At 45.7% G+C, this 112,558-nt stretch carries 126 protein-coding genes and 10 pseudogenes (2 of these 136 cut by a window edge); 60 read left to right on the top strand and 76 right to left on the bottom strand.

The features are described from left to right. The 7 genes from QVC96_RS08140 to QVC96_RS08170 form a co-directional block, all read right to left on the bottom strand. A protein-coding gene (locus tag QVC96_RS08140) for an urease accessory protein UreF (RefSeq protein WP_287688858.1) crosses the window boundary here: on the bottom strand, positions 1-90 show its 5' end (the start). Its footprint begins 519 nt before the window's first position; 90 of the gene's 609 nt are visible here — the first part of the coding sequence; the start codon lies at positions 88-90; its stop codon lies beyond the left edge, outside the window. Next, positions 62-499, bottom strand: a complete 438-nt coding sequence (locus QVC96_RS08145; RefSeq protein ID WP_238026898.1) for an urease accessory protein UreE — start codon at positions 497-499, stop codon at positions 62-64. The genes QVC96_RS08140 and QVC96_RS08145 overlap by 29 nt, the downstream gene beginning before the upstream one ends. Before the next feature lie 9 nt (positions 500-508). Beyond that, positions 509-2,176, bottom strand: a complete 1,668-nt coding sequence (gene ureC / locus QVC96_RS08150; RefSeq protein ID WP_287688859.1) for an urease subunit alpha — start codon at positions 2,174-2,176, stop codon at positions 509-511. Further along, positions 2,173-2,820, bottom strand: coding sequence for an urease subunit gamma (locus QVC96_RS08155; RefSeq protein ID WP_287688860.1), 648 nt, complete (start codon positions 2,818-2,820; stop codon positions 2,173-2,175). The genes ureC and QVC96_RS08155 overlap by 4 nt, the downstream gene beginning before the upstream one ends. Before the next feature lie 151 nt (positions 2,821-2,971). Continuing rightward, a complete protein-coding gene (locus QVC96_RS08160) occupies positions 2,972-3,493 on the bottom strand; it encodes a hypothetical protein (protein WP_287688861.1) in 522 nt (173 codons plus the stop codon). Positions 3,494-3,601: 108 nt separating this feature from the next. After that, a complete protein-coding gene (locus QVC96_RS08165) occupies positions 3,602-4,450 on the bottom strand; it encodes an APC family permease (RefSeq protein ID WP_287688862.1) in 849 nt (282 codons plus the stop codon). 735 nt (positions 4,451-5,185) lie between these two features. Next, a complete protein-coding gene (locus QVC96_RS08170; RefSeq protein ID WP_287688863.1) occupies positions 5,186-5,308 on the bottom strand; it encodes a hypothetical protein in 123 nt (40 codons plus the stop codon). Positions 5,309-5,785: 477 nt separating this feature from the next. On the opposite strand from QVC96_RS08170, the gene QVC96_RS08175 reads away from it, so the two are divergent. Further along, on the top strand, positions 5,786-6,505 hold the full coding sequence (locus QVC96_RS08175; RefSeq protein WP_287688864.1) for a TIGR00266 family protein: 720 nt from the start codon (positions 5,786-5,788) through the stop codon (positions 6,503-6,505). Positions 6,506-6,688: 183 nt separating this feature from the next. Continuing rightward, positions 6,689-7,315: an MBL fold metallo-hydrolase gene (locus QVC96_RS08180; protein ID WP_238026905.1), complete on the top strand. Its 627-nt coding sequence runs from the start codon at positions 6,689-6,691 to the stop codon at positions 7,313-7,315. On the opposite strand, the gene QVC96_RS08185 is transcribed toward QVC96_RS08180, so the two are convergent. Beyond that, the gene (locus QVC96_RS08185; RefSeq protein ID WP_238026906.1) at positions 7,312-8,727 is read right to left on the bottom strand and encodes an MFS transporter; all 1,416 of its coding nucleotides are present in this window, start codon (positions 8,725-8,727) and stop codon (positions 7,312-7,314) included. The two genes, QVC96_RS08180 and QVC96_RS08185, sit on opposite strands and share 4 nt — an antisense overlap. A gap of 500 nt (positions 8,728-9,227) precedes the next feature. Between QVC96_RS08185 and QVC96_RS08190 the strand changes: the two genes are divergently transcribed. Further along, positions 9,228-10,331, top strand: a complete 1,104-nt coding sequence (locus QVC96_RS08190) for a PLP-dependent aminotransferase family protein (protein ID WP_238026907.1) — start codon at positions 9,228-9,230, stop codon at positions 10,329-10,331. A 137-nt stretch (positions 10,332-10,468) separates the two neighbouring features. Here QVC96_RS08190 and QVC96_RS08195 read toward each other — a convergent pair. From QVC96_RS08195 to QVC96_RS08215, 5 genes and pseudogenes are all read right to left on the bottom strand, one after another. Then, positions 10,469-11,083: pseudogene (locus QVC96_RS08195) on the bottom strand (TIGR00266 family protein); the annotation flags it as partial. Between the two features lie 12 nt (positions 11,084-11,095). Then, the gene (locus QVC96_RS08200) at positions 11,096-12,367 is read right to left on the bottom strand and encodes a transposase (protein ID WP_287688866.1); all 1,272 of its coding nucleotides are present in this window, start codon (positions 12,365-12,367) and stop codon (positions 11,096-11,098) included. Further along, positions 12,345-12,909 (bottom strand): annotated as a pseudogene (locus tag QVC96_RS08205) (IS607 family transposase). The gene QVC96_RS08200 and the pseudogene QVC96_RS08205 overlap by 23 nt, the downstream one beginning before the upstream one ends. Before the next feature lie 221 nt (positions 12,910-13,130). Then, positions 13,131-13,376 (bottom strand): sulfurtransferase TusA family protein, encoded by a 246-nt coding sequence (locus QVC96_RS08210; protein ID WP_238026909.1) that lies wholly within the window; start codon positions 13,374-13,376, stop codon positions 13,131-13,133. Positions 13,377-13,450: 74 nt separating this feature from the next. Continuing rightward, positions 13,451-13,837, bottom strand: a complete 387-nt coding sequence (locus QVC96_RS08215; protein WP_238026935.1) for a cupin domain-containing protein — start codon at positions 13,835-13,837, stop codon at positions 13,451-13,453. Between the two features lie 174 nt (positions 13,838-14,011). Here QVC96_RS08215 and QVC96_RS08220 point away from each other — a divergent pair, with 174 nt between their 5' ends. Beyond that, entirely contained in the window at positions 14,012-15,106 is a 1,095-nt protein-coding gene (locus QVC96_RS08220) for a hypothetical protein (protein WP_287688867.1), read from the top strand. A gap of 301 nt (positions 15,107-15,407) precedes the next feature. On the opposite strand, the gene QVC96_RS08225 is transcribed toward QVC96_RS08220, so the two are convergent. Together QVC96_RS08225 and QVC96_RS08230 are read right to left on the bottom strand one after the other, a co-directional pair. Next, positions 15,408-15,791, bottom strand: a complete 384-nt coding sequence (locus QVC96_RS08225) for a hypothetical protein (RefSeq protein ID WP_287688868.1) — start codon at positions 15,789-15,791, stop codon at positions 15,408-15,410. Positions 15,792-16,204: 413 nt separating this feature from the next. After that, positions 16,205-16,489: a DUF504 domain-containing protein gene (locus tag QVC96_RS08230; protein ID WP_287688869.1), complete on the bottom strand. Its 285-nt coding sequence runs from the start codon at positions 16,487-16,489 to the stop codon at positions 16,205-16,207. A gap of 87 nt (positions 16,490-16,576) precedes the next feature. Here QVC96_RS08230 and QVC96_RS08235 point away from each other — a divergent pair, with 87 nt between their 5' ends. Then, positions 16,577-16,816, top strand: coding sequence for a nucleoporin Nup84/Nup107 family protein (locus QVC96_RS08235; protein WP_238026913.1), 240 nt, complete (start codon positions 16,577-16,579; stop codon positions 16,814-16,816). Continuing rightward, positions 16,797-17,165, top strand: a complete 369-nt coding sequence (locus QVC96_RS08240; protein WP_238026914.1) for a type II toxin-antitoxin system VapC family toxin — start codon at positions 16,797-16,799, stop codon at positions 17,163-17,165. Before QVC96_RS08235 ends, QVC96_RS08240 begins: the two co-directional genes overlap by 20 nt. Positions 17,166-17,168: 3 nt before the next feature. Here QVC96_RS08240 and QVC96_RS08245 read toward each other — a convergent pair whose 3' ends face one another. Further along, on the bottom strand, positions 17,169-17,741 hold the full coding sequence (locus QVC96_RS08245; protein WP_287688870.1) for a hypothetical protein: 573 nt from the start codon (positions 17,739-17,741) through the stop codon (positions 17,169-17,171). Further along, positions 17,708-17,899 carry a hypothetical protein gene (locus QVC96_RS08250; protein ID WP_238026916.1) on the bottom strand — a complete coding sequence of 64 codons (192 nt, stop codon included), beginning with the start codon at positions 17,897-17,899 and terminating at the stop codon, positions 17,708-17,710. The genes QVC96_RS08245 and QVC96_RS08250 overlap by 34 nt, the downstream gene beginning before the upstream one ends. Before the next feature lie 151 nt (positions 17,900-18,050). Here QVC96_RS08250 and QVC96_RS08255 point away from each other — a divergent pair, with 151 nt between their 5' ends. Next, positions 18,051-19,016: a DUF973 family protein gene (locus tag QVC96_RS08255; protein WP_287688871.1), complete on the top strand. Its 966-nt coding sequence runs from the start codon at positions 18,051-18,053 to the stop codon at positions 19,014-19,016. Between the two features lie 97 nt (positions 19,017-19,113). Here QVC96_RS08255 and QVC96_RS08260 read toward each other — a convergent pair whose 3' ends face one another. Further along, on the bottom strand, positions 19,114-19,944 hold the full coding sequence (locus tag QVC96_RS08260) for a cation diffusion facilitator family transporter (protein WP_287688872.1): 831 nt from the start codon (positions 19,942-19,944) through the stop codon (positions 19,114-19,116). A gap of 68 nt (positions 19,945-20,012) precedes the next feature. Then, a complete protein-coding gene (locus QVC96_RS08265) occupies positions 20,013-20,426 on the bottom strand; it encodes a hypothetical protein (RefSeq protein WP_238026919.1) in 414 nt (137 codons plus the stop codon). Positions 20,427-20,644: 218 nt separating this feature from the next. On the opposite strand from QVC96_RS08265, the gene QVC96_RS08270 reads away from it, so the two are divergent. Further along, positions 20,645-21,631: an alcohol dehydrogenase catalytic domain-containing protein gene (locus QVC96_RS08270; RefSeq protein ID WP_287688873.1), complete on the top strand. Its 987-nt coding sequence runs from the start codon at positions 20,645-20,647 to the stop codon at positions 21,629-21,631. A 29-nt stretch (positions 21,632-21,660) separates the two neighbouring features. Here the strand turns inward: QVC96_RS08270 and thiC are convergent, their stop codons facing one another. Next, positions 21,661-22,962 carry a phosphomethylpyrimidine synthase ThiC gene (gene thiC, locus QVC96_RS08275; RefSeq protein WP_287688874.1) on the bottom strand — a complete coding sequence of 434 codons (1,302 nt, stop codon included), beginning with the start codon at positions 22,960-22,962 and terminating at the stop codon, positions 21,661-21,663. Positions 22,963-23,370: 408 nt separating this feature from the next. Here thiC and QVC96_RS08280 point away from each other — a divergent pair, with 408 nt between their 5' ends. Beyond that, the gene (locus tag QVC96_RS08280) at positions 23,371-24,804 is read left to right on the top strand and encodes an MFS transporter (RefSeq protein ID WP_287688875.1); all 1,434 of its coding nucleotides are present in this window, start codon (positions 23,371-23,373) and stop codon (positions 24,802-24,804) included. Positions 24,805-24,807: 3 nt separating this feature from the next. Here QVC96_RS08280 and QVC96_RS08285 read toward each other — a convergent pair whose 3' ends face one another. Together QVC96_RS08285 and QVC96_RS08290 are read right to left on the bottom strand one after the other, a co-directional pair. Next, on the bottom strand, positions 24,808-25,182 hold the full coding sequence (locus QVC96_RS08285; RefSeq protein WP_287688876.1) for a type II toxin-antitoxin system VapC family toxin: 375 nt from the start codon (positions 25,180-25,182) through the stop codon (positions 24,808-24,810). After that, positions 25,164-25,412 (bottom strand): VapB-type antitoxin, encoded by a 249-nt coding sequence (locus QVC96_RS08290; protein WP_287688877.1) that lies wholly within the window; start codon positions 25,410-25,412, stop codon positions 25,164-25,166. Before QVC96_RS08290 ends, QVC96_RS08285 begins: the two co-directional genes overlap by 19 nt. A gap of 193 nt (positions 25,413-25,605) precedes the next feature. Here QVC96_RS08290 and QVC96_RS08295 point away from each other — a divergent pair, with 193 nt between their 5' ends. Beyond that, positions 25,606-26,289, top strand: coding sequence for a class I SAM-dependent DNA methyltransferase (locus tag QVC96_RS08295; RefSeq protein WP_287688878.1), 684 nt, complete (start codon positions 25,606-25,608; stop codon positions 26,287-26,289). Between the two features lie 435 nt (positions 26,290-26,724). Here QVC96_RS08295 and malA read toward each other — a convergent pair whose 3' ends face one another. Next, positions 26,725-28,722 (bottom strand): alpha-glucosidase MalA, encoded by a 1,998-nt coding sequence (gene malA, locus QVC96_RS08300; protein ID WP_287688879.1) that lies wholly within the window; start codon positions 28,720-28,722, stop codon positions 26,725-26,727. A gap of 457 nt (positions 28,723-29,179) precedes the next feature. Between malA and QVC96_RS08305 the strand changes: the two genes are divergently transcribed. After that, positions 29,180-29,428 (top strand): VapB-type antitoxin, encoded by a 249-nt coding sequence (locus QVC96_RS08305; RefSeq protein ID WP_238027429.1) that lies wholly within the window; start codon positions 29,180-29,182, stop codon positions 29,426-29,428. Next, positions 29,425-29,820 (top strand): type II toxin-antitoxin system VapC family toxin, encoded by a 396-nt coding sequence (locus QVC96_RS08310; protein ID WP_238027428.1) that lies wholly within the window; start codon positions 29,425-29,427, stop codon positions 29,818-29,820. The genes QVC96_RS08305 and QVC96_RS08310 overlap by 4 nt, the downstream gene beginning before the upstream one ends. A 148-nt stretch (positions 29,821-29,968) precedes the next feature. On the opposite strand, the gene QVC96_RS08315 is transcribed toward QVC96_RS08310, so the two are convergent. Together QVC96_RS08315 and glgX are read right to left on the bottom strand one after the other, a co-directional pair. After that, positions 29,969-32,131: a malto-oligosyltrehalose synthase gene (locus QVC96_RS08315; protein ID WP_287688880.1), complete on the bottom strand. Its 2,163-nt coding sequence runs from the start codon at positions 32,129-32,131 to the stop codon at positions 29,969-29,971. After that, the gene (gene glgX, locus QVC96_RS08320) at positions 32,128-34,269 is read right to left on the bottom strand and encodes a glycogen debranching protein GlgX (protein WP_287688881.1); all 2,142 of its coding nucleotides are present in this window, start codon (positions 34,267-34,269) and stop codon (positions 32,128-32,130) included. The genes QVC96_RS08315 and glgX overlap by 4 nt, the downstream gene beginning before the upstream one ends. Positions 34,270-34,526: 257 nt before the next feature. On the opposite strand from glgX, the gene QVC96_RS08325 reads away from it, so the two are divergent. From QVC96_RS08325 to QVC96_RS08340, 4 genes are all read left to right on the top strand, one after another. Beyond that, positions 34,527-34,955: a hydrogenase maturation nickel metallochaperone HypA gene (locus QVC96_RS08325; RefSeq protein ID WP_287688882.1), complete on the top strand. Its 429-nt coding sequence runs from the start codon at positions 34,527-34,529 to the stop codon at positions 34,953-34,955. After that, positions 34,930-35,673 (top strand): P-loop NTPase, encoded by a 744-nt coding sequence (locus QVC96_RS08330; protein WP_287688883.1) that lies wholly within the window; start codon positions 34,930-34,932, stop codon positions 35,671-35,673. The genes QVC96_RS08325 and QVC96_RS08330 overlap by 26 nt, the downstream gene beginning before the upstream one ends. A gap of 303 nt (positions 35,674-35,976) precedes the next feature. Further along, a complete protein-coding gene (gene hypF, locus QVC96_RS08335; protein ID WP_287688884.1) occupies positions 35,977-38,244 on the top strand; it encodes a carbamoyltransferase HypF in 2,268 nt (755 codons plus the stop codon). Between the two features lie 25 nt (positions 38,245-38,269). Next, positions 38,270-38,791 (top strand): hydrogenase maturation protease, encoded by a 522-nt coding sequence (locus tag QVC96_RS08340; protein ID WP_287688885.1) that lies wholly within the window; start codon positions 38,270-38,272, stop codon positions 38,789-38,791. Here QVC96_RS08340 and QVC96_RS08345 read toward each other — a convergent pair. Continuing rightward, entirely contained in the window at positions 38,783-39,022 is a 240-nt protein-coding gene (locus tag QVC96_RS08345) for a HypC/HybG/HupF family hydrogenase formation chaperone (RefSeq protein WP_287688886.1), read from the bottom strand. The two genes, QVC96_RS08340 and QVC96_RS08345, sit on opposite strands and share 9 nt — an antisense overlap. Continuing rightward, positions 39,015-39,245, bottom strand: coding sequence for a HypC/HybG/HupF family hydrogenase formation chaperone (locus tag QVC96_RS08350; RefSeq protein ID WP_287688887.1), 231 nt, complete (start codon positions 39,243-39,245; stop codon positions 39,015-39,017). The genes QVC96_RS08345 and QVC96_RS08350 overlap by 8 nt, the downstream gene beginning before the upstream one ends. Before the next feature lie 224 nt (positions 39,246-39,469). Between QVC96_RS08350 and QVC96_RS13890 the strand changes: the two are divergent. The 3 genes and pseudogenes from QVC96_RS13890 to QVC96_RS08360 form a co-directional block, all read left to right on the top strand. Then, a pseudogene (locus QVC96_RS13890) lies at positions 39,470-39,594 on the top strand (PTO1314 family radical SAM protein); the annotation flags it as partial. Positions 39,595-39,703: 109 nt separating this feature from the next. Further along, positions 39,704-40,574 (top strand): annotated as a pseudogene (locus QVC96_RS08355) (PTO1314 family radical SAM protein); the annotation flags it as partial. 123 nt (positions 40,575-40,697) lie between these two features. After that, on the top strand, positions 40,698-41,837 hold the full coding sequence (locus QVC96_RS08360; protein WP_287688888.1) for a nickel-dependent hydrogenase large subunit: 1,140 nt from the start codon (positions 40,698-40,700) through the stop codon (positions 41,835-41,837). Between the two features lie 109 nt (positions 41,838-41,946). Here the strand turns inward: QVC96_RS08360 and QVC96_RS08365 are convergent, their stop codons facing one another. The 4 genes from QVC96_RS08365 to QVC96_RS08380 are packed head-to-tail and all read right to left on the bottom strand — an operon-like array spanning position 41,947 to position 45,125. Further along, positions 41,947-42,324, bottom strand: coding sequence for a hypothetical protein (locus QVC96_RS08365; protein ID WP_287688889.1), 378 nt, complete (start codon positions 42,322-42,324; stop codon positions 41,947-41,949). Beyond that, positions 42,291-42,626, bottom strand: a complete 336-nt coding sequence (locus QVC96_RS08370; protein ID WP_287688890.1) for a hypothetical protein — start codon at positions 42,624-42,626, stop codon at positions 42,291-42,293. Before QVC96_RS08370 ends, QVC96_RS08365 begins: the two co-directional genes overlap by 34 nt. Then, complete coding sequence (locus QVC96_RS08375) at positions 42,623-44,164, bottom strand: nickel-dependent hydrogenase large subunit (protein ID WP_287688891.1); 1,542 nt, start codon at positions 44,162-44,164, stop codon at positions 42,623-42,625. Before QVC96_RS08375 ends, QVC96_RS08370 begins: the two co-directional genes overlap by 4 nt. After that, complete coding sequence (locus QVC96_RS08380; protein ID WP_287688892.1) at positions 44,157-45,125, bottom strand: hydrogenase; 969 nt, start codon at positions 45,123-45,125, stop codon at positions 44,157-44,159. Before QVC96_RS08380 ends, QVC96_RS08375 begins: the two co-directional genes overlap by 8 nt. A 419-nt stretch (positions 45,126-45,544) precedes the next feature. On the opposite strand from QVC96_RS08380, the gene QVC96_RS08385 reads away from it, so the two are divergent. Next, entirely contained in the window at positions 45,545-46,039 is a 495-nt protein-coding gene (locus QVC96_RS08385; protein WP_287688893.1) for a DUF1641 domain-containing protein, read from the top strand. Here QVC96_RS08385 and QVC96_RS08390 read toward each other — a convergent pair. The 9 genes from QVC96_RS08390 to QVC96_RS08430 all read right to left on the bottom strand — a co-directional run bounded on the left by QVC96_RS08390 (position 46,027) and on the right by QVC96_RS08430 (position 50,841). After that, positions 46,027-46,383 carry a winged helix-turn-helix transcriptional regulator gene (locus QVC96_RS08390; RefSeq protein ID WP_287688894.1) on the bottom strand — a complete coding sequence of 119 codons (357 nt, stop codon included), beginning with the start codon at positions 46,381-46,383 and terminating at the stop codon, positions 46,027-46,029. The two genes, QVC96_RS08385 and QVC96_RS08390, sit on opposite strands and share 13 nt — an antisense overlap. 22 nt (positions 46,384-46,405) lie before the next feature. After that, entirely contained in the window at positions 46,406-46,750 is a 345-nt protein-coding gene (locus tag QVC96_RS08395) for a hypothetical protein (RefSeq protein ID WP_287688895.1), read from the bottom strand. Next, positions 46,737-47,015: a hypothetical protein gene (locus QVC96_RS08400; RefSeq protein ID WP_287688896.1), complete on the bottom strand. Its 279-nt coding sequence runs from the start codon at positions 47,013-47,015 to the stop codon at positions 46,737-46,739. The genes QVC96_RS08395 and QVC96_RS08400 overlap by 14 nt, the downstream gene beginning before the upstream one ends. Beyond that, entirely contained in the window at positions 46,993-47,712 is a 720-nt protein-coding gene (locus QVC96_RS08405; RefSeq protein ID WP_287688897.1) for a class II aldolase/adducin family protein, read from the bottom strand. The genes QVC96_RS08400 and QVC96_RS08405 overlap by 23 nt, the downstream gene beginning before the upstream one ends. A gap of 4 nt (positions 47,713-47,716) precedes the next feature. Beyond that, positions 47,717-48,844 carry a hydrogenase formation protein HypD gene (gene hypD, locus QVC96_RS08410; protein WP_287688898.1) on the bottom strand — a complete coding sequence of 376 codons (1,128 nt, stop codon included), beginning with the start codon at positions 48,842-48,844 and terminating at the stop codon, positions 47,717-47,719. Next, entirely contained in the window at positions 48,841-49,113 is a 273-nt protein-coding gene (locus QVC96_RS08415; protein ID WP_287688899.1) for a HypC/HybG/HupF family hydrogenase formation chaperone, read from the bottom strand. Before QVC96_RS08415 ends, hypD begins: the two co-directional genes overlap by 4 nt. Position 49,114: 1 nt before the next feature. Then, the gene (locus QVC96_RS08420) at positions 49,115-49,366 is read right to left on the bottom strand and encodes a hypothetical protein (RefSeq protein WP_287688900.1); all 252 of its coding nucleotides are present in this window, start codon (positions 49,364-49,366) and stop codon (positions 49,115-49,117) included. A gap of 9 nt (positions 49,367-49,375) precedes the next feature. Next, entirely contained in the window at positions 49,376-50,434 is a 1,059-nt protein-coding gene (gene hypE, locus QVC96_RS08425; RefSeq protein WP_287688901.1) for a hydrogenase expression/formation protein HypE, read from the bottom strand. Between the two features lie 248 nt (positions 50,435-50,682). Then, a complete protein-coding gene (locus QVC96_RS08430) occupies positions 50,683-50,841 on the bottom strand; it encodes a hypothetical protein (RefSeq protein WP_287688902.1) in 159 nt (52 codons plus the stop codon). A 61-nt stretch (positions 50,842-50,902) separates the two neighbouring features. Between QVC96_RS08430 and QVC96_RS08435 the strand changes: the two genes are divergently transcribed. Both QVC96_RS08435 and QVC96_RS08440 read left to right on the top strand, forming a co-directional pair. Continuing rightward, a complete protein-coding gene (locus tag QVC96_RS08435; RefSeq protein ID WP_287688903.1) occupies positions 50,903-51,628 on the top strand; it encodes a hypothetical protein in 726 nt (241 codons plus the stop codon). Between the two features lie 242 nt (positions 51,629-51,870). Then, on the top strand, positions 51,871-53,307 hold the full coding sequence (locus QVC96_RS08440) for an APC family permease (RefSeq protein ID WP_287688904.1): 1,437 nt from the start codon (positions 51,871-51,873) through the stop codon (positions 53,305-53,307). A gap of 37 nt (positions 53,308-53,344) precedes the next feature. On the opposite strand, the gene QVC96_RS08445 is transcribed toward QVC96_RS08440, so the two are convergent. Together QVC96_RS08445 and QVC96_RS08450 are read right to left on the bottom strand one after the other, a co-directional pair. Next, on the bottom strand, positions 53,345-54,316 hold the full coding sequence (locus QVC96_RS08445) for a hypothetical protein (protein WP_287688905.1): 972 nt from the start codon (positions 54,314-54,316) through the stop codon (positions 53,345-53,347). A gap of 181 nt (positions 54,317-54,497) precedes the next feature. Then, positions 54,498-55,262, bottom strand: coding sequence for a hypothetical protein (locus tag QVC96_RS08450; RefSeq protein WP_287688906.1), 765 nt, complete (start codon positions 55,260-55,262; stop codon positions 54,498-54,500). 149 nt (positions 55,263-55,411) lie between these two features. On the opposite strand from QVC96_RS08450, the gene QVC96_RS08455 reads away from it, so the two are divergent. The 4 genes from QVC96_RS08455 to QVC96_RS08470 all read left to right on the top strand — a co-directional run bounded on the left by QVC96_RS08455 (position 55,412) and on the right by QVC96_RS08470 (position 58,258). Further along, the gene (locus QVC96_RS08455; RefSeq protein WP_287688907.1) at positions 55,412-55,822 is read left to right on the top strand and encodes a DUF3211 domain-containing protein; all 411 of its coding nucleotides are present in this window, start codon (positions 55,412-55,414) and stop codon (positions 55,820-55,822) included. 167 nt (positions 55,823-55,989) lie between these two features. Further along, a complete protein-coding gene (locus QVC96_RS08460) occupies positions 55,990-57,252 on the top strand; it encodes a thioredoxin domain-containing protein (protein WP_287690458.1) in 1,263 nt (420 codons plus the stop codon). A 160-nt stretch (positions 57,253-57,412) separates the two neighbouring features. Continuing rightward, positions 57,413-57,730 (top strand): hypothetical protein, encoded by a 318-nt coding sequence (locus QVC96_RS08465; RefSeq protein ID WP_287688908.1) that lies wholly within the window; start codon positions 57,413-57,415, stop codon positions 57,728-57,730. Positions 57,731-57,844: 114 nt separating this feature from the next. Then, a complete protein-coding gene (locus tag QVC96_RS08470) occupies positions 57,845-58,258 on the top strand; it encodes a CPBP family intramembrane glutamic endopeptidase (RefSeq protein ID WP_287688909.1) in 414 nt (137 codons plus the stop codon). Positions 58,259-58,335: 77 nt separating this feature from the next. Here QVC96_RS08470 and QVC96_RS08475 read toward each other — a convergent pair whose 3' ends face one another. Both QVC96_RS08475 and QVC96_RS08480 read right to left on the bottom strand, forming a co-directional pair. Continuing rightward, complete coding sequence (locus QVC96_RS08475; RefSeq protein ID WP_287690460.1) at positions 58,336-58,755, bottom strand: hypothetical protein; 420 nt, start codon at positions 58,753-58,755, stop codon at positions 58,336-58,338. A gap of 73 nt (positions 58,756-58,828) precedes the next feature. Next, positions 58,829-59,494 (bottom strand): hypothetical protein, encoded by a 666-nt coding sequence (locus QVC96_RS08480; RefSeq protein ID WP_287688910.1) that lies wholly within the window; start codon positions 59,492-59,494, stop codon positions 58,829-58,831. Positions 59,495-59,700: 206 nt separating this feature from the next. Between QVC96_RS08480 and QVC96_RS08485 the strand changes: the two genes are divergently transcribed. The 7 genes from QVC96_RS08485 to QVC96_RS08515 are packed head-to-tail and all read left to right on the top strand — an operon-like array spanning position 59,701 to position 67,015. Beyond that, complete coding sequence (locus tag QVC96_RS08485) at positions 59,701-60,999, top strand: hydrogenase small subunit (RefSeq protein WP_287688911.1); 1,299 nt, start codon at positions 59,701-59,703, stop codon at positions 60,997-60,999. A gap of 5 nt (positions 61,000-61,004) precedes the next feature. Then, on the top strand, positions 61,005-63,242 hold the full coding sequence (locus QVC96_RS08490) for a nickel-dependent hydrogenase large subunit (RefSeq protein ID WP_287688912.1): 2,238 nt from the start codon (positions 61,005-61,007) through the stop codon (positions 63,240-63,242). After that, on the top strand, positions 63,243-64,121 hold the full coding sequence (locus QVC96_RS08495) for a hypothetical protein (protein WP_287688913.1): 879 nt from the start codon (positions 63,243-63,245) through the stop codon (positions 64,119-64,121). Further along, entirely contained in the window at positions 64,096-65,376 is a 1,281-nt protein-coding gene (locus QVC96_RS08500) for a (Fe-S)-binding protein (RefSeq protein ID WP_287688914.1), read from the top strand. Before QVC96_RS08495 ends, QVC96_RS08500 begins: the two co-directional genes overlap by 26 nt. Further along, positions 65,373-65,699, top strand: a complete 327-nt coding sequence (locus tag QVC96_RS08505; RefSeq protein WP_287688915.1) for a hypothetical protein — start codon at positions 65,373-65,375, stop codon at positions 65,697-65,699. The genes QVC96_RS08500 and QVC96_RS08505 overlap by 4 nt, the downstream gene beginning before the upstream one ends. Beyond that, on the top strand, positions 65,686-66,231 hold the full coding sequence (locus QVC96_RS08510) for a hypothetical protein (protein ID WP_287688916.1): 546 nt from the start codon (positions 65,686-65,688) through the stop codon (positions 66,229-66,231). Before QVC96_RS08505 ends, QVC96_RS08510 begins: the two co-directional genes overlap by 14 nt. Positions 66,232-66,244: 13 nt before the next feature. Continuing rightward, positions 66,245-67,015, top strand: a complete 771-nt coding sequence (locus QVC96_RS08515; protein WP_287688917.1) for a P-loop NTPase — start codon at positions 66,245-66,247, stop codon at positions 67,013-67,015. A gap of 259 nt (positions 67,016-67,274) precedes the next feature. Here QVC96_RS08515 and treZ read toward each other — a convergent pair whose 3' ends face one another. After that, entirely contained in the window at positions 67,275-68,942 is a 1,668-nt protein-coding gene (gene treZ, locus QVC96_RS08520; protein WP_287690461.1) for a malto-oligosyltrehalose trehalohydrolase, read from the bottom strand. 142 nt (positions 68,943-69,084) lie between these two features. Next, positions 69,085-69,834 carry a hypothetical protein gene (locus tag QVC96_RS08525; protein WP_287688918.1) on the bottom strand — a complete coding sequence of 250 codons (750 nt, stop codon included), beginning with the start codon at positions 69,832-69,834 and terminating at the stop codon, positions 69,085-69,087. A gap of 501 nt (positions 69,835-70,335) precedes the next feature. On the opposite strand from QVC96_RS08525, the gene QVC96_RS08530 reads away from it, so the two are divergent. The 3 genes from QVC96_RS08530 (at position 70,336) to QVC96_RS08535 (ending at position 72,457) form a co-directional block, all read left to right on the top strand. Next, positions 70,336-70,866, top strand: coding sequence for a hypothetical protein (locus tag QVC96_RS08530; RefSeq protein ID WP_287688919.1), 531 nt, complete (start codon positions 70,336-70,338; stop codon positions 70,864-70,866). Positions 70,867-71,247: 381 nt separating this feature from the next. Then, positions 71,248-71,355 (top strand): DUF929 family protein, encoded by a 108-nt coding sequence (locus QVC96_RS13895; RefSeq protein ID WP_425597989.1) that lies wholly within the window; start codon positions 71,248-71,250, stop codon positions 71,353-71,355. 103 nt (positions 71,356-71,458) lie between these two features. After that, on the top strand, positions 71,459-72,457 hold the full coding sequence (locus tag QVC96_RS08535; protein WP_287688920.1) for an AIR synthase family protein: 999 nt from the start codon (positions 71,459-71,461) through the stop codon (positions 72,455-72,457). A gap of 473 nt (positions 72,458-72,930) precedes the next feature. On the opposite strand, the gene QVC96_RS08540 is transcribed toward QVC96_RS08535, so the two are convergent. Further along, positions 72,931-73,701, bottom strand: coding sequence for a tyrosine-protein kinase family protein (locus QVC96_RS08540; protein WP_287688921.1), 771 nt, complete (start codon positions 73,699-73,701; stop codon positions 72,931-72,933). A gap of 296 nt (positions 73,702-73,997) precedes the next feature. On the opposite strand from QVC96_RS08540, the gene QVC96_RS08545 reads away from it, so the two are divergent. Next, complete coding sequence (locus tag QVC96_RS08545) at positions 73,998-74,144, top strand: hypothetical protein (RefSeq protein ID WP_238027394.1); 147 nt, start codon at positions 73,998-74,000, stop codon at positions 74,142-74,144. A 155-nt stretch (positions 74,145-74,299) separates the two neighbouring features. Here the strand turns inward: QVC96_RS08545 and QVC96_RS08550 are convergent, their stop codons facing one another. The 3 genes from QVC96_RS08550 to QVC96_RS08560 are packed head-to-tail and all read right to left on the bottom strand — an operon-like array spanning position 74,300 to position 75,040. After that, positions 74,300-74,665, bottom strand: coding sequence for a nucleotidyltransferase domain-containing protein (locus QVC96_RS08550; RefSeq protein WP_287688922.1), 366 nt, complete (start codon positions 74,663-74,665; stop codon positions 74,300-74,302). A 2-nt stretch (positions 74,666-74,667) separates the two neighbouring features. Next, positions 74,668-74,823: a HEPN domain-containing protein gene (locus QVC96_RS08555; RefSeq protein WP_425597990.1), complete on the bottom strand. Its 156-nt coding sequence runs from the start codon at positions 74,821-74,823 to the stop codon at positions 74,668-74,670. Positions 74,824-74,857: 34 nt separating this feature from the next. Then, on the bottom strand, positions 74,858-75,040 hold the full coding sequence (locus tag QVC96_RS08560) for a HEPN domain-containing protein (protein ID WP_287688924.1): 183 nt from the start codon (positions 75,038-75,040) through the stop codon (positions 74,858-74,860). 364 nt (positions 75,041-75,404) lie between these two features. On the opposite strand from QVC96_RS08560, the gene QVC96_RS08565 reads away from it, so the two are divergent. The 3 genes from QVC96_RS08565 (at position 75,405) to QVC96_RS08575 (ending at position 78,341) form a co-directional block, all read left to right on the top strand. After that, entirely contained in the window at positions 75,405-76,604 is a 1,200-nt protein-coding gene (locus tag QVC96_RS08565) for an Nre family DNA repair protein (protein WP_287688925.1), read from the top strand. Beyond that, positions 76,601-77,377 (top strand): radical SAM protein, encoded by a 777-nt coding sequence (locus tag QVC96_RS08570; protein WP_287688926.1) that lies wholly within the window; start codon positions 76,601-76,603, stop codon positions 77,375-77,377. Before QVC96_RS08565 ends, QVC96_RS08570 begins: the two co-directional genes overlap by 4 nt. 328 nt (positions 77,378-77,705) lie before the next feature. Continuing rightward, positions 77,706-78,341, top strand: coding sequence for a helix-turn-helix transcriptional regulator (locus tag QVC96_RS08575; RefSeq protein ID WP_287688927.1), 636 nt, complete (start codon positions 77,706-77,708; stop codon positions 78,339-78,341). 32 nt (positions 78,342-78,373) lie between these two features. Here QVC96_RS08575 and QVC96_RS08580 read toward each other — a convergent pair whose 3' ends face one another. Both QVC96_RS08580 and QVC96_RS08585 read right to left on the bottom strand, forming a co-directional pair. Then, positions 78,374-79,057 (bottom strand): uroporphyrinogen-III C-methyltransferase, encoded by a 684-nt coding sequence (locus QVC96_RS08580; RefSeq protein ID WP_287688928.1) that lies wholly within the window; start codon positions 79,055-79,057, stop codon positions 78,374-78,376. After that, positions 79,054-80,835: a nitrite/sulfite reductase gene (locus QVC96_RS08585; protein ID WP_287688929.1), complete on the bottom strand. Its 1,782-nt coding sequence runs from the start codon at positions 80,833-80,835 to the stop codon at positions 79,054-79,056. Before QVC96_RS08585 ends, QVC96_RS08580 begins: the two co-directional genes overlap by 4 nt. A 110-nt stretch (positions 80,836-80,945) precedes the next feature. Between QVC96_RS08585 and QVC96_RS08590 the strand changes: the two genes are divergently transcribed. Together QVC96_RS08590 and QVC96_RS08595 are read left to right on the top strand one after the other, a co-directional pair. Then, on the top strand, positions 80,946-81,662 hold the full coding sequence (locus tag QVC96_RS08590) for a phosphoadenylyl-sulfate reductase (protein WP_287688930.1): 717 nt from the start codon (positions 80,946-80,948) through the stop codon (positions 81,660-81,662). Continuing rightward, positions 81,663-82,742 (top strand): sulfate adenylyltransferase, encoded by a 1,080-nt coding sequence (locus tag QVC96_RS08595; RefSeq protein ID WP_238027380.1) that lies wholly within the window; start codon positions 81,663-81,665, stop codon positions 82,740-82,742. Positions 82,743-82,819: 77 nt separating this feature from the next. On the opposite strand, the gene QVC96_RS13900 is transcribed toward QVC96_RS08595, so the two are convergent. Beyond that, positions 82,820-82,957 (bottom strand): hypothetical protein, encoded by a 138-nt coding sequence (locus QVC96_RS13900; protein WP_320057053.1) that lies wholly within the window; start codon positions 82,955-82,957, stop codon positions 82,820-82,822. A gap of 396 nt (positions 82,958-83,353) precedes the next feature. Here QVC96_RS13900 and QVC96_RS13905 point away from each other — a divergent pair, with 396 nt between their 5' ends. From QVC96_RS13905 to QVC96_RS13915, 3 genes and pseudogenes are all read left to right on the top strand, one after another. Continuing rightward, complete coding sequence (locus QVC96_RS13905) at positions 83,354-83,650, top strand: transposase (RefSeq protein ID WP_425597991.1); 297 nt, start codon at positions 83,354-83,356, stop codon at positions 83,648-83,650. Continuing rightward, positions 83,650-83,901, top strand: coding sequence for a hypothetical protein (locus QVC96_RS13910; protein ID WP_425597992.1), 252 nt, complete (start codon positions 83,650-83,652; stop codon positions 83,899-83,901). Before QVC96_RS13905 ends, QVC96_RS13910 begins: the two co-directional genes overlap by 1 nt. Then, positions 83,846-84,031 (top strand): annotated as a pseudogene (locus QVC96_RS13915) (RNA-guided endonuclease InsQ/TnpB family protein); the annotation flags it as partial. The gene QVC96_RS13910 and the pseudogene QVC96_RS13915, both read left to right, overlap by 56 nt. A 51-nt stretch (positions 84,032-84,082) precedes the next feature. On the opposite strand, the gene QVC96_RS08605 reads toward QVC96_RS13915, so the two are convergent. From QVC96_RS08605 to QVC96_RS08630, 6 genes are all read right to left on the bottom strand, one after another. Continuing rightward, positions 84,083-84,406, bottom strand: coding sequence for a hypothetical protein (locus QVC96_RS08605; RefSeq protein ID WP_238027379.1), 324 nt, complete (start codon positions 84,404-84,406; stop codon positions 84,083-84,085). Position 84,407: 1 nt separating this feature from the next. Continuing rightward, on the bottom strand, positions 84,408-85,163 hold the full coding sequence (locus tag QVC96_RS08610) for a plastocyanin/azurin family copper-binding protein (RefSeq protein WP_238027378.1): 756 nt from the start codon (positions 85,161-85,163) through the stop codon (positions 84,408-84,410). 175 nt (positions 85,164-85,338) lie between these two features. After that, a complete protein-coding gene (locus QVC96_RS08615) occupies positions 85,339-85,863 on the bottom strand; it encodes a hypothetical protein (RefSeq protein WP_287688931.1) in 525 nt (174 codons plus the stop codon). A gap of 38 nt (positions 85,864-85,901) precedes the next feature. After that, positions 85,902-86,240 carry a transposase gene (locus tag QVC96_RS08620; protein ID WP_287688789.1) on the bottom strand — a complete coding sequence of 113 codons (339 nt, stop codon included), beginning with the start codon at positions 86,238-86,240 and terminating at the stop codon, positions 85,902-85,904. After that, positions 86,237-86,434 carry a hypothetical protein gene (locus QVC96_RS08625; RefSeq protein WP_287688932.1) on the bottom strand — a complete coding sequence of 66 codons (198 nt, stop codon included), beginning with the start codon at positions 86,432-86,434 and terminating at the stop codon, positions 86,237-86,239. The genes QVC96_RS08620 and QVC96_RS08625 overlap by 4 nt, the downstream gene beginning before the upstream one ends. After that, positions 86,406-86,894 carry a helix-turn-helix domain-containing protein gene (locus tag QVC96_RS08630; RefSeq protein WP_238027283.1) on the bottom strand — a complete coding sequence of 163 codons (489 nt, stop codon included), beginning with the start codon at positions 86,892-86,894 and terminating at the stop codon, positions 86,406-86,408. Before QVC96_RS08630 ends, QVC96_RS08625 begins: the two co-directional genes overlap by 29 nt. A gap of 174 nt (positions 86,895-87,068) precedes the next feature. Between QVC96_RS08630 and QVC96_RS13920 the strand changes: the two are divergent. Beyond that, positions 87,069-87,317, top strand: a pseudogene (locus QVC96_RS13920) (hypothetical protein); the annotation flags it as partial. Positions 87,318-87,409: 92 nt separating this feature from the next. Here the strand turns inward: QVC96_RS13920 and QVC96_RS08640 are convergent. Continuing rightward, positions 87,410-88,445 (bottom strand): annotated as a pseudogene (locus tag QVC96_RS08640) (ISH3 family transposase). A 255-nt stretch (positions 88,446-88,700) separates the two neighbouring features. Between QVC96_RS08640 and QVC96_RS08645 the strand changes: the two are divergent. From QVC96_RS08645 to hjc, 3 genes are all read left to right on the top strand, one after another. Continuing rightward, the gene (locus tag QVC96_RS08645) at positions 88,701-90,089 is read left to right on the top strand and encodes a selenium-binding family protein (protein WP_238026566.1); all 1,389 of its coding nucleotides are present in this window, start codon (positions 88,701-88,703) and stop codon (positions 90,087-90,089) included. Next, positions 90,052-90,606 carry a hypothetical protein gene (locus QVC96_RS08650; RefSeq protein WP_287688933.1) on the top strand — a complete coding sequence of 185 codons (555 nt, stop codon included), beginning with the start codon at positions 90,052-90,054 and terminating at the stop codon, positions 90,604-90,606. Before QVC96_RS08645 ends, QVC96_RS08650 begins: the two co-directional genes overlap by 38 nt. Positions 90,607-90,949: 343 nt before the next feature. Then, positions 90,950-91,369: a Holliday junction resolvase Hjc gene (gene hjc, locus QVC96_RS08655; RefSeq protein WP_287688934.1), complete on the top strand. Its 420-nt coding sequence runs from the start codon at positions 90,950-90,952 to the stop codon at positions 91,367-91,369. Between the two features lie 48 nt (positions 91,370-91,417). Here hjc and QVC96_RS08660 read toward each other — a convergent pair whose 3' ends face one another. Then, positions 91,418-91,798 carry a CBS domain-containing protein gene (locus QVC96_RS08660; RefSeq protein WP_287688935.1) on the bottom strand — a complete coding sequence of 127 codons (381 nt, stop codon included), beginning with the start codon at positions 91,796-91,798 and terminating at the stop codon, positions 91,418-91,420. A gap of 289 nt (positions 91,799-92,087) precedes the next feature. On the opposite strand from QVC96_RS08660, the gene QVC96_RS08665 reads away from it, so the two are divergent. Next, a complete protein-coding gene (locus QVC96_RS08665) occupies positions 92,088-92,612 on the top strand; it encodes a PaREP1 family protein (RefSeq protein ID WP_287688936.1) in 525 nt (174 codons plus the stop codon). 145 nt (positions 92,613-92,757) lie between these two features. Here the strand turns inward: QVC96_RS08665 and QVC96_RS08670 are convergent, their stop codons facing one another. Both QVC96_RS08670 and QVC96_RS08675 read right to left on the bottom strand, forming a co-directional pair. Next, entirely contained in the window at positions 92,758-93,915 is a 1,158-nt protein-coding gene (locus tag QVC96_RS08670) for an MFS transporter (protein ID WP_287688937.1), read from the bottom strand. Positions 93,916-94,146: 231 nt separating this feature from the next. Continuing rightward, entirely contained in the window at positions 94,147-94,407 is a 261-nt protein-coding gene (locus QVC96_RS08675; protein WP_287688938.1) for a hypothetical protein, read from the bottom strand. A 140-nt stretch (positions 94,408-94,547) separates the two neighbouring features. Between QVC96_RS08675 and QVC96_RS08680 the strand changes: the two genes are divergently transcribed. Further along, positions 94,548-95,282, top strand: coding sequence for a hypothetical protein (locus tag QVC96_RS08680; RefSeq protein WP_287688939.1), 735 nt, complete (start codon positions 94,548-94,550; stop codon positions 95,280-95,282). A gap of 233 nt (positions 95,283-95,515) precedes the next feature. On the opposite strand, the gene QVC96_RS08685 is transcribed toward QVC96_RS08680, so the two are convergent. Both QVC96_RS08685 and QVC96_RS08690 read right to left on the bottom strand, forming a co-directional pair. Next, positions 95,516-95,815 carry a PIN domain-containing protein gene (locus tag QVC96_RS08685; RefSeq protein ID WP_287688940.1) on the bottom strand — a complete coding sequence of 100 codons (300 nt, stop codon included), beginning with the start codon at positions 95,813-95,815 and terminating at the stop codon, positions 95,516-95,518. Between the two features lie 84 nt (positions 95,816-95,899). Further along, positions 95,900-96,082 (bottom strand): annotated as a pseudogene (locus tag QVC96_RS08690) (AbrB/MazE/SpoVT family DNA-binding domain-containing protein); the annotation flags it as partial. 762 nt (positions 96,083-96,844) lie between these two features. On the opposite strand from QVC96_RS08690, the gene QVC96_RS08695 reads away from it, so the two are divergent. Continuing rightward, entirely contained in the window at positions 96,845-97,744 is a 900-nt protein-coding gene (locus QVC96_RS08695) for an MFS transporter (RefSeq protein ID WP_287688941.1), read from the top strand. Between the two features lie 39 nt (positions 97,745-97,783). Here the strand turns inward: QVC96_RS08695 and QVC96_RS08700 are convergent. After that, positions 97,784-98,819 (bottom strand): annotated as a pseudogene (locus QVC96_RS08700) (ISH3 family transposase). Positions 98,820-99,043: 224 nt separating this feature from the next. On the opposite strand from QVC96_RS08700, the gene QVC96_RS08705 reads away from it, so the two are divergent. Next, on the top strand, positions 99,044-100,231 hold the full coding sequence (locus tag QVC96_RS08705) for an RNA-guided endonuclease InsQ/TnpB family protein (protein ID WP_287688942.1): 1,188 nt from the start codon (positions 99,044-99,046) through the stop codon (positions 100,229-100,231). Here QVC96_RS08705 and QVC96_RS08710 read toward each other — a convergent pair. Further along, the gene (locus QVC96_RS08710; protein WP_287688943.1) at positions 100,178-100,969 is read right to left on the bottom strand and encodes a DUF1028 domain-containing protein; all 792 of its coding nucleotides are present in this window, start codon (positions 100,967-100,969) and stop codon (positions 100,178-100,180) included. The two genes, QVC96_RS08705 and QVC96_RS08710, sit on opposite strands and share 54 nt — an antisense overlap. Before the next feature lie 64 nt (positions 100,970-101,033). On the opposite strand from QVC96_RS08710, the gene proC reads away from it, so the two are divergent. Continuing rightward, positions 101,034-101,849: a pyrroline-5-carboxylate reductase gene (proC, locus tag QVC96_RS08715; protein ID WP_287688944.1), complete on the top strand. Its 816-nt coding sequence runs from the start codon at positions 101,034-101,036 to the stop codon at positions 101,847-101,849. On the opposite strand, the gene QVC96_RS08720 is transcribed toward proC, so the two are convergent. The 5 genes from QVC96_RS08720 to sixA are packed head-to-tail and all read right to left on the bottom strand — an operon-like array spanning position 101,846 to position 105,447. Further along, positions 101,846-102,472: a hypothetical protein gene (locus tag QVC96_RS08720; RefSeq protein WP_287688945.1), complete on the bottom strand. Its 627-nt coding sequence runs from the start codon at positions 102,470-102,472 to the stop codon at positions 101,846-101,848. The two genes, proC and QVC96_RS08720, sit on opposite strands and share 4 nt — an antisense overlap. After that, positions 102,459-103,091 carry a dTMP kinase gene (locus QVC96_RS08725; RefSeq protein WP_287688946.1) on the bottom strand — a complete coding sequence of 211 codons (633 nt, stop codon included), beginning with the start codon at positions 103,089-103,091 and terminating at the stop codon, positions 102,459-102,461. The genes QVC96_RS08720 and QVC96_RS08725 overlap by 14 nt, the downstream gene beginning before the upstream one ends. Continuing rightward, positions 103,073-103,714, bottom strand: coding sequence for a dTMP kinase (gene tmk, locus QVC96_RS08730; protein ID WP_238026586.1), 642 nt, complete (start codon positions 103,712-103,714; stop codon positions 103,073-103,075). The genes QVC96_RS08725 and tmk overlap by 19 nt, the downstream gene beginning before the upstream one ends. Then, positions 103,714-104,976 (bottom strand): Ppx/GppA phosphatase family protein, encoded by a 1,263-nt coding sequence (locus QVC96_RS08735; protein WP_238026587.1) that lies wholly within the window; start codon positions 104,974-104,976, stop codon positions 103,714-103,716. Before QVC96_RS08735 ends, tmk begins: the two co-directional genes overlap by 1 nt. Next, positions 104,977-105,447 carry a phosphohistidine phosphatase SixA gene (gene sixA / locus QVC96_RS08740; protein WP_287688947.1) on the bottom strand — a complete coding sequence of 157 codons (471 nt, stop codon included), beginning with the start codon at positions 105,445-105,447 and terminating at the stop codon, positions 104,977-104,979. A 99-nt stretch (positions 105,448-105,546) separates the two neighbouring features. Here sixA and QVC96_RS08745 point away from each other — a divergent pair, with 99 nt between their 5' ends. The 3 genes from QVC96_RS08745 to QVC96_RS08755 are packed head-to-tail and all read left to right on the top strand — an operon-like array spanning position 105,547 to position 106,604. Then, positions 105,547-105,942: a hypothetical protein gene (locus tag QVC96_RS08745; RefSeq protein ID WP_287688948.1), complete on the top strand. Its 396-nt coding sequence runs from the start codon at positions 105,547-105,549 to the stop codon at positions 105,940-105,942. A gap of 49 nt (positions 105,943-105,991) precedes the next feature. Beyond that, complete coding sequence (locus tag QVC96_RS08750; protein WP_238026590.1) at positions 105,992-106,219, top strand: VapB-type antitoxin; 228 nt, start codon at positions 105,992-105,994, stop codon at positions 106,217-106,219. Between the two features lie 13 nt (positions 106,220-106,232). After that, positions 106,233-106,604 (top strand): type II toxin-antitoxin system VapC family toxin, encoded by a 372-nt coding sequence (locus QVC96_RS08755; protein ID WP_238026591.1) that lies wholly within the window; start codon positions 106,233-106,235, stop codon positions 106,602-106,604. 66 nt (positions 106,605-106,670) lie between these two features. Here QVC96_RS08755 and QVC96_RS08760 read toward each other — a convergent pair whose 3' ends face one another. The 3 genes and pseudogenes from QVC96_RS08760 to QVC96_RS08770 all read right to left on the bottom strand — a co-directional run bounded on the left by QVC96_RS08760 (position 106,671) and on the right by QVC96_RS08770 (position 109,669). Then, complete coding sequence (locus QVC96_RS08760) at positions 106,671-107,471, bottom strand: amidohydrolase family protein (protein WP_238026592.1); 801 nt, start codon at positions 107,469-107,471, stop codon at positions 106,671-106,673. A 102-nt stretch (positions 107,472-107,573) separates the two neighbouring features. Then, on the bottom strand, positions 107,574-108,365 hold the full coding sequence (locus QVC96_RS08765; protein ID WP_287688949.1) for a tyrosine-protein kinase family protein: 792 nt from the start codon (positions 108,363-108,365) through the stop codon (positions 107,574-107,576). Between the two features lie 573 nt (positions 108,366-108,938). Beyond that, positions 108,939-109,669, bottom strand: a pseudogene (locus tag QVC96_RS08770) (IS1 family transposase). 105 nt (positions 109,670-109,774) lie between these two features. Here QVC96_RS08770 and QVC96_RS08775 point away from each other — a divergent pair. Beyond that, complete coding sequence (locus QVC96_RS08775) at positions 109,775-110,035, top strand: AAA family ATPase (protein WP_287688950.1); 261 nt, start codon at positions 109,775-109,777, stop codon at positions 110,033-110,035. 2 nt (positions 110,036-110,037) lie between these two features. Here QVC96_RS08775 and QVC96_RS08780 read toward each other — a convergent pair whose 3' ends face one another. Next, a complete protein-coding gene (locus tag QVC96_RS08780; protein ID WP_425597945.1) occupies positions 110,038-111,099 on the bottom strand; it encodes a transposase in 1,062 nt (353 codons plus the stop codon). A gap of 184 nt (positions 111,100-111,283) precedes the next feature. On the opposite strand from QVC96_RS08780, the gene QVC96_RS08785 reads away from it, so the two are divergent. After that, positions 111,284-112,399, top strand: coding sequence for a hypothetical protein (locus QVC96_RS08785; protein ID WP_287688951.1), 1,116 nt, complete (start codon positions 111,284-111,286; stop codon positions 112,397-112,399). 43 nt (positions 112,400-112,442) lie between these two features. Then, positions 112,443-112,558, top strand: partial view of a glycosyltransferase family 2 protein gene (locus QVC96_RS08790; RefSeq protein ID WP_287690463.1) — the 5' portion only. 1,360 nt of this gene lie beyond the right edge of the window; only the first 116 of its 1,476 coding nucleotides appear in the window; it begins with the start codon at positions 112,443-112,445; its stop codon lies off the right edge, out of view.

A 112,558-nucleotide genomic window follows, 5' to 3' on the forward strand; every position in this document is an offset into this window, starting at 1 on the left:
AACCCCAAATGAGTAATTGAAGCTCCCAAGGGGAAGGGAGCTATCGAAGAGATGGAAAGCCCTAATGATCCGCCACAAACTGGACCACATCCCCCTCTATGGGTATCTCCACATTTGGGATAAACTTGGTCACCTCTATCCTTGGGTTAAAGGAAGCTAGTAGGTTTGGAAGGTTCGGGTTCTCAAACGGGATATAGAGCTCTTTTCCTGAGATCATAGCCTTCATGTGCAAGTTCCCCACAGCAAATCCTATCCTGAAACCTTCCACCGAATCAGTCAGGCTTATGTGGAGCACTTTCTCCTCCATCTGAACCAGCCTCCAATACCTATCCTTGAAGAGGAAAACGTCCCCATCCCTTAACCCCTTCACGCTTATTACGTGCATCCCGTCCTCCAAGTTTACCTTCACTCTACCCATCTCAATTGACCTCCTATCAGTTACTAGGTCATGAACCTTCACTCCATCAGGGATTGAATTCACCTTAACCACGTTCTCCATCCTTCTCACCTAGAACAGGAAGTATAGCCTGGTAAGGGGCAACTCCTTTGATGGTGGCACCTTGGGCACGACCCCATTCACCTTCACCTCGTATTTATCAGGGTCCACCTCTATCTTGGGGAGAGCGTCGTTGAGCTTCATGTGAGACTTTGAGATGGTTCTGGTGTTTTTCACGGGAACGACCCTCCTGCGCACCACCTTCTCAGCCTTGGATACTCCATCCTGAGAGGAGAAGAGGAGGGAGAGGGGGTTACGAAAGCCAAACATGGGCTTATACATGACAGGCTGGGCGTAAGCGATAGATGCATTGGTCTCACCCATTAAGGCCCACGAGATGGCCCCTCCCTTAATCACCATGTACGGCTTTGCCGGAAAGAACCTGGGATCCCATAACACTATGTCGGCCACCTTTCCAGGGGTCATGGACCCAACGTAATCCGATATTCCATGGGTTATGGCAGGATTAACAGTCACTTTAGCCAAGTATCTCAATACTCTCTGGTTATCGGTCATGTTTACCAGCCCAAGTTCTTTCATCTTATGCGCAAGCTGGAATGTCCTTATTGCGGTCTCTCCCACCCTTCCCATTGCCTGGGAGTCTGAGGACATCATACTGATGGCTCCTATGTCGTGAAGGTAGTCCTCAGCTGCCATGGTCTCAGCCCTTATCCTCGACTCGGCATATGCAACGTCCTCAGGTACCTTCGGATTCAGGTGATGAACTGCCATGAGCATCTCCAGGTGCTCCTCGTAGGTGTGAATAGTAAAGGGTTTGGTGGGATTGGTGGAGGATGGGAGGATGTTCGGTTCGCCTGCAATCTTAATGATATCCGGAGCATGACCACCACCAGCACCCTCAACGTGATATGCATGAATGGTTCTGCCCCCTATGGCCTCAAGAGTATCCTCCAGGAAACCACTTTCATTGGAGGTATCCGTGTGTATGGTGACTTGGACGTCCCTCTGGTCAGCTAGGGACAAGGTCTCGTCTATTACCCTGGGCATTGCCCCCCAATCTTCATGAATCTTAAATCCACAAGCTCCCTGTTCAAGGACCTGTTCCATGCTTACTGGGGAGGATGAGGCCTTGGCCGTCAATCCAAAGTTAATGGGATACTCATCAAGGGAGGATAACATTAACCTCAAGTTCCACGACCCTGGAGTAACCGTGGTGGCCTTTGTGCCCTCAGCTGGACCAGTCCCTCCGCCAATCAGGGTGGTGAAACCGGCGGAAATGGCGTCATACACCTGCTGGGGTGCAACCCAGTGAATGTGAGTGTCAATGAATCCAGGAGTTGCGATCAAACCCTCTCCCGAAATTATCTCCGTTGAGGGTCCAAGCACGAAGTCCACTCCATCCATGGTAAAGGGATTACCACCGTGACCTATACCCACTATGATCCCATCCTTCACTCCTACGTCTGCCTTTACTATTCCCAGGAGAGGGTCCATCACCACCACATTCGTTATAATGAGATCCATGGCTTCCTCCTCCTTCACCGTGGGAAGTAATCCCAGACCATCGCGTGCTGATTTACCTGCCCCGAATACTAGCTCCTCACCTCTCCTGATTAAATCCCTCTCCACGGTGACATAGAGGTCAGTATCCCCCAACCTGATCATGTCTCCCTCTGTTGGGCCATAGAGCTCTATGTATCTCTCTCTGGAAATTTTCACATGAATCCCCTCTCCTTGGCTCTCCTCACTGCCTGATCCTTTTTCTCCAGGCTACCCTCTGTGAGACCGTTAAGCCCCTCAATCCTTCTTGCTCCTCCAATGGGCCTCAGCTTGACCACTCTCGTTTGCCCAGGCTCAAACCTTACTGACGTTCCAGAGGGAATTGCCAGCCTCATTCCGAACGCCTTCTCCCTGTCAAACTTTAGCGCTTTGTTAACCTCAAAGAAGTGATAATGTGAACCCACCTGGATTGGCCTGTCCCCCGAGTTTGTGACCTCTAACTCTATTTCCTCCTCAGCAATCTCCACCTCTCCCTTTCCTGGGATTATATGATTTCCTCCACCACGGATTGGATTCCTGATGGTAACCAGTTTAGTACCATCGGGAAAGGTGGCCTCAACCTGAACAACGTCCAGTATTGATGGTACCATTTCCATGACGTCGTTTTCAGAGAGCAACTCCTGTGCTTCCTTAATTATTTGAGACATGGGTTTCCCTTCTCTGGCGCTCTCGAGCACGAAATCCGTAATTATGGACAGGGCCTCTACGTAGTTAAGCTTCAGTCCCTTGGCCTTTCTTCTCCTGGCAACCTCGGCTGCCACACTTATGAGCAATTTTTCCTGTTCCCTGGGTGTGAGAAACATTTAGGAATCATTAGAGAATCATATGATCGAAAAATAAATGTTAAAGGAGAAAAGATAAAATCTCTTCGGTCAATACAACAACTTAATAAAAAGAAACTAAATCTCACGTTTCACGGCAAGGAGTCTAACTTGTCATTTTTTTGTTTCTTGGCTAAACTTCCACTTCTCCAGAGCTTTCAGCGGACTTAATAGCCAAAATGAAGAACGCTGGGGCCAGAACAAGTGTAGCGAGAATTTCGTAAAGGCTGTTGGTCAAAGAAAAGCTCACTACCGTGAGAGCCGTTGCGTATCCGGCATACCACAACGCTGGCTTTACGGGTTTATTAATGACGGACATGATCAGAAGGGATATGGCTATGATTAGAGTTCCAAACAGAGTCTTGGGGAAACCAAGCCAAGTATAGATTAGTCCAGATGTGATGAATCCTATGAATGACAGTGCCTTGAAGTTCTTGCTAGAGGACAGAACGAACAGGCTTATGGGTCCAGTCGCATAGCCGAGAACGTGAGCAGCTATGAGGTAACCAATGGACTGTTCGAAGGTTGGAGATACAAAGAGAAGTACGACTGACGCAATCAATGACAGGAGTGTTGGAACTACTGGGATTCCGCGCCTTTCGCTAACCTTTCCAAGTATTTTGGGTGCACTCCCCACCTTTACCAGGGCGTACATATACCTGCTGATATCCCCAGCACCTATAAGGGAGGCACCTGAGGGAGATATTATGCCATCAATGATGAACAGTGCACCTAATACTGGAATACCTGCTATTAGTGCGCTCTAAGTGAGAGGCGCAGTCAGTTTGGAGACGTAACCCCATCCGTGCCCCAATATGCTGGGAGTTAGAGACCCAATAAAGACCATGGATACAAGGGTATAAACGGCCATGGATAGCAGAAATGCGATGAGGATAGCCTTTCCAGTGTGATCCTTGTTTCTACTCTCACCTGCATATACCATTGCGCTTCTGAATCCTCCATAGGCGAACATGGTCAACGCGATCGCCTCAAGCAGAGTTGATGTTTTTGATTGAATCGGAATACTAAAATTAGAAGAGTGAAATGCTAATATTCCTACTAAACCTACATAAAGAGTAAGTATCCCAAGCTTGGCGTACGTGATCACGTTGACACTAACAGATTGTGTCCTTATTCCCATGTAAACTAGGAAATAGATCACGGATACGAGTGCCACCTCGACACCGTATCCAAGCGGAGTTGGAGATCCATTGCTCCAAAGGGATGGAAAGATATAGGAGAGATATTGCAGTGAGGCCTCAGCCTCTATGGGAACCACAAATAGGGTACCAATGAGGTAAAGCCAGCCGACGGTTGAAGCTAGCACTTTGCCGTGAGTTACGTTAACGAATCTTACCTTGCTACCCACTACTGGATACATTTTAGCCAGTTGGGAGTATACTAGCACTAGGGGAAGTAACAACAGCCCACCTGCTAGCCATATCATGGGGGTTAATCCGCCTGCCATGGAGGCAGTTACTGCAGGCAAAAGAAGTATACCTGATCCTATAATGTTTCCAAGAGAAAAGGCTATCATGGAGAGAAGTCCTGCCGATTTACGAAAATTGGGATTATCTAGGACAGTTGCCTTTAAATAATTTTTTGTTTCCATATGAATCCCTCAGTTAGAAGATAAATAATAAGCTATATCCTGGAGTTTTCTGAAAAGTATCTATCTAAGACCTGCATGAAATAAAAATAATGAATACGTCGTTCCCTCTCTTAAAACAAAAGTGTCTATTTTAAATATAATTATCATTATGATATACTTCGGACTGCGCATAGCGTAGTCATGCCGGTATAGTTTAAGTTTCAAGGAATTCACTGCGAAGACACGAAGCCATAAAACGAATTTATGTAAGTTTGACGACATTATGAATAGTACAGGCTTTTCATCGAACCAGTTTTGAATTATTGCTTGCCTTTTAAATAGAAAAATCTATATATATTCAGTGGTTAATCAAGATACAGTAAGGGATGGAGATACGAATACCCTATCCATCGGCAGGACAGAGTAAAATCTTTACATGAAGAATATAAGTCTTTTTCTAAAATTAGCTTTTAAAATATAATTAATTGCTTTAAGAATAGAAAAGTTTAATATTTAAAACTATTAGACTAGTGTATGATCAAATGTCCTATGTGTGGCGGGGATAATCCAGATGATGCAACGTATTGTACAATTTGTGGATGCGACTTCACGGGAGCACAGGGCAGTATTGTCTCCCAGGCACAACAATATCAATACCCTACTAATGCTGTACAAGGTACACAGCAATGGATGGGTGACCAATCTCAGCAACAGCAACCCTATCACCAAGACTTTCAGAATCCACAGCAATTTCCCTCAACTCCTCAGGACGGGATCACTTGTCCTCAATGCGGTACTGTAAATCCTAGAGGTACTAGGAACTGCATCAATTGCGGTGCGGAGCTGGAACATCACCATCACCACCATCACCATCACCATCTATTTTAACTCAAAAATCAGGCCCTTCGTTTTTATGAGATGTTAATTTGCATCATTTTTCTGCATCTTTTTCCTAATTTCATAAATAAAAGCACTTTGAAATACAATCTCTAATACGTTGAGTACTGTAATTAAGTTCATATATGGCTCTTATTATTTCTTAAAATTGAAAATGAACTCGGTGCGTTTTATAACGGACACTTCACACACTGCGCGATTTCAGTTTTGGTGATTGAACTGTTCCTTGCAGACATATATCGGAGCGTTTTCAGCTTTTGTAAAGCACGATCTAAATTATTCTTATTTCACCTCCCTAATCCAACCGCTTTAGATCTCTACTAACATCTACTTTTAAAAGATAAAATTTTCTTTATTTTTAAAAGAATTTATTATAATTTAAAAAATTCATGAAATTACTTTCAAACTAACTATATTACTTGAGGAAAGATTTTTAACTGGAAAAAGATTATCGTATTTATGCAATATCGTATCCTAGGAAAGGATATGCAACACGTGAGAGTTTTCCTAAACCCGGGAGAAATGGTGTACGGTGAAGGAGGACATTTAGTAACTAAGGATCCCTCAGTAAACATCAATGCGGGTGCAAGAGGTGGAATTTTAAAATCATTTGAAAGAGAAATGACTGGAGGCGACTTCTTCGTTCTCGAGTTAACTGGTCCTGGAATGGTGGAATTTTCAAGCTTTTTCCCTGGAAGGATAATACCAATTCAGGTGATGGGACAAGGCCTCAGTGTGGAGCATAATTCTTTCCTTTTTGCGGAGTCCACAGTCCAGTACGGGGCAAAGCTTGGTAAGCTTTTAGCTGGTATCTTTGGAGGAGAGGGAATCTTTCTAGCGAGTTTCACCGGGCAAGGTAACGTGTTTGTTCATGCCAGAGGAGGAGTCTCAGCGTTCAATCTACAACCTAATCAGCAGATACAGGTGGAGGCGGGACATTTACTAGCCTTCGATAGCGGAATGCAGTACGATATACAGAGGGTGGGAGGACTTAAGACCATGCTTCTGGGAGGAGAAGGACTCTTCTTCGTCACGATCACAGGACCTGGTAGAGTCTGGGTTCACAACGTATCGATACTTCAATTTGCCCATGTGCTTTATAGCAGAGCCCCGCCGCCTTCGCAACCTTCCCCTGGAGGTTTTGGACCACAAGGGCCATCATTCAACATTAATCTGTAGGTTTCCCAGCCTTTGCATGTACATTTTCGGATTTTTTATGATAAACTGCAATATCCTCAATCTAACGAATTTATTTTCTCTAGTCCAATGCTAAAGAAATCCTGCGTCCCGGCCTCGCACGATGGCCAAGATCTCCATGCATTAAAGGACACCAAATAAAACTGAGGATGTATAAGTTTACATGTGATATACGAGATCAATCTTAGGTTCGTAAAGGCATTTCTCCTCGAGGTCAGGGGTAAGCTAATATTAGTGGACTCAGGAACTAAGGGAAACGGCAACAGGATCCTGAACGCGGTGACAAGTCTGGGAAAGGATTCCAGAAGGATCGAAGCGGTCATCTACACCCATTCCCACGGGGATCACATTGGTAGTGCAGGTGAACTAAAGATACCCAGGAACCTGATACATGAAAATGGGTTGAGGTACCTGACCAACGGAATAGGTAGGAAACCCGTTCTTCACTCCACAGCCCTGAAGATCGGCTTCGCGTTAATGTCCCCATTCTTTAACGCTAGGCTTTCTCCAGTTTTTGGCGCTGAAACCCTCAAGGAAGGTGAAGTCTTCCCCGGAATTCAGGTAATATACACTCCGGGCCACACTGACGACTCCATAACCCTTTACATGGAGGATGAGGAGGCACTTCTGGTTGGTGATATGTTGCAGGGTACAAAGAAGGGGTTAAGGCTACCCTCAATCTACGAGGATTTTGAACTCCTGAGGAAAAGCGTGGAGAAGGTGAAGCAGTTCAGGGTGAAGAAGGTTTACGTCTCCCACGGAATAAGTGGTCCACCCAGGTGGCCCTTCTAGTTCACCCTTTCCTCGGTTCGTACTTCCTTTCCTCTAAGGAATGAGAAGAAGGTGGCTAGGGCTAGCACCACTGCGGAGATCAGAAAGGCGTAGTGAAGTCCCACCACAAACACGGAGGAGAGACCACCGTTAAGCTTAGAGGTTCCCAGGAATATTTCAAAGGCAACCTCCTTGGGTATTGCTGCCGCAGCAACTGACAGGGTTATCACATAGCTTAGAATGATCCCCACGTTCCCTAGCGTCCTGGATAGACCTGAGACGGAACCAAAATATCCTTTAGGAGCGCTGGCCATAATGGCACTGGTGTTGGAGGGCCAGAACATACCTGATCCAACACCGTTTACTGCTGAGATCAGCAGAATCAGGGTGTAGGGGGTGTTGGGAGTCAGCACTAGGTAGAACAGGATCACAGATAACATGATAATTGCTATTCCTCCTGTGGCAAACCATCTGGAGCCGTACCTATCGGTTAACTTGCCCATGTAGGGTGCAAGGAAACTTGCTACCACGTATCCCGGAAGAAGCAACAGTGACGCGTTAAGTGGGGATAACCCTCTCACTCCTTGAAGGTACATGATGAGAAGGAAGGTAATCGCTAGACCTCCAACTGCCTGAAGGAATGTGGCGGTGAGTGAGTAACCAAGTAGCCTATACCTGAACATCTTGAGGTCGATGATTGGACTTTTAGCCCTGCTCTCATTCAGAATGAAGGCCCCAACCAGGACTATTCCCATCACCAGCATTACCAGGTTCAGCGTGTCCATCCCAACACTGGCTATAACTATAGAGGAATAGGAGATGAGCACCAGAGACGCCCCCAACAGAAGGGCACCAGTGATGTCCAGTTCCCTCTTCACCTTGTTAACATCTTGAATGTACTTCACTCCTAGCACTGTGGCCATGATTCCAATGGGAACGTTAATGTAGAATATGAAGGGCCAACCCAGGAAAGTTGTCAGTGCACCTCCCAGAATAATCCCCAGAAGAGCACCTATGTTCCAACCTAGGGAGGTATAACCGTATGCTCTCCCCATCATGTTGGGAGGAAAGTGATCAGCCACTATTGCCCCACTATTCGCAGTCATCATGGCTCCGCCAATCCCCTGAATGAGCCTGAACGTTATGAGAAGGTAAATTGAACCAGATAGTCCGCATAAGGCCGACGCAACAGTGAAAATCACGAAGCCCAGATTAAACATCTTAGCTCTGCCGTAAATGTCACCTATCCTACCCGTTTGTGTGGTGAGGATTGCTGTAACCAGAAGGTACGCCAGAAGGACCCATATGGCCGTGAAAAGGTCAGCGTGTAGATCCTGCGCAATCTGAGGAAGTGCCAGGAGAACTATGGTTCCGTCCACAGCAGCCATCAGTGTCCCAAGGACGAGTACTAGCAAGATGATTGTCTTGTTCATAAGTAAGTAGAGACGCAGGATGAGGTTAAAAACTTAACTATCTAATCATTAACTATTTGATCAACTAGATTATGTTTAACGGTGTGTAACCAGTGTTTAGCTGTTATTATGCAGAGAATTTATGTGTTTCTGCGAGTTGTGACGAGGTTTCGCGGATTGGGTGCGTCCTATCCCACAGTGACGAAATATTAGGGAACTGGAACCAGTTGACCAAATTGACTACATGTACTGTCCCTTCCGTTAACCTAAGAAAGAAAATTTATACCTATAGAGAAAAATACGTTAGACTTAATGTTTTAAGCATGGATTGAACAGTATAAAAGGAAATTGATCCTTCTGCTTAAACACTGAGGGTAAGTCCTTCCATCCGGCAGGACCACCACATGATGCAGTAAAAATCTTCTTATATAGTTGGAGTGAATATTAAAAACAATGTTAAATCTCTCAGTATTAGACTTACATATGAAAAAGAACTTATATTCACACTATCGAAAAATGATATGCCAATAAACATAGGTGGAGGACTACCCGATCCGAGAACGTTTCCCTGGGAGCGTATGGGCGAGATAGTGGATTACCTGTTGAGGGATAGGAGCGAAACAACCCTGCAATACGCCCCAAGCGAAGGAATTGAGGAGGTGAGGAAGGAGATATGTAACTTTGTGAGGAAGAGAGGTTTCTCGCTGGAGGAAGACCAGATACTCGTGACGGGAGGGGCAAAGGAGGCCATATATCTCCTCTCGGAACTCTTCTCGCAGAATATGGTAGCTTCGGAGGAGCCAACATTTCAGGGGTTCATAAGCACCATGAGTTACAGGGGATTGAGGGCATATCCTATTCCATGGGATGATCACGGTCCCATGACGGATGTCCTCGAAAAGAGGTTGAAGGCTCTCAGAATGTGGGCCGATCCGGTAAAGTACTTTTACGTAGTTCCAGTTCACAATCCGACGGGGAGGGTTATGACTAGAGACAGACGCAAACATCTTCTCGAGCTGGCAACGGATTTCAATTTTCAGATTATAGAGGACGACATTTACGGATTCTTTACCTATGATGATCCCCCATATCCTGCACTGAAATCGCTGGACAGGGAAGGAAGGGTGATCTACATCTCAAGCTTCAGCAAGATCGTATCCCCTGGGCTCAGGGTGGGCTTCATAGGATATGAGGGAAAGGAACTTGAAAAATTATCCATTATAAAGAGCGAAATAAATCATCAAGTGTCCACGCTGGATCAGCTCATTATAGGGGAGATGCTCAGGAGGGATCTAGTGGACTCAATTATAGAGAACTCCCTGCTCCTTTACAGGAAGAAGAGGAACGTTATGCTCGATGCCATAGAGGAGTACTTCCCTTCAAATACTGGATGCAGTTACACGGAGGGAGGTTTCTTCACGCTCTGCAGAAAAGAAGGGCTAGACTCTTCCTCATTGCTTAAGGAGGCGCTAAAGAGGGATGTGAAGTTTATTCCTGGAGAGAAGTTCTTCTACTCCAGCGACCAGGGAAGAAACTCCTTCAGGCTGAGCTTCAGCTTCGCCAAGGAAGACGAGATAGTGGAAGGCGTGAGGATACTTGGAGAGTTGCTGAAGTCCATGAGATGAGGCTGAACATGAGAGGTCCATGCAGACGTCTTGCACCAAAAGGAGCTGGTCTCCTTGTTGAACTCGGCAATCTGTGATAAATTACAACACGACCTTGAATAAGGCGGGGAAATATCGCAGGAGCGAGAAAAAGCAAACTAGAAGTTTATACCAATTCCTCCCTGCTGTCCTGTGGGAAGGTAGGGGATCAGTGCACTGGCCAACTGCTCTGCAGTCAAAGTGTGTAACCATACCCTGCCTGGACCGGTGATGGTCACGAAGAACAGCCCCTCGTGAGCGAAGAACACAGATCTCAGACCTCCAACCAGCTGGACGGAATAGTTCATTCCTTCCTGGAAGCCCATCAGGTGCGAGGCTTCCACCTGTATGGTCTCACCTGGGGCTAGGTCCTTCACGATTAATCCACCGTAGGAATGAAGGAAAACGTTTCCCACTCCCCTGAACCTGGCGAGGAAAAGCCCTTCTCCACCCAGCCATCCAGCGGTAAGTTTGGCCATTGTCGAGTCATACTCGACGCTGGTTTCCGCTCCCAGGAAGGAGTGAGCCTCTGCCAAGATAGATCCACCCTGTAACTGTATGGGTACGATCTTTCCCGGAAATATTCCGGAGAGTATTATCTCTCCCGGTCCATAAAATTCCGTGACGAAGAACGAGCCTCCAGTCAATATTCTCTTAAGCCCCGAGAGAAACCCTCCCCTCAATCTGGTCTGCAGGTTCACTGATGCATTCTTCATTATCATGTGTCCAGCGTCGGGGTTTGGGTCTCATTGAATTTCATGTACTTTGTATTCAATTCTCGACCCTTGGAGTTCACCGAAGTCGCGGATTGAACCGTTCATCCTTCTCACTCCCATTAGGGGGATAACCCCACTCACCTCACGGTGAGGAAACCCCCACATCTTGAGGTTAAACTTATGCAGAAACCTCCTCATGATGTTAAGTGACGCGTTGAACTGCCTATCAAGGGTGAACCCACACCTCCCGCACCTGAAGGTCCTGCCAGCCGTTCGGGAAACCCATCCACATCTGGGGCAAGACCTGGATGTGAGGTGCGGGTTCACCTCCACCACTCTACAACCGTATAGGGGAGCCTTATACTTCAACACGACAACCAGTTTCCTCCAGACAGTCCTCGAAAGCTTACGTGATAAGGATTCGCTGGCGTCATCGAACATGCTCTCCTTATTCAACCTCTCGAAGACCAGAACATGATTATTGTATAGCTCAAGAATGAAGTTAGCTAACTTATGAAGCAAATCGTTAACCCTATTCCTCTCACGATGAGAGTACCTCCTCATCAGTTTCTTGCCACCCTTCAACTTCTTAGAAGCTACAGACTGCACTTTAGCCCTCTTCATTTGCATGACGTACTTCAAGGAGTAGAGTTGCTTTAGAGAGATCGTGATAAACTTCTCGCCATCGTAACCGTCTAGTGAGAAGAGATTGGAATCAAATGAAACAGCATCGAGGGGAGTTGTACTCGGTAATTCTTTTCTAAATACCAGGTATACTTTATCCTCCTTGATGACTGGTTCTGTTAACTCCATTCCTTCCACTCTGCTAGAGAACCATCTTCTATCCCATGAGTATCTGATGTACTCGTGTGGTTTCACGGTTATCCTCACGCTCTTGCCGAGGACTTTCCTCAACGTGGTTTTCACCCTCACGTAACCCTTCCTCACAAGCGGTGGTTTGAACTTGCTTCTCCCCTTCTCGAACCTCCTCCTCCACGACTCTAGGATAGAGTATACGTCGTGAATTGCCTGGTCAACGTAGTGTTTTGCCAGTCCTTGCGCGTTCTCCCTCATTAAGTACTCTCTCAACTCCTTGTATATTTCCTTCTTTTTTGGTAACTCTACTCTTCCATTCTTCACGTTAACTTTGTTGAACACGTACTTTATTCCTCTGTTCAGTAAGTTCACGTATGCACGAATTAGTTCTTTGCTCCTCTCCTCCTCATTTCTTATCGCATACGTTAAATGTATGTATTCTTTTTCTTGTGGTATGAATGTTTCAATCCTTAAGTTCCTCAACACATTTCTTCACCTTTTCGTACTTATGACCTCTCGTTCCGCCAGAGAACGAGACTAGGATACTGATCAAGTCTTCAATTAGTTCCTGTTCTGGATCCTCTTTTTCGAGGACTGTTATCTCGCAACCGTGTGCCCTGCACACCTCCTCGAGTATCTCGAACCCGAATCTCACCAGCCTGTCCTGGTGGGCCACGACTATCTTGCTCACCTCGTTATTCAGCACCATCTTCAGTAGTTTCTGGAACCCTTTTCTCCTCATGTTCAATCCAGATCCCATGTCAGTGATAACGAGGTCGTGTTCCGGAACCCTTTCCTTCAAGTAGTTCACTTGATTCACCAGGTCATTGTGTGCGTCTGATGATCCTGGCGTAAAGTACCACTTTCTTTTTCCTTATTATTCCTGCCAATCTCTCAACGTCCTCCTCCCGAAATCTCATTTTCCCAGATGGCAATCTCTCTGGTTTTATGTACCCCTTTTTTACGTATTCCTGCAATGTTCTGTAGGAGATTCCCAGTCTCTGGCACACTTCCTTGGGCCTCAGCATTGTATTTGATTTGTATACAAAGTATTTAAACTTCACGCTTTAATAGAAACAGTTTTCAACGGCATAAAACCCTTCCTGAGGTGCAAGTTGTACCTTTAGGTATTGCAGGTCATCCCCCAGAATTTGATACTGTGGCATATCCGACTAAGACCTCTTACCTTTTTATTTCTACTCGGGTTTCTTTACGTTCCTCTTTCCCCAGCCCCTATCCTGCAACTTCCCTACTTGGTCTTAAGGATCTTTATTCTGTAAGTCGTGCCCTCCTTCACGGAAACGCAGGGATATCCCCTGCTCTCGCATATCTTGGGGATCGTGACGTCCATTGGTTCCTCGTCACTTATCACCTCCAGAACTTGGCCCGGCTTCATATGATTCAACTTTTTCACGATCTCTATCTGGGGTTCTGGACACGCCTCTCCCCTGAGGTCCAGAACATCATCCGGTTTCCTATCCTCTAACCTGTCCATAATATCATGTGAAGATCTGAAATATTAAGCTTCTCTAGTTTTTAAGGGGAATTTTACATTATACTAAAAATTGTTTATTCCTGTGGACAGTTATCGTCCACGGGTGTTATGGTCATGTCATCCGGGTAGTCTATGATGCAGAAGAACTCTAGGGTGTCATCCTTGTTCTGGAACGCGTGTTTCACTCCGCTATCTATGAAGATGAAATCGCCCTGACCGAGCTCGTGGACCTTGTCTCCCACACATACGGTACATCTTCCCTTCGTGATTATGACCGTCTCCTGGTACTTGTGGACGTGCATGCCTATCCTTCCGTGAGGTAAGATGGTGAACTTTCTAACCGCGTAATGGGCGCCATGATCTGAAGTGACTAACCACTGGATGAACGTATCCCTTGATCCCTTGATTTTTACCTCCGAGCTGGGCACCTGAGAGATCTTGGAGATGTGATATTCCATGATTCAAGGTACGACAAGGAGTAAAAAATCATGAGGTTCCAACACAAGGTGATTTCCTGCTCTGGATTTGTGGGTTGAAGCTAGACTTGGCGAGCCCATCCGTATTACGTCAAATGAAAGAGCAGAACTACGTGAAGAGGATATTGTTATTTACCACCTATCCAAGTTTGTACCCGCATGATTCTTTCAGCGGATCCCTCTACCTTCAGATCCTGGTGGAGAAGGAGCAAGTATCCTCCCTACGGGTTGAGGAAAGTGGAGGCAATCTCGGGAGGCAAGATTGTCCAGCCCGAGCACCTTGATAGGTATCGAGAGGAAATCCTGGGAATTTATGTGAACGATCCCCTGGGTCGGTCAGAAATAGGTCAGGCCATATCTAGGATCGTGCAGGGAGATCCTCCCTACGTTAAGTCCTTCAAGAAGTTCGAGTCCAGGATAAGGGAGTTGAGGGATAGAAACTCCCTGAAGGTAGTGGTGGGTGGACCGGGGGCGTGGCAATTGCAGGACAGGGACTGGATTGATTCCCTCCTCATAGGGGAGGCCGAAGAAAGTCTTGAGGAGGCAGTAAAGGGTAAGGGGGTGATACACGGTAGGAGAGCGGAGCGTTTTGTAGTCATCAGGGCTCCCTCAGGTCTCGCAGAGGTGGAAGTTAACAGAGGGAGTAGAAGGATCCCTGAGAACGTGATTCTGGAGGAGATGAGGATTCAGTCTTCCGCTCATGGACGCGTGAACCTGATAACCAGCGACATACTCAGTTACGGGGATGAGAGCGAGGTTACGGACCTACTGATCAAGGCAAGGAAATTTGGGGAAGTCACCTTCTCCAACATAGGCTCCGTTACAGCCATGAACTTCGACCTGGAAAAGATAAGGACTGCGCTAAATCTGAACGAGAACCACTGGATATCTCCCGTTCTGAACAGCGTGCAGGGATCCTGCCTCTACTCCCTTAATTCTGAAGTCCTTAAGCTCTTGAACAGGAATTACATCTACCCGATGGTGTACGTGGAGGAGGAGAGGACACGGGAGTTCCTTCAATATAAGGCTGTGGTTATTCCGTTACCCCAGACGGAAAATTACTACAAAGTTCTTTATGAGGCCTGGAAACACGATCGGGTCATAGTGAAATTGCCCTTTTCCTTCGTTGTGGATTACGTCCTTAAGAAGGCCGTAGAGACTAGGGGCAAAAACCTTAGGGAATTGAGGAGTTCAAGTCTGATCAAGTACATTTTTATGGCCGGGTTCTATAACCTTTTCCAATTTGTAAAATAGTCTCTTCGCGTCCAAATAGAGAACTGCATACTCTATCGCTGGTGTCATGTGCATCTAACAAATGTTCAGTTCTCTGAACTATGGAAGTCATCGCGAATAGAGGTACGACTAGTTTTTAGGAACTAATTTCTGTGGATCTATCTTTGTAATTTCGTTGGCCCTACCATACACGCGATTAGTGGAGACTATACACATTGCTAAAAGATCCTCAACGAGAATCGCCAAGGAAGATTTTTCCGATGATTCCAAACACATCATGTCCTTAAAATAAGGCCCATGAAAGTAGATATGCCCCACACTATCATTGCCTAGTTACTAATTTACCATCTAGAATGTTGGTAAGCAATTTCACGGTTATGTTTCTAGCTTCCTCTATTTTCCCCTTATCGAGACATTCAAGGACTTCCCTTAGCGCTCCGTGATACCCCTTAATTGATGGGCTGAGCTGGCCATCAGCTATCATGGGTAAATCATCGTCGTACCGCAATATCTGATAGGTTTCAAGGTCCCCATCAATGTACTTTATTACGAGAACGTCTTTTTCCACCTTAGATATCATTATTCCCTCACTCTCCCTGCCAATGATAGTTTTAGACCCTATCTTGACGCAGAAAAATCTAGATGGGACTTTCTTGCAACTCAGATCGTCGTTCACGAGATCTCTCAGTGTAAAAATGTTGGCCATGAATTAGGGTTACCCTAATACTATAAATATTTTATGCCTAAAAACTCTGTGGGGTTTATCTTTGTGGAACGAAGTATATATTTATTAAAGCTTTAGACAAATATTTTAAGTCAGAGACTATCTGAAATAAAGAGCGCAGAGGGAGTTCACATTAATCTGTGGGGATGGGGAAAAAGATGTAGTTGAGGCTGGACCATCTGTAGTGAAGTACTTATTGATGAAGACTATGCCTGAGGTCGTGGTGAAGAACTTCTTTTCTATTTTAACAAGGGTAACGGAACAAAGTCCACTTCTGTGAAGTTTTCTAAAGATCATGTGGATTTGGTTAAGGACACGACGAAATAGAGAACTTGGGCGAGAGCTGTATTTCTTCGGTCCTTTCTTCTTTCAAGAAACTAGTCTAAGACCAGATTTTAAGATCGTTTCCTAGTCGCTCTACTCCAGATGGTATTGCCCTTCATTCTTATTTCCATAACCCTGTGGAGCGGAATCACTGTTTCGTCGTCAAGGTACATGTAGGTGTTATCAATCCCTTTAATTCTTGAGAAGGAGATTTCATCAACTCCCTTGAATCTATCCGCGATTATGACAGAGAAGTTCTCCAGATCATGTCTGGTCCATAATATCCTGTTGAGCTCTTCTTTAATGGTCACTAGGTGATGTGTAAACTGGGAGACTAAATCTTCTACCCTTTCCATGCGTTCAACGTGGACCAAACAACGCGCTATGTACAGGTAGGAATTAGGGGTAAGAATATTTTTTACTACATACTTCAATGTTATGTTATGAGCTGGGTGACAGTTTCAACCAAGGTGAGGAAAGAACTGCTGGAGAGGGCGAAAGAATATGGAATTAACGTGTCTGAGGTACTGAGGAAGGCGCTGGAAAATGAGGTTAAGGAAAGGGAGAGAGAGGAGGCCAGGAGAAGTGCCAGTCTCATAGCCCGGAGGCTGAAGGTAAGGGAAGAGGACGTGACCCGAATAATCAGGGAGAGCAGGAATAGGGATGGCAAGGTACGTGATTGATGCCAGCTCCATAATAGAGGCAATACTGTCCTTGGGGGAGGAGGCCATATCATTTCTTGAGGAGTGTAGTAGTGCAGACCTCGTTCTTTACGAGATAGGCAATTTTCTCTGGAAGAGCGATAACGGGGAACTGGTGGAACCATTCAGGCAGGTGCTCAAGTTCCTGTCGCTGGAGAGCGTGGGATTAAATCAAGAAGTGCTTAAAATAGCCAGAGAGGAGGGGCTGACTTACTACGACGCGGTTTACCTTTACCTGAGCCGAAAGTCCGGATCAACCTTAATCAGTGAAGATAGGGATCTGATTAACAAGGGAGCTATCCCTGTGAAGAAGGTCCTGGAGAATCGATGAATCTCAGCAGTACTCCTTGATCTTTTCCAGGTAGTCCTCAACGTTCCTTCTCCGGGATTCGTCCCAAAGATATCCCTGATCCAGGGAACTTCTCTGCGCGCAGTATACCAGCACAGCCTTCATCTTGTCTTCCTCGCTTTTCCAGAACTTCCATCCCTCAAGATACGTGAGTATTACCTCCTCAGGAGGAGCTATATATACCCAGTAGGAGTTATCCACAACAAGTTTGAGCGGTTCCTTCATCCTGTCATAAACCGTGGAGACTATATCTATTCCCTTCTCCGAGATCTCCCTGATTCTAGGAAGCATTACTCTGAGTCCCATATCGGATATCCTCGATAAAACTCTCCTAACCATCTCCACGTTTCCCTCCACTATAATGTCCACGTCTCCCGTCCTGTAACTCCTCCCTGAGTAGATCTCGGCGGCAAATCCACCCACAATGATGAGCCTTCCCTCCCCTCTTCCCTCGAGGAACGAGTTGATTATTGCAAGGAATTTCAGGAACCTATCTGTCTCGCTTCCCCTAAGCTCCTCCACGCTCAGTAATATCCTCCTATACAGTTGGTCTTCCAATGTAACTCCCCATCAAGGCTGAAGCATCCCAGCTCTTTCATTAGTCTTATATTTTCCTCTGCGAAGCTGGCCAGTCTCCTCAGATCCTGTTCCGTGATCCTGTTTCCTCTATACCTCGGTCTCTCCTCAAGTAACCTTATTATTAACTTGGAATCCACAGGATTAACTAGAATGCCCGTATAAAAGGATCAGTCCAACCAAACTAACCGCATGCACACATGTTTACACTACCCCTCTCAGTTTTCGTCTGTTCTCTAATTAATGACAGTCTATGAAAAATTTTAAATTATCTCAACTAAAGAGTTAACTGTGAGTTTCAGTCAGGTTGAGATAGACTCGCTTTCAAAGCTAAAGACATCGTCGTTTCTCGGGATACTTGGTTCAGTCATGGTTGTGGTATATTCCGTGACCTATTACTTAGTGTTCCTTCCCATAACTCTGGCATACAGGGGTGAGGTTCACCCATCACCTGGAATGCTTAGGTTCCAGTTAATACCCGACATAGTAATCGAGCTGGTGGCGGGGGCCATTCAACTTTTGATTTTCTATTATGCCAGGCAGGGATTCAAGGGGCTATCCACCATCAATATACCCACCAAGAATGGGGTGACAGGGGCCACCATCTTGATCGTGTTTGCCATAATTGGTCTTCTAATAGGGGTTCCGTTAATTCTATTTTTCGAGTTTGTGGAATTGCCCTTTCTATTGTCCGCTCCACCCGCATCCTCTATACCATCTCCTACCCTGGTGTTATTCGCAGTGCTAGCCCTGGTTCTCTTGGTCTTTGCCCTAGTAGGCTTCGCAGGGCTCATCCTGGTAATTATAAGTGAGTATAGCCTTGGAAATAGATATGGGGAGGGTCTCATTAAGCTAGGTTCAATCCTCCAAATTATCCCCTTCTTGGATTTCGTGGGATACATTCTTCTCTACTTCGGATTTTCCAACGCGATTAACAAGGTGAGATCCGGTTTTCAAATTCCTCAACAGGTTCAACAACCTCCTCAACAAGTTTATCAAGTGGGCTTTGGATCTCTTTCGGCAAGCGGGCTGGCAAGGTTCACCCTCTATTCCCCTAAGAGCGTGGCAATAACTTCAGCCGTGCTGGGATTATTCAATCAGCAGGTTAGGGCGCAATCCATTTATCCCTCAATTTTGAGTCCCGGTCAGAACGTGATTGAGGTGAACTTTGGTCCTCTTCAGTTAACCAAGGGTAGCTACTTCGTGGATTTGACCCTTGGGGACGGTTCCGCATTGAGGGTCTACGTGATACTCTAACAGATTTTCTACAAGATACTTCCTCATGGACTAGATCGTACAAAAGGCGAGCTCAGTAAAGCTACATTAATTTCGCATTAATTTCGCACTAGCTCACCTAGCTCTCGGGGGTAAACCTAGTATCCTGCTCAACCTCATCCTTGGACTCAAACTGGATAGTCACGTGAGTTATCTCAAACTTCTCCTTCAGGATTTTCTCAACCTCTCTCCTTTTCTCGTCAATCTGATTGAGAGTTAACACGGGGCTTTCCTTCACGTGTAACGTGGCAACCCTCATGTGCGGGCATATGTTCCATACGTGGACGTGGTGAACTGTTCCGTAAACGGTTCTCAGGGTATTCTCCACTTCGCTCACGTCCACCGGCGACCTCTCCATGAGTGTGTAGATTCCCTCCTTCACGTTTCCGAGACTGGTTAATGCCACAACTCCCAGAATGGCCATGGACCCCAGCGGATCCAATATGGGAACACCGGTCATCAGAACAATCAAACCCACCAGTGCACCCATAGCGAACGTAATCGAGTCAAGTAAGGCGTGCAATTTAATCCCTTTCCTCATCTCGTCCCCTCCCTCAGTAGAGGAAAGGAGGGAGAATCCCAGAGCAATGAGGGATGCAAAGATAACGATCCAGGGATCATCACGAATACCCAGAACCAGAAGGGTCACTGAGAACGCGAGACCGATCACCACTCCAACTACAACCGTGATCACGTTCAGGAGAGAGTATAGGACCTCCAATCTATGCATTCCGTAGGTGTAGTTGCCGTCCCTTCTATTCAGAATCTTGGATGCCCTCCACGTGAGGGTGACCACAAGGGCATCCAGTATGGAATGAAGGGCCTCTGAACCGAGCGTGGCACTCCTCCCTATCACGGACACAATCAGCAGAAACCCTGTGGTTAACCAGAATCCCAGAAGACTTCTCATGAATCATAGTTCGTTTCAAATTATATAAACTTTCTTTTGGGTTATCCTAATTGTAAAATCCAGATAAATCATGATTTATTTGTGTTCAGTGTTAATATGCCGTGAGGTTGCACCCCCACAGGCTCGAGGAAGACAGGGAGTGTGACGTTCTGCGGTACGTTGTCTATAACCACCTCTATGGTGATGTTTCCCCTGAGAACCAGGGGAGTCTCATTCTGAAGTTTGAACACCCCGTTGGGAGGTCCCTGATTCTCCGGGGTATAACTCTGACCCTCTATTATCACGGTCTGAAAGGGTCTAAAATACACAAGGCAGACATCTCCACTGTGAGCGTAAATTCCCGGAACGAGAGTGGTCACGTTGAGGTTGAGGGTGGAGTTCGAGGGAACTGGAACCCGGTTGGGTAGATGCGTCAAGAGCAATGCCGTGATTACGGAGATGGAGACTATCAGAACTATCCCCACGAGTATTGTCATTTTCATGAGTTAGTGTATGTATCACGGTTTTTAGGGTCGTGTTAAATTGAACCTGTTACCTTTCCCGGACTACTAAATTGTTATGTATTCAAGGAGCCTTTGACGTGAAATACACAATAAACCGAGCTATGCCACTTTCCCTTCATAACTGGATTGGGAAAATAGTGTTATTAACAAATATAGCAAGGAAAGTTTTAACTATTCAGCGAGCTAATACTTTACTTATGAAAGCTATTCTATTTGAGAAATCTGGATTGGAGAACCTGAAGGTAGGTGAGGTTAAGGATCCCGAACCGGGATCACACGATGTTGTAATAAGGGTAATGGAATCCGGGGTAAACCCCATAGACTACTTCGTGGTGGTGGGAATACCTGTGAGGCCCATGCCACACATCCCAGGGGCGGAGATTTACGGAGAAGTGGAGAGGGTGGGGGATCACGTGAAAAGCGTGAAGCCCGGGGATAGGGTGGTGGTCTATAACAGGGTATTCGACGGTAATTGCGACATGTGTCTCCATGGCAATGAGATGCTGTGCAGGAACGGCGGTATAATGAGCGTGGTGACTCAGGGAGGCTGGGCTGAGAAGATGCTGGTACCAGAGAAAAACGTGGTGAAAGTGGGACTGAATTCATCCCTGGCAGCGAGCTTGCCAGTTGCGGCACTCACCCCCTACCATGCGTTAATGGAGGCGGGCGTTGGAGTTGGTAAGGTTGTTGTGGTGTTCGGTGCCTCTGGGAACACAGGCATGTTCGCGGTTCAGCTGGCCAAGAAAATGGGTGCAAAGGTGGTCGCGGTATCCAGAAAATCTTGGCTTAAGGATTTCGGAGCTGACGAGATTGCAGATTACTCCAACGTGAGGGGAGTGGTGGAGAGGGCGACGAAGGGAAGGATGGCCGACGTGGTAATTAACTCCCTAGGGGCCTCAGCCTGGGACTCGTCAATAAGTGTGCTGGGGGCAAAGGGTAAACTGGTCCTCTTTGGCACCTTGACTGGAGCAGAGGTCAAGGTGAACCTGTCAGGAATCTATTCAGCACACGCTGAGATCATGGGAACTACAGGTGGAACCAGGGCAGAGCTCCACGAACTGGTAGAGTTGTGTTCAGATTGCAAGGTAAAGGTGTACAGGGAATACCCTCTAGAGGAGGCAGCTGAGGCCCTCAGAGCACTTAATTCGGAGGGCAGGGATGGAAGGATAATGCTGAAGATTTAGTTGGAAAGGTCTTGAAACAAACGGCGCTATTACGATTTCCCTTTTTCCAACTTCTCCGTTACTCTTGGTAAAACCAGGTAAACGCAGAGGTCTCCACACATGGTGCAGGAACCCAGGGGCCTCTCCTTGTACTGCGTATATATCTGCTTTGCCCTCTCCTGGTCAAAGGTAAGGGAGAACATTTTTAACCAGTTGAGAGATGACCTGGCTAGACTCATCTCCCTGTCTCTCTCCTTAGCCCTCTCCCCAAGCTTCACTATGTCCCCTACATGGGCAGCTATCTTAAACGCTATGAGTCCCTCCTTTACCTGTTCGGGGGTGGGTAAGGAAAGGTGTTCAGCCGGGGTCAGGTAACACAGCATGTCTGCACCGTGGGCCGAAGCTATAGCCCCTCCTATGGCTCCAGCTATATGATCGTAACCAGCTGCCACATCAGTGGGTAGTATCCCCAGCACATAATAGGGAACTCCTCCAGAAAGTTCCTTCTCAAGTCTAATATCCATCTCTATCTGATCCAGGGGCATATGTCCTGGCCCCTCGATCATTACTTGAACTCCCTTCTCTTTTGCCCTTCTGGCCAACCTGGCATTGTTCACAAGTTCCGCAACCTGAAATTCGTCATGAGCATCTGCGATCCCACCGGGTCTGAGGGCATCTCCGAGGCTCAAGGTGACGTCATATTCCCTTGCAATTTCCAGGAGGTAGTCAAATTCCGAGTAAAGCGGGTTCTCTTGCTGATTGTGAAGGGACCATGCAGCCATTATGGTTCCACCTCTACTTACAACTCCCGCCACTCTTTTCCTCTCCATCAGCTTCTTGGATAGGTCTAAAGTAACTCCCGTGTGAACCGTGATGAAGTCAACGCCGTCACTTAGTTGCCTCCTGATAACTCTGAACAGATCGTCGGGCGTGAAATCAATCACATACTTTCTCTTTGTTACCATTTCGTAATAAACCTGGTAAATCGGTACCGTTCCCACGGGCATCTCAGCACGCTCTATCACCATCCTTCTCAGGGAGTCTATGTCACCGCCGTCCGTGAGATCCATGATGGAGTCAGCTCCATACCTATTTGCTATTTCCACCTTCCTAAGCTCCTCCTCCACGTTATAGTGATCTGTGGACGCCCCAATGTTCACGTTTACCTTGGTAGAAAGTCCCTCTCCTAGGGCGGTGTACCTTTTCAGATTCCTTATCACATTTTTGAGAATTACTATCCTCCCTGAGGCAACCCTATCCCTTATCTTTTCAGGGGATATTCCCTCAATCTCCGAAACCTTTCTCATTTCCTCCGTGATATTACCGCTTCTGGCTTGGAGAATTTGTGTCATATATAAAGTGGTTATAAACTAGGTTATAAGAATTGTTGGCGAGTGATTGATTTATTCCTGTTAACAAGCCGAATGAAGATCGAGGGTAATCTACTAGTCCATTTTCCATTTTGGACAGCGAACGATATGGAGGTTGGTAAAGCGATTTTACATGAGTTGAAAATGTAAATATCTCAATGATAAATTGTAGTACGAGAATCGAGCCAATAAATGGAATTTTACCTTGTTCCTATAATTTCCAGTAGAGGAAGAGAGGATGAAACAGATCATTTAAGATCCTGTTTCAGGTAGTTAGTTTACGTACTTTCTATTCAGCATAATTTACAATTATTTTCTCCATTGTCACGCCCTCATCCTGTCAAAAAGATATATCGAAAACTATTAATACGTGAGCATCTGGCAAATCCTATGGATAAGAAAGCACAGGAGACTCTCATTATCCTGATTTCAGTTTCCCTCCTAATTAACTACGTTGAGACCATGGTAGTTCCGGCTGTCCCCAAGATTCAGCAGGACTTTGGCACAACAGAGACCCTGGTGGCATGGGTTACCTCAGCATTCACAATCGTGGGGGCAGTGGTGTCCCCTGTATTTGGTAAACTTGGAGACCTTTACGGAAAAAGAAGAGTGTATCTCCTATCCATGGTATTCTACACCTTCGCCGTGGTCATGGCAGGATTCTCCCCCAACATCTATTTCCTTATTGCGGCCAGGGCGATTCAGGGACTTGGCTTCGCCATGTTCCCCCTGAGTTTGGCAATCATTACAGACATCCTTCCACCTGAAATGATAGCGACCGCACAGGGGATAATAAGCGGTACCATGGGGATTGGGACCGCGCTGGGCCTCGTGGTAGGAGCTTTCATTGACCAGGACCTTGGCTGGCAGTACGCGTTCCACATAGCCTTCGTAATCTCCTTGATCCTGCTCTTCGCCGCGATCAAACTGGTGCCAGAGACAGGGGTTAGGAAGAAGGCGGTGATAGACTACGTGGGGTTCGGAACCCTGACTGCCGGGGTCACGCTCATTCTCATCTACTTGACGCAGGAGTCCAGCTGGGGCTGGTTCTCAATTCAATCGCTCTCCCTCCTGGTTCCAGGTATTGCCTTCCTGGGTTTCTTTGGATGGTATGAGCAGAGAGTCAAGAACCCTGTCATCGAGCTGAGACTCCTTAAGATAAGGAACGTGATGGTTGCAAACGTTGCGGGATTGATCTCAGGTATCATGATCCTGGCCCTGTTTTACGGGATCATCTACTACACTCAGTTGCCCCATCCCTTCGGGCTGGATCTGGATATAATCTCCGCCGGTCTCACACTGGCCCCCTCAACACTGGTCATGTTCGTGGTCGGGCCCCTCCTTGGAAGAATGATAAACAGGGTTGGTCCCAAGCCCATCATAGCCTCGGGTTCCCTGGTGATGATGCTGGGATTCTATCTCCTCATAGTGAACAGGGCAACTCCCCTGGACGTTACACTGGACACCGTGGTGGGCATGGTGGGCCTCCTTTGCCTCATGATACCCATTGTTAACATGATCTCCGTCTCCCTTCCCCCGGAGGACAGGGGTGTGGGGATAGGTATGAACACTCTCATCAGGAATATAGGGAGCGCGGTGGGTCCCGTGATCACCACCTCAATAATGTCCAGCTACCAGGGGGCATTCGTTCTGCCCTTCGACGGTACCTACATGGTGGAGATTCTGCCGAGTTCCACGGCCTTCAACCTGATCTTCACCGTGGGAATAGGTATGGCTATCCTCAACCTGCTGATAGCCATGACGGTGAAGAACTACAGGTTCCAGGCCAAACCCATGAAGGAGGTGGTTGCTGAGGCGAAGTGAGCGTCAGGATAGTATCTCGCTCACTTTAACAATTTTCAGTCCATATTTCCTCAATCTGGAAAAGTGACGGACGTTGTTTGTAACGAGGGTGATACTCCGGGATATGCAGATGCTACCTATGATCAGGTCAGGATCGTCAATCAGGTTTCCCTCCTTGCGGAGCTCAGCGTAAATCCTTGAGGCAATAAGGATGGATTCGTTGTCCAGACACAGGATCTGAAAGTTCTCCTCTACGTCCCTCTTAAACCCTTCAACGTCTTTTCCCAGAAACGAAATACCTCTCAAAAATTCAAAAAGTGATATACAAGTGGTGTTACTACCTGCGAACCTGTCCTTGAGGCCCTTATTGTAAACAAGGATTAATGCGTCCGTGTCCAAACATTTCTCGCTCTCCACGACTTCCTTCCCTCTTTGGTGAGTTCTAGAAGGATCCTGGCCTCGTCGTCGTTCAGTACAATGGATTCCTTCTCTGAGTCCATATCCTTGAGCAATTCCCTGAAGAAATCGTCCCAGTTCAGGGTCCTTCCCTCACTAATCTCCAGCTTCCTTTTTATGAGCTCCAGCTTCCTCTTTGTGTCCTCCCTAACCGATATGGTAGTGTGACCCACATGTAATCATGTAATTATTTAATTATATAAGGATTAGCCTGTCCTCACAAGTTAACCATCTCACCTTCACCTCGTAAATGCAGGACATCCACACCGTATCAGCCTCTTGGTTGGGTACGTACTACTCCATCTGAGTTTCCGTCCCAATAATATGACACAATGGTTATAACCTGGTTATTACCCAATTTATATCATGTCAAGTTTCGACAAGTTCGCTGAGGAATATGATTCCTGGTTTACCAAGAACAGGAACGTGTTAATGTCAGAGCTTTTGCTCGTGGAGGAAATGCTCAGGGGAGAGGGGAGAGTGCTCAGCGTGGGTTGCGGTAGTGGTCTCTTCGAGACCCTACTGAGAGAGAGGGGAATAGTGATCAATGACTGCGTGGAGCCCTCGGAGATGGGGAGAATTGCCGAGGCCAGGGGACTCAACGTGAGGAAGGGTTACGCCGAGGAACTACCCGTTCAGGAAAAGTATGATACTGTGCTCATGAATGGAGTAATTCATTATCTTAAGGATCCATTGAGGGCTTTGCTCGAGGCCAAAAGAGTCCTGCGAGAGAATGGCCACCTCATACTGTGCTGGGTGACGGGTGAAGGTTCGTATGGATTGCTTTACAGACTCGCCTCAATCCTGGGTTGGGAGAAACTTGAAGGCGTCTCACCCCAATTTCCCTATCCTCTGGAGTTCGTTAAGGAGGCCAAATGGCAAACAGTGGACGAGGTAAGGTCATTGTTAAGAAATGCAGGATTCGAAGAAATTGGGATAATGCAAACCTTGACGAGGCATCCCAAATACTCCAACAGTGAGATGGAGAGGCCCAGTCCAGGATATGATAGGGGAGACTACTTATGCATTAAGGCCAGAAATATTTTGTGAGTACTAGTAATTAATCTAGAGGCTGGATAAACTCTAGAAAAGTGTTAAAGCTAGGATGGTTTCATAAAATTCTTTATTGAACGGAGCTCATTGAAATTCAACAATAAGTAGGACAAAAATTACGACTAAACCCACAAGAATATCAATCTTAACGTTGAAGCCTTCTACTAATATAGTATTTTTACCCAACTAGATAAGGTATGGATTTTCTGAAAACTAAGCTTTGCTTAACGCAATATCACGGCTCAATTAAACCGTATCTTAACGTGATTTTTCCCAATTACTCCACATGCCAATTGAGGAAAGCATTTATTAAATGATGCCCTGTATCGTTTTTTAAATTAAGTTTTTATCACGACACTAAGGGTCTCATCTAGGAATATTCCGTACACGAGATGATTATTTGAATTGACACTATACATTTATGAACTTGCTTTAAGCTTCTGTTACTTGGTCAATTTTTACTAGGCTTGTGATAGAATGAACGTTAACCTGCTTTGATTCATTCCCAGAAAACAAGACGACTTTCCCAACGTACGAAGGTCTTGATAGACTTATCTTATTGGATTCACTGCTTATCTTTATATCCTTATACTGGAACTCTCCATCTCCAAAGACTAAGAGATCATTATTGGAGAGGGGTATTATGGAGTTCATCCTGACGAAAATGGGCAATTCGTCTGTGGATTTGATCCATCCCTCCGCCGATTTCCCTGTCCAGAAATTGGCCCACTTTCCAGGTAAATACACGTCCCTGGTGTCCTCCCTTCCCATGAGAGGGGCATAAAGTAGGCTTCTTCCCACCAGGTATTCGTCCTCCACCCTATAAGAGTCCTCATCCTCCTGGAACTCGTAAAACAACGGCCTGATGATGGGATGTCCTGTCCTGTGGGCCTCCTCCGCGAGGGAGTAGAGGTATGGAAGAAACCTTAACCTGGTCTCTATCACTCTCCTCACCTTCTCCTTGTACTTACTGGGAAGGAATATGGGTTCGCTATCCACACCGTCCTTGCTCTTGTGAGTTCTGAAGAAGGGAAAGAACATGGCCAGTTCAAAGAACCTCACGAGGAGTTCAGGCGAGTTATCTATTTCAGGAAACTCTCTTCCCTGAAATCCACCCACATCTATCCCCACGTAGGGCACTCCTGCTAGGGAGAGGCCCAGAACAAGCTGTAACTGTAGCTTGAGGTGTTCCCAGGAAGGGGTGTTGTCCCCTGTCCACAACCCTGCAAACCTCTGTATTCCCGCGTAACCTGACCTGCTCAGGATAAACACCTCCTCCCTGGCCTTTCTTACCCCCTCGTAGGTTGCCATGGCCTCGTAATAGGGGTAAGCGTTCCTCACCTTCTCATGTTTTACTACCCTTCCTCTCACCCTGTGAACAACTCCTTCAGGAAAGACGTAAGTGAAGGGGGTTTCCCTCAGTTGAAGGTCCTTCATTTGCCTCATTCTGTGAAGCGTGGTGAAGTCAGTGGGCTCATTCATGTCAAGCCATATTCCGTCAACTCCCTGCTCCACCCATCTTGTCACCAGCTCGGACCACCACCTTCTCGTCTCCTCACGGAAGAAGTCCGGGTAAACGCAGAACCCGGGCCACAGTTTCCCCACGAAAAGATCCCCCTTCTCCGTCTCGCAGTAGTTACCGAGCCCGGATCTGAAAACCTCGTAGTTCTGGTCAGCCCTCACGCTGTGGTCCACAATTGTGATCACCTTGACTCCCCTGGAGTGAGCCTGTTCCAGGAACTCCCTGGGGTTGGGAAATCTGGTTGGATGCCACGTGAACAGCCTGTACTGGTCCATGAAGTCAATATCCAGGAAGACTGCCGATACAGGAAACCCTTCCTCCTTCATGAGGTCCAGAAGTTCAATGATGTGCCTGTCAGGAAAATAGGAGTACCTGGATATCATGTAGCCGAAGGCCCATTCAGGAGGTAGAAAGGGTAATCCCGTGACTAGGGAGTACCTCTCTATAACCTTCTCTATGGTAGGTCCCTCAAACACAAAGAGCTCCATTGAGTCCTCCGGGATTGTTATCCTTATCTCGTCGTAGTGCTCTCTGCCAACGTCAAAGACCAGTTTTGAGGCTGAGTTCATAAAGTAACCCGTGGCAATTCCCATTCTAACCACGATGAGGAAGGGAATATTCACGTAAAGGGGATCGGAGTACCTCTGATAGGCCCCAGCATCCACATTATACATCACGTACCTTCCGCGTTTTCTATCAAGTTCAAAAGCCTTCTCGCCAAGGCCTAGAATGTGGTCCCTGATGTCCAGGGACTTCACGATGATTAGACCTTCTCCTTCCTCCAGCCTGAGATCGAAATCCTTTAGTGTCCTATCGCTGGCCTTACCCTGGAATTGAAAGTCTACTGGAGGAAACGGGTCGTTTATCAGAAACTGGTAGATTCCTTCTTTCTCAAAAACCCTTATCATGGGAGATATGGTTGGAGGAAGATCTTGAACTTTCTGGTCATAGGCAAAGTAAATCAATCTGATTAAGTACGAGTATCGAGCTATTAGTTCTAAATGTGGTGTGTATACTCTCATTAATGACTTCTAATTCGAATTCTTGACTTCTTCTCTTTATTATGAAAGTTATGGATAGACTTAGTTTGAAGTAGCATCTTAAATTATTAGAAAAAGACTTTATGAAAACCTAGCGCATGGATAGATAGTACCCTAGTTAGATGCTATACAGATAATAAATTTTTCAAAAGTTTAAAGTTCGTACTTATTACAACATAGGCCTGTAATCTATGACATCACGTTCCGTATTTTACGTTACGGACAATAGAACGTTAAACAGCAAGCCCTAAGTGATTCGTAACAGTGATATTACCTACGTGATATCTCCGCATTACTTATATCTTACCTCATCTTTACTACTCATATGAGAACAGTAACGATTAAGGTTAAGGACGAGATTTACGAACTTGCGGAGGAAATGGTTAAACTTGGAATCGTAAATTCCAAGAATGAGGCCTTTAACCTGGTCATGGAGAAGGGATTGAGAGAAGTAATCCGTGTGATAGAGGAGGAAAGAAGGGCTAATGAGCTGGCAGAGAGATGGTTGAAGGAAGGCCTCCCACGAAACATCAAAGTCCCCACCTCAGAGGAATTGATCAGGGAGAGGGAATGAGATATTACATTGATACGAGCGTGCTGGTTGCGTACGCGCTGGAAGGCGATCCCAATCACAAAAAAGCTGTTGAGATAATATCAAGCCTGAATCCAGGTAGCGAGAAGGTAATAAGTTCCCTAACTCTGGCAGAGCTTTACTCGGTATTTTCTAGGAGGGTTGGAGAGCTTGAGGGGAAGGCACTTGTAAAGTATCTGTTAAGAAGGGGAGATGTGTCTCTCGTGGATGTTGATTTTAACCTAGTCTTCAGAAAATTGGAGTTGGCATGGAGGGCAAAACTGAAGACCCTTGATTTATTACATCTGATCATTTCGAATCTGCTCGGAGCGGAGATGATCACGTTGGATGAGGAGCTAAGGGAGGCCTTTACGAAGCTTAACGAATTTGGATAGAATGTTTCTAGGATGAAGATATCAGAGCATGATTGTGAATGACTGTGAACCGAACTGAGATATTTCATCTAGACGCATTAAGAGCGTGAGAACCAGGCTCGATCATCCAGGAAGGATTATTTGTGGCTTCTCTACCAGTCCAGAGATATTACTCGGTATTACCAGCTTCTCTCCTTGCTAGCACTAGTATTCCATACTTCTCTAATTCCTCAAGTTCCGCAACCCTTGTTCTATTACCATTGACCAAGTTCACGTAGTTATCCTTGAGATCCACCCTGCCACGTGGAACTTTCTTGGTCCTTGGGGAGAAGAGCAAAATCACGTTACCCCTGCTGAATCCGTGTTCCAAGGGTTTATACTCGCCCAATCCTTGTCTCCTTATCCTCAACAGCTTCCTGGTAAACCACATCTTGACCCTTTCGTCAGATACCTCCAGATCCAGTGTCTCCGGAAGTTGTTTCATAACATGTGACAGTCGCTCGAAGTCCACCGGTCTCCTGTTGTCAGGATCAGTGAGGAGAAATCTCCAAACCTCAGTTCCTTGATAAATATCTGGTACCCCGGGGGAGAGCATCTTCAAGGCTATAGTAATTAGCGACTTCTTATATCCTGGTTCTTCCACCATCCTTAAGAATTCCCGAAAATCCTCGAGGAAGGACCTGTCATGTAACATGTCATTTACCAGGGAAATTGCTCTCTCCTCGTATTCCAGGTTTGGATTTTCCCACGTGGTATGAACCTTGGCCTCCCTCAACGCCTTAATCACGTGGGCTCTTAGCCTCTCCCCGTAATCCGGGCTATCCTCGTAGCTACCCACGAAGGTCTGGTACACTCTATACTCGTCGTTCTTATCTATCTTGGGTTTGAGGAGATCGTGCCAACACCTCACCCTCTCCTCCCAGGTCTCGGGAATCTCCGAGAGCACCGATATCCTTGCCCTAACGTCCTCACTGAACTTGCTGTCGTGAGTGGACGTGGCATTCAATGAAGTGGGTTTACGCTTCAGGTTAAACTCATGGAACTCCTCCATGGAGAGGGACATCGTGGAGAGATCGCTCCCAACCTCGTTCAGGGAGATCAGGGCATTGTATCTGAAGAGAGCAGTATCCTCGTATCCCTTGGCGAAGATCGCAGGCATATATTGCTGCAATCTCTTCATCCTCTCCCGCGGAATCCTCCCTTCCCTGTCGCACTCCTCTATCTCCTTTTCCTCTCCAGTGTAAGTCCTGTACACTCTGAGGCAGACAAGGAAATCTACGAGATAGTTCAGCTCCACATTAAGAAGACTTGATAATCTCTCAAGGTCTTTCCTGAAGAGGGTATTTGCTACTAGCCTTTTGCTCTCTTTCACCACCTCACTCACGTTGGACATTTTCCCAAGAAAATTCTCGTATATCCTTACCATTTCCTTCATGTTGTCAACTAGAAGGAGATTGACATAGTTCATGAAATCGTATCCAGTTGTTCCCTCCACTTCCCAGTCAGGTAACTTCTCCTTGAGTTGCAGTATCTTTTCAACGTAGATCAGCTTGTTCCCCACCCTTTCCCTAACCCTTCTAATGTATCCCTCAGGATCGAGGAGCCCATCCACATGATCTATCCTGAAGCCGTCCACTGGAAAGCCCAGGATGTAGGAGTGAGATTCCTCAAACACGTGGTCCAGTTCCACCCTGATAGCTATGAGATCGTTGACGGCAAAGAATCTTCTGTAGTTTGGACTTTCCCTCCACGAAACAAGGGAGTAATTCTGAAGTGAAATAACGTGCATGATCTCCCTGTGGTCGAGGCAACTTCCGTCTGGACAGCGGTTCTCCACATAACGCCTCCCCTCCTCATTGAGGGGGAACCTCAGGCCTGCGTACTCCACCCCGTCACTCGTGACCTTAATCTTTCCCTGAGCCACCACCTTTTCCAGATCGTCTTCCAGGAGGGGCAGGATCAGCTTGTCGTCATCATAGTGATCAAAGTAGTCGTAATACCTGCTCTCCTTCCATTTCTTGAGCAGATCCATCAGTCTCCAGTTCTGATCGTGAACGGCCATGTGATTGGGAACTATATCCTGAATTACCCCAAGGGATCTCCTTCTGGCTTCCTCAATCAGTTTCCTGTACTGCTCCTCTCCTCCAAGCTCCTCGCTCACCCTGGTGTGGTCCACGACATCGTATCCATGGCTACTTGAGGGTCTTGCCTTGAGAACTGGTGAAAGGTAAAGATGGGACACTCCCAGTTCCCGGAAATAATCCAGGTATCCCATCACCTTTTCGAAGTTGAAGTCCCTGTTGAGCTGTAACCTGTATGTTCCCACTATCATAGCTCTGTCCTCCTGTAGATCAGGGCAGTCCTTCCCTCAATCTCCAGTTCCTTTCCATCCAGACTGAGCTCTTCGGGCTTGGGATCCCTGAGAAGGGAAGCCACCACAAGCTCCCATTTCCCAGCAGGTGGTTTCATCCTCACCGGGTTGGGATTCGCGTTGAGAACAATCAGAAACGTATCGTCCGCTATCCTTTCCCCAAACTTATTCACCTCATCCATCACGCTCCCCTCTAGCACAAAGATGACGGTCTGGGTGGGTGAGCTCCACGCCTTCTCGTCCACCTCCTTTCCCTCCGTTGTTAGGAAAATGACGTCCTTGAGGGGAAGACCGTGAAGCTTCTTCCCCTGGAAATATCTTCCTCTCCTGAAGATGGGGTGCGCCAGGTAGAATTTCACCATCTTCGTTACGAAATCCTGAAACCTTATTCTTCTTTCGTCCAGGTTCCAGTCGTACCAGCTTATTTCGTTATCTTGGCAGAAGGCGTTATTGTTTCCCCTCTGCGTTCTGCTGAGTTCATCTCCTCCCAGTAGCATGGGCACTCCCTGACTTATCATGAGAGTTATCACGAAGTTCCTCTTCTGCCTTTCCCTACAGGCAATCACGTTGGGATCATTTGTTTGTCCTTCAACTCCACAGTTCCAGCTAAAGTTATCATTTGTCCCGTCCTGATTGTTGAAGCCATTGGCCTCATTATGCTTCTGATCATAGCTAACCAGATCCTCCAGTGTGAAACCGTCGTGCGACGTGATGTAGTTTATGCTGGCGAATGGGGTCTTGTTATTGCCCAGATAGATGTCCGGGGAGCCCAGTAGCCTGTTGGCGATCTCGGAATAGGGTATGGCCTCTCCTCTCCAGAACCGCCTCACGGCGTCCCTGTACTTTCCGTTCCACTCGGCCCATAGATGGGGAAAGTTACCCACCTGATATCCCCCGGGTCCCACATCCCAGGGTTCAGCAATCAGCTTCACCTGGGACAGGACCGGATCCTGTTGAATAGCTATAAAGAAAGTGTTTAGCATGTTCACGTTATATAGTTCCCTAGCTAGGGCGGCTGCAAGGTCGAATCTGAACCCGTCCACGTGCATCTCAAGGACCCAGTACCTTAAACTGTCAAGGACCATCTGCAATACCCGGGGATGACTCAGGTTAAGGGTGTTTCCCGTTCCCGTGAAATCTAGATAGTACCTCTTGTTATCAGGCTGTAACATGTAGTATGCCAAGTTATCTATCCCCTTGAAGCTCATGGTTGGTCCCAGATGGTTTCCCTCAGCGGTGTGGTTGTATACCACGTCCACGAATACTTCGATTCCAGCATTGTGAAGTTCATTAACCATCCTCTTGAATTCCAGAACCTGCCCTCCCTCACATCCCATGCTGGAGTAACGGCACTCGGGCGAGAAATAGTTGATTGGATCATAGCCCCAGTAGTTAGCCAGTCCCCTTTCCACCAGGAAACGTTGATCTATGAAGTGGTGTACGGGCATCAACTCCAGGGTCGTGATTCCCAGATCCTTGAAATAGTCTATCATTTGCCTTGAGAAAAGCCCTGAGTAAGTCCCCCTGAGGTTTTCAGGTATATCAGATCTTAATTTTGTAATTCCCTTCACGTGGGCCTCATATATCACCATATCCTTGATCTGAATCCTCCTCCTGACGAAGTTCTCGTCACTCCATTCAAAGAATGGATTTATAACAACGCTCTTGGGCATGAACTCCCCTGAATCCCGCTCGTCAAAGGACATATCCTGACCTTGATCGCCTATCTTGTAGCCAAAGAGCGAATCGTCCCACCTGGGGTGGCCACTGATGGCCTTGGCGTACGGATCGAGCAGGAGTTTGTGGGGATTGAACCTGAGTCCCATCTCCGGCTTGTATGGACCATGAACCCTGTAACCGTAGAGTTGACCGGGCCTAACGCCAGGAACGAAAACGTGCCATATGTCGGCAGTCCTGTTTCTAACCTCAATCACCTCCTTTGGATACTTTTGATTGGGGGCGTAGAGAACCAATTCTACCTTCTCTGCGTTCTCTGAGAATATGGAGAAATTTACTCCGTCATCATCCTCAATCCAGTTTGAGCCAAGGGGAAACGAATCCCCCGGTCTTAAGGGTCTATCCCTAGCCTTTAGGTGCATAATAGCAGTAATAGTTCCATGAAAAAAACTTTTTCAGGTTATTCAACTTAATATTACTGACTGAGAGTTTTAATGTTAGGAGAATTTAACGGATGCCCTAAGTACTCTAGTAGTTTTGATTAATTTTTATCCTCTGACATGGGCACCGTTCAGAGAGCACTAGGTAAAAACTTACACAAGTACTAGCGATCTAAAGGTCTCATCAGCTCTTAGGAGATAAGGAAAATATTATAGGTTATTCAACTTAAAGATCTATAATGCATGAGTGGTCTATAGCAGATGCCGTAGTACGCACTGTGGAAGATATGATGGAAGGGAGGGAGGGACGAGTCTCTAAGATAGTTTTAGGAGTTCCACGTATATCCTTCTTGGACGTAGAGATCTTAATTGAGGCATTTGACGAGCTTAAGAAAAATACCAGTTTGAGTGATTCACGATTGGAAGTTAACATCAGGGAACCTAGTTTCACGTGTCAGAGATGCGGATTCGTCTTTCACTTAAACGATATAAAGTCTCAAGTTGATGATTTGAGGTCTGAGTTCGGTGAGGAGTACCCCCTTCATCTAATTCCCATGTTAGGCCCTTCATTTCTGACGTGTCCCCATTGCGGTTCACATGACATTTCAGGCAATGATGATATAGTTGTGGAGAGGGTTGAGATTGAATCCACTGTTAAACCTAGCTAGGAAAAAATTCCAAGGTAAAAAGACGATAGCGGTCATGAGCGCTAAGGGAGGTGTTGGCAAGAGCGTTATTTCCTCCCTATTAGCTATTGCACTCTCGAGGGATCATGACACCTTACTAGTTGATCTAGATATTCATACAATGGCTCTTCCAAAGTTATTTGGTTACGACGGGGTACTTCATGAGGTAAGTAAAGAGGGTATAATACCATTTCGCATTGCTCAAAAGTTAAAATTGTTAACCCTAGGTGGGGTAGTGAAGGGCAGAACAGTGATATTACCGGGAAGAAATCAAGAAAGAGTGATGGAGTCCCTGTTGGGTACCGGAGCTATAAAGGAGGATGTAATTGTCTTCGACTTACCACCCGGCTTGGGCGACGAGATACTAGTGCTGGAGAAGGTTACGGATTTCCTTCCGCTAGTTGTAACCAATCCCTCAACGCTTTCGGTTAGGGTTGTGGAATATCTGTTGAAGTACCTCGAAGAAAAGGGAAAAAACCCATTACTAATTGTGAACATGTCGTTCATGAAATGTGGCTCAGAAGTAATAAGACCATTTGGAAGTTTAAATGAACAGGTTAGTAGAAGGGGACTCCAAATAGTGGAACTACCCATGGACGAGACTCTTAATCGGTTCGTGGGAAAAATCCAGGAATACAGGGGAAACCTCTTAGATGAAATGTACAAGTTGAGTTCAATAATAAATGAAAGAATGCGTTAAATCAAAATCATCAGCAACTAGTTGGAACATTACTCAATTTTGCAATTCAGGCTTTAGTCGCTTAGATAATCAGAGATAATCAGGTAGTTGTCTCCTTCCTCAGAGATTCCGGTTTGGCTTAGAGCCCTTATCTGCTCTTCCAACTCTCCCATTTTGACATCCTCGGGCCAGTGTATGGAGTATTGTTAAGCGACACGTCGAGTTTTCAATTTAATATTTGGTAGAGCTTATAGGGCCTTAATTACAGTAACTCCATACACTATCCTCGGGCGTGATATATCCAGTTGATCTTCTCACGATTTAATGCTGATTATATTATCTTCCACAAATATACAATCTAATGTGAAATCGTTTAGATTAACAGCTTCGGGGATTGTCCAAGGAGTAGGATTCAGACCATTTGTATTTAGGATTGCATTGAAGAGTGGTGTCCGAGGATTCGTAAGAAACCTGAGCGGGAGCGAAGTTGAGATTGTGATTCAAGGCAATTCAGAAAATATATCGAGATTTTTCTCATTATTCTTCCTTAACCTACCTCCTATGTCCAGGTTGGAACAGGTTACAATAACGCCTTTTGATGGAGAAATCCTTGAGAATTTTAAAATATTGAAGAGTGAAGTTATAAGATACGAAGCTAGTCAGATCCCCCCAGATTTTTCAGTTTGTTCGGATTGCATGAGGGAGGTGCTTGATTCAAGAAACAGGAGGTATAGGTATCCGTTTAACAGTTGTGTAAACTGCGGTCCTAGGTTTTCCATGATGATGAAAGTTCCCTATGATAGGGAAAACACTGCAATGAGTAAGTTCCCATTATGTGACGAATGCGCCCAGGAATACAGTGATCCAGATAATGAAAGGAGATTTGATGCTCAAGGAATAAGTTGCCCTAAATGTGGACCTAGGCTCTATCTCGAGGACTTATATGGCAATCGCTTAGATGGGGATCCCATAGCGTTAACTGGAAAACTCCTAGCAGAAGGCAAAATAATTGCCATCAAGGGAATAGGGGGATTCCATATAGCATGTGATCCTTTCAACGATGATATCGTGCTAATGCTAAGGGCCAGGAAGGGAAGACCATCAAAGCCCTTCGCCATAATGTCTATCTCAAGCGACGTAATATCGAATTTCGCTGAAATGTCTCCAGTGGAAAGGGACATCCTAGAGTCGCCTGAGAGGCCCATAGTCCTCCTCAGGAAAAGGGAGGATTCACCCATTTCTAGATATGTATCGCCTGGGCTAGACAGAGAGGGATTCTTCCTATACTATACACCTCTACATTACATGTTACTTAGCGAGGTTAAGGGTAACACACTAATAATGACGAGTGCCAACAAGCATGGCTATCCCATGTGCGTCACCGAGTCTTGCGTAAAGGAAAAACTTAACGGAATAGTGGATTACTTACTCTATCACGACAGGGATATAGTAAACAGGGTAGACGATAGCGTGATCAAGTTCACAGGAGATCGTTTTCATATCCTGAGAAGGGGTAGGGGTTACGCTCCGCTCTGGATAAGGATGAAGGGTAAGTTCAAAGGTCCTGCCATAGCCCTAGGTGCGGAGCTTCAAAATGCTGGTGCAGTCATGTTTGACGATAAGGTCATACTCACTCAGTACGTGGGTGATACTGACAGGTTAGAAAACCTTCGCGAAATGGAAAAGATGTTAAACTTCCTCATGGATACGTATAACGTGAGGCCTAGGGCTGTCTTAGTGGACAAGAATCCAAGCTATCAGAGTAGACAGATTGCTCAAAAAATGTTAGAGAAGTTCCCCATGGAGATGGTTGAAGTGCAGCATCATTTTGCTCATGTCCTAAGTGTTGCTGCGGATCACGGCTTGGATGAGGGAGTAGCAATTGCAATAGATGGCGTTGGATATGGAGATGACGGTAATGCATGGGGAGGCGAGATTTTACGATTCGCCGGAGACGAATATGAAAGGGCCTATCATCTGAAATACGTTCCGTATCCAGGAGGTGACGTCAACGCACTGAAGCCCAGAAGGATGTTGGCCATATTTCTTTCCCAAATCATGTCATTAGAAGAAGCAGGGAAGACGGCTGGTCTGAACGAGAATGAGATAGCGATGTTAAGAAGCTCCTTAAGAGTGAATAGAATATATACCTCCAGTACTGGTAGATTTCTAGACTCCGTTTCAGCCTTTCTAGGCGTATGTGATCAGAGAAGGTATGAGGGCGAACCGGCAATAATGTTGGAGGCATCGGCCAGAGGAGGAAGACTCTTGGACTTAAACATACCAGTTGTGGGAAATGAGATAGACACTTCTGAAGCGTTCAGATGGCTTCTCTCGGAGCAAGGAAAAGTGAACGATATTGCGCTGACCGTGCAATATAGGCTAGGCGAAGCCCTAGCTAAGGCGGCGCTAAAGCTAAATCCTCAACTTATCCTTTTCTCAGGCGGTGCCGCTGTGAACGAGTATATTCTAAAGGGATTAAAGGAAAACTCGGAAGGTATAGAAGTAATTACACCGAGGAGAGTTCCATCTAATGATGGGGGAATAGCCTTAGGTCAGGCCCATTATTTACTACTTTCCCAGCAGAGCTAATTAGCCTATGTGAGTTTTATAATGTGTGAGAGTACTCATAGCTGGAGTTGGAAACATATTCATGGGGGATGATGGATGCGGGAGCGTTATGGCAGAGGTGTTAAGGGACTGTGTTGACGGAGCAGACGTGGTCGACATTGGAACGGGTGGCCTTCCGCTCACTGATTACCTAGAAAATTTTGATGTGATTATAGTTGTTGACGCCGCTGCCATTAGCGAGGACGTAAAGGTAATAGAGGTCACTGGAGAGATTAGTTCAGACGGTGTAGGCGAAGAGGTTCTGTCCCTCATATTGGGGGGATCACATGGACTGGGAATCATGGATATAGTTAACTTTCTAAGATTGGGGGAAAGAAAGCCTCAAGTCCTGATAGTGGGATGCAGACCGATTAGTGTGGAAGTTAGAGTTGGTCTTTCAAAGGATATGATCGTCAACTGCTTGAAGGCTTTGGACGAAATTGCAAGGTTAGGCTCAAGGTTTAATGTGAAAATAGATGTTGAGAAAGCTAGGGCCAAACTCCTGAGCAAGGTAGAAGGTTTAATCTAATTCCCTATTTAGTTGGTTGAGAACCGAAAGGAGATTTTCTTCTATCTTAGCTGGATTTATCTTTTTTATAGCATATCCTCCGTGAACTAGAACTAGATCTCCTTTCTTGGCATCAACCAGTCCCAATTCTATTTCTCTTCTGATTCCTCCAAAATCAACTAGTGCAGTTCCGCCTCTGACTTCCACTACTACACCAACCACTGCCATATCGTAGGGGTCATATTCAGACATTTTGCACAACTCTCGCTAACTCCTCTTCATATTTGAGTATCTCCTTAAACTCCTCTTCACTTATTTTTTCCATTATCATCCCGTAGCTAACTACTACATAGTCACCTTCTTTAAGATCCTCGAAGCCATTGAGTAAAACCGGTTCGATGATGCTATTCCCATAATCCACGAATGCTATGGGATCCGCAACCTGTATTATCCTAGCTGGAAAGCTTAAGCACATCAATAAATATATGTCGCTTTAAGATAAAAGCTTTCCTTGAGGCTAACAGTTGCACCCACGGTTCCTTAGATTGATTGTGAGATCCTATCATAAGATTATTACTGGAAAAGGTTAGGGTTACCAACCTGTAGTCTTGTCATGATATTGTATTCAGTTCTTTACATCCTCTTTCAAAAGGTTATTTCCCTAGAACGTTCAAGATAAAATATGTCACTTTAAAACCCATGTTACTTGGTAATCTTAAAAGAGCTTTTTGGGTCTAGGAGTTAGAAAACCATATTGCAGGACATAGGTTGTTGTATACTTGTAATCTTAGATGTGGAAGTGCCCATTTTGGCGACGAAAGGATAGTGTGTGGACTATCTGTTTAGCGACGTCTTCGGTTCTCTTTCAATTGGACATCTAGCAGAAACTTGGAGGCCTTTGATTACAGTATCTCCACACACTAACGAAAGGATGAGAAATTATTATCCCTTGAAGAGGAGATCTTAATGTTAAAATCTCTGGAGAGCCGGCGTCTTATTTATGGGATTCGAAGGAGGAGAGCCGTTGTTGAGAAGAGATCTAGAACAGATATTGGAAGAGTCATTTAGGCGTTTTTATACCTCGCTAGTTACAAACGGGTGATTATTGAAGGAGAGGGCTAAAAGCGTAAGCGAATATCATGATCATTTATTCGTATTCGTTGACGGGATAGCTGATGTCCACGATAAAATAAGGGGAATACCCGGTTCTTTTGAGAGGGCCATAGAGGGTATTAAGGAGGCTAGAAGGTACTTGTCAATATTAATTAGTTTCACATTGACTAAAGAAAATACGGATCAGGTCAAGGATGTGATAGAACTTTCTAGAAAGCTAAACGTCGGAATTAGTATTCAGGTGGAGTATGATTACACTGCTTCCGAGAAACTGAGTCCAGATAAAATGAAACTTTATGAGGCGTTAAAACTCATTATAGAATTGAAAAAGAGAGGATATCCCATAGTTGATCACTGGATTACTTCGAGACCATGATTAATTCTTGGTACAACCAGATATCATGGAAGTGTAAGCCTTGGTTAACCATAAATATTGATCCACAGGGAAAAATTGTGTTACCCTGTTACGTACTAAACGGGTATAGCGGAAATTACAGGATATGGGATATGGATATAGTTAAATTATGGGGCACCTACCCGTGGAGTGGGTATGAGAGATGCAACAAGTGTGCATTAGCCTGCTATTTGGAACCATCGTTATTTTGGTCAAATGGTGCAATGATGAAGGAAAAATATAGATAATATGGCGAGCTACATCTCTAATGTCATATCCATTAGATCTTTTATGTAAAGGAGATTTTTACTTAATATTCTGTAGCGTCTATCAATTTAACTAACCTCCGTAATATGATGCCTCTGCTCAAGAAGCTACCATCTAGCATCTTTATAAAACTCGGTTCCAAAGAGTACTTTAATGCTAAATCCATTAGCTATGGATACTATAGATCTTAAAGTGAAAATCAGGGATAATATGATAGCATATGCTAGCTCCTCTGGAAATAAGCTAAGGGGATACGAGAGGATGTTCATTGGTAAGGACCCAAGAGAACTTCCAGACATAATCCCAAGAGTTCTCTCTACATGTGCCCAATCCCATACCCTCGCCTATATCAGGGCAGTGGGAGACAATAACATGGATCCTATAGGAAATCTTATGGTCAGTCTAGAGATAATTGAAAGTAACATAAAGCATCCTTACGCGTACTGGCTTCCATATTTGGGCGGTACAGAATATGAATTTCCTGGCGGGATGAAGTTCAGGAAAGTTTCCCATATTGCTAGGAAAATAAGGACAGTGATGGAGAAAATAGGTGGAAAATGGCCTTCCGTAGAGTACGTAAGGAAGGGTGCTAGGCTTACCTTCAAAAGAGATGAACTGAAGGAAGTAATAGACTTTCTTGAACGCGAGATGCTTGGTATGAGCCTTCAGGAGTTCTTAGAGATCGAGGAATTAGAGGAACTCAAGGGAGATCTTAGGCACCTTAACACAGGGTACTGGAGAGCCGGTTTGGGGAGATATATCTCGGCTTGGACATATCTGGACATTTCAAAAATAGAAGATCGCGGAGACAGCATATTATATGAGGGGGCGCCAGTGGAAGTGGGACCCCTCGCACAAGCTCTCACGTTTGATAAAATGACAATCAAGTTGCATCGTGATATGGGACCATCTCCTCTGTTGAGGGAATTGGCTAGGGTAAAGGTTGCAGTCAAGTTGATTCTTGAGCTAAAAGATCTAGAAATGGAATCCGAAGGGTTAGCCATACGAGGAGATGGAATCGGGTATCTGGAGTCCATAAGGGGTGTCCTGATCCATCAAGTAAAGCTGGGCAATAGGGTGATAGACTACAATGTAATTCAACCCACAACGTTTAATGCCACCCCCAAAGGTGCCTTGGAAAATGCGGTGCTGGGAATTCCAGTCTCTGATTACAAGAACCCGTGGGAGATTTCACTAGCTGTAAGCTCCTTAGACTCCTGTTTCATTACCAATGTCGAGGTATATCTGGACGATAAATACCTGTTTACGAAAAGAGTGGGAGGATTTTGTTGATTTGACCGATGAATATTACCGGTTCCTGAATGTTGACCGTGATGACGCCGTTAGAACGAAAATCTGGAATCAAGAAATTTAAGTGAAAGGACATCGAGTGTAACGGTAATTAATGGGCCCTTGACATTTTCTCCACGATTCTTTGTGCTACCAATCTAATACCATCAAAGGTCAGGATGATAACGTCTTCCTTGATCTCAATTAACCCAGATGAGAGTAAGTCCTTGAGCACATCCTCCTCTATTTCCTCCTTTCTTGTTTCCCTGTTAAATGCCATGTTCATGTAGATAGTTTGTAGCGTGTCAAGTATACCATAGAGTTTGGATAGTTCCCTGAGTCCCTTCTCTGTTAGGTAGAAAAATTGACTTTCCTGCTTTATTAACCCTTCCTCTAGTAATTTTTCTACATCTATGTTACTCACTACTAGTTCTTCTCTCCTTCTTGGAGCCACATTTATTTCCTCGAGAGCAAGCAACTTAGAAAGCATCTTGCCACCTCCCTATACTCAGGGGAAAACGCAACTATTGTTATCATGCTATTCTTTCCCTTCAATTTAGCCCTTATTAAATAGTCTTCCAGTTCAGAATAGGAAAGCACACCTGGATATAAGTCCTTGAGTCCCACAACAAGGAATTTAACAGACCTAGAGGAATCCACTATGATGATCTCATCATCCATGAAGTCTTCAAGAGCTTCTAGGTTGGCCCCCACAAAGATGCCACCGAACTCCTCGACAATCTTGCCCGCATCATCCCCGAAGATTTCGTTTCCAATACCCACAAGTTTCATAGTCTCATCGATAGTACTTCTTTTCCACCATCTAGTACGTGCACATTACATACCATGCATGCGTCGTGTGATCTGACAACGTGGGCCACCTCAATTGGGTTATTGGGGTTCTCCACCTCAATTCCCTGAAGTGCCATGGACAAATGGCTTGGATTGCCGAAGGGATCCTCGGGTCCCATGTTAATCTGAGTTGGTGTGACTACTTGATAATTCTTAATCTTTCCGTCCTCTATTACTATCCAGTGACCCAGGGAACCCCTAGATGCCTCAACTAACCCATAGCCTCTTCCTGAAGGTTTCTCCTCAGGTTTTATATAGGTAGTTTCATCGTATTCGTAGCTCTCCAATTCCTCATTCATGATCTCATGAATTCGAGCAAGTCTAACAATTCTGGCCATCTCTCTGACTAGGACGTTGGTGCCCATTCTATAAACTAGGTCCGTCAGCAGGGGATCTCCCGCCACTACCATCATAGCTAAGGCCCCGACCTCTGGGGCCACATACTTCGTTCCAAGTTTATATCTGAAAGCCTTAGTGAACGTATACTTTCCCTTAGACTCCGGTGATAATGGAGTGGTTTCACCGTTATATGGGTGAAGTCCAACCTTATCTCCCTGCTCATAGGTGTAGAACGAGTGAGAGACGAACTCCACGATGTTTTCCTCATTGATTTGATGAACCTCGTGAGTCTTAAGGTCCAATAAACCTTCCCCAAACCTCTTTTTCTCCACGCCTGTAGGTGGATCGTAATGCTCAGGAAGAGTTACGTGACCATAACTCATGAGAAATTGAGAACCACTACCTATCTTATCCCATTTCATTTCTAGTCCATAGTTCCATATCTTGGAGACGTCACCGTTGGGATAATCCTTGCTCCACTGATCCAAATCTTTTTTACTCTTCAGCTCTAGGAACTGATCTAAGGGACCTCCTAGAACTGTCTTCTCAAGAAATTCAGTCTCTATAGAGGCGAGTATGGATCTGGCCTTTATTATATCATTGCTTAATGGATCAGTGGTAACGCCTCCAGGGATCATTGCTGAACCATGGGGCCACTGTCCACCAAATATTGCGTAAATTTCGGTGTATCTCTTGGACCAATGTACTGCCTGTTTATAGGACTGACCAAGATAGGGAGCCCATCTCAGCACCATATCTCTGTAAAAACCCAATTTTTCATATTTTGAATTTATTGTGTCTATGAGGAACATGAGGTAGGTATGTCTAACATCGTTCTGCCCCATTTCAGCTAACGTCATTACGTTCCTTAGCCTTACCGCGTTGGATGGTACCCTAGCCTTATAGGCCATTTCCAAAGCCTTTGCAGCAGAAAGGAGATGTGAACCCCCACATATACCGCATATCCTTGGGGTTATGACTAAAGAATCCATGGGAAATTTTCCCTTCAGTATGATTTCTATCCCTCTGAACAATCTGGACATGGGAAATGCCTTCAGGACCTTCTTTCCCTCAAAAATCACCTTAAGGTCCAAGTCACCCTCAACCCTATTGAGCGGACTTATTACTTTCTCATTCAATCCAATCCCCCTTCTTTCTTATTAGGGGTTTCTCCAAGAATTGTGGAGCTGCACCACGGGCTATCGCAGCGAAGGTCACGTACGCACCCTTGCTCACGCCTAAGGGTAGCTTCTTGGGGATTCCGGATCTGTTCTTCTCCGTCTTGAAGAAATTGAACGTGGGAAAATCAAACTCTGTACATCCCATGCATGGCGTGCCAACCCTCGTTTTACTGCTTTGATTATTCCAGAGAATGTTGTTGCATGAACTTCTGGTATAAGATCCTCTACATCCCAAATCAAAGAACAGACATCCCTCCCTATGTCCAAATTCCTTAGCTGTTATCTTGTAAGTGAAATAGGGTTGCCTGGGGCAGCCAAATTGAGTGGTGGTGGCGTAAAACATTTTGGGACGATTGAATTCGTCCAACATCTCTGGTGTAATCTCCCCCTTCAGGATAAGGGTTAAAGTGGATATAAGCCATTCGGGATGAACTGGACAACCAGAGAGGTTTATGACAGGAAGGCCAGATTTGCTTCTGAAATCTTTGCCTAAGAAACCGTTCATTTCCTTTTTGTGGAATTGCAATCCTGTTGATTCGGTTGGATTTGGATCGGCGGCTGGAATCCCGCCGAAACTGGCACAGTCTCCCACGGCCACAACATAGTGTGATAGGGGCGCAATTTCTTTGACCCAGTATATCATTGGTTTACCAGCAAACATATTGAATGTTCCCTTTCCCGCTGGACCCCTTATTACTGAACCTTCGAATAGAAGAACATGTAACTCTATCTTTCCTTCAATAATGGAATCCAATATTTTCTTTAAGTCCTTACCACATTCCTGTGAGAGAGATGGATGCCAAAGGAGTTTCGCTTCGTTAAGATAAAGGAAGGAAAGGATGTCGGGATCGGTAGCATTTAGCGTGGAGAGAGTATTCCCTCCACATGCTCCCCCTTGTAGCCACAGGAGGTTCTTCATTACAGTCTAATAACTCCTTAAAATAATAAGGTTTAGTTTAAGGCATATTAGAGCTATTATCACATCTAGAGAGGCGAATCTAAGATATTTACTAAAGGTGTGAATACTCTAGCATATTCTAAGATTGGGGCTATCCATATTGTTGTGTATTTGAGGAGTCTTTAACGTGAAATACACAACAGATCTGACTAGCCCCTAAGATTAATACAAGATTCTAGCCCATCGTGACTTGCTAATATATCGCATCATCTTTCTAGAAAAGCCTCAAGAAATATTGGACTTAGTCTGACAAAAGTTTAGATCTAGGTGTAAAAATATATATACTATATATCACATCCGAATAGTAATACCAGCTTAAATGCTTCAACTTTTATTGTTTTGACGAAAATTTTTAAATACTAATGTTCAAAGATATTTATATGTCAAACAGGGACGATGATTACAGGGAGGGAATAGAAAAGTTAAAGGAGATAGTAGCATATCTGAACTCTACCGGGATTTTGGATAGTGTATTAGACTTCGTAAGCGATGAGGAGAAAGTTAGATCATTCCTTAGATCAAGCACGTATAGAGCCATAGTTGAAATGCTCGGTAATCTCAAGGATATGGTGGATAGGGGTGAGGTAGATTCTGATGACTTTACCAATGGGTTAATTGCAATAGCAAAACATATGGACAAAATAGGCAGGATATTAACTATCCTAGATAAGAATGGTGTATTGGATGTAATAACATCGGGGCTCTCAAAGGCTGCAGAGGCCATGGTTAAGAGTAATAGACAATCCAATATAGTTGAACTCCTCGCATCCCTAGACGATCCAGATGTTAAGAAAACCCTCGCATACCTAAGATATATGCTAAAGGAACTTGGTAGTTCAGTGGAGCCAGTGCTCAACGATGGTCAGCAGAAATAGTCCTTTGGGGAGCCAGGGCTAATCAGGTTTGAGAGCTCCAGTAGAATTAGCATCGCGTTCTTTATGGCTCTTCCTTGAACTGTAAGGGAATATAGGGTAGCAACAGGTCTGCTACTGATAACTTCTCTCTTCACAATTCCATTCTCTTCCAAGTCCTTGAGTCTGATGGACAAAGCCCTTTGAGTTAGCCCATCTATCTTCCTGAGCATTTCGCTGAACCTCATTTTCCCATATTTATCTAAAAGAACAAGAATGCTTAACGTATATTTCTTGGTTATAAGGTCGTATATCGCGGGTGTATATGTGGTACAGAGTTCTCCGTCATCTTTAAGACAACAGCCCATAGGACACACTTAAGCTAACTGTTTAAAAATTCCTCGGAGAATATGAGCTATCCTCCAAGGGGGCAGAGTAACGTGTAATGAAGTCTTGCAGATTATTTACTATTTCGATAGCTCGTCGTGTCCTCTCATTGGTAATTAACGAAAACATCTCATCCATGATTTCTGAGAAAATCCCGTAAAGGCCGGCTTCCCTTACTATCTCGCTCACGTCTTCCCTCAACTCGACTTCAGGATCCTGAATATCCTTTATGGCAAAGGAAAGCCTTATGACGCTGCTTAACAGAAATGACAAAACCATAATCTCGTTGTCACTTTCCTTAGCTAGTTGTAGAAATGTCCTTGCCATGAAGTAGTTATATCTGTCCACGGTATCCCAACCTCTTTACTCTTTCAGTTATCTCCTTTCCCAAGAAATATCTGTCCACAATGACTTCCGCGTTGGGAACCTTGCTAGCAATCTCTACTGCTACCTTTATTACTAATATTGGTGGTACAAAAGGAGACGGTGGGGTATAAATGACCCTTAGTTTTTCCGACTTTTCTACTTTCAGTAATCCCAACTTGACAACCGGAATTCCGCTTTCCGGTTCGATGATGTCGTTTAAAGTATCAATAGGTTCCAGGTCTACCACCAAACTTCACCGCTCTTATGTACCTGGCTCCCGGTTTTCTTAAATCTGCCTGGGAAAGTTTGTATTTAATTCCACCTAAAGCTAGGGCTGAGACGTTGAACCTGGCCCATTCTTCCATTATCTCGGCAAAGGCACGTGCCTCATGAACGCATGCGCCAACTGATAGGATACCGTGGTTCATCAATATAACTATTCTGGGTACTTTGGCTCCTTCTCCTTTCACAGCCTCTCCCACGTTTCTGGCCAATTCTATCGTTCCTGGATGAGAGTATGGTATGATCTTTATGTCCCCAAGTATAGCCGCTGCTTCACCGTGAGTAATCTCAAGGTAACCGGAGAGCGCTGTCCCCATGGTATAGGGAGGATGTGCATGAATTACTGCGTTCACGTCCGGCCTATTTTTATAGACCTGAAGATGCATGTTTACTTCAATGGACGGCCTCAAATCACCCTTTACTATGTTACCATCTAGATCTATCTGGACAAGATCTTCGGGACTTAGCTCCGATCTTGGATAACCTGAGGGAGTTATCCATATTTTATCGGAACCCGGCAGTCTAGCGCTCTGATTACCACCTGCATTGCTCACCATTCCTCTCCAGTACATTGTTCTTACGCTAAGGACGAGCGCCTGTTTCAATTGCTCCTCGTTAGATTGACAAAGTTTGCAGTATGTGTTTCCTATCATATAAACCATGGTCTCACCTTCTGCATCTGGGACTCACGTTAACTATTCTATGGGTAGCCCAGATCCAGCAAGTTCCTTCTTGCGATACCATAGGTGCGCCTTTAGGGTCATCTGGTTTGCATGTCTTCCCGTATAGGGGGCACTCCGGTGGATCTATAAGCCCCATCACAACTTCCCCACATCTGGCTCCAGCCACGTACTCGTCCTTTGATTTGGTCCTGTCCTTTAAGCCATATTGAACCCTCGCGTCCTTTTTGCTGAACTCTTCCTTTAATCTGAACCCCGCTTTAGGAAACACGGCGACCCCCCTAACATATCCATCCTCCAAATCGAAGACTTTCTCCATAACCTGCTGTGCCTTTACATTTCCCTCCCACGTTACCGATCTAGTGTACTCGTTTTCTATTCTGGGTTTCCCTTCCTCAATTTGCTTTAGTATCATATACACAGACATAAGGACGTCTATTGGTTCGAAACCAGTTGCCACCATTGGTTTCTTGGATCTTAGAAAGTATTCGTAATATGGCCTTAGACCTGTGACGGTCACGGAATGGCCAGCCGATATGAAGGCATCTATACCGAGGACGTTAGATTCCATTACAGAGCCCTGTATGGCTGGAGTATATCTATAGGAAACTAGGAAGCTCAGATTGTCTGGAACGTCTTTCAACATTTCAAAGGCAGTAGCTGGAGCCGTTGTATCCATTCCCACTGCGAAGAACAGGAAATCCTTACTCGGCTCCCTTCTGGCCATCTTCACGACATCCTGTACCCCATAGATTACCCTAACGTCTCCTCCCATGGCTCTGGCTTCCTCTAGTGACATCTTTGTTCCCCTGGCTCTACTCATGTCCCCATAGGTTGCCACTATCACGCCGTCCATGGCTAGCTTGACTGCGTCGTCTATGTCCGTGGCGGGCGTTATGCAGACAGGACAACCTGGACCCGCTCTGACTTCAACGTTCTCTGGAAGAAGAGATCTTATTCCGTAATGGGTTATTGTCCATTCATGGCTTCCACATACGTGCATAATCATTATGTTCTCCTCTATTTTCTTGGCCAATTCCTCTATTCTTACTCTAAGAGCTTTGGCTAGATTTGGATCCCTATAATACTTTAGCAGTGATAAGTATTCACTCATTCACTACCACCTATAATTTCGTAAAAGTCCTGCCTTTTTTTCTCGTGAGATAGATCCTTTGTCATCTCATTCCATATTTCAATGGTTCTTCTGGCTTCATCCTCGTCAATCACTTGTATGGCATAACCTGCGTGAACCAATACATAGTCCCCCACTTTAGCGTTAACCAGTGAAAGGAGAACGTTGTCTCTTATTGTGCCGTTCCCGAAATCTATCTTCCCGAAATCTCCTATGATCTCCACAACTTTTCCAGGAAAGGCAACGCACATCCTACTCACCGTAAACCGACTTAAGTTCCTCCTTCTCGGAATCGCTGAGCTCGTATAGGGGGAAATAATCCTCATCGAAATATATCATTGGCGCACCGCAGTGTCTGGGCATCTCAATTTCCTTACCGCATCCTTCACATCTCAATATCTCCCTCTTCCTGAAGTTGCCTCTTTGAAGGTATTTCATGCCCATCCCGCAATGTACCGGGACAGGAAGTTCAGACTTACATATTACACATATTAGCTTTTCCATTTCTCTCACCTAACATATCCTTGGAACTGGGTCGCCCATTGGCCTTCCAACATATCTCTCCCCTCCTACTACGGTCTCCATTATCACTCCCTCCAAATCCTTCCTGACCTCCCCTATGACCATTGCGTCCTTTCCAAGTGGATCAGAATGTAGGGCATCTATGACGTCCTTTACATACTCAGGGGATACTGCTAGGACTGCCTTCCCCTCGTTGCCCAACTCCAAAATATCCATACCCAGAAACTCAACGGCGGCCCTTACATCATCCTTAACTGGGATATCGTTCTCCCTTATAAAGATCCCTAATCCGGATTTTTCTGACCAGTCTTGAAGTAGATCTGCTAGTCCGCCCCTCGTCGGATCCTTGGCATCTGCTATCCCTCCTATTTCAAGGATATTCATTATCAATTTGTTCAGTGGTGCAACATCGGATGCCACGTTAGATTCGAACCCCACTCCCTCCCTAGATGAGAGGACCGCGATGGCATGATCTCCAAGGGTACCGGTTACTACTATCTTATCCCCGTCTCTGAGGTTTGTGGGAACTAGCCAATTACGAGGTTGCCTGCTCTTCCTCAAGGTTTCAATATTATGATCTAGTTGCCTAGGCCTTGTCCCTATTCCCGCGGTGTTGATGACTATTTTATCTAGGCTACCCCTCTCCATGACTTTCGTGTCACCAGTCACTATATGAACGCCAGCCTCCTTTGCAGTGCTCTTTATGCTTTCAACTATTTTCTCCAGTTTATCCTTGGGAAATCCCTCCTCTAATACCACACCTAGACTCAAGGCTGTGGGTTCTCCCCCCATCATTGCTATATCATTTACTGTTCCACTTACGCTAAGTCTTCCTATATCTCCACCCCTAAAGAAGATGGGTCTAACTATGAAAGAGTCTGTAGTAAATACTACCCCGTTTATCACAGCGGCGTCATCCATCATTTCCAATCCCACTTCACCGAATCCGTCACTTAGCCTCAAAAAGACATCCCTTATCAACGAGTGCATATATGTTCCGCCAGCTCCGTGAAGTAGGGTAATTACGTTCTTTCTATCAGGTACTTCCATCAGTAGATAGTTGATTTTGAGGGTAATAAATGTATATAACCAATGAGATACATCTCTTTTTTTAAAAAATATTTAATAAAGAAATGTAATTCTTTGTGAAGGTCATGTCCACACCACGGGCAATAATAAATAGCTATACTCAAATATACCATGAATAATGTTTTTCCTTACCCATTAATGTATAAAAACTAGTGGATCCATGTTTATTGAGTCTTAATGGTTTCAGCGTTAGTGGGAGCTTACATTTTTTATGTTGTAGGAATGACAGTGATTCTAAGTGTATCCTTTGAGAGGGCATATCGTAATGGAGGATTGTATTTCTGGTTACTAATCTTGGCCTCTATTTCAACAACCACATTTCTTGTATCTTTCTCCCAGAGCCTAGTATCCATGGCGATATCAATCATTTTAACTGTCGTTCCTGTTACACTATACAACTTCGGTGTAAGGCCTCAGGTGACCAGCGTAGTGGCACTACTTAGTGGCGAGCTCCTAATGAGTCTCCTTTATTACGTTCTTCTAAGGGGCCTAGGAAACGCAATAGTGACCCTGAAGGTTTATGGGACTGACATTCCTTCCGTCTCGTTTACTCCTATGGATGTCGTTTATGCCGTACTGGAACTGGCCAATTCGTTCATGTTTTTCCTGATGATATTTCCAGAGATCCTCTACTTCTCGATAAGGAACAAGGACTACTTTCCATTGATCGTGTCTTCATTGGGTCTTGGGGGACCCAACATCGCGTCCGAGATGACACATTCAATTCTTCCTCTACCCTATGATCCAGTAAGAGAGGCAAGCATATTCGTTGCCTCACTTTCGTTGATCCTCTCTGCATATATTTCCCGGGAATTCATCATTGGGAAAATGAAATCTAGATATATACTATTTCTGGTTTCGAATTTTATATTAAGCATCTCTGGAATATTTTATTCCGTGACCATAAATGAGATTCCCTATGGTTTAGCTACGCTGATAACGCTCTTTCTAGCGTTTCAGAGGCCAACAATACATGTATCGAATAGAAAGTTAGTATTATTATCATGTATTCCACAATATTTGTGGGGGATGTCTATAGCGTTTTGGTTTAACCTAACCAACTTAACTTATGTGATGGGAATTGCCATGTTCTTGCTTTATGGTGGGCTTATGCTAATGAGTATGCCCAAGAGAAGGATGAAGGGAATAGGCTAGCAGGAGAAGAGATGGAAAGTGTTACCAATATGGTCAAAAATATTTCAGTTACACGTTCAGTCTGGACATAGTAGGCCTTGTCTTTCAGTTAATCTAGGTATTACCAAAAAGTTTATAAATAAACTAAACGTTATACACCTAGGTGGTAGTAATAGTTAAGGGACTCAATTCATACCTAATTCATTATAATTTAATTGAATTTCCATTTAATCCTCTCATAAAAAGAGGATAGAGGGATTTTCATGGGCATTCAATGGTTGAGGAAGGAAGTCCTTCATATCCTAGACCTAGTACCCATGTCCACTTCAAGCGTTGCCCCCGCATTTAGTATCGCAGCTGCTTACGGAAGCATGATAGCGCTAATAGGCCCTCAGGCAATAATGTCGGTGATCATTTCCTTTCCGTTTTTCCTTATCGCGTCTCTAGTGTTCAGGAAATTGAATAGAGTTGCTCCCCACTGTGGCGCCTCCTACCATTGGGGAACTAGGTTCATGGGGAAAAGATATGGTGGGTTCCAGTTCTGGATAATCACGCTCGCTTACTTTCTCTCACTGCCACCAATCATCATCCCAGCGGGTGAATATACCCTGGATTTACTCTATAGACTTGGGCTAATTAGTCATGCCGTAGTGGAAAGTGTTTTCTGGGATTCTGTGATGGGAATTATCTGGGCTATAATGGCAGCGATTCCCCTGATCCTAGGAGTCAAACCCACCGCTAGGACTACCGAGGTTTTCCTAGGTGTAGAGTTGGCAGTGACGATGAGCTTCATAGTAGTTGGGCTCGTCTCCCTTCCCTCTCACGCGATAAACAGGATTAGCCTTTCATGGTTCTTCGACTTGAGGGACTTGACATCATTACCTCTTTTCCTAGGTTTAGCTGCGAGCATGGTGATTGTGGCCACAATATTGGACGGTTGGGAAATAGATAGTTATGCAGCGGAAGAGTCCAAAAGACCGACCAGCTGGCCAGGCAGTGCAGGTATAATTGGGCTAATATCGGTCTTCATCATATATATGGTGGCAATGCCCCTCATGACCGTGGAAACACCATTAACTGCGCTATCGTCCTCTGTGGATCCGTTGGCCCGTTGGGCTTCCTATGTCATTCCCAGCTATGTGTGGGTAATGGATATTGCAGTAATTTGTTCCACTGCAAGCTCCCTCTGGCTAACTGCCTTCATTCTGAGCAGGGCCTGGTATTCAGCTTCAAGGGAGGGATTATTACCCGAGACTCTTGGAACTCTGAATAGGTTTGGAAGTCCCTGGATATCTGTGTGTGTAATGACCGCACTCGAGATCTCGGTTCAGATCCTCGAGCTCGGATTTCCCACAGTCAGTAGCCTGTTCGGAATAGTGCTAACGGGAGCAGGGGCGTTTCTACTTCTTGAGTTTGCCATGGACTCCATAACGGCATCTAAGATTGCGTGGGATGGAAGGGTAGAGTGGTACTACAAGCTTCTTGGTCCCATGACTGCTGGGGGAATGATTTTCATTGTCGCCATGGGAGTAGTAGATGCCGGTCCAGCCTTTGGTATCCCTGCTGACGTTTATGGTCTAACCATTTTAGTCTTAATAGCATTTGGAATTTACTTTTCTTATAAGGCAAATAAGGTAAATCCAGTGGTGCCTCCTTGGTTGAACGAGGTCAAGGAGGCCGAAAGGTCGAATAAAAAGTAGCTCACTACGTGAACGCATTTTATGCCATATAATGCGGTTATTTTCCATTCCTATTCTTATTAATATAGGAGTTCAAAAATATAGCAGAAAGAATTACTGACAACACTAAAAAGGCGTAAACTGGCAAATATGGAAACATAGTCTGTATTTTGGAAGGAGTTGAAGGTATTGAAACAGGCAGGGTTATAGTGTAGTTCGATGAGTTAGGACATCCCTGTGAGATGATTGCAACGGTTCCGTCAAAGAAATTGCTTACAAAGACGTATCCACTTACGGGATCGAAGGCTATATCAATTGGTGTTATTCCAACATTTATTTCTCCTATTGGCGACATGTTGTCCAGTGTTAAAACGTAATCCTGCCCATAAAGGCTATCCACAGCGGCATATACTAGTTTACTGGTACTATCGTAGGTAAGTCCATCAATTTTACTCCCATATATAGATACATTCCCTATAATATCTAGGGAGAAGTTTACCTCTAGGAGATATCCATCAGTACCTACCAGAATGTCATTCCTGTTCATTAAAAGAAGTGAGTTGGGGAAGGTATCTAACCTAAGGGATGAAACTTTCCCTTCTACAAACATGAAAATATATCCTATATTCTCGCTAAAATTGTATGAAGAAAGAAAAATTCTACCAGGAGGAGCTACAATCATGTCTGTGGGTATTCCCTGAAAGGCAAATAATGGAACCAACTTAGATCCGTTTAGAAAATATACCTCATTTCCCACTGCTACGTACACCTTCCCAGTTGGGCCCGCTATAATAACGAAGGGATAAGCGGATAGGGAAAGCTGCTTAATTATGCTAAGATTGGTGTCACTTATTTCCGTTATAGTATGAGCGGGAAGTGTACCGCTGGTCACGTAGAGTGTATTTGTTACGTTGTCATATGCCATATACTCAGCACCGCTCACATTTATGCTCTTTATCACAGATCCATTAGGGCTTAACACGAATATTGTATTTACTGCTGCTACAAAGACCTTTCCCTCGTTATCCACTACAAGACGTGTAGGTGATACTGGAGAAAAGGTATTATAGGGTCCTCCATTTTCAATCGAAGATGTCGCTAAGTTTACCGTGTATTTAAGTACTCCAACACACGAATAGCACGTAAGGCTACATGCAAGGAAAAAGAAAAGCAACGATAAAATTTCTCTATACGCGTGTATATACTCACCCCTAGAAATCTAACCAGTACTTTTCCTCTTCTCCAAATGGACTACTGGGGGCAACCTTCATGAGTTCGCCATAAAGTTTATTGAAAACAATGATGACTTGCCTCAACTGTTCCTTTGACTTCACGTTATCTAACTCGAGTCGGCCCACTAATGATTTTACCTTGGAGAGGTTATCAGTGGCATCTTTCCAGAATCCTCTGTCCGCCGAGACTTGCTCGATCACCTTTTTAATGTCAATAAAACTCGACTTCATCAGGATAGCGCCTATATCAGCACTGTCCTTGTCTGTGGGGAAGTGCATCTGAAGCTTTGTTAGAAGAAGATCTGTGAGATTCATTGAAAAGTCCTCATTCCAATTCACTGTAAATTCGTGGTTGAATCTAACTTTGTCCATGTAGTAGGCCTTAAGTACAAAACTTTCGTAAAAGAACATTCCAGCGACATCCCCCATTAACTTCTCTAAATGATAGTAGGGAGTCCAACCTTGCTCCCTTAATACTTCCTTAAACATATCCCTGTATTTTACCGGCACCAATATGTTAATATCCTGAGGGCCGGCTTTTCTGTATAACTTAAGAAGCTCAACAGCTTCTTGGAGATCCCCGACTCTATGAAATATTCCAAGAGAGCCATATATCAGAGCCTTTCCGCCTCTTGCCTTTAGCTCGGAGTAGATCTTTTCATAGAGTTTCAGGTATTCTAGGGAAATACTTTCAAATTTAATTCCCTTCTGCTGGCTTACATCAAATGGTGTGATTCCAGACATTAATTAAATTGTGTATTTCATGTATTAATACTTGTCTACGCAATTGAAATCTGTCATGATAAAGTTAACAGGGCAAATTTTGGGTCTTTAGTTTGAGGAAATCTAGGATGAGGAGAAAGTTTTTATCCAAAATTATCATTAATATTCTTGTGATCTTAGAGTTAAGTGTTACGACTAGTCATGATACTGAATCACTTAGAATAATACTTTCTGATCCAAACTTTGTATTGCCATTACTCTTCCCGTCGATCAAGGACTTAAAGGTATTAGGCGGTTCCTTTCATGGTCACGCTAATTACTTAAATATAGATCACGAAGTAAGCGGAAATATTTATATCTCCAGTAATGAGATAAATTATCCATTTACCTTATCTAGAGGAAAGAATTTAGGCACTGGGAGGCTAACTTTCTACCTCACGCCTGGAAGAATATCGCTTAAACTAGAATATGAGGGCTGGATGGAAACATTTGCAGGAGGTTTACTTGGAAGATGGGTGAGGAAATTTTCTAGAGAATTAGAAGAAAAAATTAGAATGGAAAGAATAAGGAGGAAAATATAGAACAATTTACTAACCAAAATTTAGGCTCATGTAACTACGTTTCTCGCTCCTTGGTAGCGTCAAGGGAAGGTAACATGTTTCCATCAATGATCCTAGTAAAGGTAACGTGTGTCTCCTGACAACATACAGTGAAAATATTTAACCGAATAAATTGCTTTATAATTTTGATGCAATTTAAGGACTGGAAAGAGGTAATTAGGGATGGGAATCCATTAAAGGTTATGTATTTCTGGACGGAGTGGTGTGAGGAATGTGAGAATCAGCTCAGAGAATTAAATAGAATAGAGAACTGGGAAGGATTCAGTTACGTGAGCGTTAATGCAGACGAGAGACCGGATCTGGCAACCAGATATTCACCCCAGATTTATCCTAGTTTGGCCATAGTAACAGAGGGAAATGTTGTGGGGGGTGTATATGGTTTTACTGAAGAATGGAAGGTAAGGGAAACTCTTCTTATGGCAATGGATCTGTTTCTAGGTGGAGGTAAATTGGTCACCCCCAAGAATGGAATACGTCAGCATCCAAGATTTGCCCTTTCCTCACGCAACGTGAGTTATGAAAATATAGTTAACGACATTAGGCTTAGATGTATCTCATTTTTTGACATTTATCAAGGCGGGTTTGAAAAGGAACCCAAATATTACCTGCCCAATGTCCTTAGGTTTCTCCTTAGATTTAAGGATCCATATTCTACAGAAATAGTGAAATATACGCTCGACGCCGTAATTTATAACCTTTGGGACAACGGTTTTTACGCCTTTTCAAAGACCTATGATTGGAAGAACCCCTACAAGGTTAAGTTGTTGGATCTTAATGCAGAGACTATAATGGCCTTACTTGAACTGTTTGAAAAAACCAAGGATACTTACTACCTTGATTATGCCGTAGAAACGGGCGAATGGCTGATAAGGTGCAGGAAAGGAGATTTTTATCCTGTGGCCGAAACTCAAAAGGGGGCCGTGGGAAAGCCATTGGTAAACGTCAATAGTGAGATCGGCGAAGCGATGTTTTACCTCTATCAATTCACAAGGGATGGAAAATTTAAGGATGAGGCAGAAAGATTATCGTCTTTGCTCACTCCCTCACATGTGGTGGGGGATGGAAAGCCGTTCCTGTTGGACCTAGCCTATCTAGTCAGGTTTCTCTCTTCAATGGGAAAAGGAAAAGAGGTGGTGAAGACGATACTTAATGAGTTCTTTGGAGGGGATGTATTTTATGATGTTAGTCTGCCCCACGCTCTGTCAAATGGAATAGGTAGATTCAAATTAATTACAGAAAACTCGATTTTAGGGCAGGGGTTATTGAGACTTCAAATGACAGATCAAGCTAAGCTAATAGTGGACTATTTCTCATCTAAATATTGGAATTTTGCATACTTCAATCAGGCTGACCTTGGATCATTGGTGTGGATGTTAAATGAGCGTACGTGAAGTTTACTTGATGGCTATAATTGCGGGCCAAAGTATATTTATACTAGAGGAAGCATTAATCCTATTCTCCCCGGTTACATTCATCTACTATTTTGAATATTTTTCCGTAATTAATTATTTTTTAGCATTTCTCATAGACATTATTTTAATTCTAAATTTTTTGCAATTTATAACCTCAAGACTCAAGTACGTCTTGGTTCTACTCTTCGTTCCTGTAGTGGGCCAGATAACCGAAGCAGGGTTAATATACTACATTTCGAGGAGAAGGAAGATCGTTATGTCGGGTATCTATCTAGCCCTCTTTTTAGCTGGATTTCTCTCGTCGAGTTTCCTTCAAGTTCCACAGACGCTATACGACATACCTATCCTGAAATCCTTTACTCTGAGCTTGGCTGTCTCTGATGTTCTTAATGTGCTCCCACTGATTTACGTTTTCCTCCTGTTTAGAAAATGGAGCAAAGAGGAAATTAAGAGATGAGGATAAGCCATGAAGGCATCATTTATCTTCGCAGGAGCGGTTCTACCGTTGGTCACAATTCCTTGGGAATTTCTAGCATATTCCTACTTAAGAAGCTTATATATCGGAGGCGCCTTGGTCACAATTGGGGAAATAGTGGCCCTAATCCTAGTTAAGCTCATAACCAGAAGGAAGACCAGCCTTTACATTAATTCAGGTGTGATGCTTTCTATTCCCCTCATACTTATCATGACCCTATTTCCTCCTCCTTCACCAATAGGTTTCAGATATCCTTTTCTTATGTTCCCTGCAATTACTGGGGGAATATGCGAGGAATTAATCTACAGAGACTGTATTCTAGAGAAAGGCCGATATGATAATTACATTCAGGCCATACTCTGGTCATTTAATCATGTTCTTGACGGACCAACTTTCGTCTTTTACACCTTTATAATTGGGATAATACTTGGGCTAATCGCTAGGAGATTTGGCGTACTTCCATGTGTGATAGCCCACGTTACGGCCAACACTCTAAGGATATTCTTGTGAGAGGTGGGAGATATCTTCTCAAATGTAAGGGCTGAGCACTGGGCTAACTACGTAAATGTTGGGTAATATCAATTTTTTTATTCTATATCCATTTCTTGGACTGTATAACCGGTATTATTTATCATTTGTCTTGTTTTATTTTTCATTAATTCTAGACATTCTCTGCCCCATCCACTCAGTTCAAATCCCTCTGTGTTCTCCGCCTCGCATTCAATCACGATAACTGCGTCTGGGAGAACTCCAAGTGAATTCCCCACCTTAAGAAACGTGTCTATATCCATGTAATATCCTTTAACATTAGAAAATATTTCTAACCAAGTCTCCATTGCACCTTTCGTAATCCTTGGTTTGTAGACCCTCAATTCCCTCCTCCCTCTTTTTTCCGACGCCAATAAAATAAGAGAACCGGGATTTAGAAACTCGAGCTCTGATACCCCCTTTAACGCCCCAAGACTGAGGTCAATGACCTCAATCCCCTCCCTTCTTAATTCTTCCATTGCCAAGATAGGTATCGCATGATCTCCTTGATATAAGTAACCAACAGCAGCTACCCTGGGAGGTGGTAACAATCTATTTCCCAATCCACTTGACGTCAAAGGATTTAGTTACCTCCATCATCTCTTCTGACAGGAGAAGATTAAATGCCTTAATGGACATCTCATCGGCCCCCTTTATTACACCTACCTCCATTATTATTCCCTTTTCCAGAACCCTTAGATTTAATCCCCAACTCACTGCATCATGCGCCCACATGAATCCCATGTCAACTGTGGCCTCTTTAATGGCCCTAGGTAACTCCCTATAATCTTTAGCTATAACTAAGTTCGCATCTTCCTGGCATTTCCTTTTAACATAATCACTACCCACTTTTCCTAGGATGTATAGCTCAGGATCAGGGACCATGACCTTGCCGCATTTTTCTTCACGACTAAACACTACTGCAGGTTTGACCTCAATAAAGCTCTTCTTGATTAAAAGAATATCCCATTCCTTAAGCACCTTCATCTCAGCGGACGGAAGAGACACTACAGTTGGTCTCTTATCTAAGACGAGCCTTCCAATAGATATTTTGTCGTTGAGAATTTGCCTCAACAGTATGCCAGAGGGAAAGCATTCTATGAACGCCTTCACGTAATTTCTTTTTAAAATATCAAGATATTTATCTAGAAGAAGTTGAAAATATGAATCAAATAATATAACCGTTTTAGCATCAATTTCTCCTGCTAGATCGGACACTTTATTCCATTCCGATGTAATGTCCATTAACAGATCAGTGTAGTATATTCATGGTTTCTTTATATCTTTTTCATTAATTTAGCTCTAACATTGATCTTGTTATACACATGATTATCTTAATTACCATGTAAAAGATCTATTGAGAAGTTTAATGAAAAAAGTTTATAAATATGGTATAACAGACTATACCAGATAAAGTGGTATATATGGGTCTAACCAGAAGAGATTTCCTAAAAGTATCTGGGGTAACTGCCCTAGGTACTAGTCTAGCCCTATCTGGTCTCTCATACGAGGAACTGCTTTCAAAGGCCCAAGAGGCAGATCAGCCAATTAACATAGTATGGACAGGTAATGGATGGTGCGGGGGTAACACCATTGCCTTTATAGATGCCATGAATCCCTCAGTCGAGGATGTTGTAACGGGAGTCTATTTCAACGGAAAGCCCATAACGTTAAGGCAACCCAGCATTTCGGATCTAGGAATGATAAACTTGGTCTATCATCCCATACTAATGCCCCAGGACAGCATGGCCTATGCTACCATGGAAATGGCCCTTAATGGGGAATTGGATCCGTTCGTTCTAGTAGTGGAGGGAACAATGTTTGATGAGTTCGGCGTTTATTATAAGAAACCTAGCGGTTCCTTCTGGTGTTCAGCAGGGAGAAAACCTGATGGAAGTGTCCTCCTATGTGACGAGTTCGTTTTCAACCTAATGAAAAAGGCTGCAGCTGTGGTAGCTACTGGGGCTTGTGCTACCTACGGTGGAATTCCTGCCACCACGAATGGATTGGGTCAGAGAAGTCCCACCTACGCCATGGGGATGCTGGATGATCCGTACAGGGGAATTTACGGTTTCCCATACTATGCCCATCAAGTTTACACTCAGGATTTAGCACCTGACATTATCGACCAGGACATCTATTCAGTAACTAATTCTCCAGTAAACACCTCCTGGCCAGGACCCAGCTATCACTGGCTTTCCGCTGGAGGACTTCCAATAATTTCCATAGCAGCCGATCCACCGGCAGGAGACTGGATTATGCGCACGCTGGTTTCAGCAGTTCTTTATCTTAGAGGACTGGGGCCTAATCCGGCAGATGATTTAGACGTATTTAATAGGCCTAAATTCTTCTATGGTAACGAGACCCATCAAAATTGTCCGAGGGCTGGATTCTTTGCACAGGGTATTTTCGCCTACGAGTTCGGAGACCCGCAGTGCACTTATAGCCTAGGATGTAAAGGAACAGAGGCTAATAGTCCAGCCCCTAGATTAGGATGGGTAGGTGGAGTTGGTGGCTGTACCAGAGGTGGCGTATGCATAGCGTGTACTGCACCGGGGTTCCCTGATTTGTATGAGCCGTTCTATGCTCCCCCTAACGCTCCTACCATACCTAGCACTACGTTGTTCGCTGCGGCCGCAGCTGCTGGAATAATAGTTGGTGTGGGTAGCTATGCCTTCTCGAGGAGGAAGAGGTTACCCCAAACTCAAGGAGGTAAGAGGTGAGGGTTATGGCAAGTAGTTCACCATATTACTTCACATTCGATTGGACGAAACCAGTACTCATAGAACCCATAGTAAGGATAAAGCCCGAGTTGGGAATACAGGTCACATATGATTCGTCGAGTAACAGGGTTACTGACGCTTATGCAGCTGCCGGCATGTTCAGAGGCTTCGAGATATTCATGAGAAATAAGCCAGGGCCAGATGTCATAATGCTTTCCAGTAGGGAGTGTGGAATATGTGGAGAGCATCACCAATTTATTGAAAGAATAGCTCAAGAAATGGCTCAGGGCGGAAATGCTCCTCCACCACTTGGCCTTGAAACCATTATTCTAGCTAACGATGCAGCCATGACCTATGACGCTACAGCACATCTTACAGCTCTAGGAGGACCAGACTGGAGTTCACTGTTCTTCAAGGTAGCTGGATACTTCCCAAGTCAAATTTATGAGATAGCTCAGCAGACGCCTCTGAGCAAGGTCGCACAAGAATCTCAGGCATTCCCAATGGGTGCACCAACTGAACTGGAAATGGCAGGCGTCAAACTGAGAACGGTCTCAGACCTCATGGACGCGCTGGTTCCAATAATCGGTGCCTACTTCCTTGAGGGAGCTTACTCATGGAGAATTCTTCACGAGGCCGAACTGCTCTATTATCTTAGGATACCTCATCCAATTACCATGGTACCTGGAGGAATTGGCGTACCCGCGACCGTGGAAAATCTCCAAAGGTACTTCCAACGGATGGTTGACGGAACAGCTTGGCTGATGAAACAGATGGCTGTCTATGAATATTTGACGCTATTTCTAGCGGATTATAATAACATGTTTGGAATACAGGCACTCTATGACAAATTGAATGGATCGCTGGGATTCGCTGAGGAGGGGAATAGACCTGGAAACTTCGTCTCCTATGGCCAAAGCGATGTTTCGGAAGCTCCCTCAGTTACGCCATCCAGTACATCAGTAATGCCCTATGATGGTACCTACGAGAATATGGGTGCATGGGGCAGAGCGAGGGTCGTGAAACCAGGACTAGTTATTCAACCCAATTCCAATTCTCCTCCACAGCTTGTCACCAATAGTCTCATTGACATAAACCTAGGAATAAGAGAATTCGTGGAGTCTTCCTTCTATACTCCCTGGTATGAGAACGGCTCATTTAACAGTGAAGTCCCCTCCTCGGTGAGCGGAATAGAGGAGGATCCCATAGGAAACAAGGTTAGCTATTATCATCCCTGGAGAAAATGGACAATGCCCAATCCGCAACCAAGACCAGTTCCAATGGCTTATCCTGCTCCCTATTCGTGGGCAGTTTCACCGAGGATAGTTCCGTATCAGAACCACAAGCCAATTACGAACCTCTTCTATAATGTTGAGGCAGATCCAATGGCCGTTATGTACGCTCAGGTCCTTCAGCCCCAGGCTCCTACTCCAATCTACACCTCCAGTTATCCATCAGGTTTCGAGGTCTCATATAATAGTAACGAGATGAGTGCCACGTTTTCCCTGCCCACAGTTAACAGCCCTAGGATCTCACTGCCTCCTGAGTTCCAACAGGGAAGTGAGATAGAGTTCAAGTACGTCGCGCCTTACGCTCTCTCGGGTGGAAAGATAGTTACAAATGCCATAGAAAGGATGAGAGCTAGGGCGTTTGAGGCGGGGTTGGACGGAATGGGAATGTGGATCGCGTGGATGTCCGCAATCACCTACCTGAAGAAGGGAATTACTCAAGTAAGCACCATGCCACCGTCCAGCTGGACCTACAAGTCCAACACGAACATAGATGTTGCCATAGGAGTGGGAATGAAGGAAGCTCCACGCGGTGCGCAATATCACTCTGAAGTATTTGCCACAGGAACTGGAGTGAACGTTCCAACAATTAATCCACAACAGATGCAACCGACCACGGTGAACTCTGGTCCAAGGGTGAAGAATTCCTACGATGATGGTATTCAGACAATCAAGCCAGCATCTCCAACACATGGTGCAGGTACGTTTGAGGAAGTATTAATGGGTAACCCAGATTATAATATGCCAGGCACCCCTAGGTTGACAGTTATTCCCACCGAACAATGGGACGGCTTCGAGTTTGCTCAAACTCTCAGATCCTTCGATCCATGTTTCGTATGCGGAGTTCACATGGTATTACCAAATGGAAGATCTAGGTATATAACACTTGGAGCCCCTGTAGATCTGAGCAACGCAATAAAGGCGTTCTATAGATTTGCAATGAAGGTGAAATAGATGTTGCCAGTAATTTTTGCCATAGATGCTTCCCTCGGCTCTGACTCTTTATACTGGTGGGGATTAAATGTAATTTTTCCTCTTGGGCTTCTGATATTTGTCTTCGGTGCCATATATAGAATTTCTAGATACTTTCTAGGAAGAAGGGTTCCTTCACCTGCCTTGGCTGGATTTGGGACTCAGTTTAAGGAGGGCGTTTCGGCTATTCCCACTCCCTTCGGAGCTGCAGCAAAGAGAGATCCGTTCATTATCGTTGAGACCATATTCTGGCACATATTCATGTTAGGCGTGGTTGTCATAGTGGGCATACATATCCTGGCATGGAACTACATATTTGGACAAATATTTAGCGTTTCTAATCCTCTATGGTTCCTGTTCAAGATTTCCACGCCGGAGCAATTCACTTCAGCATATCAGTTGGGACTACTGGGAAGCAATTCCTACTCGCATGGGGGAATCCTCAACCCATTGGGTGCTTGGAACTCTGCCGAGGTTTCTACGTCCACATTCGATCCATGGAGCTTCTTAGCGGTCTTAGTTAATGGAACAGTTATGGGACTTCTTGCTATGGCAGGGATTTTGGGTTACTTAATTACGAGAATAATGGATGACGTCACAGGGCACAAGAGGCTTAGTTCCTCCGGAGATTACGTGTTCCTAATCCTTCTAGCAGCAATAGTTATAACTGGCCTTGCTGCGATGTATGACTTCCAGATACCCTATCTTGGAATACCAAATCAGGCCAACTGGTATGGATTACATATTGCACTTGTCGGAGCGTTCATAGGTTATGTTCCCTTCAGTAAGGGATGGCATATGTTCGGTTACTATATTGGCAAAGGAATGAGGGGATATGGATACGGGAGGAAGAGAAGATAGAGTTTGCGGGGGATTTAAGGTGCAGGGCAAGAACGTAAAAATGGAAAGACGCATGGTTTCTAGGGCATTGGACGAGCTATCTCCATATGATGTATGGGGACTTCAGGAATGCATGAGATGTGGAATATGTAGATATGCCTGTCCTTTCTGGCTGGATTCTCAAGAGACAACGGATATACCTGCCTGGAGAACGTATGAGGTTAACAAGATCTACTCAATGTACTATACAGGGTATGGAAACGTTGCTAGACTCTTGAGACTAAGGAGAGTTAAGTCATCAGAGTTTCTAAAGTGGAGGGAATCATCATATAATTGTACAGCTTGCGGTGCATGTACTGACGTTTCTCCCCTTGAAATTCCCAACTGGTATACTGCAATACTTCTGAGGAGAATGCTTCATCTGGCAGGGATGAACCTCGAGGAAGTTGAGGAGTGGGCAAATAATACTAAGAAGATTGGAAATCCATTTGGGGTTTCTGCAGAGCAATGGGAAGAAACAGCTAAATCTGCTGGTATTACCATTAACGAAAAAGCCGATATTTTGTACGTACCAAGTGCGCTGGAGGCTAAGGATGGAGAGATCTTACAACAAGTGGCCAATACCATAAGTGCCACAGGGGAGAAGTTCACTGCGAGCTCTGAGGTAAGTGATATCGGTTATTACTCCTATCTGGCAGGAGACTTTGAAACTGCACGTCAGCACTTCAGCAAGATCTTGGAAGTTGCCAAGAAAGTGGAGGCAAAGAAAATAGTGGTTTCTGACGGAGCAGGTCTCTTTTTCCTTAGGTGGCAAGCGCCCAAAACCTTAGGACATAAAGTTGACATTCCTGTTTATCATTTAACGGAAACCATTTATGACGCTTATAAGCAGGGTAAGGTAAAGATAGAAGTTGCAGACTTTAAGGAACAAATCACTGTCCATGACTCAGAGTTCATGAGTAAACTAGGTGGGGTAGAGAAACCTCCGAGGGAACTTATGAAAGCGTCCATATTCAATTTCAGGGAACCGAAATTCCCTCCATCATCTCATAACCTATTTACTTGCGGTCATCACTTGGAATTAATCAAGGAAAAATCCGAAACTGTGAAACGGGCTAGGGCATACTCAATAAAGCAACTGGCCAGTTGGGGTGAATCTGTTGTTACATTCGATCCCAACTGCCTCCTATCCATGAGGAATGGCATAAGGGATTCCCAAGGAATTAAGAACGCGTATTATTATACCAATATTTTAGAGAAGGGGATAAAGAGATGAATCTTCTCAGACTGCTCATCAAGTATACGGGCTTAGACTCGACCATTAAAGAGGTCGTAAATGATGCGGTTGGTCCAGATCCTGAGATACTTAGGCTGTTGTCCCCCAAGAGGTTCTCCCCAATGGATGGTACCAGAGAACTCCTGAGAATTGCAGATAGTATGGGAATCAAGGTTCAAAGGAGTGAGAATGCTAGGATTGATCCGAGGAGACTTGCTGCCGCACAAGCCGCTAACGTTACACCAATAGAAGTGGAGAACGCAGAGGACATCTTATGGGAAATAGCTCAAAGGTTTAGGGTGAAGAGGAGTGGAGGTTCTTAAAAGCGCCGTAAGTGTAATCTTCGTGAGACCGTATCCCGAGGAGTTGCTTAACCCTATTATTGAAGAGTCTAGAAGGCCCAGTGTAGAGGTGATGATGGAGGAGGACGAAAGAATTCAAAAGTATGTTAAGTCAGTTATTTTTTCTAGTAATAAGGACAAATGTCAAGAATCCTTCGATTTTTTTATTAGAAAATTATCCTTAAGATCAGACCTAAAGGAAATAGTTTGGGCTTATCAAGTAGAGTGCGTACTTAAGTCCAAGGCTTTAAGGCTAAGTGTCCCCTCTGTTCTACCATTAGTTGGGAATGTGCTTCTTTCAGGGATGATACTTTCTAGCGTAAAAAACATGGACCTGAATCAAAGAAAGTTCTGCATAGTTCAGCTTGATGAACAAATCCGCGTGATAAAAAGAGACGAAAAGTATTTCAGCGTCATGGATATAGCTAGAGAGGCAGAAAAATTGGAAAAAATCCTAGAAGAACTAAGTACAGTAAGCATTAAAATAACAAGTTTATCATCGCTGAAGCTTTAAGGTGAATATTCTAATGTTATTAGTGTCAATACATAGCATCAAGGGAGGAGTTGGAAAGTCCACTATAGCCGTATCTTTAGCTAAGGTCTTAGCTTCAGAGGGTTATCATGTGTTTTTTAAGGATAAGGACGTTGTAGGATACGCATCCTATCTAGCAGGGATTCTCAGCCCTGGCTTGGTTACAAGTCTTGTGGACGATATGGCTTCGGACGTTATAAGAGATATAACCGTAGGGAAGGGTAGTATTACTATACTAAAGTACTATGGAGATGGACCAAGGTACCAGAGAGATATAGAAAAAATTCATAGTGACAAGAAATTATTGAATCAGCTGCAGAGATATATTGAGCAGCTCCTAGCCAGAAAGAGATATTCGCTCGTCATTATCGATAATCCACCAGCAATAACTCCTAATAATGAGGCCGAGGCATGTGACGCTCAAATTAGGGCATTATTCCCTCAAACTGCAACGAAATACATTATTGTGTCTGACGGTCACGCCAGAACAATAGAGGATAATATACATTATGCTAAACTTATTTCCTCACAAGGTTTTGATATTTTAGCGTTCATCATTAATATGGTGGAACCTCAGTCCAAGTTTCTCTACGAGAGCGAGATAAAAAATATTACGGCAGAACTTAAGTGCAAGATCGGCGTTATTATACCTTTTCAGGAAGAATTATTTCAATTTGATGAGGAGATTAAAGACTTCCCCATACCTCAGCAGGTGAAGGAGCTGGCTAAGAAGATGGACAGAGATGAGATGGGCATAATAGCTTAACTTGTTAACTTAGCTTAGTTATATTTAGTTCAAGTTTCTATTTCTTAATAATTAATATAGTAAAAGCAATTTCCCTTTATATTTTGAGATTCTTGCATCACAATATTATATAGTAATGAATGGCGATAGTTCTTAACTTTCCGTAAAAGTATTTATAGATTAATATGTGGACTATCTGAAAACAGAGCCTAACCAGGTTTATCTTAGTTGTTTAATTGAAATACTTTAACGTCTATCTAGCAGATGCTACACACCGGTTTCAGATAATGTAAATTCCAAATCCCTTGTTCGCATTAATTTCACCCCGTAATTCCTTAGGAAATGAGTTAGGCGACGATAACAGTAACTTTCCATCTATATTGGCACTAATAGTGGTCGGTTTAAAGACATATATAATGACTACTTTATCTTTTCTGACAATAAGCCATCCATCATCCCTATGTATTATGGTGTTCCTTTTACAGTTAAGATACTCTTTCCTAATTTTGATCAGTTGCTTATACAAGGTTAGAATCTCATCTTCAATTCTCCACGTTAGCTTAGAGGAAGAGAATGTTCCTTCGTACTGTGGATCCATTTCTTGCCCATTCTCTCTTTTTCTTCCGTCTCTTACACCCTTTATTAACTCAGGATCAGAAAAGTCCGAGAAATAGTAAAATGGGGTTGTTTCTCCGTACTCCTCTCCCATAAATATCATGGGGATATAGGGCGAAAGGAGGTATAGGGCTGCAGCCATCTTGAGGCTCTCCCTATCCAATAGGGTGGAGAGCCTCTCCCCTTTACCCCTATTGCCCACCTGATCATGGTTTTGGATATATACCACGAAACTGCATCCATCCAAATCTACAGGTCTACCGTGGGTCTTTCCCCTGAACCTTGAGTACCTTCCATCATACACGAAGACGTCCCTAAAGGCCTTTACCACGTCTTCTAGGCTCCCGTAGTCGGAGTAGTATCCCTGCCTCTCCCCTGTCAAGTAAGCATGAATTGAATGATGAAAGTCATCCACCCACTGTGCATCTATCCCGTAACCGCATCTCTCCTTGGGGTTGACTATTCGGGGGTCGTTGAGATCGCTCTCAGCAATCACAAGTTTCCCGTGCCTATGAACAACGTCCGCAATCTCCTCTAGAATATGTTTCGGAGAGTTATCAATGATTGCATGAACGGCATCCAGCCTAAAACCGTCGATGTGAAATTCAGTCATCCAATACTCCAGGTTCTCCAGCACGAACCTCCTTACCTCATCGCTTCCATAATCGTCGTAATTGAAGGTAAGTCCCCAAGGCGTTTTATACTTGGTAGAAAAGTAGGGACCAATAGCGTTCATGTAGTTACCTTCAGGACCAACGTGATTGTAAACAACGTCAAGGATAACGCCCAAGTTTCTTTTGTGCGCCTCATTAACGAGTTTCTTCAGACCGGAGGGGCCTCCGTACGAATTCTGCACAGCGTAAAGATACACCCCGTCATACCCCCAGCCTCTTTTCCCAGGGAATTGAGCAACGGGCATTATTTCCAGTGCTGTTATGCCTAGGTCGGACAGGTAATCCAGCCTGTGAGTAACTCCTTCAAACGTTCCCTCAGAAGTGAAGGTGCCCACATGTATCTCATAGATGATTAGATCCTCTTTTCTCAGTCCCTTCCATTCCTGATCCTCCCACGGAAAAAGAGGAGAGACTAGTTGCGAATATCCGTGAACACCATCGGGTTGAAACCTTGATGCGGGATCAGGTATCTCTCCCCTGTCGGTAACAAACTTGTATTTATCTCCAGGTTTAGCTTCAGCCTTAACCCTGAAGTATCCCATTTCGTCGCGGTCCATGGGTATAATTTCCTGACCAAGTTTCAGCGAAGCCCTGGAGCAATAGGGAGCCCATAGGGAGAAGTTGACTCCATCTTCCTCAATTAAGGGACCGAACATGATATATTGTATTTTAGGGAGATAATAAGTGAGTGTGAGGATCTGAGAGGGTGAGCCTAGCCCCGAAGGGCGAGGTTTTCCGAACCTTTACAGATATTAGAGCGCATAGAACTAGTGGAGAGCATCAAGTCCTCCGCTCAAGGGATCACTTTCCCATTATGCTCTTGAGGTCAGTATAGTCGTTGTAACCATCTGTCAGGAATATTCCCTTCTCCTCGCACTCCTTCTGTATATACTTGGGTCTCATGGAAAATATTACCGGTATTATTTTCTTGCCCTCAATTAGTTCCGGTCTATTCTTCCTGATGGAGTCTATCGCGTACTCAAGCTGTTCAACTGCACCGGATCTGGCGGTTACCTTTACCTCGCCTATTAGAACATAGTTATCAAATGTGGCAAACAGGTCTACCTCAACAACATAGGGAATCTCGAGATCCGTAATTTTCACATCGTAACCCAGTCCCTTCAGTTTCCATTCAAGCGCGGTTTTGGCCTCCTCCTCAAGGCTCATGGAGTATCTGGCTATGGTATTGTTAATCTCGGCCTGTATCGTCTCAAAGTTCCTCTTGAACTCTTCATCCCTCCTCTTCATCTCCTCCTCAAACTTCGCCATCCTCTTCTCGCTCTCCTCCCTCATCCTCTTCATCTCCTCCTCAAACTTCGCCATCCTCTTCTCGCTCTCCTCCCTCATCCTCTTCATCTCCTCCTCAAAAGCCACGTGTTTGGCCTCCCCCTGGGCCAACCTCTCATTTAGCATCTTTACATCATCTAGGAGAGAACTTAGCTTACTGGACAATTGTGATATCTGAGAAACCACTATGTTTTCCGCTACCTGTTCTGCCACTTTTTTAACGAATTCTGGATCATTTTTCAGTCTTTCTATGATGTCACTCATATAATTAAGTTAGGACTCGTCTAGTTATAAAGCTTTAAGTTCGGGTTTTACCACAAATTCAACAGTTAGGTCTAGGTATTCAACACGGAATATGCCAGGACGTGCCTACGACATTAGTACTCTGTGTAAGTTTTTTTACCCATAATTCTCTAAATCATGTCCTAGTCAGAGGTGGAAAATTAATCAAAACCTGGATACGTATCGTGTATTTTCCAGGTGATGAACTCCCAATATTTTCGCAAGTGGTTTAGAAACACTTAGTAAGTTTTCTAGCTTTGAGAAACCAGCGTAAGGAAATCTCGTGAAAAAGACACCATCCAATAAACATCTTCACATCGAGGCTACCAATCTCGTCGCGTCACACGGATTTTAGCGAGAGTTAGTTTAAGTGCCTTTTATGTCTTATAAAATTTTTATGAGAAATATTATAACTCTTTACTAATTAAAAATAAAGTTTAAATTTCAGCAAGATTCTTGCGTTCAGTGGATGAGGAGATGTAAATGGTCCCTATCTCGATACTGCTCAACGTGGTTCACGGCTTCTCAGCGCTAATATATTTTGGTGGAGTAATGCTGTTCGGAGCAGTTTTTGCTCCTAAGCTATCTAAGCTGTCTAGCTCCACAGTTTTTGAGCTCATGAGGGACGTATTTCCCTCAGTTCTCAGTTTCGCTGAAGCTGTGGGGTTGCTCACCATGGTGTTTGGGGCAGGGGAGTTCATACATTACATGCTTGGGTACTATAGGGCTGGGGGAACTTCCCTGGTTTATCACGTGTTGTTCTCCACGCCCTGGGGAGCAAGCGTGTTCTCTGGAGCCGTGATAGGGTTAGCTGGCTTTCTGGTGGGTGTGAAAATCGCTTCCATTTTCGAGACTCTGTTCAAGCTGTACAGGTCCACAGACCCCACAAGGATCGACGAGATAAGGCTCCTGGAGATGAAACTCAGGTTCTACTCTCTGGTGGGGATGGTTCTTCTAACCACCACTGTCCTTCTGATGGTACTCGCGGTCTCGTTTCTTCCAATACCGGACTAGGTTTACGGCTAGGAGTGAAAATGTCAGTGTTTACTTTAGCCCAATCAGGCTTTTCTAAACTCACTGAAGGATTAGGCAATCCAGCGACTTAATGCCAGTGTCAATTTTATTACCCAAGTTGCAAAAGTTTATTTACTTTCATCAATTCTATTATAGATGAAGGCCGAGTTCTGCCTGTATCTTGCTGTAGCATAGTGTCGTCATGTCGGTATATTTTAAGTTTCAAGGGATTCAATGCGAAATTACGAAGCCATAAAACTGATTTATCCAAGTTTGACGACACTACGGGCTGTAGGAACAATTATACTATTGAGATTGGTATCATTTTTCCCTCTTTCCTAACCAGCTACTGCTCAACTCGCTGTAGGACAGATCTTCAAAATCAATAACGCCAGTTACTCGGGTAACAACATTGTAGAGGTCTACTTCATCAGCTGGTATGGATGCCCAAATGATACTCATCAATATTACAGGCTAGCGACAACCTAATCAACGTGATAAAGGAAGCAGAGTAGGTTCAAGCGTCATACTACTTACTATCCTTAACCAGTTGTGAAAGGTAAGTATTTAACGTGATCAGGTACTTTCACATATGTTAGGCAAAATTGACAGGAAGATTTTCGATGAGGTGATCTACCCGCATTTGGGAAAGAGACTGGATGAGGTCATAGTTCCACCCCTCACTGGAGTGGATACTGGTGCAATAGACCTTGGAGATAGGGTCCTCGTGGTGAAGACTGATCCAGTGTTCATTGTTCCTCAATTCGGAATGAAAAAGGCCTCATGGTTCGCCGTTCACATTCTCGCAAGCGACGTAATGACCTCAGGAATTCCCCCAAGGTACGCTCTGCTGGACCTGAATCTTCCACCGTCAATGACAGATCAAGAATTCAAGGAAATGTGGATAGGGATACATGAGGCTCTCCTCGAGATTGGGGTGATGGTTGTGGGAGGCCATACTGGCAGATATGAGGGAGTCAACTACCCCATGGTTGGAGGCTTCACCATGATGGGAATAGGGGAGAAGGAGAGGTTGGCTAACCCCTCGAAGGTGAGGGAGGGCGACTACGTTATAGTGACCAAGGGACCTGCCATAGAGGCCACAGGCCTGCTCGCCAACCTATATCCAGAGTTCTTCAGGGAGAGGATGAGTGCCGAGCTCTTCAGGGAGGCCCAGGATATGTACTGGAAGATGTCATGCTGGAAGGACGGTCTGATTGCCAGTGAGGTTGGAGTCCACATGATGCATGACGCCACAGAGGGAGGCCTCTGGAACGCGCTGGTGGAGATCTCGGAGGTTACGGGTAAGAGGATAGATCTATGGGGAGATAAGCTCTTCATCAATCCTGCAGTAAGGGAAGTTACGAAGATTGTGGGGATCGATCCCTTCTCCTCGATAAGCGAGGGAACAATGGTTATCATCACCGACAGGGAAAGGGTGAGGGATGAGCTCGTTAGGAATGGAATTCAGGCGGAAATAGTGGGAAGGGTTGAAAGAGGTGAGGGGGTTTATTTGGATGGGAGACGTATAGAGAAGCCCAGAGAGGACCCGTTCTGGAGAGCCTTCTTTGACCTGGCCAACAAGAGATGAAGTTAACCCTTATTCGGTTTGTTGTCTATTCAGGTAGTACTTTCCTGAAAATCCCTTCAAGTCCATTTTACCTAAAAGTTTTTCAGATCTGTCCAAGGATCTTCCAGTTAAATTTTATCTTTAAGATCAATGACATCGCTCATCTATGAACGATTTTCGTTTTGGTATGGATTTTCTTGAAGAATATCTCACTACGTTAAAATCCGTAAAGCACTATTCAGGGTTTAATTGTACGAAGGGATATACGCGTTTCTAGCGTCTCGATTGGGGAAAAATCAGGATGCATATGACCTAAGAAGCCCTAGGAAGTTCAGTGTGATACTCCATGGAACCTTTCAGAGTGGACAGGCTAACCTAGCTTTACCCTTATCCTGAGATTGTGTGAGCCTAGTTTGGTTTGTTGTATATTTCACGTTAAATATTCCTCAAATATACAACAAGATTGGTAGCCCCTGATTGTACATTGAATTATGCTAACTTATTATACCTTGCTCTCCAGCCCTAATCCTCTTAGCTAGTTCCTTCACCTGTTGCGGAACTGGAAATTCCTCAATATCTCCGCTGAACTGGAAGAGCTCTTCATTAAAGGGTATAAGAACACCGATTCCACATCTCAACTCCGTCATCACTCTTCTTACAATATTTTCATAAGATAACAGGTCTTGTGGCCTAATCATGTTTATTATGAAACTTAATATTTCCTGGTTCAGGGAACTCAAGACCTTTGCATATTTCACGTTATCCTCTATGGTTTGAGCCAGACTATCTGACACTACTAAGTACTTTATTGGGATATCAGGAAATAATGATTTAAATTGCATGTGTTCATATCTGTTAATTTCGTCGTTGGGCATCACCATGGGGGCATTATCCACAATGAAGTAGGAGTACTTCTTTCTGGCCAGGAATTCGTTGTAGTATTTCCATCCCACGTTCATAAGGTCTTTGTCCCTATGTATCCTCTCTAGATCTAGCTTGTATCTGGGCCCATCGCCGAAGTACTTTAGTACTGTAATACTCCCCTTACCCAGACGGAATTCCCTAATTACGTTCACATCCTTCCCTTCAGCAAGGCTGGTCACAAGTCCCGGGCCACGAATCCCTGCGAGGTAGGAGGCATATCCCACAATATCCCTGTCCATCAGGAGTACGTGGTGGCCCTCATAAGCAAATGTCTTGGCAAGGGAGATGGCAATTGTGGATTTTCCCACTCCACCCTTTGAACTGCGAATGGACAGTCTCATAGGTCATTCTGTTTATGTTGATACTTAAATATCTCTTTCAACGTCGGAGCTATATTAGGCTACACTTCTACCTCGAGAAGATGTCCAGAATGCACAGAATTCGGCTTATTTTGATAGAAAAATATAAATAAATAAGTCGTATTAAGTAGTCACCTTAATTCCATGGAAGGCCCAGTAACTTCACGTGATTTCTGGCACCTTAAACTAATGCTTTGCTCTGATTCAGCGAAAATCTAGAAACTCAATGACTTCTCGTTGAATTTTTCTCAGTTAGGGCACTCTCCTAGCTCGTTAATGTGGACCTAGAAAAGGAGGTAGAAAGGAGAAACTTCCACATAAGAGTAGGCAACATGGACGTGGGCTTCTATTACGATCTCTTTGAGCCTAACGGGATTAGGAACGGACTCATTAGAATAATTCCCTACTTTAGGAACAAAGCTTGAGGACTAGCCTGAGGATTGAAGACGCCCTTTTATCTTTCCCTTTAGGCAGATCTACAAGAGATACCTTAAGGTAGATCCATCTCATAGGTGCCTCATCACATACCTTCATTCAAGGAACAGTATTTGAAGCTTCAGAGACCAGGAGCTCCCATACGTTAAAAGTTGAAATCTTCCTTGTCATTTGATCGTTTCTTTCTCCACACGTCTCCAACTCTCTCCCATTCTTTCCTTTTTTCCTGAAAAATTTTCGTCACCTCTTCCCAAAACTTCTCGTCTCTCTCTAGGACCTTTCCCTCTTCTAAGATCTGGAGCAAAAACGGAACTCCATCTTTAAGCTTCCTCAGGAAAATCTCAGTGTTCATGAAAACTGGATCAACTTCCCCGGGGAACATATACAAGACCTTCAGGAAAAGTTCATTGGAAACCTTCCTAGGATCTCTTGGAACAATGTCGTCCACGTATAATACGTCGTAATCGCTACTCTCTGTGAAGTCTCCTCTTGCCCTTGATCCGAAAAGCATAACTAATTTCGCAATAGTTCTCTGACCCAGGATAAGATCATTTTAGCGCAATTTAAGCATTCCTCTCCGTCCCTCTTTGTGTAATACTCATATGGTGATCCCTCTTCGTACGAATCTGGGTACCTGGAAGGAATGTATTGTTTGTCCAGAAACAGCATGCACTCCCTTACGTTCTCGGGAGGTGAGATGATCTCAGAGAGCTTCAATAGCGAGTGTCCTCTCTTCTCCCCTATGTTGGAGAAGTGCCTTCAAGACAAGTTCAGCGGATTGCTGAGAAAGAAAACATGTTAAGTCAAAATATTCTCCCCTAAAACTATATTCAGCCTCCTCGAGGTTTCTCTGCGCCTGCCTTAACCAATCTTCAACTCTTTTCATTATCAGGAAATTCGGAAGCAAAAGTAAAATTTCTTTTATTTAGCTTCGCTATGGTGTCAGGATCCTAACTTTCCAGATGGGAGTTTTTGTTCCGTTGGTCGTAGCGGTGGAAGTGGTCGTTGTAAACTCCCTTGAGTATGCCAAATCCCTGGATTTATGAGTACCACAGTTCTTCACGGTTCGGGAGCATCTCCTTTACGGTTCTCAGACACTAAATTCACTACTCATTTAGGCGTGGTTTTGTAAAGGACTTTAACTTATATTCTTGGAACAAGGGAGGATCATTACCAGATATGCATTCTTATCGAGGAAATACTACATTCATGGTCCTATAGTTAATAATCTTTGGTTCCAGTATCCATTTATGTATGTTGATCCCCACCTTTGCGTTGCTTGCAGAGGGGCTAAATATCTTTGTGGTCTCAGTTACTGTCCAGTCCTAGTTAAGAGCCTCTCCTCCAGGGCAAAGGTGGGTAAGGTTGTGGAGGGAGACTCCCCTCCCACCGTATTCGTGGGAAGGTTTGGGTATCCCAAGATTACCGTCTATCCATCAACTCCTCCTGAGTTTGGCGATACCTCCGTGTACGAGGACCCAAGGAGCTGGCTGACCATGGACATCAACACATTCCTGGCCATGAGAACCTCAGTTATACGCGGAGGTATGCAGTTCAAGGTTCATGAGGCTAGGTCTCCAACAAGGGAACTGTACGACGTTCAGATAGCCTCTCTCTCACCCAGACCTGTGGAGATGGAGCTGAATCTGGAAACCGTACCCAGAGGGAAAGTCCTGAGCGAGACCGTTCCTCCACTAGGTCCCTCGGCTCCCCTGAAGAGGTTGAGACTTGGAACTTTACCTCCACCTGAAAGAGTGGTTGAGAAGGTCTTTCAAGAGAGGGACATGAGAGCTCGTGAGGCGATTGAAAGGTTATATGCTGAGGGGGTTGCGGTGGAGAGGATCTCTCGGCTTCTCAGCGTGGGTAATCTGGGAGTGGAGAGGAAACTCGTCCCAACCAGGTGGAGCATTACTGCGGTGGATAAAACCCTGTCAGACTCCCTCGTGAGCAGGATCAAGGAATATCCCACTATTAATCAGGTTGAGGTGTATGTGAGGAAGTTCAGGCTCAATACCTTCGTTGCAATCTTGGTCCCTGGAGAGTGGGCTTTCGAGTGGGGAGAGGCCTGGTTCCCCTCAACAACGTGGAATATGTGGGGAAGTTCGCCTCAGGTGGAGGTGGATTACGAGGGATATTTCGGGAGGAAGACCTATCCTGAGATAGGAGGATGTTACTATTCCTCAAGGCTAGCTGTGGCTGAACACCTGGAAAAAAGAAGGAGACAGGCTATCCCCATTCTCTGGAGGGAGATCTATCCTGGTTTCTATTTCCCCGTGGGAGTGTGGTTCGTCAGGGAAAACGTCAGAGAAATGTTGAGGGGAGAAAGCATGAAGTTCGACATACTGGACGAGGCTCTCAAGTTTTTGGAGGGAGTTCTCAAGGTGAGTCCGAGAGAATGGGCCGAGCATTCAGGATTGGTCCCCATGATAAGATCGAGGTTATTCCCATGATAAGGGAGATACAGGTAAAGAGTGCTCTCAGCAGATCTGGCTTGAGGGAACTCGACTATTCCCTCAACCCCTACCTTGGGTGCAGGTTCTCATGCACCTACTGTTACGCCAGGTACTTCTCTCCCAGGGAGGTTGGGGAAAGATGGGGAGAGGTAATCCTAGTGAAGAGGAATCTTCTAGATGTTCTTAAGAGGGAGGTCAAGGTCAAGAAGAAGGGGGTTGTGGGAGTATCCACCATCACAGATCCGTATCAGCCTGTGGAGAACGAGTTCAGGTTAACTAGGGAGTCAGTGAAACTTCTTCTGGAGAACAGGTTCAGGGTTTCAATCCAGACCAAATCACCCCTAGTGTTGAGGGATTTGGACCTGCTGATCAAGTATAAGGACAGGGTAGACGTTGGAATGACCATAACCACCATGAATCCTGAAAAGGCTAGGGAGCTCGAACCACTGGCCCCTCTTCCCCAGGCTAGGGTTGAGACCTTGAAGAGGCTTAAGGAGAGTGGAATAGAGGTATGGATGTTTCTCGGCCCCGTGATACCTGGGAACGACTTTTCGAGGGTGCTGGAGGAGGCCAGTAAAATTGGGGTCAGGGTAGTATATGACGTCCTTAACTACTACCCGGGTCTCCCGTTCAAACCCGTGTCCAAATCTGCATGGAAGGAAGTCGAGGAGCAGATCAGGAAAATGTGCAAAGAATTGGGAGTCCAGTGTCACTCGGAGGAGGAAGACTGGATTCAAGAAACAAAAAGAAGATATAATCCACTATTCTAGGGGCGGAAAATCTCCTTACACGTTAAATCCTTGTCTTGACTTATGAAGTCAGTATTACTCAATCATAGCGTTTTATCTTTCTACAAAAATCATATTCATTTGGAAATTCATTTCTAATATATTCGATTGGATAATCACATATCACAACGTTTCTCTTGGACTCTCCGTCACTTTTGTTTCGCTTAAACCATTTCATGTTTCAATGTTGGGTCTAAGTTTATTCAACATTGCTGTTTATAAAGTTTAGAAATATCCTTTTTCATTATCGTCTAATTATCATATGAGGATAACGTAAAGGTTTAATAAATTGATAAGTATATAATATGTCATGGATGATCGGTTGCCCCGCGAAGAGATATTAATTTTCCTCAAGAGGAATAATCGCGCGAGTTTGAAGGCCATCGCTGATCACTTGGGAATGACGAAAATGGGAGCTTACAAGCATATGGTTAAACTTGAAAATGAGGGACTAGTATCAAGGAAAGTTATTAAGAAACCCGTTGGAAGACCGGAGTATGTGTTTGAACTGACAGATAAAGGCAAGCAATTTTTCCAGAATTCCGACTCGTTAATCCTGAACGAGCTATTAAACTTCTTAGATAGGGAAGGACATGGTAATATAGTAATAAAATTTCTAAAAGAAAGAGTTAGGCATCTGACAAAGGAATATATGGAGAAAATGAAAGGCAAGGAGATGGGGGAAAAAGTAGAGCTCCTAAGGGAGTTCAGATCTAGAGACGGATATATGGCAGAGGTGAAAAGAGTGGGAAATTCGTTTGAATTAATAGAGCTTAATTGTCCCATTTATAAAATCGCATCTGTTTACGGAGAAGCATGCCAACTTGAAAGAGACCTCTTTGCTAAAGTTCTAAACGCTGAGGTACAGAGTACTCATAGGCAGGTTATTGGTTCTCCAGTGTGTAGATTCATAATCTCTAAAAAAGGAGAGGGTAACAGCGCGTAATATTTGATCAAGTAACATGTGATAAAACGAGTTTAAGATCGTACACCTGGAGAGAACATGCCCCCATATCTAACTGTTTCTCCGACAACAATCGTGATGGGAGGATTAAGGCCTATAATCATTGACTCCAACTCTCTTACTTTACCTATTTTCACTTTTTCTTCTTCCATGGAGCCCTTAGAGATTATAGCAACAAATTCATCTTCTGATCTCACGTTCAGCAGTTCTCTTTTAAGTTCATTGATTACCTTTCCAGCCATTACAATAACAAGCGTCCCTCTCTCAGGGATAACGCTGGGGTCAATCAATTTACCTCCCTTAGATACTGCAGTCATCACAGTAAAGAACGGAGTTTCTGGAGTGGTGAGAGGAATTCCTGCACCAGAAACTACTCCGGTGGAACTTGATACTCCAGGTACCACTTCGCAATTGATCCCTAACTTGAATAACTCCGCACATATTTCAATACTTCCACCAAATACGAGGGGATCTCCATTCTTTAGCCACGCAACAACCTTCCCTGCCTTACTTGCTTGGGTTATGAATTGAACAACGTCACGTATCTCGTATACCCGGATTCCGCGGAAGCTTTTGCACATTTCCTCAGGGATGAGCCTATCACAGAGCACTATATCTGCTGAACGGGCAACTCTATACCCCCTTATGGTCAAAAGATCGGGATTCCCAGGACCTGCCCCAATCAGGTATACCTTCAACTCAGAATCGCCTTCGTCCTCGAGGGAGTCATGAGATCCGATGTCTTAGGGTGACCCTTCAGGTACTCTATGATCTTTTTGTTTCCCAGTTTCCTAAGGAATTGACCCATTCCCTCCCCGTTACCTTGTGTTGAGTAAAGCTCAAAGAGAGCGTCCATTACGTCTGCCAATCTATTCCCAGGCACATGTGTCAGATATACGTCTCCCGTATCTGGGTCAATCAAGGGATTCCCCTGGAATCTTCCTGAGGAGTCACCTCCAATTTTGAGCATGTATAGGTTGTATCCTGTCCCTATCCATCCCAACGTCTTGGTTCCGGGTCTAGAGCACTGAGCCAGGCATCCGGAAAGACCTATGGTCTCCTTAAGATCTCCCCATCTTCTCTCCAGCTCTCCAATTAACTTGGGCAGAAATCTTTCACTATCTGTATATGACAGCTTGCAAGTGGGGAAGCCAACACATGCAGTAGCATGCATCCTGAGGTTAGTCGGCCTTCTTAGAAAGGTAGAGATGAAGGCCTCAAATCCCTTAAGATCATCTAGCTCCGTTACAACGAGGTGCTGATTGGGGGTGACGAAAATCTTAACGTCTGGGTAGCTCTTCACCATCTCCAGCAATCCGGTCTTGTACCGGGAGTCCTCCCTATCTATAACCCTCCCATTCTCCACAAAAATTCCGTAGGCCTCCACCTCAGTTTTAATAGGTCCAAGGTGAAGCATCCTCTCCCCCACGTCCAGATCAACAGGAGGCTCAAACTCCACCCTCTCCCCAACCTTTTCTCTCACCCAATCAATCCCCATCTTATACACAAGGTACTTCATTCTCGCCCAGTGTCTATTTCTCCTATCACCCCACTCCTGTTGAATACTCACTAAGACGTCAAGGGCTTCGACTAAGGTCTCCACTGTAAATATACCAAGGGGTTTACCGAGGGTAGAGAAGGTGGAGTATCCCTGATTCTCTCCCTGTCCTCCACCTACGTATAATTGAAAGAGCCTCCCGTCCACGGGAACTATACCTATGTCGTTAGTGGTTGCCTCAACGCAGTTGTCCCTCACCACTTTACCGTCCATGAGGTGAAGAGCGGAGACAGCAATCTTGAACTTCCTGTTAAGGAGATTATCAGCGTAATGGAATCCCTTAGCCCTGTTATCAAAGGAGGGATCTAGCTCAAATATCTGAATATAAGGTCCAGTGGGTAGCCTGAAGTAGCTGGCTATCCTCTTGGCCAGAGAATTGGAGTTGAAGACTGAGGAGAAGAAGGAAAGGGGACAGGCCACGACATTCCTAACGTTATCTCCACATCCATTCAGGGTAAAAAATCCCGACTTAGCTATGTCCTGTATTGCGTTGAGGAGGTCCCTCTTTTTAACGTGATGGAGCTGAATATCTTGTCTAGTGGTAAGTCTCAGCGAAGGTCTGGGATCTCCCGTGTATGCGTCAGACACCGTATATTTGCTACTTATCTCATCTAGGATCTCCCACTGTTTTGCGGTTATGGGTCCACCTCCTGGGATCACTATCCTTATCATATAAATGTAATCCTTCTCCTTGGTCTCTCTGAACTTGTCCCTGTTAAACTCCAGGTATATTCCGCAGGACTTAGCGATAATAGATGCCTCATAGCTCAGTTGGTCGCTATTGTCCTTAAATTCTTGGATAATAGGTTCAGGAACTTCTGTGAACCCCCTAGTTTTCAGCTTTGCCTTCTCCTCATCGCCCCACTTGTCTGGGGGAGTTCTGAACTCCGGGTTCAGGGGCTTATCCCTTAGTATCATGACTCAAAATTACCGTTATCTATAAAAAAGATACTCATTTGTGCAATTTTTGCACTGCAAATTTTGCACCTATCGTCAGATTTTAAGTTGAGTCATCTTTCAATTAGCTCATGCCTAGGTTCAAGGAAGAGGAGATCGTCAAACTTTCCCAGAGTATGGAGAGCATGGATGCAGAACAAATCGTGGGGTGGGCCATGGAAAACTTTCAGGGCAGGTTGGCCATAGCGTCCAGCTTTCAGGTGGAGGATATGGTGGTTTTGGATATTGCTTCAAGATACGGGAAAGTCAGGGTATTCACCATAGATACGGGGAGGCTACCCCAGGAGATCTATGATTTGATTGATGCAGTCAGGGAAAGGTACGGGATCCAAGTGGAGGTATTCTTCCCTAAGCCTGAGAATGTGGAGAAAATGGTGAGAGAACATGGAGTAAACCTATTTTACAAGAGCGTGAAGCTTAGGCAATTATGTTGCTGGAATAGGAAGGTAGAGCCTCTCAAGAGGGCGCTTGAAGGGTTAGATGCATGGATAACTGGTCTGAGGAGGGAACAGTGGGAGACCAGGAGTTCAGTGAGGAAGATTGAAGTGGACAAGGTTCACGGAAATATTATAAAGATCAATCCGCTCGCAGACTGGACTTGGGAACAGGTGTGGAGATACGTGAAGGAGAGGGGAGTTCCATACTGCGCTCTATATGAAAGGGGTTACATGAGCATAGGCTGTCTTCCGTGCACAAGGCCTGTCAAGCCAGGAGAGCATCCCAGAGCTGGGAGATGGTGGTGGGAGCAAGGAAACAAGGAATGCGGGATTCACGTTGGAGGTGAGTAGATGGTAGCGTCTCCATATGGGGGCAGACTAATTCAGAACGTTGTGGAGGATCCACAAGAGGAGTTTCCAGTCTTGGAAATTGGGAGAAGATATGCCTTGGATGCGGAGAAGATAGGTATAGGGGCATACTCACCTTTGGAGGGTTTCATGGGGTCCTCTGAATTAGAGACCGTGCTTTACAAAAACGAGCTAAGTAATGGTCTACCGTGGACGATACCTGTAATCCTTCCCGTCTCATCTCCCCCTGAGACAGGGGAAAGGGTATATCTCAGCTTCAATGGGAACAGGTTCGCGTTCTTAGATGTAGAAGAGGTCTTTCGCTTTAACAAGAAGGAGATGGCCGAGAGGGTGTATTCAACCCTGTCCTCTGAGCATCCAGGAGTGGTGCGGGTAATGGGCGAACCAGAAATAGCAGTCTCGGGTAAGGTGCGAATATTTAGGAGAGTCAGTAAGGACAAAACCCCTGCTGAGACGAGGGAGGCCTTTAAGAAACTGGGATGGAAGGACATTGCCGGTTATCAAACCAGAAATCCTCCTCATAGGGCCCACGAGTATGTGATAAGGGTTGCCATGGAGTTTGTTGATGGAGTCTTCATTCATCCAGTGGTGGGGGAACTAAAGGATGATGACTTTCCACCTGAGGCGATTGTAGAGGCCTATGATTACTTTGTGAAAAACTACCTCCCTAAGAACAGAACCTTCTTGGACACTCTGACAATTCCCATGAGATATGCTGGCCCAAAGGCTGCAGTATTCTATGCTATTATAAGAAGAAACTACGGCTGTACCCATTTCGTGGTGGGGAGAGACATGGCCGGCGTGGGAAACTTTTACGATCCCTATGGAGCACAGAAAATGTTGAGGGAAATGGACTTGGGAGTGGAAATAATACCCGTGGGAGAGGCGTTTTACTGTGATGTCTGCGAAGGGATTGTGAGCGAAAGGAGCTGTGATCATAGCGCTCGCAGGAAAATATCCATGACCCTAATAAGGAAACTGCTGAGTCAAGGTGAAGAGCCTCCAAGGGAAATCATTAGGCCACAAATAGCTTCCATACTAAAAAGATATTACACGAAATGATAGTCACTGTTATAAAAGTTCGGAAAACCTAGCCGTTTAACGGCGGGGATGAACGAACGCGTCCGAACAAAACAGATTTAAAATGAACTAACCACCTTTATTGTAATGTATACCTTAAGGTTTAGGGCGTATGCCTCCCCTGACGTGTTGAGGGAGTTAAAGTCCCAGTTGAGGTTGTTGTGCGAGGCGTACAACACCTTAAGGTATGCAGACATCGCGTTCCACGAAAGGGATGGGAAGTGGTTGAACAGGACTGAGCTGAGGCAACTCGCCCTTGACCTGAGGAGGCAGGACCGCGAGTATAAACGCGTGTTCTCCCAGGTCTTCCAGAACGTAGCGGACAGGTACTGCGAGGCCAGGGATCGCCTTCTCCAGGGGCTGGCCAGGTTCCCCAGAGAGAGGAAACCTGAAAGGTACAGGTCCCTGGTGTATCCACAGAAGGGATGGAAGATCCTCTCAACTAGGCCTGCCAGGTCAGGGAGGAAGAGCTGGATTTACCTTTCCCTCTCAGGTCTGGGAGTCTTCAAGGTCCTGGCCCATCGCCCGCTTCCAGACAGGGTAACAAGGGTTGCGGTGAAGGTGACACCAACAAGGTCTTCGTGTCCTTTCTGGTGGAGGGAGACCTTCACGTTCAAACCGAAAAGACAGGCAAGGTCGCTGCACTCGACCTTGGCATCTCCCACCTCCTGGTCACGTCAGACAGTCATTACGTGGATAACCCCCGCTTTCTGGAGAGGGTCCTATCCAGGTACAGGTCACTCTCCAGGCTTCTCTCCAGAAAGAGGAAGGGCTCAAGCAGGGAGAAGGCCAGGCTCCGTCTAACCAGACTCCTGGAACGGATGATCAACGCGAAAACAACTTCTACTACAAGCTGGCCAACGCCTTGGCCAGGCATTACGACGTCCTAGTGATCGATGACCTCAACGTGGTGAAGATGACCAGAGACGGGTCGAGAACCCTGAACAGGCACCTCCGCGACGCCTCCCTCTCCAGGCTCTCCGCAATCCTGAAATGGGTCTTCCAGAAGCACGGTAAAGAGGTCCTGGAGGTTAAACCCCGCATACTCCTCTCAGACCTGCTCCAGGTGCGGAAAGAAACACCACCTCTCCCTCTCAGACCGCGTCATCACCTGCCAATGTGGCCTAATCCTGGACCGTGACCTCAACGCCTCCCTCAACCTCCTCAGGAGGGCAGGGTGGGAGCCACCCGTTGAGCCTGTGGAGATGAGGCCTCTGCCATGGCAAGCCTCGTCCATGAAGCAGGAAGCTCCGCCCTTCAGGGCGGAGTAGCTCACAGCAAGTGAAGTATCAAGTTCTCGTCAGATGGTGCGGTTCTAAAAATTAGATTTTCTGACGCAGTGCCAAGATTCCAGATATTAATAGAAGAACAAAAGAGATTACTCCTATAAAACCCGCTATCAATGAAAACACAGAAGCTAGAATAAGAAGTATGCCTGCAGTGGTCTCGTCCGAAATAAGAGAACCGACAATGCCTAGTATGAACGGTATTATGAGAAAAAAGAGCATTCCAGGCATCATCACAAACCCCATCATACCTCCGAACATCATGCCAGGAGCATATCGCGGATAGAAAAAGAAGGGACTTACAATTGCTACGGCCAGCAACACGGAACCTACCAATCCTAGAATTTGATAGGTCTCCATTTCACGTCACCACAATCTCCCCATACATTCCCATTTCAGCATGGCCTGGATACTCACATACATAGTAATAGATCCCAGGTTGAAGGGATATACTGAAACTTGACTCGTATGCCTGCCCATCATTGTAGTTCGCGTAGGGAACCATTGGCGTCATTCCTACTACATCCATTCTAATGTGCATCATGGAGTAATAGGGATATGGGGGAGGCACAGGAGTTACAGCTAGGTTATGGTAATCCCCAGCATCTAGATTTATGAGCTCCACGTTTAGGACTGATCCCCCTGGCACAATCAAGGTAGGATTGATCAGTCCATCTATCACAAACACGTTATTCTGGGAGTGGGCTGAGGGAGGTGCTGTATAGTTGGTTAAATTGAAGGCCCTTCCATGTCCCATGGACAGGACAACTAGGTTGATCTGCGTTGAGGAGAACACTATTGTGTCGTTTTGTGGGAATACTTTGGCGTACGGTTGAACGTTCTTCGCGAACAGCACTGCTTCAGAAATGGGAGTGGACCCATAATATCCGTAGGCATATCCCTCATGGTACCCCATCATGTAATATCCTCCCATCATTCCACCCATCATTCCCTGCGGGCCCTGAGGACCATACCCCATCATGGATAATTGCCTGTTGTAATACGCAATCGACTGCTGGGAGTAGTAGTTGGGAAGGTAAATATTAGCATACGTGTATGTCACTATACCAACTAACGCTATCAATCCGATCATTAAAATTAGAAGTACTCTCTTCATAAGTTATATTTTCGTAGAGAAGTTATTGAGTATAGTGTATACTTTTATACGTAATTGTGTGAATTTCGACCTACTTGAAAATTTATAAAGGTTCGGAAAACCTCGCCCTGGGCCATTCAGGTCTTCATTGCGAATTGAATTCTAGTTCCTTCATTTCTCATTATTCAATGTAGGATTAATTGAGTGGAAACGTCTCGATCGTAAAGAAAACGAAAAGTATATGGATATTATTCCATTTCTGCAAAAAATTATCCAAAATGTTGTAGTTATCGGCGATGGCCCAGACGATCTGGGTTAGCCTGTGGGGCGTGTGGCACTTGCCGAACCTCCTCCTCTCCACCAGGGAGTTGAAGGACTCCACCAGGTTGTTGGTGGAGAGGAGGCGCTGAAGTTCTTGAGGAAGGGAGAGGAAGGAGAGGAGACCGCGTTCCACCAGTTCCTTGATCCTGTCAGGTAACTCGGCGAGCAGGCCAGACACGAGGAGGTCGACCTCCTTCCTTTCGTCGCGGTCTAAGCGCCTCTTGACGTGGTTGAGGCAGAGCTGCCTCTTCGCGTCTATTCCCGAGAGCTCAAGCGCGGAGTCCACGGACCTGACCATGTCCGCAACCACGAGCTTGAAGTTGAACTTCCTCCACACCCTTGCAAAAAGCCTCCAGTAACTCCTCGCGTCCTCCTCCTTAGCCAGGAGGAAGTCCAGCACAGCCTTCCTACCCTCGCGCTAGTACTTTGTGGAAGTTTTTATCCATTGTTTTCTACCTCTATTTCATCTAAATCCAGATATTGGACCACATCAAGATTAAACTGATCATGATGTTCCTCGAAGAACCTCCTCACCTCCTCCCTTGCCTCCTCCACGTTGTTGAAGAACCTGTTCGCAAGGTGGAACTTCAGGTCCTTGAAGATCCTCTCCACAGGGTTTAGCTCTGGCGAGTACTTTGGGGTGAAAACGGGTCTCACTCCCCTTCTCCTGAACAGGTCCAGGATAGCCCCCGTCTTGTGGGAGGAGTGGTTGTCAAGGACGAGGTACTTGGTCTCCCTGCCCCACTTCCTCTCCATCCTGTAAACGAAGCTCTTCATGTTCTTGCTGGAGAGTTGTAGAGGGCGTACAGCACCTTCCTTGAAATGGCGTCAAGGGCGAGGAAGACGTAGAAGTGCTGGAAGCCCAGGTTCACCCTGATCCTGGGCCTGGAACCCCTCCTGGCGAGGCACCTCCTCACCGTGGTGCCCACCACCACCCTTGTCTCATCGAAGAACGCTATCCTGCGTCCCATCAGTTCCTTCACTTTTTTTAAAATCGCGGTGCTTCTCCACCTCGGCCCTGGCGTTCACCGGCCTGGGCGTCACGAAACCGTACCCCAGCTGGTGCACTACCCTGTAAAGGTGATACCTATTGTAAACTATCCCCCTCTTCCTCAGCTCAGCGTTCAGCGCCCTCATGGTCCACCCCTCCAGGTTGTATCCCAGCTCCCTGGGACTTGTCTCCAGCACCTTCTTCACCTCCTCGCTGGAGTACTTCCTGGGCCTACCCGACCTTGGCCTATCCCTCAACGCTCCGACCCCTCCCCTCTTGTACTTCGCGACCCACTTCTTCACCGTTGAGTACGAAACCCCGAGGACCTCGGCCACCCTGTACTCCCTGAACCCGTCCACGAGGTACATCTTCACCCCCAGTATTCTCTGCCTTATCCTAGCATTCTTTTCCTCCCTGTAAGCCTTCTCTAATTCCTCCACATTCTATATTAGTAATACCAAGATAAAAACTTTACCTAAGTACTAGCGAAGAGGCAGCTCTGCCTCAACCACGTCAAGAGGCGCCTGGACCGCGACGAAAGGAAGGAGGTCGACCTCCTCGTGTCTGGCCTGCTCGCCGAGTTACCTGACAGGATCAAGGAACTGGTGGAACGCGGTCTCCTCTCCTTCACCTCCCTTCCTCAAGAACTTCAGCGCCTCCTCTCCACCAACAACCTGGTGGAGTCCTTCAACTCCCTGGTGGAGAGGAGGAGGTTCGGCAAGTGCCACACGCCCCACAGGCTACTCCAGATCGTCTGGGCCATCGCCGATAACTACAACATTTTGGATAATTTTTTGCAGAAATGGAATAATATCCATATACTTTTCGTTTTCTTTACGATCGAGACGTCATCACTCAATTAATCCTACATTGAATAATGAGAAATGAAGGAACTAGAATTCAATTCGCAATGGAGACCTGAATGGCCCCCCACCCTCACCGGTACTCCCCAAAATCACCCCCTTAAAAATAAATCAAGATAAATAAAAAGCGGTTCTATACTTTTAATCAATCGTGATAAGAACTTATTTTGTATTTCATCTATAAAAAGCAAATGAAGGAGAAGCTTGAAGTCAGTCCTCTTAACTTCCCCCTTGAGGAACAAGAACAGCGAGTAAAGGAACGTGGCCAAAACGAAGACGAGAAGGCGGAAGACCCAGCTCCTGGAACAGGTGAAGGGGAGGAAGCCCTTCACCTCCCTGTAGGAAGTCTCGATGGGGTTCCTGATCCTGTCGTAAAGCCTCAAGACCTTGTCCTTGGGCAGGTCGAGGTTGGTCGCCCTGGCGAAGTACTCGACGTGGGACCTCCTTCTAGTCACTTCACGACCGTGGACGATCAACCTGAAGCTGACTTGATCAGTCCTCTTGCTCGCGGTGGTGTAAGGGCCGTCATACTCCTCGTAAACCTTGACGTCGTCCACCGGGACGCCCACAATGTACCTAAACTGGGAGAGGAACTTTATGACCTCTACTGTGTAGAAGCCTGCGTCCAGCGCTATTATCCCAATCTTAAATCCCAGGGAGAGGACCTGCTCCACGAGGATTTTCACCACTTCGTCCTTGCTCATCCCGTTGTAGCGCGTGAAGGCTAGGATTACGGTTTTGCCGTTGTAATCCGTAGTAGCTGTGGCGTAGTTCCACTGGTATCCCTTATCCCCGCTTCCCAGCCCCTCCACCCTCTCTCCCCAGTACTTCACCCCCGTCCAGTCTACGCTCACGTCCACCTCCTCCACCCCCTTCAACACCTCCCTCGCCACTTCCTGTACCTCCTGGAGCAGGCGGTCCGCTACTTCTATCCCCTGTTCCTCCACGTAGTTCCTCACGGTCTGTGGGGATATATCGTAGCTTCTCGACCTGTTCTCCACCGAGTCTCTCCACAGGCAGGCCGAGACCAACGTCTTCGCTACCTCTTCCTTCCTTGAAGTTTAGCGAGGAAAGGGTTATATATCCTAGCTTCTGGATGTTTACGTTGTGGGAGAGTAGGGTGATCATGGGTAATATCACCATCCTAGTATTACCCACTCTCCCACAAATTTCTTTCTCCAGCAGAGTTCAGTTTGTTTCATGAGTTTTAATTCACATCCTCTCCTCCAGTCTAAAATAAAGCTCTAGTGATTTTTTCATAAACTGAATTTGGGGAGTACCGTTCAGGGCGGGGTAGCTCACCTGTGGAAGACCTAGATGACCTACGAGACTTACATAATTTTATAACATATGTTTATTAGATAACGATTTATACGCTATTTAATGGGAATACTACCACCATTCAGAAGGGATCCAACGTTTTATCCATCCCCCAAGATGGCCATGAACTCTCCACCAGAGGAGTTAGCATACGTAGCGTCGCTTTACACAGGTACCGGGGTTAACAGGCCTGACTTTCTAGCTGTGGTAGATGTAAATCCGAAATCCGATACTTACTCTAGGATTGTTGGTAAAGTGGAAATGCCAAATCTGAACGACGAACTCCATCACTTTGGCTGGAATGCATGCAGTTCTTCCCTCTGCCCTAATGGCAGAACGGACTTGGAAAGAAGGTTCCTAATCGTGCCTGGCCTGAGATCGTCAAGGATCCACATCATAGATATAAAGGATAACCCCAGACAACCCAAGATAGTGAAAGTAGTAGAGCCGCCGGAAGTTACCAAAGTTACGGGTTACACCAGGCTTCACACCGTGCACTGTGGCCCAGATGGTATATACATTAGCGCTTTTGGAAACGAGAAAGGTGAAGGTCCTGGAGGAATACTTTTACTAGATCATTACACCTTTGAACCATTGGGAAAGTGGGAGATAGATAGAGGGGACCAGTATTTCGCGTATGATTTCTGGTGGAACCTCCCTAACGAGATCATGGTAACCAGCGAATGGGCAGTTCCAAACACCATCGAAGATGGTCTAAGGTTGGAACATCTAGAGAAGGGTTACGGTAACAGGATTCACTTCTGGGATTTACGGAGAAGAAAAAGAATAGGTTCCATAACCCTAGGCGAGGAAAACAGGATGGCATTGGAGTTGAGACCTCTCCACGATCCCACTAAGTTAATGGGGTTCATAAACATGGTAGTAAGCCTTAAGGATCTGAGTAGCTCCATCTGGCTTTGGTATTTCGAAGACGAAAAGTGGAACGCCGAGAAGGTGATTGAAATACCAGCTGAACCTAGCGAGGGATTACCCGAGATAATCAAACAATTTAAAGCAGTACCGCCCCTAGTTACTGACATCGATGTGTCGTTGGACGACAGGTTCTTGTATGTAAGTATGTGGGGTATAGGAGAGGTTAGACAGTACGACGTAAGCGATCCGTTTAGGCCTAGACTAACGGGGAAGGTTGAGCTGGGAGGAATCCTTCATAGGGCTGATCACCCCTCAGGCTTCAGGTTAACAGGAGGGCCGCAGATGCTTGAGGTGAGCAGGGACGGAAGGAGAATATATGTAACGAACTCCTTATATAGTACATGGGATAATCAGTTCTATCCAGAAGGGTTAAAGGGTTGGATGGTAAAGATTAATTCCAACCCGGATGGTGGACTAAATGTAGACAAGGAATTTTTAGTAGATTTCGGAGAAGCAAGAGCCCATCAGGTGAGACTTAAGGGTGGAGATGCTTCCTCTGATTCCTATTGTTATTCTTAGCGTTATCGAGGGGATGGATCCTAGAAGGGGTCTCCTTTTTTCATTCTTCTTTACCTCTTTTGGAAGGAAGGAACTCGGGTTAATACTACCCCTCCTCATCACGTTACTTTATTACATAGTGGGTGTCGTCCCCATAGTCCTAGTACCCCTCGATACGAATGTTATAAGATACGTAATTATCTATCTGCTTATCCTTCATTCTATCGTAAAGGTTATCATGGGAAGGGTTCTACATTATTCTGGTGGCTTTAGACCATCGTTATTAGAAGTGTGTAAATGGGTTATTATTAATTCTGTAACACAGATGAGTTTTATACTGCCCATGGGTATTTATGCGGTGAACGTTATTGGCATAATAGTTTTCTTGGCAATCTCGGTTACGATCAAGGAGTTAATGGCGATTCTATGTCGTAAGAGTTCTAAACTATTGTTAACGGTTACCTCGTATAATTTTGATTACTTGTATATTGCAGGTATAGCGGGCTTGATTATCGGGATAGTACTGAGCATGTCTTGAACTTTCTCAGGAGGAGATCGACACGTAATATTCAAGACAGGCATCGATACAGGCCTAGATTGCGGTAATGGAAAGAAATTCAAGTTACAAAACAGGGCCTAGTTCGGTTTGTTGTGTATTTCACGTTAAAGACTCCTCAAATACACAACAAAATGGGTGGCCAAATATATTAAACCATAGGCAAGCTCCGAGTTAATCGTGCTGAGAAAGTATAGTGAGAAGTTTGTGTGGCCAGCTCAAGTCTTTAGTGAGACTTGGAAGAGTTAAAAACTAAGTTATATGTGGAATTTGATGACGTATAAAACCCTCTCGCTTTTTTACTCTACTCCTCAACACACTATCCATGAATAAGGACGTTGGAAGAAACGCTGAGAGGGAACTTGTGTTAATTTTCAGGGAAGCTGGATTCAATGCGGTGAGAATACCCACATCCAACTCATCGAGCAACCCCTTACCTGACTTGTTCGCGACCAAGGGGGACCTTCTCATAGCAGTGGAGGTGAAGAGTACATGGGAGAAAAAAGTCAAGGTAAGATCTCTTCAGGTGGAAAAATTGCTTAGCTTTTTAACAATGTTTCCAATGAAAGGTATCCCCATCATAGCTGTAAAATTTAAGGGTATTAGGGAATGGAGATATCTGGTGGTGGAGGAGCCAGGTGATATTGTTGTGGATATTTCTAATTCGCGTCCTCTGGACGAATTACTCAAGGTAGCCTTCATCATTGATGGTCCAGTTCATGAGCAGGGAGAAGTGGAACCCTGATCGAACTTGTTCTCAAAAAGTGCTACTTTCAAAAATTTTGATTTGCCTTTACTGCACAAGAGCTCTTTTCTGTATTGTGTAAAGCACGTCGCCCAGGGTAATGACACCCTCCACCTTCCTTCCCCTCATTACCACAACACAATCTAGCTTGTTCTTAACAATCAATGTTAACAGGTCTAGGTAGTCCTCATTACCTGAAACCGTGATTACATTCGCGCTCATTAACTCCTTCACCTGAACGTCATGACCCATGGAAAGGGCTCTCTCTATCTTCTCCCTGGTAACACTTCCAACTATTCCCTTCTCCCCGGTGACAAGGGCAACTCGCTTATCTTCGCTCTTCATGAGTCTCAATACATCAGAGGCCAACGCGACCTCTCTCACCATGATGGGCTTAGTGATCCTCACGTAACTGCTTTCTGAGACCATTATCTAGTTATCGTAATATCCCATTAAAGCTATTTCCCACTCTATTTGCGTAAAAATTAAACGAAGATCAAAATTGTTAAAGGATTTCCCTTTAAATAGATGTATGAAGTTCTCATTATAGAAAAAGACATATAGAACTATAATGATAGTTTTCAGCTTTTTTGACAGTCCAAGACAAATGATATATAATCTACGTCGCAATTTAAGGATTTCTGCGACTGAATGCAGAACTAGGAAGATTTAGTAGTTAAGTGATAGCTTATTAACAATCTTGAATAAACTTTGTACAATGGAGAAGGATTTAGTTAAAGTTGACAGAGACTACGTTATTGCTAGGCTCATCGAAACTCTTAATGATTTAATATTAGCTGTTGAACTTTGGAACAGGGGATTTACAAGAAATTCAGCTGGCAAAGTGTTTAGCTCAGTGAAGGCCCTTCTATCAGCTCTTGTTACAAGATATCAGGAGAGGCTACTGGGTATTATCAACGATGCAGAAGAGGCTGAATGGATCAAGAAGAAGGCACATGTAGTTCCCACACATGCAATGAGAGGGATAGCAATGCTACTGAATAGGATAGGTATAGACGTTGAGAAAGTAGCCAATCTAGCATATTTGCTTCACGAATACCAGTATAACGGATTTGAGCCCGGTTTTTCCTCTTACTCCAGAAAACGGGAAGTATTGAGGGACATAAGTGCTGTAATTTCCTCGATACCATCATTGGTGGAGAAGTACTTCCCTGAGGAGGCTAGGTTACCTGAAGTCATGGAATTACTCGGGAAGTTGAAGGAGGTAAAAATGAAAGAATGAATCCATCGTAGAGTTGGGCTCTCTTGACATGAAGTTTTACCTCAAGGTTGTTAAGGCTCAAGCTTATCTTGGTATCACGTTTTCCACGCAATGAACTTTACATCAATTCTCATGTTCTCTATGGTGGGTCCACCTTGATGCTTCACTAGCTGTTTTGGGATTTGAAGTGAGAAACGTCTCTCCCTAGGATGCGACTCAGGATTATCAGTGAAGCTATTCCTATGATACAACCTGTGTCAAGCCCCAGCATGGAAAGCGTGAAGTTTCCTGAAAGGTAAAGGATGAAACCAATGAAAACCGGTGCTATCATCGTGCCTACCTGAGAAACCGCATTCGCGTAACCTATGGAGGTTGCAGCGCTCCCACTTCCAGCTATCTTCATGATGAGGGAGTCGGTGGGAGGTCTGTAGGAGAACGAGAACATTCCCAGGAAGAATGCCTCCATAATTACAATCAGGTCAGGGGAGTACACAATGGATAGGCTCACGAACATGAACCCCACTAGACTGAGAAGGATGAGGCCCATGTCCCCCATTCTCTTGACGGCCCTCTCCACTGAGATTATTCCAACTAGCTGGCCTAAACCAAAGAGACCAAGGAAAATGGTGGATAGAGCGGTGGGAAAGTGCCTGTATAACACGAGCATGGAGAATATCCAAGTGGTCGTACCCCACGTCGCCCAGAGTTCACCGAGCCTTAGAAGCGTAGCAAGGAATATCTCCTTTCTGAGAATCACCCTGAACGATCTCTTGATCTCACTTGACTCGATCCTCATTCTCAGAGAAAGAGCAAGCCCCGCAAATACCAGGAACATCACCGTCATTCCCAGAAAGAAAAACCTCCAGTAGTTAAGCAAGAGGCCGGTTATCAGGCTCAGGATCAGGATTGTAACCGGGGAAGCACTCTCCAGTAGGCCAACGTAAAAGGTTAGTCTTTCATCCCTGCTATGAAGTACCGATACGATCTTCATTGCAGAGGGAAAGATGGCCGATGCAATAAGTCCCTCCACCAAGTAAATTCCAAGGAGGATAGGGTAATTCACGTAAAAGAAAAGGATCAGATTTAGGATCGCCAGAGGGAGAGAAGAGGCAAACATAGAAGTTACCGGACCCACCTTATCAATTACCAGTCCCCATGGAATTGATGAAGCAACGTAACCCACGTAAAAGAAGGTTGCTACGAGTCCCATCTGCACAGGGTTCAGGTGAAGAAGCTTGGATATGGGGACAACTATTACTCCCCAGCTCAGCCTAACCGTGAGTTGCAGAAAGGTACCAAACCATCCTACCACCGTCCCTTTCATAACTAGTGGGATGATCTAGTGAAATTAAAATGTTGGCCTCGAACCAGGATCCGGCTTATGCAATGAAAACGTTATAAAGATTCGGAAAACCTCGCCCCTCAGGGAGGGGTAGCTCACTTAGTGCGTCCATCCATATCTCTGTCCAATGACGAGACTTCAAGTGTATACTGTAGGTTACCTGTCTAAATCCCAGCTATACGAACACGAAATGCTAACCAGGGTCCATGTTCTCTAGTCCTCAACTTTCCTACGCTCAGTTCTAGTGAGCCCCACACATACGTCGCTTAATGAGTAAACCCTTGATCTCGTATCGCCCAAACATGGCTCTACGCTGAGTAAATCCGCATCTCTCAATATCCTTAAAGCTTCCCTTAGTGTTCTCTCAGGCATGTAGGTCTCTGTCTTCAATTCCTGAAAGGTAGCCTTACCCTTCAGCTCGAGTATCTTATAAACCAATTTTGCAGAGCAAGGAAGATCCTCTATCTTGGGCATATGTCTCGTTTATATTGCAATCTTTTAACTTTTCCTTCTAAACGCAGGTTTCCCCATTTCTAAAATTTCCCCAATTCAATTCAGGATCTGATTTTACGATGTGGCGTAAACTTTTAAACCTCACCACGAATCTAATACCAATGAACCAGTTTCTCGAGCTACTGCTGATGTCAGTGCTGGTAGCTTACTCTATTTTCCTCACGTTTCCCATAGCGTTTAAGGGGTTGTCTCCCCGTGGAGTTCAATTGCTCACGGGAGTCGGACTCGGGATACTAATCTACCTGATCATGGACATCTTCTCGGGAACATATCCGTTGGCAGAGGGAAACGCTCCTCTCTCGCTACTTCTATTGATACCATTTGTGCTCTCTTATCTTGGATTTCACTTCTACTCAAGTTTAAGGCTTGGAAGGTCCACGGAGGAGAGCTACGCCAGAACTCTCTCGTTAGTGATATCTCTGGGAATAGGCCTGCAGAACTTCACTGAGGGATTGGCCATTGGAGGATCGCTAAGGATAGGGTTAAGTTCTCTGGTCATACCCCTGGTAGCAGGACTGACGCTTCAGAACGTTACTGAGGGCTTTCCAATAGTCTCGCCCTTCCTGAGAGGCGGAAAGGTGAATTATTCCTATCTCCTTTTAATGTATCTTCTGGGAGGAACACCCACTTTGATTGGTTCGATCCTATCCTATCTGGTAGCGTCGACGGCAATAGTGATAGTGTTTAATTCCTTAGCTCTGGGTGGAATACTCTTCGTTAGTCTGGAGATGTATAAGGGGATAGTGAGGTATGGAGCCCCTTCTGTCAAGAACGTGGCAGAGCTTGGTATTGCCCTAGGTTTAATTATTTCATTTCTTGTGAATCTTCTATCCTAGAGCGAATTCTTTATCGTCTCTTATTGTCTAGCAAGGTCTGGCAACTATGGACAAGATGATAGGAGACGTATTTACTCCATGAAACATTTATAAGGAATATTCGTGAAGAATTATACGGTGACCTAGTGACGACTCTGACATTTGTAGAGAAATAGGCTTCTCACATATCACGTGCTTTCCTAAAACGTGTTGCAGGATGACGTTCTTCCAACGATCCAGCCAAATTATGTTCGTTATCTCACAGCACAGGGATCAACTCTCCCGTACATGTCAAAGTCCCTATCGGCTGAGATTATTTTTGCGTTCAGAATATGGGAGATGTAAATATGAATAGCGTCATATGGAGTAAGCTCACGAGATAGGGCCTGAATCATATCTTCAGGTTTTACATCAATAATTTTCATGGGTAATGACATCAACGCTGTGAGCTCATCTCTGGCTACCTGTATACTTTTAAAATATTTGAAAATGGCATTTGCAACCTCTACCAGGACTATGGTGTCAATGTATGCCTCAATTTCCCTTCTGTACACCTTCTCAACTATGCTTCGGCAACATCTTCATAGTTCCTGTCTCCTATGCGCGCGTAAAAGAAAACGTTGCTGTCTAGGAAATACCTATCCCTCTGCAAGCTCATCTACCTTTTCTGGCGGGATTTTCACCCCACTATCTTCTCCTATCAGCAATGAGAGGGGGTCCTTGACTCTTTTCACCTTCCTCCTGATCAGAATTTCGTTGTCATTGAGCACTTGGACCTCCACCTCCTCTCCAGGCTTTATGCCTATTCTCTCGCGCACCTCCCGCGGTGTGGTAACCTAAAATTTGTCTGTTACCTTCACCACGGGATAGTAACGTATACGTCATATATAAACAGAACTGATACTAGTTTCTCCTGTGATGGTCATTGGACGATTTAAAAGCCAAGGGGAGTCCAATGAACGCATTAAGCGATGTTGTATTACAAGACTGATTCATCCAGCAACGGTATTATGTTAATTTTAATAAAAACTACTCAGAATTGTTGGGCTACGATGATTATCTTCACATTACGTAATTCTGGAAAATCTTCCTTGATAGATCTTTCCTAGGCTCTGAGTTCAAGATGTCATATTTTGATGGGTATCGGATCGTTAATGCCAAGTCGTTTTCACATGTCTGAACCTGTCACTATGCAAATAATCTGAGGAAGGAGAAAGATTTATCCTTTGGGGATTAAGGGGGCAGAAGACCCTTTCCGTGAAGTTAGGGATGAATAGCCCCTTCCATGAAAAGGGTCTAAATGGTAAAAGATCAGGGTCTATTGTGGCCTGCTAAACCTATCGTGCGGTAATGGCCGTGAGATGGCCACATAGGGATGTAACCGAAGTCAAGCTTGCGGAGACAAATACCATCGTAACCCTCCCACACGGGACGCCACGAATGGGTTCCATTCGACGGAACCTGCGCTGTGGGTGAGAAGGGATCGAGCATGGTCAATGAAACAAGAAGCCCCATCCGTAAGGATGAGGCAGTTCGCAATTATCAACCAATACCCTTTTAATCGCATCTTAGATGTGCCTCATATGGATAGGCGCATAGTTTTACTGGTACCGTACTGGATCCTTCTTTTTGTCATAGGTTTTGGCTGGTTCATAATGGCCCCGTTGGTCCCCGCTGTTATCTCCGTCCTTCACGCGTCACTATCTGGGGCAATACTACTAATCTCTATCTATGGCTACGCCGTCGTTGTGGTTGGGTTGGTTGCGGGTTTCATCTCAGCAAGGTTTTCAGTGAGGTTATCCCTATACATCTCTGCTATTCTCACCACTTTAGGGTTCTTGGGCAGGATTTTTTCCACAACTTATCAAGAGTTACTGGTATTCCAGACAATATCAGCGATAGGTTATCCCATGGCCATTGCTCCAGTGGGAGGGGTGGTGGAGAGCGTGATGCAGGGAAGGTCCCACACTCTCATAGGAATTAGCGTTGGGATTCTCTTTGGAGGTATGTCAGTCGGATCGTTAATTGGTCCTTACTTTTCAGGATTGGGTGAGGCATTCACAACTTCATTTATTCTCTCCATCATTTCCTTAATCCTTGTGTTTGCGTTTGTCAGGAAATACGAGAACGTAAAGGTTCAGAGGTCCTTGAGGGGTAGTTTCAATCCTAGAATGGTAATGAACTGGTATATTGGGCTTGCAGTAGCTTCACTTTCAGTGGGTTTAGGAGGAATAGCCTCTGCCGTACTTGGCGCTCATCACCTGGCCAATTCTGAGGTTGTGGGTGGAGAGGCCAGCAGTTTAACTTTCATAGGGTCTGCTGTTGGGGCCATAGTTCTTCCGACGCTTTTCGAGAACCTGCACGCGGTAAGGATTGGGTTAATAGTGAACGGGTTCATTACAACGCTTTCAGCGGTGTTGATAGCCTACACGTTGATCAACACCTTCAGTGTGACGCTTCTCCTCGCATCTTACCTGTTATAAAGGTTCGGAAAACCTCGCCCTTCACGGTACTCCCCAAAATCACCCCCTTAAAAATAAATCAAAATAAATAAAAAGCGGTTCTATACTTTTAATCAATCGTGATAAGAACTTATTTTGTATTTCATCTATAAAAATCAAATGAAGGAGAAGCTTGAAGTCAGTCCTCTTAACTTCCCCCTTGAGGAACAAGAACAGCGAGTAAAGGAACGTGGCCAAAACGAAGACGAGAAGGCGGAAGACCCAGCTCCTGGAACAGGTGAAGGGGAGGAAGCCCTTCACCTCCCTGTAGGAAGTCTCGATGGGGTTCCTGATCCTGTCGTAAAGCCTCAAGACCTTGTCCTTGGGCAGGTCGAGGTTGGTCGCCCTGGCGAAGTACTCGACGTGGGACCTCCTTCTAGTCACTTCACGACCGTGGACGATCAACCTGAAGCTGACTTGATCAGTCCTCTTGCTCGCGGTGGTGTAAGGGCCGTCATACTCCTCGTAAACCTTGACGTCGCCCACCGGGACGCCCACAATGTACCTAAACTGGGAGAGGAACTTTATGACCTCTACTGTGTAGAAGCCTGCGTCCAGCGCTATTATCCCAATCTTAAATCCCAGGGAGAGGACCTGCTCCACGAGGATTTTCACCACTTCGTCCTTGCTCATCCCGTTGTAGCGCGTGAAGGCTAGGATTACGGTTTTGCCGTTGTAATCCGTAGTAGCTGTGGCGTAGTTCCACTGGTATCCCTTATCCCCGCTTCCCAGCCCCTCCACCCTCTCTCCCCAGTACTTCACCCCCGTCCAGTCTACGCTCACGTCCACCTCCTCCACCCCCTTCAACACCTCCCTCGCCACTTCCTGTACCTCCTGGAGCAGGCGGTCCGCTACTTCTATCCCCTGTTCCTCCACGTAGTTCCTCACGGTCTGTGGGGATATATCGTAGCTTCTCGACCTGTTCTCCACCGAGTCTCTCCACAGGCAGGCCGAGACCAACGTCTTCGCTACCTCTTCCTTCCTTGAAGTTTAGCGAGGAAAGGGTTATATATCCTAGCTTCTGGATGTTTACGTTGTGGGAGAGTAGGGTGATCATGGGTAATATCACCATCCTAGTATTACCCACTCTCCCACAAATTTCTTTCTCCAGCAGAGTTCAGTTTGTTTCATGAGTTTTAATTCACATCCTCTCCTCCAGTCTAAAATAAAGCTCTAGTGATTTTTTCATAAACTGAATTTGGGGAGTACCGTTCAGGGCGGGGATGAACGAACACATCAGAACAAAACAAATATTAAAGAAATATCACTATCCTTTTCGTAATGTATACCTTAAGGTTCAGGGCGTACGCCTCCCCTGACGTGTTGAGGGAGTTAAAATCCCAGTTGAGGTTGCTGTGCGAGGCGTACAACACCTTAAGGTATACAGACATCGTGTTCCACGAAAGGGATGGGAAGTGGTTGAACAGGACCGAGCTGAGGCAACTCGCCCTTGACCTAAGAAGGCAGGATCGCGAGTATAAACGCGTGTTCTCCCAGGTCTTCCAGAACGTAGCGGACAGGTACTGCGAGGCCAGGGATCGCTTTCTCCAGAAGCTGGCCAGGTTCCCCAAGGAGAAGAAACCTGAAAGGTACAGGTCCCTGGTGTATCCACAGAAGGGATGGAAGATCCTCTCGACCAGGCCGGCCAGGTCAGGGAAGAAGAGCTGGATTTACCTTTCCCTCTCGGGTCTTGGCGTGTTCAAGGTCCTGGCCCATCGACCACTTCCAGACAAGATCAGCAGGGTCGCGGTGAAGGTGACGCCAACAAACAGGTTATTCGTGTCCTTTCTGGTGGAGGGAGACCTTCACGTTCAAAGTGAAAGGACAGGCAAGGTCGCTGCACTCGACCTTGGCATCTCCCACCTCCTGGTCACGTCAGACGGCCACTACGTGGATAACCCCCGCTTTCTCGAGAGGGTACTATCCAGGTACAGGTCACTTTCAAGATCACTCTCCAGAAAGAGGAAGGGTTCAAGTAACTGGGAGAAGGCCAGGCTTAGTCTAGTGAAACTCCTGGAACGGGTGATCAACGCTAAGACCGACTTCTACTACAAGCTGGCCAACGTCCTGGCCAGGCGTTACGACGTCCTGGTAATGGAGGACCTCAACGTGGTGAAGATGACCAGAGACGGGTCAAGAACCCTGAACAGGCATCTCCGCGACGTTTCCTTTTCTAGGCTCTCCTTCATCCTTAAATGGGTCTTCCAGAAGCACGGTAAAGAGGTCCGCGAAGTCAACCCCGCATACTCCTCTCAGATCTGCTCCAGGTGCGGTAGAAGACATAACCTCTCCCTCTCTGACCGCGTCATCACCTGCCAGTGTGGCCTAGTTCTTGACCGCGACCTCAACGCCTCCCTCAACCTCCTCAGGAGGGCAGGGTGGGAGCCACCCGTTGAGCCTGTGGAGATGAGGCCTCTATGGCAAGCCTCGTCCATGAAGCAGGAAGCTCCGCCCTTCAGGGCGGGGTAGCTCACTCTCGTAATTGTTCTCCTCAATCCATGTTCTCAGGTCACTGTAGCCAAGCCTTCTCAAGGCCTCCTCTATCTCCTTAACGTGATCCTTCACGCTCACCAGTTCGTCCCTCATGAACGTGGACTCCCACATGTTCACCAGGTCCTCCAGTTTCCTGAGGGGTTCTGGATCATCATCTACCCTTAGGTCCACATATCTTCCCACCGCCATGGGTCCAGTCTCCTCATCGCTGGCCTTTACCACAAGGATCGCAGCGCTCTGCTTTCCTCTCCTATCTCCACCCCTCGCCTCCCCGGCCTTCAATGCGTCAAGCAGTCTCCTGTGTATGGGACCCCTCGACTCGGCGACCCTCGCCATAGCCTGCAGAACATCCTCTCCCGCAAGGATGTTCCCCTGGACTGTGAAGTAAGTTCCGACTATGTGTCCGGCGTACTCGTGACATTGTGCCCCGGTAAAGGCGAAGGATCCTCCCCTGGAGTCCACAACCCCCAGCTGTCTGACCTCCCTCCTGGGATCGGATTCGGTGAGTCTCCTCACCACTTCCTTCGCGTCATATTTCTCCAGGAGGGATAGTCCCTCCGGTCCATACCTCGTGTTGGCAAAGGCCTGAGTCGCTATGGCACCTACACCCGGTTTAGCCCAGGGAACCACTGACCCTACAGCGAGATACTTACTCGCAACTCCAACTCCCCAGGCTTCAAGATTTGGATCGTAGAGGACTATGGAAAATGTCATGTGATTTATCTGATTCTCAAGTTAAAAAGAGAGTTCTTTTAATCAGGAAGGTTAAACATGATCCATGAAAACTCTCTGCGTACTGGGCGCTGGAACCATCGGTTCCTTTCTGGTAAAGGCAGGTCTTTCCCAGGGTTATCGGGTAATAGCTACAGGTCGTTCGGAGAGAACTCTACTCAGGGTGAAGAGTCTAGGGGTGGAGGCAACGAATGACAATGCCTATGCAGTGAGGGACAGCGAGATAGTGTTGATAAGTGTGAAGCCTCAGCACTTTCCGGAGCTGGCGACTTCAATTCCAAGGGGGTTGTGGAAGGGTAAACTCGTGATATCAGTTATGGCGGGCGTGAGGCTGGATACCTTACGAAAGGTTATGGTAGATGCTCAGGTCTTCAGGGCAATGCCAAACGTGAACGCAGTGGTGAACATGTCTACCACCGCAATTACAGGAGAGGGGCCAGGGAGGGAACTGGTGGATTCCCTCTTCAGGTCCATTGGCGTCACGTACTGGGTGAACGAGGACATGATGGATGTATGGACTGCACTTGTAGGAAGCGGGCCTGCCTTCATCTCAGAGATTGTGGATGGTCTGGTTCTAGGTGCAGTCTCCTCTGGGATGCCCAGGGACCTGGCTTATTCCGCGGTTCTGGACGTGTTGAAGGGAACAGCCGAGAACCTCAAGAATCATAAGGGACATCCTGTGGAGGTTAGGGATAACGTCACGACCCCGGCTGGAACCACCATCAGGGGTTTAAAGGCCATGGAGGAGAGAGGGGTAAAGGCTGCACTTATAGAGACTGTGGAGAGTTCCAGCAGAAGGGCATCTGAACTGGGAAAGCTCATAGACGAGAGAATTAGAAGGGAACTGCTTGGGGATAGTTAATACTCCGACAGCTTCTGCTTCACATGTCTGAACTCGTGGTCCGAGAGCAGGATCTCCCTTATCTCCTTTCTCCCAGCTTCCTTCATCTTGGAAATATCCAGGCTCAAGCTTGGAAGCCTCCCCTGGCATATCTCTTGAGCTATCCTGTCCCTTTCGTTACCCATGACCTTGACAACTTCCTTGAGTGAGTCGTTATATATTCCTAGACTTTCCCCAAGGAATCTTGCCCTTCTCAGCAATTTCCTCACTCCATGAAAATCGTTCACGAAGGGAAGGTCGTTGTAAAGCCTAACCAGGTTCTCCATTACCAGAAATCTGGATCCGTAAAGTCTGGGCAATCTCCTGAGTCCCTGCAATCTCACGTTTGCCCTTCTCAGCATCTCATCCCTGTCCACTCTGGGACATCCATGAACATCGTAATCCCTCACCCTGCCCAGTAACTTCAGGATCTGCCTGGAGTTGTCCAGCAGGTCAAAGTCCAGGTGAAGCGGGTATAGGGCCTCCACAACTACTGTGTACTTTCTCAGTTCTACCCTGGCATCGTGAACCTGTTTTGGTGAACTCCCCACTATTCTTCTGAACTCACCCAGCCTCTCATTGGCGTAATCCTCAGGCCTTCTCAATTCGCTCCCCAACAAGGTTAGCAATTTCAGCCTTCACCACCTCGAAGCTTCTAGACGTGTCCACTATTACACCATCCTGCATCACTTTCCTGAGGTTATCTTGGAAGGTGTTGAGGTAGGTCTCGTAGGACGAGAAGAGTTCCCCATTTATGCAGATGTCTATCCCTGAGCTCAGGGGATCCAGGACCCCCTTCTTTCTGAGAATTCTCCTCATTATCTCTCTGGGAGTGGACACAAGCCCCAGCGACAGGTTAGCCACGGGCAGTGCACTTAACACGTAATTCATCCAGTCCTCCTCAAGTCCCCTCGTGAGTCCCCATGCCTTCAGTGTTGAGGTGTATCCATCGGCAATTGCCAGGAACCCAGCCTTAACCATGGGCTTCACCTCATTCTCGATCTGGTCAGCCAGGTCAGTGACGTAGGCCAGGAACAGGGTCCTCCTCTGGAACACTATATCCCTCTTCTTCTTGGAGATCGGCTCTCCCATCAACCTGGACATCCCAAGCCCAAAGGTCACCACTCCATACCCCTGTTCCTCGAGGTATGCCTTCAGGGAGCTCACGTGATAGGTCCTCCCCGAGCCCTCAGATCCCTCAAGCGCTATGATCTTTCCTTCCATAGCAGTTCACCCACCTTTCTCCTGATGTCCATCTGGATCTCCCTTGGGGACCTGTTCCCCTCAAGAACCACGAACCCCTCCTCCTCCGCCAACTTGTCGTATATCTCAAGGATCATTCCCTGATACTTGAGGAACCCCTCCTCTGGGTCCAGATCAGGGAAGACGTCGGCCCCAGCCTCCTGAGGCTTTATCCCCCTCTTGCTCTCCTTGAGGCGGGATAGGGCGACCTCAGGAGTCACCCTGATGAAGAAGGTTACGTCGGGTTTGGGTGCGTAGGAGTAGAGTTTCTTCACCCACTCCAGGCTCACTCCCCTCACTGAATCCCTAGCGTAAGCCGTGTAGTAATACCTGTCCGAGACCACCACGAAACCTGTGCGATACATGGGTAAAATCAACCTCTCGTACCTGTCAGCAAAGTCCGTTGCATGTATCAGGCTAAAGGTCAGGGGAGTGAGCAGGTTCTTCTTCTTTGCCTCCTTTATCACCTCGTGGATCCAGTCACTGGAGTTCCACTCCGTGAGATATGCGTCAACCCTGGAGTCAAGCCAGTCCTTGAGAAGTTTAGCCTGGCTGGACTTCCCGGACCCATCTATTCCCTCAAATGCTATGATTGACCCCTTCATCAGAAAACACCCAGAGGATACCTCTTGTTCACCGTCTTTACCACCTTTGATATCTCCGACACCTTTTCTACCTTTCCCTCAATGCCAAGCTTGGTGAAATCCTTTTTCCTCAACTTCTTGGTAACTCCCCTGCAGATGAGGGCGACGTAAGCCAGATCCCTCTTCATGAACCCAGGGAAAAGCGATTCCAGCAGGTACTGATAACAGGCGGAGAAAGGATCCTCCCATCCCGACTCCATGAATACGTGGGCTAGGAATGAGGCAACTCCTGCCAGTTCACTGCCTGTCAATTTCTCCGCCTCTAGGGAAAGGTCAAAGGGTGGCCTGATTCCCATGAAATTTGAAAATGCTTCAAGCCAGTTATCCCTCAGTCTGGAAAGGGACAATTCCTCTCCCTTCATTACCCTGCCCTCTCTCATCCCGAACTCAGAGATGGTAAGGGTTGGTGCATCAAAGAGGTTAAGCAATTCCTCCATGACCAGGATTGCCGATTTCACCGTTACTGCCCTCTCCTGACCAATGCCCGGAAGCTCTCCGATCTCCTTTTCGTTCATGGACCAGAAGGTCTTGTTGAGTGACCTTATCTGGGATGAGGGAATCTGAAATCCATGTACGTGCCTGAACTTCACTCCACCCATCTTCATGAGGAACCTACCAATTGACCTGACGTTTCCTCCAGAGCCCACAACCGTGGGAGGCAACCAGCTGGGTAAGGTGTAAAGGTAGTTCCGCACCTCCTTTCTTATGCTCTCCTCGTTCTTGAAAACCTTGGTTAGTCTCAGTGCACCCAGGGGAAAGTGGTAAACCTTTCCCATTTCCCTTCCCTTCACGTAGACCAGCTCAAGGGAACCACCTCCCAGTTCAAAAACTACCCCGTCCGTGAACGGGAGGGAATTTATGGACCCAAGGGCAGCAAGTCTTCCCTCCTCCTCACCAGGGATGATCTGTATCTCGTGACCCAGCGACTTGGAAAGTCTCTTCGCCACTTCCTCCCCATTCTTGGCCAGCCTGAAGGCGCTAGTTCCCAGAGGGTAGACCCTCTCCACTCCTCTCCTTTCCAGGACTGACCTGAACTTGGACAGAACGTTCTCGGCCTCAACAATTCTTTCCTCCTTGATCTCTCCTCCCTCATCGACACCGTCCCCCAGTCTGGTGAAGTCCTTCATACTGCCTACTGTCCTAAAGGAGTTGGGAGAAAGTCTCTGGAAAACGGAAAGCCTAATGGAGTTGTAGCCCAGGTCTATGACTCCAACTTCCTCCATTTAGATCAGCTTCATGACCTTTTGGGTTAGAAGCAACTCCAGTTTGGACCTGTTCTCAGTTGCGTCCATCTCCACCACCGCTACTCCTCCTCTCTTGATCTCCACTTCGGCAGAGGTAAGGGCTTTCACCAGCTTAGATAGGTGAGGTTCGTGGCCCACTATAAGGACTATGCCCTGCATTCCCTTGAGCTTCTCTGCCAGCGTTGACGGATCCTTATCTGGAAGGAGATCCTCTACAGTTTCGGCCTTCATGTCCAGCCCCATCTTGTCCAGGATAACCTCAGCCGACTGAACTGCCCTCAGCAAGGGACTTACCATTATCTGAGTTGGTTCATATCCCATCTCCTCTAGAAAGTTTGCCACCCTCCTCATCTGCTTAACTCCCTTCTTTACAAGTTTCCTATCTTGATCTGATATACCCTCAGTTTGGGGTTCGCTTTCACCATGTCTTACAATTAGTATGGTTGTCATGTGAAGATTGGGACAAGCCTGTATAAAAGCGTTTTTCGCAGGTGTATGGATAAGTATTCCCTAACACATTAATTAATCCGATGAGGAAATCCTCGTTTCATGCTGTATGACGTAGCCTTCATGATTCATATGCTGGGGCTTGTGGGATGGGGAGGGCTCACCACTGGAGCCTACTACCTCCTTGAATTCTCGGAAGGAAAAGATAGGAGGCTCTTGCTGGGTTACCGGAAACTGGTTTACTTGGAGTGGATCTCCTTGATTGCCATGGCAATTTCTGGCGCATATATGTGGTTGAGGTTGGGTATGCCGTCGTGGGTTTACCCTGCCTTTGCCCTGTCTCCCGTTCTCGCTATTGGCGAGTATTATCACTGGAAGCTCACCTATCTTAATGACGTGAATCTTTTCCTGAAAAGGATGAGGTCATTGTCGTTATTCTACACGCTTGTGACCCTTTTCTTGATTTATGACATGGTCTTCAAACCGGTTCTCCCCTGAGCTGGGCCCGGCGAAAGCGTTATTACGGTAAACATGTATGTATATATTGATGTCTACAAAAGTCATAAGTGTTAGGATAAGGAAGGAGATCGTTGAGGAACTAGAGAAGCATGGTATCAACGTGAACGATGAGGTAAGGAAAGCCATTGAGGAACTTTACAAGGGGATGAAGAAAAGGGAATACCTAGAACTCTGGAGGGAGACTCTTCAACGCGTTGAACCCAGTGAAGAGGGTTTCTCGGTTAGGAGCGTGAGGCAGGATCGCGATAGTCATTGACTCGTCTGTTCTAGTGAAGTACTTCTCAAAGGAAAAGGGATGGGAGGTTGTAGAAAGGGTATTTCTTCAAGGGGACCTGATGACCCTTGATCTGGCACTCAAGGAGGTGGCCAACGCTCTCTGGAAGAAAGTTCTAAGAGAGGAGATGACACTAGAGGACTCCCTTAAGCTGATCAATACGTTAAAGGAAGGGGTGATAGTGGAGATAGTGCCAGGAAACGCTTACCTAGAGGAAGGTTTCAGAATTGCTGTAAGGCAGAAGTCCTCAATTTACGATTCGCTATTCATTGCCCTGGCAAAGTCAGTCGGAGGTAAGTTAATCACCTCGGATCTCATGCAGAGAAACGCCGGAATTAATGAGGGAATAGAGGTAGAGGTGATATGAAAGCATGATGGAGGGTTCTTAGGCTGATAGGCGCCCAGAGGCGACGTGTGGCCAGGACGTGAAAACCTAGTTCAGTTTCAAGATCCTTCTCGCATTATCGCCCATTATTCTCTCGCTACCCAGTTCCTGATAGACCTGCCAGGCATACTCTGCCAGATCCTGTCCCCTGTATGCGGGAAAGTCGCTTCCGTACAGTACCTTTTCCTCGATCTCCATAAGTCTGGGCAACACCCTCGTCAGATTTCTGGGCGGGATTGATGAGATCTCCAGGAAAACGTTGGAATAATTTCTGGCAAGGTAGAACGCTTCATCATACCACAGGGGCCTCCCGGCGTGGGCCAGAATCAACGTGACGTCGAAGTCCTTCACAACGTCATCCACCAGGAGTGGATCGCCGTACTTATTCCTGCTCTTTACACCAATACTAGTCCCCGTGTGTACGAGGATGGGGAGCTTCTTCTCCTCCGCGAAGGAGTATATGAACTCCAGTTTCCTATCCCCTCCCTCCTCAGGTCTGTACCCGTTTGGCGAAAACCCGTGATGCACAGGATGAAGCTTAATCCCGACTATACCCAGGGAGTACTGTCTCTCCAGCTCTCGTTCCACGTTGCATGTAACAGGATTCACTTCTCCCCATTGGAGAAACAGGGGGTTCTCCCTTCTAATTTCGTAGTCTAGGTCGAATCCGTCGGAACACTCTTCGCTCCAGCAAGGGTGAGAGGGAACCAGAAGCACTTTCTCCACGACTATATCCCTGAAACTAAGTGTAAACCTTGTGTCTTCCACGTTCTGGAGGAAGGATTTGCAATGATCCGGTAGTTTTCTGAGAAAAATGTGGTAATGCACGTGTACGTCCACTACGCGCATGTTCACAGATAGATCCTGAGTTTAATAAACTAAGGGCTTTGACATCTCACCCTTTCTAGTTTCACGAAATCTTAGCAGTGACTTTAACTCCCCGGTTAAATCCTACTCCCTGAGTATAACCCTCTCGCTAAGCGAAGGATTGTAAACCAGAATCTCAGCCAACTTTCTAATCCCAGGCATTATTGGCATACTAGTCATTTCATCGGAATACTGAAACACCTCCTCGAAGAATGGAATGAGGATCCCTAGGTTAAAATTGGTCCTCTTAAGAGCCTTATCCAGAAGAGACTCGGCGTATGACTCTCGTCCCGGGGCAATCAAGTTTATACAAAATCCTATAGCCTTGCCCACAGTTGTCTTTTTCTCGGCATTCTCTATGTACGACAGGGTTTCATTTACGGCCAGCTCCGAATTACTTGAGATGTAGATTCTTCTCACAGGCATCCCGGGATAATTCTTCTGATATTCCGTTAATTCCAACCTTACCATGTCATGATCGAAGGTGATAAGACTGGCATTATCAACTATTACATAATCGTGAGGGTAGGACTTCAGCACAATGGAGTAAAGCTCAGAGAATCTGGCCTTAAGGTCAGGTTCATTCATCAACCTCTTTACGTCGCTATCGTATCTGGGCCCATCTCCCATGATTTTGATCACCGTGATTGATCCCTTCTTGTATTTGAAATGCTCCGAGAACTTGGACTCAACCCCATCAACCACACTGCTCAACAGTCCAGGTTCCTCAATTCCCGCCAGTCTTGAGGAATAGCCTACATTGTCCCTATCAAGGAGAAGGACCCTGAAGCCTCTTTCAGCCAACGTCAAGGAAAGGTTAATGGAAATAGTGGATTTACCTACTCCCCCCTTGGCGCTCCGAATTGACAGTCTCAATTTCCGACAGTATTACTATTAGAAAGATTACATATAAAGTTATCATTAACTAGAAATTTGCATTCAAACTGTCTTCATGTAAGTTCCTGTGTAAAGTTAGTATAAAATTTAAATGAGTTCGTAATTTCAATCTAGTTTTTTCCAACGTTTACTAAAGGGAAGTGCCTCGACATGATTTTTGATAATGGATAGTGGGTGGGACTGTAACCTGGTTGAAGCGTCTCTCGGGACTACGATAAAATATGGTTAACAGTACGTAATTCGAACCTAATCGCGAAGGAAAACTCGTTAATACCATCGACAGTGAACGATATTCTAGATCATGCTAGGAGGTTGAAGGAGATTAAAGACAAGACAAAGGTACCTTCCATGTTTGAATGGGGCCTTGACATGCAATAACAGGCCCCGAGGATCATCGCTGGGTCCCGAAGCGAATCCTCCATCCCGGTCAATCATAATAAAAACGGAAAAACATTTGGGAGAGCACCGCTCCAGGTTTCCATCTGGCCTAATATCTCACTAATTAGGAGATAAATTGAGGATAAAATAAAGAAAAATGGATGCATAGTGTCATCATTGAGGTATAAATTCTGGGACCAGCCCTCTCTCCCACAGAACGAGACCTACGGAGTACCTCATCATATCAAAGCTCCTGTTCACTGCCTTGGTTGCCCTCTTGAACCTCACGAGCCTGTCCCTGAGGGACGAGTGGAAGGACTCGTTGGGGTTAACGGGTGACACGACCCTGTGCTCGGGGAGGAGGAAATAGACGTTGTAGTCGTCCGAAACCCAGGTCCCCTTCTCGGGCACTACGCGAGCTCCTGAAACGTGTTCTCGCTCCTGTCTCCCACGGAGAACACGACGTACATCCCCTTTCTGGAGAACACGAATCCCGTGAAGACCCAAGAGTAAAACGCCTTCGCGTTCCTCCTGAAGTAGGTCCACATCTCGTCCACGACCTTCACGCCCTCATTCAGCTCGTCCCTGGCTCTCCTCCACAGCTCCACGAGTTTCGCGTACTTCCTCCCTCCGTACCTCTTGATCCACGTGAATACCGTGCCCAGTGGGACCTGAAGTACCCTGGAGATGGCCCTCATGCTCATCCCGTTCGCGTACATCCTGAGGGCCCTCTCCCTCACGCTCCTATCGTGATGGTGTTTAGCTCCCTCCACGAACTTCCTCCCGCACTTCCTGCACAGGTAGAACTGCCTTCCCCTTATCTTCCCGTTCTTAACCACGTGATTACTTCCACAAGAGGGACAGGGAACGTCCCTGTAGACAGGTTTCCTTCCCCTCCTGGCCATAAGTAATACTCCCTTTACAAATATTTATACCTTAGTGACGACACTATGAATGGATGAAATGAAAATTCTGCTAAAAATTTTTATAATTGAGATAGTCTATATTTGATGATGAGCAGGTCGCCGACTAGGATAGCAATGCTGGGGATTAAAGGAGGAGTTGGCAAGTCCACCCTTGCTGCATTAATAGCGAGAGAGCTGGCATTGATGGATAAAAAAGTTCTAATCATTGACAAGGATCTCTTGGGAATATCATCCACAATTTTTGGGTTAAGGGAGAAGGGTATAGTGGCTAAGGTGGTTTCGGGCCATTCAGGTTTCCATTGCGAATTGAATTCTAGTTCCTTCATTTCTCATTATTCAATGTAGGATTAATTGAGTGATGACGTTTTGATCGTAAATAAAACGAGAAGTATATGAATATTATTCCATTCTTGTAAAAAATTATCCAAAATGTTGTAGTTATCGGCGATGGCCCAGACGATCTGAAGAAGCCTGTGGGGCGTGTGGTACTTGCCGAATCTTCTTCTCTCCACCAGGGAGTTGAAGGACTCCACCAGGTTGTTGGTGGAGAGGAGGCGCTGAAGTTCTTGGGGAAGGGAGAGGAAGGAGAGGAGACCGCGTTCCACCAGTTCCCTGACCCTGTCGGGGAACTGGAGCAGGCCAGACACTAGGAGGTCGACCTCCTCCCTTTCTTCGCGGTCCAGGCGCCTCTTGACGTGGTTGAGGCAGAGCTGCCTCTTCGCATCTATTCCCGAGAGCTCAAGCGCGGAGTCAACGGACCTGACCATGTCCGCAACCACGAGCTTGAAGTTGAACTTCCTCCACACCCTTGCAAAAAGCCTCCAGTAACTCCTCGCGTCCTCCTCCTTAGCCAGGAGGAAGTCCAGCACAGCTCTCCTTCCCTCGCGCGTGACGCCCATGGCCACCAGGAGGACTCCCTTCCCTCCCCTGAGCTTGACCCACTTCCCGTCAGCTATCACGTACTGGAAGTCTCCCTCAACCTCAAGCTCAGGGGTCCAGAGCCTCGCGTTCATCTTCCCTCCCAGCACCGAGTAGAACGTGAGCAGCTTCCTGAGCACATCTTCCTCCTCCCTCAGCAACTCCCTCTCAACCCCCGTCCTCACCCTGCCCTTCCCGTCGTACATCACGGGCAACCTCACGCTCATCCACCTGAGCCTGTACTCAATCCTCCTGCCCTCCATCACCACCGAGAATCCGGCCAGGAACCTGTACCTCGCGTATCCCCTCCTCTTGAGCCTCTTCCCCCTCGCGTACCTCGGGCTTACCTCCTCCGCCTCCCTCATGGCCAGCTCCTCCACCTCCTCAACAGGTTTATTTATGAGCCAGTGCTTAGGAAATACGGGGTCGAACACGATGTGTATCAACTCCTCCTGGAGTTGATACGCGGTTTGTATCTGAGTTGATGTCATGGTATGACATCGTGTTCGGCCCCCTTAAAGTATTACTGAAAAATGATAGATTGATTTTGATCATCCCACGTAGATTAACTAATTACAATTCGCAATGGAAACCTGAATCGCCCTGGTTTCTGGCGAACGTGATTTTTCTAAATCTATGAAGAAAATTGCAGTTAAAAATGGACTGATTACAAATATGAAATTTTTAGGGGATGGAGAAAGGGCATACTCGGATCTCGAGGTCCTCCATAGAAACCTAGAACTAATGAATATACTTCAAACTGTTTACGTTAAGTTTCTCACGGAGGAGAGCTACGATTATATTATAATTGATAATCCATCAGGTATTTCACCTGAAAGTGAAATTGACAAACAAGAAGTGAATATATACTATACTCTATTTCCAGACTCTTTAAACCTGAGAGTGTACGTGTCCACCCACCCAAGGAACGTTTTGGAGAGCACAATAAGATACATGAACACTCTGGAGAACAATTTCTACGTCAGGGGATATCCTATAGCCTTTGTGATTAACATGATCCCACCCGTGGACGAGGAGATGGAGAGGGCTAGGGAGAGGCTTAACATGTTGTTGGATAAATCCAGCGTAGTAACGGGAGTATTGATACCCATTCATCCCGATTTAATAGGATATGAGGGCGGGATAACGGAAATGCCCAGGCTGGAGGAAATGAAGGAATTGGTTGAGGTGATTGTACAGGGAAAGACCAGAGATAAGAGGGTAATAGAGCTGAATCCCATGGACAGAGTAGTAAAGCTGGTGAAGGAACGAAGATCACTGCTCATTGTGGGATCCCCTTCATCTGGTAAGGTGGAGCTTGTGGGTTCGATCTTGAGAAACATGACGATTGATGGAAAAATAAAGGTAGCTCTAGCTCTCACAAATGAGAGGATACTGGAAAGGATTAAGGAACACGAGAAACTGGATCTGCTTATCATATCCATTCTTCCAAGGTACGTTGAGGACAGGTTTTCAGCAAAGAACATAGGGGATGTCCTGAAGATGGCTAAGAGATTATCCACAGATATAATTTCAAGGATTGGAGATTCCAGGATATTTGTGCTGTATAGAACCAATGATGTATCTCCCTCCTCGCCCTGTTGCGACCTCCAGTCGCAGAGGTCAGAATACTGGAATACCATGATTAAGACGTTAAGATACAAGTCGGAGATGTCGCAAATCTTGGTCTGCGACGAAATTTCGAATCAGTGCGACGATATAATCCCGTTTGTGGATTACGTGGTAAGGACTTTTGAGGGAGGAGGTTTCAAGATACAGGAGACGTTGTGAATTGAAGGTTGACAACATTTTACTTGCATTGTCACCCTTGATAGTGTCAATCATTCTCACAACATTCACTTACGTTTCTCTTACTACGTTGTGGCTGGCTTTTGGTGTTTGGTCATCCATGGTCGTGGGTGCCTTCGTCTTCATGAATTACGCAATGGT

Source organism: Metallosphaera javensis (ex Sakai et al. 2022) (assembly GCA_021654415.1).
Lineage (GTDB): Archaea > Thermoproteota > Thermoprotei_A > Sulfolobales > Sulfolobaceae > Metallosphaera > Metallosphaera javensis.

Coding starts and splice junctions, on each gene's coding strand:
- QVC96_RS08145 (WP_238026898.1), bottom strand. CDS start 499: ATGGAGAACGTGGTTAAGGTGAATTCAATCCCTGATGGAGTGAAGGTT.
- QVC96_RS08155 (WP_287688860.1), bottom strand. CDS start 2,820: ATGTTTCTCACACCCAGGGAACAGGAAAAATTGCTCATAAGTGTGGCA.
- QVC96_RS08160 (WP_287688861.1), bottom strand. CDS start 3,493: ATGTACGCCCTGGTAAAGGTGGGGAGTGCACCCAAAATACTTGGAAAG.
- QVC96_RS08165 (WP_287688862.1), bottom strand. CDS start 4,450: ATGGAAACAAAAAATTATTTAAAGGCAACTGTCCTAGATAATCCCAAT.
- QVC96_RS08170 (WP_287688863.1), bottom strand. CDS start 5,308: ATGGTGATGGTGATGGTGGTGATGGTGATGTTCCAGCTCCGCACCGCA.
- QVC96_RS08175 (WP_287688864.1), top strand. CDS start 5,786: ATGCAATATCGTATCCTAGGAAAGGATATGCAACACGTGAGAGTTTTC.
- QVC96_RS08185 (WP_238026906.1), bottom strand. CDS start 8,727: ATGAACAAGACAATCATCTTGCTAGTACTCGTCCTTGGGACACTGATG.
- QVC96_RS08190 (WP_238026907.1), top strand. CDS start 9,228: ATGCCAATAAACATAGGTGGAGGACTACCCGATCCGAGAACGTTTCCC.
- QVC96_RS08210 (WP_238026909.1), bottom strand. CDS start 13,376: ATGGACAGGTTAGAGGATAGGAAACCGGATGATGTTCTGGACCTCAGG.
- QVC96_RS08220 (WP_287688867.1), top strand. CDS start 14,012: ATGATTCTTTCAGCGGATCCCTCTACCTTCAGATCCTGGTGGAGAAGG.
- QVC96_RS08225 (WP_287688868.1), bottom strand. CDS start 15,791: ATGGCCAACATTTTTACACTGAGAGATCTCGTGAACGACGATCTGAGT.
- QVC96_RS08230 (WP_287688869.1), bottom strand. CDS start 16,489: ATGGAAAGGGTAGAAGATTTAGTCTCCCAGTTTACACATCACCTAGTG.
- QVC96_RS08235 (WP_238026913.1), top strand. CDS start 16,577: ATGAGCTGGGTGACAGTTTCAACCAAGGTGAGGAAAGAACTGCTGGAG.
- QVC96_RS08240 (WP_238026914.1), top strand. CDS start 16,797: ATGGCAAGGTACGTGATTGATGCCAGCTCCATAATAGAGGCAATACTG.
- QVC96_RS08260 (WP_287688872.1), bottom strand. CDS start 19,944: ATGAGAAGTCTTCTGGGATTCTGGTTAACCACAGGGTTTCTGCTGATT.
- QVC96_RS08265 (WP_238026919.1), bottom strand. CDS start 20,426: ATGAAAATGACAATACTCGTGGGGATAGTTCTGATAGTCTCCATCTCC.
- QVC96_RS08270 (WP_287688873.1), top strand. CDS start 20,645: ATGAAAGCTATTCTATTTGAGAAATCTGGATTGGAGAACCTGAAGGTA.
- thiC (WP_287688874.1), bottom strand. CDS start 22,962: ATGACACAAATTCTCCAAGCCAGAAGCGGTAATATCACGGAGGAAATG.
- QVC96_RS08280 (WP_287688875.1), top strand. CDS start 23,371: ATGGATAAGAAAGCACAGGAGACTCTCATTATCCTGATTTCAGTTTCC.
- QVC96_RS08295 (WP_287688878.1), top strand. CDS start 25,606: ATGTCAAGTTTCGACAAGTTCGCTGAGGAATATGATTCCTGGTTTACC.
- malA (WP_287688879.1), bottom strand. CDS start 28,722: ATGATAAGGGTTTTTGAGAAAGAAGGAATCTACCAGTTTCTGATAAAC.
- QVC96_RS08305 (WP_238027429.1), top strand. CDS start 29,180: ATGAGAACAGTAACGATTAAGGTTAAGGACGAGATTTACGAACTTGCG.
- QVC96_RS08310 (WP_238027428.1), top strand. CDS start 29,425: ATGAGATATTACATTGATACGAGCGTGCTGGTTGCGTACGCGCTGGAA.
- QVC96_RS08315 (WP_287688880.1), bottom strand. CDS start 32,131: ATGATAGTGGGAACATACAGGTTACAGCTCAACAGGGACTTCAACTTC.
- glgX (WP_287688881.1), bottom strand. CDS start 34,269: ATGCACCTAAAGGCTAGGGATAGACCCTTAAGACCGGGGGATTCGTTT.
- QVC96_RS08325 (WP_287688882.1), top strand. CDS start 34,527: ATGCATGAGTGGTCTATAGCAGATGCCGTAGTACGCACTGTGGAAGAT.
- hypF (WP_287688884.1), top strand. CDS start 35,977: ATGCTGATTATATTATCTTCCACAAATATACAATCTAATGTGAAATCG.
- QVC96_RS08345 (WP_287688886.1), bottom strand. CDS start 39,022: ATGTCTGAATATGACCCCTACGATATGGCAGTGGTTGGTGTAGTAGTG.
- QVC96_RS08350 (WP_287688887.1), bottom strand. CDS start 39,245: ATGTGCTTAAGCTTTCCAGCTAGGATAATACAGGTTGCGGATCCCATA.
- QVC96_RS08360 (WP_287688888.1), top strand. CDS start 40,698: ATGCTAAATCCATTAGCTATGGATACTATAGATCTTAAAGTGAAAATC.
- QVC96_RS08365 (WP_287688889.1), bottom strand. CDS start 42,324: ATGCTTTCTAAGTTGCTTGCTCTCGAGGAAATAAATGTGGCTCCAAGA.
- QVC96_RS08370 (WP_287688890.1), bottom strand. CDS start 42,626: ATGAAACTTGTGGGTATTGGAAACGAAATCTTCGGGGATGATGCGGGC.
- QVC96_RS08380 (WP_287688892.1), bottom strand. CDS start 45,125: ATGAAGAACCTCCTGTGGCTACAAGGGGGAGCATGTGGAGGGAATACT.
- QVC96_RS08385 (WP_287688893.1), top strand. CDS start 45,545: ATGTCAAACAGGGACGATGATTACAGGGAGGGAATAGAAAAGTTAAAG.
- QVC96_RS08390 (WP_287688894.1), bottom strand. CDS start 46,383: ATGGGCTGTTGTCTTAAAGATGACGGAGAACTCTGTACCACATATACA.
- QVC96_RS08405 (WP_287688897.1), bottom strand. CDS start 47,712: ATGGTTTATATGATAGGAAACACATACTGCAAACTTTGTCAATCTAAC.
- hypD (WP_287688898.1), bottom strand. CDS start 48,844: ATGAGTGAATACTTATCACTGCTAAAGTATTATAGGGATCCAAATCTA.
- QVC96_RS08415 (WP_287688899.1), bottom strand. CDS start 49,113: ATGTGCGTTGCCTTTCCTGGAAAAGTTGTGGAGATCATAGGAGATTTC.
- QVC96_RS08420 (WP_287688900.1), bottom strand. CDS start 49,366: ATGGAAAAGCTAATATGTGTAATATGTAAGTCTGAACTTCCTGTCCCG.
- hypE (WP_287688901.1), bottom strand. CDS start 50,434: ATGGAAGTACCTGATAGAAAGAACGTAATTACCCTACTTCACGGAGCT.
- QVC96_RS08430 (WP_287688902.1), bottom strand. CDS start 50,841: ATGATTGATATCGCCATGGATACTAGGCTCTGGGAGAAAGATACAAGA.
- QVC96_RS08440 (WP_287688904.1), top strand. CDS start 51,871: ATGGGCATTCAATGGTTGAGGAAGGAAGTCCTTCATATCCTAGACCTA.
- QVC96_RS08450 (WP_287688906.1), bottom strand. CDS start 55,262: ATGTCTGGAATCACACCATTTGATGTAAGCCAGCAGAAGGGAATTAAA.
- QVC96_RS08460 (WP_287690458.1), top strand. CDS start 55,990: ATGCAATTTAAGGACTGGAAAGAGGTAATTAGGGATGGGAATCCATTA.
- QVC96_RS08475 (WP_287690460.1), bottom strand. CDS start 58,755: ATGGAAGAATTAAGAAGGGAGGGGATTGAGGTCATTGACCTCAGTCTT.
- QVC96_RS08485 (WP_287688911.1), top strand. CDS start 59,701: ATGGGTCTAACCAGAAGAGATTTCCTAAAAGTATCTGGGGTAACTGCC.
- QVC96_RS08490 (WP_287688912.1), top strand. CDS start 61,005: ATGGCAAGTAGTTCACCATATTACTTCACATTCGATTGGACGAAACCA.
- QVC96_RS08495 (WP_287688913.1), top strand. CDS start 63,243: ATGTTGCCAGTAATTTTTGCCATAGATGCTTCCCTCGGCTCTGACTCT.
- QVC96_RS08500 (WP_287688914.1), top strand. CDS start 64,096: ATGGATACGGGAGGAAGAGAAGATAGAGTTTGCGGGGGATTTAAGGTG.
- QVC96_RS08505 (WP_287688915.1), top strand. CDS start 65,373: ATGAATCTTCTCAGACTGCTCATCAAGTATACGGGCTTAGACTCGACC.
- QVC96_RS08515 (WP_287688917.1), top strand. CDS start 66,245: ATGTTATTAGTGTCAATACATAGCATCAAGGGAGGAGTTGGAAAGTCC.
- QVC96_RS08525 (WP_287688918.1), bottom strand. CDS start 69,834: ATGAGTGACATCATAGAAAGACTGAAAAATGATCCAGAATTCGTTAAA.
- QVC96_RS08530 (WP_287688919.1), top strand. CDS start 70,336: ATGGTCCCTATCTCGATACTGCTCAACGTGGTTCACGGCTTCTCAGCG.
- QVC96_RS08535 (WP_287688920.1), top strand. CDS start 71,459: ATGTTAGGCAAAATTGACAGGAAGATTTTCGATGAGGTGATCTACCCG.
- QVC96_RS08540 (WP_287688921.1), bottom strand. CDS start 73,701: ATGAGACTGTCCATTCGCAGTTCAAAGGGTGGAGTGGGAAAATCCACA.
- QVC96_RS08550 (WP_287688922.1), bottom strand. CDS start 74,665: ATGCTTTTCGGATCAAGGGCAAGAGGAGACTTCACAGAGAGTAGCGAT.
- QVC96_RS08555 (WP_425597990.1), bottom strand. CDS start 74,823: ATGCTGTTTCTGGACAAACAATACATTCCTTCCAGGTACCCAGATTCG.
- QVC96_RS08560 (WP_287688924.1), bottom strand. CDS start 75,040: ATGAAAAGAGTTGAAGATTGGTTAAGGCAGGCGCAGAGAAACCTCGAG.
- QVC96_RS08565 (WP_287688925.1), top strand. CDS start 75,405: ATGTATGTTGATCCCCACCTTTGCGTTGCTTGCAGAGGGGCTAAATAT.
- QVC96_RS08570 (WP_287688926.1), top strand. CDS start 76,601: ATGATAAGGGAGATACAGGTAAAGAGTGCTCTCAGCAGATCTGGCTTG.
- QVC96_RS08575 (WP_287688927.1), top strand. CDS start 77,706: ATGGATGATCGGTTGCCCCGCGAAGAGATATTAATTTTCCTCAAGAGG.
- QVC96_RS08585 (WP_287688929.1), bottom strand. CDS start 80,835: ATGATACTAAGGGATAAGCCCCTGAACCCGGAGTTCAGAACTCCCCCA.
- QVC96_RS08590 (WP_287688930.1), top strand. CDS start 80,946: ATGCCTAGGTTCAAGGAAGAGGAGATCGTCAAACTTTCCCAGAGTATG.
- QVC96_RS08595 (WP_238027380.1), top strand. CDS start 81,663: ATGGTAGCGTCTCCATATGGGGGCAGACTAATTCAGAACGTTGTGGAG.
- QVC96_RS13900 (WP_320057053.1), bottom strand. CDS start 82,957: ATGTCTGCATACCTTAAGGTGTTGTACGCCTCGCACAACAACCTCAAC.
- QVC96_RS08605 (WP_238027379.1), bottom strand. CDS start 84,406: ATGGAGACCTATCAAATTCTAGGATTGGTAGGTTCCGTGTTGCTGGCC.
- QVC96_RS08610 (WP_238027378.1), bottom strand. CDS start 85,163: ATGAAGAGAGTACTTCTAATTTTAATGATCGGATTGATAGCGTTAGTT.
- QVC96_RS08620 (WP_287688789.1), bottom strand. CDS start 86,240: ATGAAGAGCTTCGTTTACAGGATGGAGAGGAAGTGGGGCAGGGAGACC.
- QVC96_RS08625 (WP_287688932.1), bottom strand. CDS start 86,434: ATGGGACGCAGGATAGCGTTCTTCGATGAGACAAGGGTGGTGGTGGGC.
- QVC96_RS08645 (WP_238026566.1), top strand. CDS start 88,701: ATGGGAATACTACCACCATTCAGAAGGGATCCAACGTTTTATCCATCC.
- hjc (WP_287688934.1), top strand. CDS start 90,950: ATGAATAAGGACGTTGGAAGAAACGCTGAGAGGGAACTTGTGTTAATT.
- QVC96_RS08660 (WP_287688935.1), bottom strand. CDS start 91,798: ATGGTCTCAGAAAGCAGTTACGTGAGGATCACTAAGCCCATCATGGTG.
- QVC96_RS08665 (WP_287688936.1), top strand. CDS start 92,088: ATGGAGAAGGATTTAGTTAAAGTTGACAGAGACTACGTTATTGCTAGG.
- QVC96_RS08670 (WP_287688937.1), bottom strand. CDS start 93,915: ATGAAAGGGACGGTGGTAGGATGGTTTGGTACCTTTCTGCAACTCACG.
- QVC96_RS08675 (WP_287688938.1), bottom strand. CDS start 94,407: ATGCCCAAGATAGAGGATCTTCCTTGCTCTGCAAAATTGGTTTATAAG.
- QVC96_RS08680 (WP_287688939.1), top strand. CDS start 94,548: ATGAACCAGTTTCTCGAGCTACTGCTGATGTCAGTGCTGGTAGCTTAC.
- QVC96_RS08695 (WP_287688941.1), top strand. CDS start 96,845: ATGGATAGGCGCATAGTTTTACTGGTACCGTACTGGATCCTTCTTTTT.
- QVC96_RS08705 (WP_287688942.1), top strand. CDS start 99,044: ATGTATACCTTAAGGTTCAGGGCGTACGCCTCCCCTGACGTGTTGAGG.
- QVC96_RS08710 (WP_287688943.1), bottom strand. CDS start 100,969: ATGACATTTTCCATAGTCCTCTACGATCCAAATCTTGAAGCCTGGGGA.
- proC (WP_287688944.1), top strand. CDS start 101,034: ATGAAAACTCTCTGCGTACTGGGCGCTGGAACCATCGGTTCCTTTCTG.
- QVC96_RS08725 (WP_287688946.1), bottom strand. CDS start 103,091: ATGGAAGGAAAGATCATAGCGCTTGAGGGATCTGAGGGCTCGGGGAGG.
- tmk (WP_238026586.1), bottom strand. CDS start 103,714: ATGAAGGGGTCAATCATAGCATTTGAGGGAATAGATGGGTCCGGGAAG.
- QVC96_RS08735 (WP_238026587.1), bottom strand. CDS start 104,976: ATGGAGGAAGTTGGAGTCATAGACCTGGGCTACAACTCCATTAGGCTT.
- sixA (WP_287688947.1), bottom strand. CDS start 105,447: ATGACAACCATACTAATTGTAAGACATGGTGAAAGCGAACCCCAAACT.
- QVC96_RS08745 (WP_287688948.1), top strand. CDS start 105,547: ATGCTGTATGACGTAGCCTTCATGATTCATATGCTGGGGCTTGTGGGA.
- QVC96_RS08750 (WP_238026590.1), top strand. CDS start 105,992: ATGTCTACAAAAGTCATAAGTGTTAGGATAAGGAAGGAGATCGTTGAG.
- QVC96_RS08760 (WP_238026592.1), bottom strand. CDS start 107,471: ATGCGCGTAGTGGACGTACACGTGCATTACCACATTTTTCTCAGAAAA.
- QVC96_RS08775 (WP_287688950.1), top strand. CDS start 109,775: ATGATGAGCAGGTCGCCGACTAGGATAGCAATGCTGGGGATTAAAGGA.
- QVC96_RS08780 (WP_425597945.1), bottom strand. CDS start 111,099: ATGACATCAACTCAGATACAAACCGCGTATCAACTCCAGGAGGAGTTG.
- QVC96_RS08785 (WP_287688951.1), top strand. CDS start 111,284: ATGAAATTTTTAGGGGATGGAGAAAGGGCATACTCGGATCTCGAGGTC.